A 115,343-nucleotide genomic window follows, 5' to 3' on the forward strand; every position below is an offset into this window, starting at 1 on the left:
CAATCAAAAGACGACTTTAGCGGCTATAATAAAAACGAATAAAGAAACCGTAAGAGTTCCAATGCTTGAGGAAAAAAACGCTATTGACCAACTATTACAAGAAAACGAACATGTTTATCTCTTTAGTATAGAGCTAAAAAAAGAACACTAAAGTGGAAATGCAATTATATTGCATTTCCACTTTAGTGTTTAATGAGGTGTACTTTTGAATAACTTAATTAATCTCATCCTCAACTTCTATTCTTTTCTTCTCTCTTGCAATTTTTAAAAACTCTAAAAGCTCTGGATTGCTATTCATTTTTTTATAAGCTACTGACATTTCTGCAACAAAATTCGAATCACATAACTCTTTATATACGACTTCTGTTTTATACAATTTATTTGCCGATACAGGTATGACCGTAATTCCGATTCCTGCTGCTACAAGTCCCATAACTGTTTGATATTCCGTTGCTTCTTGTACAATGTGTGGACTAAATCCTACGTCGCGGCAAAGTGATAAAATTGTATCGTATAACGCTGGCCATACCGGTCTCGTAATAAATACGAACGGTTCTTCTCTTAAATCTTCAATATGTATTTCATCCTTTTCAGCAAGTGGATGTGCCTTCGGTAAACATAACGTACAAGAAAGCTTTTGAATTGGTTCTAACTCTAGTAATTGCGTTGGAATTGGCGGACGCAAAAAGCCAATATCAATACGGTTATCGTGAAGTGCATGCACCTGATCCGGTGTTGACAGTTCATGTAATGCAACAGACACTCTCGGAAATTTCTTTCTATACTCCCTTACGATAGATGGTAAAATATCATATATCGCCGCACCTACAAAACCAATTGAAAGTGAGCCCACTTCTCCCCTTTGGGCACTTTGTGCAACTTCTACTGCTTTATCAATTTGTTCGAACGCTTTTTTTACTTCTTTTAAAAACATTTCTCCAGCTTCTGTTAATTCAACTTTTCTCTTCGTTCTTGAAAATAACATAACTCCCATTTCTTTTTCTAATTGCTGAATTTGTTGACTAAGCGGTGGTTGTGTCATTTGTAAACGAGCAGCTGCTCGTCCAAAGTGTAACTCCTCTGCCACTACAACAAAATATTGCAAATGCCGTAATTCCATTTTGGACACCCTTTTCACTTTCAATTAATACATCTAATATATTAATAACATATAATTTATATATTAGACAAATTTTTCGAATGAACGTATAGTAGAAATTGTTAATTCTTTTTTACAATTTTTATGTAAAAAAAGAAAGAGGTGGGTACTGTATGAAATGGTGGAAATTAAGCGGACAAATTTTATTATTATTTTGTTTCGCTTGGACAGGTGAATGGATTGCAAAACAGGCACACCTCCCAGTTCCAGGAAGTATAATCGGTATTTTTTTATTGTTAATTTCATTAAAATTTAACCTAGTGAAAAAAGAGTGGATACAGGACGGAGCAGACTTTTTATTAAAAGAACTTATTTTATTTTTCATTCCTTCTGCAGTCGCTGTCATACGCTACAAAGATACACTATCACAATATGGAATCGATCTCATTTTAATTATTATGATTAGTACACTTTGTGTCACTCTCGCTACAGGACTCCTAACAGAATTGCTACTAAAGCGGAAAGGATCAACACAATGATCGGCTTTCTTTGTTTACTATTAACACTATTCACATATTGGATATCGAAGAAAATGTATAAACGCTGGAACTGGAGCTTACTTTCTCCTCTTCTCGTCTGCCCTATTATTTTAATTGCTTTATTACTCGGACTAGACACACCTTATGAAACATATGAAACAGGTGGTCAATGGTTAACAGAATTATTAAAGCCTGCAACAGTCGCTTTTGCATGGCCAATCTATAAATACTTTGATTTACTCAAGAAACACGGAATAGCTATCTTACTTAATGTCATTGTCGGCTCGTTTTTATCAGTTATTACTTCAGCACTACTAGCTAATTATTTTCAAATTGATTCATCGTTAGAACATAGTTTAGCGCCTCATATTGTAACGACACCAATTGCAATGGCCATTTCAGAAATGATCGGTGGTATGTCACAATTAACAGCTGTATTTGTTGTTTTAACTGCGTTAACAGGAGCATTGCTCGGACCTGCTCTCATACGTATATGCCGTATTAAAACAGCGCTCGCAAAAGGCATTATGTTAGGCACTAGCGCAAATGGAACCGGTACATCAAAAGCATTCGAAATCGGACCTGTAGAAGGAACCATTGCAAGTTTATCTATGCTTTTAACAGCAGGAGCTAGTTTAGTTATCGTACCACTTTTCTTATCGTGGATACATTGAAAAAGCAAGTGTTTAAACACTCGCTTTTTTATTTATATATTTATTTAAAATCTCATAATCCTCCGGGAAAGATAGCGTTAATTCCTTCATTTCATCTATCCTCTTCCAAGCAATTTCATGTATTAACTCATCAGGATCTTGGATTTTCATATTACCGCCTATTTTTTTAACGACATAATAATGAACGTATACAGGAACCCCGTATGTAATACTTTCTTTTTCATATATTTTATTTACAACTTCCACATTGTAACCTGTTTCTTCCCAAACTTCTCGAATACAACATTCTTCTAGTGTCTCTCCCTTTTCAAACCCTCCACTTGGAACAGACCACCTTTTTTCTTCACCCTTTTGCCCTTGCAACACCATTAAAACTTCATTTTTTTCATTTATACATACTGCTGCACAACCTATCCATCTTTCCATATACATCCCTCCCCCTACAAAAATTCACCTTCTTTATCATTTTCTCCTTGAAAAAAGAGGAAAAAAGTAAACTAATGACGAAAAATCACATTAACTTCATAGACAATCCCTTCTTAGAAATTAAAAACGGAAGGATGAAAATATGATTTCTAAATATGTTGTGGAATGTGTCTTTTGTGAAGAAAATCGAAAACCACGCCAAGCTATCGTAACAGTTCCCGCCACTACTCAGCTACTAGCCATTGAAAAAGTGCGTGCGGAATGTAAACGTCGTTTTGGAAAAGCTTTATTATTACAAACAGAAATTAAAAAAGAAATAGTTTTTGAACAAAAAGAAAGCCGACCATAATTTGGTCAGCTTTCTTATCCGATCATATTTTCACATGAAGATTAGGGGCATCCTCTTTAAGGATCGGGATTTCCCATTATGTACGTTCCATAATGGTCATCGAACAATATATTTCTATGCAATTAAATATTGAATAGAATAGGGCAAAACTTGTTCGCATTTTTAGAAAAGGGATAGGGATATAATTCAAGTAGTACTTCGAATACTCGAACTTTATACTCATTATATTAAAGCAAATCCTTTTATATGGGAAATATGAATTACTTACATAATTCAGTCGTAAAACATATTAGTTTGCTATATTATTTTTATTCCATCAATAACATACATCCAGCTACAACTGGTGTCATAATCATTGAAAACTTCAAAAGCATACGTGGTGCATAATTTGTAAACTTCGCTCCGATATACGCTCCTAACATCGTCCCAATTAATACTTGTAATAACAATATATAATCTAGATACCCTTCTGAACTATATCCTAGCCCACCTCCAATCGCAATCGGCAATATAACAAGCATTGTTGTTCCTACAGATTGCTGAATCGTTAATCCTAATAGAACCATTAATCCAAGTTGAATAAATGGTGCAGAACCAATCCCGAATGAACCAGCCATCATTCCAGTGACTAATCCAAGACATATACATTTCATTATATTTTCTTTCGAAAAATCTTTAATTTCTGCTAAAAGTAGTTCTTCCCTATTTTGAAACTTAATTAATTTAATAAACATAAAAATTGCAGATAAAAATAACATCCCAGCTGTAAACCAATGAAGAAGATACGGTGGGATAAGTGAACCAAGCTTTGAACCAATATAAGAACCAAGTGCTCCACATCCACCAACAATCCCACCTATAGTAAATACAACATTTCCTTCACGATAATGACTTATAACCCCAGATAATGTCGTAAATGCCATAGCACTTAAAGACGTTGCAAGTGCAACATGAATAGGAATGTGGAATACTAAAGTGAGTATTGCGATAATAAAACCAGCTCCCCCTGCTCCAACAAATCCTAATAAAACTCCCATTACTAACATCGTTATAATAATTGCCACATACTCTCCCTCCAGTAATCCAATTATCCACCATCTTCTTCCTTGCATACAAATAAAAAGCATCCTAGATAGATGCTTTTCATACTTTTCTAAATTGATACTATGTACTTAGTCTTGATTAATCAAAATTACTGCAGGGCCAGCAACTACTACTCCAGCTACCTCTATCTTTTCAAATTCCTTTACTGTAATAGATATAACCCCTTCTCTTTCCATCAATTCTTTACTCAGGACTTCAGTCGGTATAGCTTTCACCGTCTTACCTCCTTTTCATTTATACAATATGATACAGTGAAACTTTAATCAATTGCGATTTGGTCCATTCCTCACTGATTATAATCGGGCTGCTCGTTTATGCAAGATAAAAATAACCCAATGCATCTATATATATGCATCACCTCCGCTTTCATTCCTTATTCCCTTCAAAACCCTTCTCTCCCTTCCATAACGTATTGAAAAATAAAAAAGCACTCGCAATCGCGAATGCTTTTTCATTATTTACTTTCTATTACTTTTAACATTCTATTAATAAATGCTGCCGATTCTCCACGCGTTGCAGAACCTTTTGGCATAAATTCATTATTTTCATTCCCTTTTACAATACCTAATCCATAAACACGTTGTACAGCTTGTTTATCATATGCTAAATCTTGATCTGAGAATGGTAACGGAACTAAGTTACCCTTAATTTTTTTATATTGCAGTGCACGGTCAATCATGATAACGGCTTCATCTCGTTTAATCGTATCATTTGGAGCAAATGTCCCATTTCCTCTACCACTTATTATCCCGGCACTTGCTGCACGATTAATACCATCTATTAGCGATGAATGTGCTGTATTTAAATCATTAAAATTCGATGATCCTTCAGGTAACTGTAATGATCTTGAAATTAAATTCGCAAATTCGCCACGTGTGACAAGACGCTCTGGCCAATAAGAACCTTTCCCATCCCCAATCATAATGCCTCGTTTATCTAATTCACGAATGTCTGATTCGTACCAACCACCTGTTATATCATCTTTATGGTTCGCATCATAATAAACCTTTGTTCCTTGTAAGAATGGTTCCCACGCATTATTTTTAATCATAATAGCCGGACAATTCTTTCCACTCCAGAATTGATGTTTCTTCACATTTTCTAAAGGAAGATGTAATTCTCCCATTAAATAAGCTGTTAATTTACGTGCATTTTCAACAGCTTTATTATAATCACCATCTTCGTTTACAGCAATTTCAATTGCAATGGATTCTCGATTTCCAGTTCCTTCTGCTCCATCTCCTGCATGCCAAGCATTTTCGTTTAATGGAAGATGTTGATAAATCTCTTTATCGTCTACCGTAAAGTGCCATGACGCTGAACGATCTTCCGTACCCGTTGCTTGGTTATATAAATATATTGCATGGTTTTTAGCATTTGCCCCAACACTGTAATTATCTGTCTCATGAATCGTAATATACTTCGGCTTCATCGCATAACCAGGACGGATATTTTCATTTCCTTTCGGTACAATCATTTCTTTTAAAGTTACACCATAAATATCCGTTGTTTTCTCTTCTATTGGTGCAGCATACATAACTGCTGCACGTTTTGTACGTGCTGGTGTTGCCTCTTGAATAAGCGAAGCCTTTGTTCCTTCAAATTTTGCTGAAGGTGAATAAATCCATTTCATCTCATTATTTATTTTTACTTGGAACCATTCTCCCGCCTGTCCCATTACTTGAATGGTTTGTGGTTCTAATACATTTTCTTCTTTGTATGAAGTAAATGGTTCAGAGTAAGTAGAGGTTACTTCATTAATAACCAACTTTTCACTTAATAAAGGGTGGACTTCTTTAACCTCTACATTCCCCTCACTATTTTCTATCCATCCAGTTCCAGATGAAGTCCGAACATAGTAAGCGTTTCCTTTTCTCTTCTCAGCTTTTACGACTTGATTCGAAATGTGAACCCCTGTCTCTTTTCGAAGATTACTGGAATCATATAAAGATACTTCTTTCACTATATGTACAAGAAATTCACCTTGCACTTCATTTTGTACTCCTTTATCTTCTCCTCGACCATCTTCCTCTTTCATATGGTTTTCAATACTTTTTAAAGCTTGTTCATCAGGTGAAATCGCTACAGTTTTTTCCAACTCATTAGCATAGGAATAATTCGGAATCGTTACCACGCTAAATACAATCGATGCAGCTAAAACATTATAAAATCTTTTTTTCATCATAATACTTAACACGTCATAATTAAATTCGTGTTAATTTCCCCCTCCTCAACCAAAATATAGGACATCTAGTAAACTATTAAACTACATAACCATTTACAATATAACAGACTCATTCCGATTCGTATAGATAGGAATGACTACTATTTGCCTGTATTTACTATATTGGAATATAAAAAAGAAGCTATAATATATAGCTTCTCTCTCCGTTTCTTTAATCTCTTTGCACCTTATATTCCACAACTCTACCATCTCTATCAAATTGTAAAACAAGCTGTTCACTATCTATTGGAATATAGCCACGTTCAGTTCCAAGATAGTACGAAGTGATAACACCGTCTTTTCCATTGCTTGTTCCAGTGGGTGCTCCTAATAATTTTGTGATTTCTTCATTTGATTTCCCTATTAATTTATATTTTTGTAATAGATCATCTACCATATGTACCCGTTTCTCTTCAGCATGTAACCACCGATCTTGATTAAAATTTGAAGTGTATGTATTCATACTTAATTGTCCTGTGCACACTAACAATAGAATACAACCTACTATCATTACACCTAGCATTTGCTTCTTTTCTGTATTACGATTTACAGAAGTGCGTAAGACGAATTTTTGAATCACGACTAATAAAACAAATGGCATGACTACTACAAACATACTTTTTACACTTACTGACATATGAACCGCATCAATTACAAAAATAAACGCAAGATACATTAGTATATACAAACAAAAATAAATGTACAAAATACCCCTCAATATAGCACTCAAAAGCCCACCCCTTCTTAATTAATTATATAATTCATCCGGCTAATGATTTCTCGAAGTTTTTCTAACTCTTGATCTGTATATATTACTTTGCCTGTTAAGATCTCATTTTTGAAGAACGTTACAATTTGCTCTCTATCTTTTAATCTCGGCGTTTTTTCTTCAGACAGATCTAGCACTTCTTTCCCACTCTCATTATAAAAATATACAATCGGTTTTACGTTTTCCTTTACAATATCAACTTGTATTTCTTTCAAACAATTGTATAGAATATGAGATAGTTTCTTCGCTCTATATACTGGATTCCCTTCATTTTTCACTTGTATCGTTAATGAATCTTCACCTGTAATGCATTCAAACGTCTCTTCTTTCTCTACTTCTTGTTGATACTTGCCAATTTCATCAATCATAAATGAATATATACTAGCATTTTCTTTCGTTAAGCCATGAATTAATTTCCCTGTCCATTCTTTCGTCTCAAGTAGATACATACCCGTTTTACTTAAGACAAGATGATGAATGCGACAATCATTTCCTCCGTGCTGATTTTTAATAAAAACATTCGGCATAATATAAAATTCAGTGTCTAGTATTATGCCTTGTTCTACAAATCCACGCTTCATATAATGTAATGTTTCGTGTGTATTCACTTCAGCTTCATTTTTCGTATACTCTCGCAAATTTGCAATTAACTTTTGAAACATATGTATTTCGTTACTATGTTTTTCTTGCATTTCACTGCGTTCTTTACTATGTTGCACAGCTAATTGATTTTTCATCATACGCATATTTTCAAGTTCTCTAGCTGCACTTATTTGTAAATCATTATATTTCTTCTGTTCCATACTTTTCAATGTATTTTGTTGTTCTTTATGCTCTGTAACCGTAGCTGCAATTTCATTTTCATACGTTTCAATTGCTTGTTTCTTCTCAAACTCTACTTGCTGACTCTCTGATTCTAGCTGTTTATTTTTATAGAACAGCACGAATGCTACAGCTAATAATAATAAAATCACACCTATTAGCACATAATCCATATTTTTACTCCTTTAGTCCATTTTCATTTATTTTTATAAACATCCATTATATTATACTATGCTTTCAATATACACTTTGTAAAAATTACATATTTTTAATGAAACGAGACTTTAATAAGCCATTTTCCCCATGCCCTACTGATCGTTTCAGGTTGCCCTCAAATAGCAGAGTAAAAGGCATCTCAGGCGAGATACCTTTTACGTGCATTTTATTGTACACCATAATGAATATAACTTGGATCATAGTATATCCAACCATTTCCACCTAAACCAAGCCATCCATCTTGCTTACACCATACTCTATAAGCCTCACCATGATGTAACTGTCTTATAACATTTCCAGTTAATGATGGAGCATCCCGCAGATTCACATTATCACCAGTAATAGTCGCCACATAATGTTTATACTGAATGTAACTTGGATCATAGTATATCCATTCGTTTCCACCTAAAGCAAGCCAACTACCTTGTTCGTTCAAAACTTCATACGATTCTCCTCTATTTAGCTGGCGGATTACACTAGATTGTAAAGATGGCCCACTCCGTAAATTTACATTATCGCCTTTAATTACAGCAACGCCGTAGACTGCAATAGCAGTACTAGGCGGGGAAACATTTCCACCACCATTTGTTCCATTTCCTTGCAAAGCTTCTAATGAAACCGCTGCTGATACGTCACAATTTCCTACTACACCTGAAATTTGACCAGAATCTGTGTATTGCCATGCTGTCCACTCTGTCCATCCACCAGCATCAGCAGGCGGCGTACTAGAGTATTTAGAAATCCAAAGTGGAATATCACTTAACCCGTTAATTCCAAACTCATTAATATACCAAACTCCTGTATATAACATAACATCTTTTCCAGTAGCCTGTTTCACATAATTTATGAAACTTCTTGCCCAATTAGATATAGCAGTACCAGTTAAATTACTATTACTCGAATCTATCGGTGATTCTAAATCTAAAACTGGCATTAAGTCTGTCTGATTGTTTTGTAATATGTTCACAAAATGTTTTGCTTCTGAAATTGCATCATTTAGTTCTGGATGTGCAAAATGATATGCACCGATTAATACATTTGCATTTCGCGCTGCTTGTACATTTTGGACCAAAGTAGGATCAAGATTATTCACACCTTCTGTCGCTTTTGCATACGCCGCTGAAATACCCGATCCCTTCACTGCATTCCAATCAATGTTACCTTCCCAATGAGACACATCGATAAACGTAATATTTGAACTAGATCTATCTTGCATATAAAAGCTCCTATCAATTTTTTTCATTTCGTATACATACAATATGTACAACTTTAATAAAGGGTCACGACGTTTATACTATAGACATTGAGAGCAAACATATTTTATAAACAAAGTAAAAAGGCCTTGTAATTACAAGGCCTTTTGTAAAATCCCTTTATTTTGTAGTAAATACATATTGTAATACAACCCTTGCTCACTCAGTAATTCTTGATGTGTTCCTCTTTCTACTATTTCTCCATCATGCATAACAAAAATTTGATCTGCATCTTGAATTGTAGATAATCTGTGTGCAATTGCTATAGTCGTTCTCCCTTTTCGCATTTGCTGTAATGCTGTTTGGATCGCATCTTCTGTTTCTGTATCAATATTAGCTGTTGCTTCATCTAATACTAATACTTTCGGATTCGTTGCTATCGTTCTAGCAAAAGCAATTAATTGGCGTTGACCACTAGAAAATGCAGCTCCTCTTTCTACTACTTCTGTTTCATACTGCTCTGGTAATTTTTCAATAAACGTATTCGCTTGCACAAATTGTGCCGCTTCTTTTACTTCTTCATCCGTAATTTCTTCATTGTACATACGAATATTTTGTTTTACATTTCCCGCAAATAAAAATGCATCTTGCAATACGAGTCCTATTTTCTTTCTAATTTCTCGTTCTTCAAATTTCTCTAAATCCACACCATCTATTACAATATTTCCGGACTTAATATTATAAAATCGCATTAACAAATTCATAATGGTACTTTTTCCGCTACCAGTGTGCCCAACAAAAGCAACCGTTTGCCCTTGTTTCACGTGAAAAGATACATTTTTTAAAACATCACGTTTTCCATCATACGAAAAAGTAACATTTTTAAATTCAATTTCTCCATTAACAACTTGAGGATTTCCATCCCCTTTTTGAACTGGAGCTAAATCTTTCTCATCCATTAAATGAAATACACGTGATGATGAAACAAGTGCCTGTTGGAAAAATGATAATTTCATCATCATCTCATTTACAGGCTGGAAGAAACGATGTATATAATTAACAAACGCATATAAGACACCTACTTCAACAGGACTCTTCAAAGCATCAATTCCAAATAAACCAAGTACTAACGCAATAGCCACAATATGAACTAAATCAGTTGCTGGACGTAAAAGTAACGCGTCTAATTTTAACGTCCGCCGCCCTGCACTATAATGTTTATTATTTACTTCTTCAAACTCTTTTCTCATACGCTTTTCTTGCCTGAACACTTGAACAATATTCATTCCTTGAATGGACTCATTCAACTTTGCATTTAACACGCTTAATTGATTACGTACTTCTAAATAAAAGGCTGCACTCTTCCGGCGATATAGCACCATAATTGCAAACATTATCGGAATTAATACGAGAGAAAACAGAGCTAGTTTTACATTTAATAAAAACATTGCTACTAAAATACCTATTAAAAAGACTACGTTTTTGACAAATGTGGATAATACACTGACATAAAAATCTTTAATTGCTTCCGTATCATTCGTTATGCGCGATACGAGCGTACCAATCGGCGTACGATCAAAGAAACTTAATGACAGCTTTTGAACATGATCATATACTTCAACACGCATATCTTGAACAATTTTAAAAGCGATATTTTGAAAATACAATAAGTCTAAATAAGTAAATAATACTTTTAATAAGTGAGCAATAAGATACACTACAAATAGAGTAACAAGTGCTGATTGATCAAAGTTACGTGGTACTAAATGTTCATCAAGAAATTGTTTAATTAAAAAAGGACCCATCATTTCAGTTACAGTTGCACCAACTAAAAAGATAAATGCTAAAGATAGCAACCTTTTATATGGCTTCATATAAGAAAGTAATCTACTTAAATCACTTCGCTTCTTCCCGGTCATCATACGCCTCCTTTCTCGACTAATGCTTCTAACTGCTGGCTCTCGTACATTTCTTTATACCAACCGTTTTCTTTCATTAATTGTTCATGTGTACCTCGTTGCACAATTCTGCCTTCATCCACAACAAGTATAAGATTGGCATGTTGAATTGCACTTAAACGATGTGCAGTAATAATCGTTGTTTTTCCTGCTCTTTCCCTCTTTAATGCATTTAAAATCGTTTCTTCTGTTTTTGCATCTACCGCTGATAAACAATCATCTAAAATTAAAATTTCCGCATTCGTTAATAAAGCACGTGCAATAGAGATTCTCTGTTTTTGGCCTCCAGATAACGAAACGCCTCTTTCTCCTACTACCGTTTCATACCCTTCTGAAAATTGGAGGATGTCATTATGAATACAAGCAATCTCTGCAGCGCGGGTTATTTCATTATATGTAGCATCCGCCTTTCCAAAGGCAATATTCTCCCCAATACTCGCTGAAAATAAAAAATGATCTTGCGGCACGTATGAAATGGCAGAGCGGACACCGTAAAGTGTTACATCGCGAATATCCCGCTCCCCAACTTTTAATTCACCATTAAAATGATCATACTCCCGGATTAAACATTTTAATAAAGTCGTTTTCCCTGCTCCTGTACGTCCGACAACTCCTAGTGTTTCACCCTTCTTCAAATCAAAGTGAACATCTATTAGCTGTAACAGTTCATTTTTCTTATATGAAAATGAATCGACCGCAAATGTAACATCACCGCTTGCTACTTTATGTACAGCATCTTCTCTATTTACTACATCTGATGTTTGCGAGAGAATTTTTTCTACACGGTCATACGAAGCACGCCCACGCTCCATAATGTTGAACAACCATCCAAAGGCTAACATTGGCCAAACGAGTGTACCTAAATACGTTGTAAATGTAACGAGATCACCTACAGTTAATTCACCCCTCACAACTAATACTGATCCGTAACACACTGCAATTAAAAAAGAAAATCCAACGATAAGAGAGATTGTCGGATCAAACAACGAATCAATACGTGCGACTAACATATTTTTATGTACAACATCTTCTGATTTTTTTCGAAATGCTTGTAAATCTTCTTTCTCTTGTCCAAGTGATCGAATTACCTTCATCCCACTCATACTCTCTTGCACTTTATCATTGATTTCTGAAAACGATTGCTGCGCTTTATGAAACCTTTTATGTAATAACGTTCCATAATAATTTGTCGAAATCGCTACAACCGGCATTGGAATTAAACTTAACAATGTTAACTTCCAACTAATTGTAAAACCCATCGCTACGAGTACACATCCCCCAACCGCTAATGAGTCAACAAGTGTTAAAACGCCCGATCCAGCAGTTTGTTGAATCGCCTGAATATCATTAGTCGCATGCGCCATCAAATCACCCGTACGACGTGATTGATAGAAAGATGGGCTCATCTTTGTAAAATGTTCATATAAATTCTTTCGTAATTGACGGGCTAGTTTTAACGAAGATCCAAAAATCATAATACGCCATAAATAACGTAATATGTACATAGTAATCCCTACAACTACTAACAGAATAACCCACTTCAACAATTTTTCAGATGTTAATGTTCCATTATTAATTTCATCTACTACAATACCTAGTACTTTCGGAGCTACAAGTTCAAGAAGCGCGACACCAAATAACATTATAATTCCGATTATGTACGCTCGTTTTTCTTGTTTAAAAAACCACGCTAAATTAATAAATACCTTCATTTTTATCCTCCTCTCTTAAAATGAGCGATGTTTTCAGTTTACCAAAAATACTGAATTTTTAAAAGTTTTAAACTACATAACTAACAAAAAGAAAAGACACTCTTAGCGAGTGTCTTTTAGCGCTTATTTCGTTTGTTGCTTATTCATCGCGCTCATCATTTGATTGATTTTCTTTTGGGAAGGTTTTTGTCCCATTTGCATCAAAACCCTTATATATCAAGGTTTGATGACTCTTTTCCGCCACTTTTTCTGTTAAGAAAAATATAGCACATCTTCATTTACCTTGTCTATAAAATTCCAGTATCTTATATAAAAGTGGTTTATCATTCATCTATCCTTTAAATCGTCACTTCATGAGTTAAAACCATTTACTACTTTTGTATAAACTCTTCCATCCAAGATACCGAATAAAAACCATTATCTTCATCGTCTAAAGGAAGCACCTTTTTTATTGCAACGATATCATCTAACATCTCTGAAAATAGTTTTTTGACCTCATCTTCATTTCCTTTCCCTTGATGGAATTTGACCGCTTCTGTTATAAATGTTTTTGAGTTACTCGAAAAACCCTTAAGGTTTGTTTCAACATTTTCAAATTCTTCTGGTAAATATTCCAAGCCAAGTTCAACCTCTTCTATACTTTTCTCCAAGTTCCTCAACTGTTCTTTTAAATCTTTATCTGTTGTTGCTTTCTTACTTAACATTTTCGCAACACCATTCACATCAGAAATTAAAGTATTAACTTGCCAAGGCAATGTTTTAAAAATATTCCTACTGATTTCTTTTTTCGTTTCTTCCGTTTGAGCATCCTTTTGTTCTTTTGCCCTATCCTCTGTTTTCGAATTTTCTTCAAATGCTTTATCTGCCAACGTTTCCTCTTTCTTATTCTCACAACCCATAAGCAATAAGAAAGTTAAAAACATTGTAAAAACAAGCACCAAATTTTTCTTTTTACATTTCATATACTCCACCCCTTGATAAATGTTTATTTTGTTAAATTGATATAATTCATTATTTATTAAGGTTTTGTTTGAAAATTTGTAAATAAAAAGGATGAGCATTCAGCAATTCATCCTTCGTTAAGTAGCATGTCTATTTCCCTGTTCCACTTTAAAAAGTACGTTTATACATCCTTAAATTTGCAAAGTCCTCCCCATACTTTTTACAGAAAACAATTTGAAATTTTTATACACAAAATAAAATAATTAAAACGGCAATTCATCACTAACCGTCTGTGCAAATGGATTTTTCATTTCTCTTTCATGAAGTTGCATTAAATTAGGTGACCACCCATCACTCTCTGGTACGAGCATTCCATTCTTATCAAATAAATTCTTAGCAACTTGTAGTGTGTATTCAGTACCATTTTGTATATTAATCCAATCTTCATAATCATCAAAAGGAAAATCACTCTCACGCTTCCAATAACCAAAAGTAGACATTATCTCAGTAAATTCCTCATAATTCATAAACACTATCCTCATACCAGAATTTAACAGAAATCTCAGATGTGAAAAAGCAGGATGATTTAAAAGTATTAGTTCTTTCATAACCGTACTTTGAGTTTCATTCTTTTCTGACATCACCTTTACAATATTTTGCAAGGTAGACATTGTACTTTTTAAAGCATTTATCATCTCTAACTGTTTTCCATCTTCTTCTTTACTTAATAAGCGTTGAAATAAACCCGACCATTGCTCTTTAAGCACCCTGACAATCTCTTGTGAAGATTCAAAAGAAAATATAGGATTATTTCTCGGTAACTCATATACTTCTTCTAAAAACTCATATACCTTTCGATTGTCAACATGTCGGAATTTTATATGTTCATTATCCTTATTTATTTTATATGTTTCAAATTCTGCTTGTACGTTCTTATCAACAAATATGTATACTTGTTTTCCAACTTCTAATGCTTGTCTCAATTCTTTTTGTGTAACAGAATACCCCGATTCGGATGATTCCGAACCGTATCTTCCGCCAATTATAGATACTAGTACGTCGCATAATTCTATTTCTTTATAACAATACTCTTCTGGTCTTTGATTTTTCCCGTAAGGAATTTCACCTTTTTCAAAAAGGATGGATTCATACCCTAAATCTCTTACACAACGTGCAATATCTTCTCTTACATATTTTAAATCATAGAATGTTGAACTTATAAACACTCTAGGTCTAGCCATCCTTACCCCACTCCTCAATAAAACAATTAGATTTTTATATTCATATATTATCAATTTTTTCCTAAACCATCCATACATTAATACCAATATTTATTTCTTTTGGCTTATTTAGGAGATATTTTTTCCGTTTATCATGTTTGGACGATATACCAAATGATAGTACCTAATTATAACTTGGTACTTATTGAGTGAAAAGGACATCACTGTTATCAAGAGATTTCAAGATTCCTCGATGTGCAGACTTTATATATATTAAAAGGAATTACAAAAACACAAATTCACTTCCACTTCAAAACCGACCTTTCAAATTTACTTGTACTAGATTTTAAGAGTCAACTTAATACAAAATATCAAGAATCAATTAAAACACCTTAAAAACAAAAATAAAGGCATATCATGAGATATGCCACTAATTTCATATTACCAAGGTGAAGATTCATCTGGTAATTCCTCTAATTGTGCTTTAGTATATCGTTTTGGTTTTAGATATACAATTGTTGTACCATCAGTATAAATAGATTCAATTGTAACAAATCCTGTACTATCTAATGTCTTAGTTATCTTTTGCCATTCTGCTGTTGTAGTATAGGTGTTAACTATTTCATCTTCTCCCCAATCCTCATAACCAACTTTTACACGATATCCACTAAAACCATCCCAATTATTTTTCTTCAATTCTGGCAACCATTCTAAATTCCCAGTGTATGTATTGTCATAATACAGTGCTGTAACTTCTGTTGGCTCTGTTCCTGTTGGAAGATTTGCAGGTGGGGAAACGTTTTCTTTATAAACATATACAACATCAATGTTACCTGTAATATATGTTCCCGATGCAGTTGCAGGTGTTGTTTTTAGTGTATATCCATCTATTGTTTTGGCTGACGTTGTATATGTTGAACCTACATTACCAGTTAATGAATCCGATGGTGCAATTTCAGCGGTTGATTCATTAACATGTTTAACTGTTACTGTTCCAGTTGACTCTGGTGGAATGCTTCCACGTTGATAGAAAGTATCATCAATTTGACTCGCCCAATCAGAAGGTTTACTTCCACTAGTTGACCAATAAATATTATTAACGTAGTCAGTTGCAGAACTTCTATTACTTAAACGGCAAGTAATGTTAAGGTATCCTTTTTTTTCGATAGATACACCAATAATGTCATAGTTTCGTTCTCCTAAAACAATTTCACCGTCCCCCTTACCAGCAAGTTCGATAATTCTTCTTGTGCTAGGTGTATCTCTTACAAACACATGAATCTCTGAATCAACTGTAATCATTGATACTGTACTTTGATAATGTTGTGTGTAGTCACTTGTGCGCTGAATGATTGCAGGACATTTTAAAAGATATTTACTTGCTACACCTGCATAATACAAGTTAAAGATAACATCATGTTCTGCTTGTCTCATAATTCCTTTATAAGATTCTGTACGTGGTACAGTTACTTGATTCCAAATCATCCAATACATATTATCGTAATAGATATAATCGCCACGCATCATTACAAAGTCAGTTGAAAGATATTTATCATTAAATTCTGTAGTATCTGTATTTGTAATAATTCCATGTTTCTTCTCACCATTTACATACACTTCTTGACCTGCCAATGACATCATGTCGTTAAAGGCGTTGTATTGTGTCTTAAAAATATTAAACTTATCCATTGTTTACTCTCCTTTCTCATTGGAATAAATTGAAGAAATTGCTAGGTGTAGAATCTTCATTTGGCATTTGACGAATCGTTTTCTCCAGTTGGTCAATTCGTGACTGCAAATACTTAGCAAAATTTTCAATTGTCATGTCGTCTTGCTTGTAATTCTTCATTGCATGTGGTTGGTTAGCAATTGAATTTAAGATTGCCAGTGCAGTTGCATAAATTGCTTTTTTATTGGCTTTTGATGAAGCATTGTAAGTTGCATCACCGTAAATTCCTTCTTCTTCTAAGTACACAAGTAATTCTTCATACGGTAATTCAATACCACCGATTTCCATTTGTAATCTTTCAATATTATCCATATCTATATTCTCCTTTGTAATTGATTTGTTATATATTAAACATTCGTGAGAATTACAAACTAGTTTGTTTATATATTCTTGAATGTGGGTAGGTGTATCCAATGGCTCATTGTTATAGAGCCAGATTCCTTCATATGTAAATATGAATATATGTGTTTTAGCGTTGTGATGTTCCGCAATATAGAATCCATTCAGTTTAATTCCATTAACTTCATATCCCATGTTCTCATCATCTTCAAAATGAACAAGAGTTGTATCATATGAAGTGAAGGACAATTCTTGATACAACATGTCTGAAACATATGGATAAATTGCTTCATATTGTTCTGTTGTCATTAGTGGACGTTGTTTGATTGGGTTTAATGTTGGGTACATTGATTTGATTTTGCGTTCGAGATATAATAGAGATTGATTAGGTAAATTTAGGATAGAATCAAACATCATAGATTCTCCTTTCTAAAAATTTTCAGGGTGTGTGTTGAGAGGTTGGCTAGAGGGACATTTTACGAACATGGGGTAAAGCGTTCGTTCGGATTCACCATCTCTCAATGAAGACAATTCTCCCAAAAGAGTAATTACCGAACAAATAAGTACCCTCATAACGCTCATTATATGGTAGTTTACATAATTAAGGTTATAGGAAGTCCTATCAAACGAACATTTATTGATGATTCAATCAGAATGTTCGTTTTTCATTTCACTCATATTTTCTTCCAAACGCACTCATTCACCAACCCAAAAACGAACAAAAAGGAGTGATACGAACATTAGTTCTCTGAATACTCCTCTCATTTTTTGCTCGTTTATTTTCTGGCTCGGCTCATCCTCGCACACATGCATTACTTAAAAGTGTGTCGCATGAAAGTAATACCTTTACATCATTAAACACTGATATACCAATATCTTCACTAACTCACCACACACAATCACAACACTTACATCTGTCTCTCTTATCCCTCGACTACACCCTCTCGCTTAGTTTCAACGTCTGCTTTTGCATCCTTTGTCTTTGCTTACACTTGCTCATTGACTTGCTTCTGCTCACTCATTCGTTGTTCTCTCTCTAAGATACGCTTCAACTCTAGGTGCTCGTTGCTAACATATGGATTGATTGCGACCAATGACTCGATACTGATTGCACCAACACCATACATCTTAACTAAGTTATCAATGACCTCTGTCTCATTGACTGGTCTTGCATAGTGGAACACCATGTCTAATGTGTCAATAGCATCATCACTGTATGCCTTACCTTGCTTACCTAACAGCCCCACTACCTTGTCGTTACGTTGCTCTAGTCCCTCTCTCAAGTGACGCTCGTTGATGCCACCCTTCATGTCTGCAAGTTGATACAGCATTCTCATACTCATCTCACTAAGATTACTTACATCACTAGCATTTAAAGCAACAGCAGGTACACTTGCAATGTTAATTAGTTGTTGCATTAGTGTATTGAAGATTACCTCAAATGCCTTATGATTGACACCGTTACTTACCATTTTAAAGTCAGCACCATCATCTAAAGTAATTCCACCACCAACGATATGAGGATTCAGCCCCTCTCCTTTTAGTTGTTGCCCAATTACAACAGGGATTGGATTATGATGCTTATAGAAAGAATCGCTAAACTTAGATAGTAAATCCTCCATAGCATCAATGATATTAATGAAGTCGTCTAAATCACTCTTTCCAAATGTTGTGCTTAATTCATTATCTGTTTTATAGTGAATTGGTAAACCGCTAACATTCTTATAAGAACCCACAACACGTAAGTCCTTACCTCCAATAGTTGAATACTTCACTACTTCCTCTTGTGTATAGACAACATAGAAGTCACTCTCTAATGATGTATAGTACTCAACGAATGCAATCATGTCATTCTCATCGTTATAGATAGGGTATCCACATTCAGTAGGGATGACCTTACTACTCACGTTCTTATCATCTTTGATATACACATACTCATATGCGTTACCATACTTAACTAAGTTGTTTAGCAGGTCAAAGTCGATCTTGTCATAATTACCTTTCTTGTACATTCTTTGCATATCTCCAACAATTTTTTCCTCACCAGTAAAAGTTATCGGTTTTTTTAATAGGTAAGTAGTTTCAAGGTTCACAATTAATTTTGCATATTGTAACAAAATTGCTCGTTGTTCATATGGCTTACCATTATAATTTTCTACAACTCTATTTGAGATTGCATGTCTACCATCTAAATATTTTTTCTTCTCAATTGTATCTAAAATTCTTCTCTGGTTTTCAAAATGAGACACCTCATCAGCAAACCAAAATTGATTACCGTTATGTACGGTTTTAATATAATCTTTTAAATCCATTTCTTTCTTCCTTTCCAAAATAAAAAGCACCCTTTAAAAAGGATGCTTTTTTTATTCATTTTACTTTTTATGAAGGTCACCAAACGATAAATTTAAATCTTCTTGAGGAATTTTTGCAAAATCTTTCTTTACTCTTTCTGATGCTTTCATAAAATCCTCTATTTCGAACTGGTTTTTTATTGTTGAAGAAAATTTCTTATTAACAACAAACTCCCAAGTGTCTATTTGATGCCTTGCATTATGAGCGTATGAGGGGCTCTTTAACTCCGCAAGTTTTCTATCATAGATATCTTTTAATGAACCTTGTCCCTCAAGGTTTTCCTTCATTTTTTCTGCTTGAATTATATTCTCACCTAATTCACTAAGCATATTTTTTAAGATTACTGTAACTTGATTTATTAAAGATTCGATTAGAAATCTTTCATCCATTCTTTCTTTAGTAACAAGAAAATTAATTCTATCTTCCAAACCTTCTAACGTACTATTATCTACCAAACCTTGCTGTCCAATCCTATAGCCGATTTGCCCCAAAACATCTTCTAATTTAATATTTTTTACTGCGCATAACTCATTCCAATCTTTTAAAGAATCAATAAATGCATCTGTCCAACTCAACTAAATCATCTCCTTTTAATCAATATAATTCGACAAAAGGATACAAAAACCTTCCTAAACATACCATTTATTTTGTTTAATACCTTGAATTGCTAATGCCATAGCAATGACACAGTCGTCATGTTTGTCATTACCTTTTTTATTTCCTGTCTTTCCATCTGTTTCAACAAAAATTTGCATTTGCTCTAATGTTTCTTGACAATTTATAAGCATCATTTCCAATTCAAATTGCTCTTTTAAATCTGTAATCATAATATTTTTTGTTACTTGTGTAGTTTGGTATCCTAACTGTAATTGTTTTTTACCTAACTGCTGATTGAAAACTTTATGCTTGTACAAATTCATATACTCATATTCTTTTCTTAAACGTTCTAGTATTGGAGTACCAAAAGAGTTTCTTTCTACTGTTAAGAAAGCATAATTATAAAACTTCCCAATGATATCAAGTAACTTAGCAAATTCATAAACAGGAATTTTATTATCATAAAAACTTAGCACCTGTTCACCATCTGCATTTAAAATTGAGATAGTAGAATAGTCACCACCGCTACCACTTGCAGTATCTACACCCCCATAATATCTAACACTTTGTTTTGGTAATTCATAAATCATTAATGATTTTCCAATATACTTCGCAATACTATCTGGAATAACCATCTTTACATTTTTATATAACAATGGTTTTTTTATATATTTCAAGCGTTCGACAATCTTCTGTTGGTCGAAAACGTTTAATCCACTACTGATAAATGACTCCATTGGTGTTGCAGGAAACTCTTGATAGAACTGTTGCAGAGTCATATCAAGTAGTTTCCATCTACGCCACATTAATTGTTTCAGCGTTGCACCTTGATTGTGTAAAAATATTTCTTCTTGCTCTAAATCGTCTTTAGTAAGACGTTTTCCTTTATTATCTAATTTGTACCATGCTTCTGCTTCATCATAATCATCTTTGAATTGTTTTGCGTATGAGGAAGAATAGAAAGGGAAAAAGAATGCTTTATACTTAGAATTTCCCTTATATGCGTTCATGAAGAGTTTTTGATAGGGATTAAAACCGTTTGAAGTTGTTTCAATTACTAATTTTGATGTTTTACTCTTTGCCAATGCTTGTTCTGCTGATAATAAAATTGATTCTTGATTCTCATAGAATGCAAATTCTGATAACAAAATATATTCATATGTAGTACCACGCCCCACATCTTTACCTCCAGCGGTTGCAAGCGTAATAGATGAACCATTATCAAATTTCATTTGTCCTCTGTTGTTTTGTACATCTTTTGGAAACTTAAATTTGTCATGTGGAAGGTCATCATACATCATTTTTAATTTGTCAAATAATGATGTTGATGATTCTTGTTTATAGGAAACTATCATATAATTTGTTCGTGGTCTATTCATTGACATCCATAAACACAAAGCCAATGACATTGTACTAAAACCAATTTGTCTTGCCTTTGCAATTACATTAAAGCGTTCCATTTCCTCAATGAATTGCTTTTGTTGGTCATTAACCACAAATGGTATGTAATCACCTGTGTTTGTGGTGATTTTGACGAAATTTCTAAGCCATAACACAGGGTCATTGTTGATGATTTGTAACTTTTCTTCTTTTGTTAATTTTTTACTCACTATAAACTCAACCCATCATCTTCTTCAATTTCATCGTCAATAAGTTCACGACCTGCTTTGACAATAGTGTTGATTTCCTTATTTAATTTAAGAAAATCTGTGATTGATTTACTTTCACCTTCAAGTGCCTTAACTCTTACAACATCATAGATTTTGTAAATGTCATCAATCATTTTAGATTGTAAGTATAGTGCCACCAAATTTGCATATTCTGGTGTCTTCTCCCAATTCGTAAAACCATTCATAGTTTTTCTACCAACTGAAATAAGAAATTCTTCTTCATTCTTCGGCTGAATAGTTTGATTGAATCGTGTATCTGGAAATTTATAATTAAAATACATTCGATTCTCTTTTGTAACTTTCTGTAATGCTTCTTTAAGTGTCATTTTAAATTACTTCCTTTCAATTATCGTTTATACGATATTTCAAAAGGTTACGTTTAGTGAGTAATATAATATATAATTATGTATCGTTATTTTTTATTTTATATATAATAACTAATCACTAATAATATATATTATATTAGTCACTATCGGTAACCTTTTGAAATGTTGCATCAAAAAAACACGTTCCAATTAAGAACGTGCCTTCAATTACACTTCTTCTTTTTTCTTTCCTGCTACTGTTCTTGTATTAAATTTAACACCATCACTAATATAATTCTCTGCACCTTTACATTTATAAATACTTGCTCCATCTGGTTCTCCATCAATTATATATGTAGCAGGAGTACAATGTATTAAATTATATTTCTTTAAGTTTTCTAATGCGTCATTTCGCTTACCTCTTGTAATTCCTGTTTGTTGTGAGATAGTTGTTAATGCAATTTCAATTGAGCCACCAGATACATCACACTTGTGTTTTAAGAAACTGTATAAGTAAAAAGCATCAGTTCCTAACTTATCATTCGTCATGCACTTAATAAACACTTCAAAATCAACGTTATGTGTATTAGCGATATTGTCATTATCCATGCTTCCAAAAAATGTTCCGTAACCATATTCTCCATCACTATTTTCAAGTGCAAATACTGGCTCTTTAACAATTTGTCTGTTGTTTGTTATAGAAATCTTTTCATCTGATACTGTATAAAACTCAATAACATCCTCATTAAATTGAAAACGTGCAGGTGCATCTTTATATGGTATTGTTCGTGTTAATCCTAAATCATCAAGTACACCATCTTTATTTATAATGTAATTGATTCTCTTCTCTGTTTTAGAGAATCCTATTAATTCTTTTAATGACCCAACCTTTGAGTTTTCTGTACTCATACTTCCATACTTTGCATTTCTGTATAACCAAGTGTATAAATATATGAAAGCATACGCTACATCAATATGTGTTGTAGTTCGCTTTCCTTTCTTTGTTAATCGCTCATCTTTTAATAATACTTCAAATATATTATTCGGAAGAAATATTTTCCCAAATCTATCATCTTGTTTGTAGTACTCAATTCTTGATTTAAATTCCTTTTCAGTTAACATTTTAGATTACCCCTTTGTTTTATCTTCGATTATCATTTGTTATATGTTACTTTTTACTATCTTTATATTCAGCCAATGCTTTTTCTAATTCATCCGTACATTGAAACAGGTAAAACTCAACGCCTACTTTTGTATATGCTTTTGTAATAAATTCAATATTTTTTTCATATCTTAAAAATTTTGCAACTTGCTTGTTATAGCAAAAAAATAAATCCTTTGCAGTAATGTTTTTCATTTAACATCCAACCCTTCTTTTAAATTAACTTTGTAAATAATTCCTTTTTAATTCTAACTTTTCACCATTGACTCTATATTCAGCCAATGCAATATTTAATTCTTCTGTTCTTTCAAACAACCAAAATTGTTTATTCGATGTCATATGTCTTGCAGTACAAATATATCTAATATATTTTTCATATCTTAAAAACTCTTGTAGGTTTGTACTGTAACAGAAGAAATATTTATTCATATCCATATGTATCTTCCTTTTTAATTTAAACAGTCATATTTAATTCATTTGTTTTCGTAAGAGCATATGAAAATGGTTTGTAATAGTCATTAACAAATTGATTGTCGTATTTGCTACCACTTTTCAAATCATATTTATCACGAGTAAATTCTTTTCTAATTTCAAATTGTTTATTTGGAAGGATAATATCCAACTCTAGCAATTTACCAATACCTTCTAAATTCATTTCTGTTTCCAAGAAACCGCTATCATTTAAAAATATTTTTTTAGAAGAATCATATCTTCTTTTGACCTCTACAAAATCTTTTAAAGAATGTCTTTCTTGAAGGCGAATCATTTCTTCCATGCCCATCTTTTCTAGCCATTCACATTGCACTTTTTTAAATCTTTTATCGTAGTATCCTAAGTAACTAGAATCAATTGCCATGAGCATTAACATACCATCTTCTGTTGAAGGCAATGGAATATCATATAATGCGTATAATAGTAATGCTGTACTCATTGCATATTTGTCTGTGTAATTATCTCTTGAAACTCTTTCAATTATGTTTGGATTTGCACTCATTATGTTTGGTTTACTTGTATTGGAGAGTATTGTTACGTGGTTGTCGTATGTCATGCCTTTTACAAGGGCAATATCAACACCGACTGCTTTACGTTTGTCTTTTTTATTTGTAGAGTAAAGATTGTTGAAATCATAGAAGTGTTCCACCTCCCAATCTTTAACTTGTTTGATGATTGTTGCACCAACTAAACTATCAATATCATCACTCATGCATACTGTATAATCTGCTTCCTCAAATACCCATTGAGGAAATTTGTTTTTAAAATCTTGCTTCATAAATTAGCGAAAGTGTAACTTTCACTCTTAAAAACTTTTGCACTAATTTATGTTTTTAATGTTTGATAAAATCCAAGTTTCATCTTTTTATTTATTTATTAACCTTTATAAATGTTATTTGTTATTCCTTTGTTTCCCCTTTTACTCACGTGCTGATTGAGTAAAAGAGTTAAGTTTTTACTACTTCCACATATTTCACTCCTTTAATTTATCTTTTTTATTCGGATGATTCCTCATCCTATACATAGTATAACATTTTTTGTTACACTTTCCAAATTTATGTGTTACATAAAATCGAATTGTCAAGAGTTTTTTCGGAAATTATCTATAAATTCTTTGTACTTATCAATTTTGACTCTATCCATTTCGCAATTACCAGTTTCATATTGACTAATTAGCGATTGCGAACAACCAATATATTCGGCTAATTGACGTAAACGAATCTTCTTTTTCCTACGCTTTAACACATATTCATCTTTAGTGTTCACTTTAATTTACCCTCCCATTGAAAATTTTTAACGGTTGTCAAAATAATATAGGAGAGGGTTGCCCCTCTACCCTTATTAAGAAGTTTTTAAGTTGTATACTGCAACTGCTTTTTTACTTCCAACTTCAAGAGTTGCTTCTGCGACTACTTGACCTTTAATATTGTCACCAGTTTTACCTAATGCTTCGAATTGTGGTTGACGTAGGAAAGCAACTTTAAGAGCGTTTATATCAAATGCAACAATTTTATCTGCTGGCATATAACGGTCTAGGATAAAGTTAACTTTTCCATAAGAGGTTTCTACAGAATTTACAACAATACCGAAATCATTTGTAACATGTTGGTAAGAGTAACGGTCTTTGTATAATTCATCAATTTGGTCTTTGATGTCTGCACCAACTAGAGCGTAAAATTCACCATTTTCATTTCCTGCTGTCCATAATTTCTTAACAAGTTCCTTAACTTCTTTTTCTTGTAATACGTTTGCTGTAGCACCGTTTACAACGTTACCTGCATCAGCGAATTTCAAGATACCATCCATTTGACGTTTACCACTTGCACCATCATTCTTAATACCAGAGATAAGTTTTTTCTCAATACCAATAGCAAGTTCAACTAAACGGTCATTAATTTCTTGTGCGAATAAGTCACTAACTGCCCCTGTTGCTTGTGCAGTACCAGATACAGAAGTTGCTTTGTAGAAAATTTCCATAACGTTGTTTAATTCAGCACGTCCAGATTGTACGAATTGAGTAGCGTCAACACCTTCATCAACTGTAATGTCAGCCGTACCATCAAGAGTTTTTTCTCTCCATGTGTGGAATTTACCTTTACTGTCAACGTATAAACCTTTGCTCATAAGTAATGCGAAAAATGGAGTAGCAATAGGTGCTACTAAAGCGATTTCATCAGTTAGATGAATATTTTCTTGTGTAGTTAATTTTTTAGAATCTAACATTCTTTTTTCCTCTTTCTTTTATTAAAAATTTAATTTTTGACTTATCATACTCTTAGTGTCTTTGTTTTTCTTAGCAATGCTATAACTGTCCACTTGTTTATGATTTGTCGGTTTATATCCATTCGCCAACTCTAGTTGACCAATGATTTCCTTTAATTTTGTAATTTGATTATTTAGTGCTTCTGTATCATCTACAGAAACGTTAATGAAGTCAGCAAAAACTTCAACGCCTTCTTCTTTTAAGATGTGCGTAACTTCTCTTTGCCAAATCGCTTCTAACTTTTGCTGAATTTTAATTTCATCATCTGTTAATTCTTTTGGCTTGTATTGTGATAACTCATCAATCTGTTCTTGTAGTTCATTTACTTCTTCTTGCGAATAAGTTTTCTCTTCAACTATTTCATCAGTTTGTTGAGTGTCTTCAATTTCGGTTTCCTCAACATCTTGTACCTGTTCTTGATTATTGATTTCGTCCATTTTTATTTAACACTTCCTTTTAATTCAATAAAAATAGGAAACAGTACAGTCGTACCGTTTCCACAAGTTGGCTATCACTAAGATAAAATCCTAGCAGGTTACAACGGTTAGCAGTCCGTTGCAACTAATTTTAAGGTAATCCCTTTGAGGGGAATTGATTATGCAAAAGGGTTGCATAATTAAAATTTTCAATTTGAAAGCAAAAAACATTATTAATTTAACGCCTTCATACATAAAATAAATATATGGAAAAGTGTAATATTTTCCCATTCATATTTGCTTGCGTAAGGTTTTAATACTGTTCGAAGTATAAACAGATAAAAACCACTCATACAGTTAAAATGAGTGGTCTAGAATCTATTGGAAATGACTTCTTTCCAGTTATCATAAATTTTCTTCTCACAACGCTTTATTGTTTGTTTGAAGTTTGTTTCATCCATATCTATTTGTTCCGCTAAATGACGTTTCTTCAAAACAGGTGTGCCATCTTCTTTCCATCTGAAAGCATTTGTGTTGTTTTCTTTTAAATCTCTTTCAATGATGTTGTAAACATCTTGCACAAATTTAGTTTGTTTTGGTGTAAGCCATAAATTAAACGCTTCCAAACCTCCAACATGCTTCAATGTTTTTCCAAACATCATCATCCAAATATCTGTTTCTTCTGCATTTGTTTCTGCCTTTACATATGTAGATTTATTTCCTTTACGGATACGCTTAACATTATCTCTCTTCATTTGTAATTCAATGAATTTCGTCAACATTGCTTTGTTTATATATTTAACCATTTCTTTTATTTCTCTCTCACAATCCACTTTCTTAATTGCGTAAAGAAATGCTTCTTCAAACAATGGTAATAAATTATCTTTAGTTTGTTTAAAATCTGTTTTAAACTCATCACTATTTTGACTTAATCCTTCAAATTGGTTTAAAAGGTTAAAGAAGTCATACTGTGAATCTAGTAAATAATCTCTTACTTCGCTTTCATTAGCATAAATTGAAGAAAAATCATAATTACGCAATGCTCTCCAATCTAATTCAATCCAATCTGCTTCATATAAACAATCTAAAAATTCATGCAATCCTTCAAAATCCTCTGATTGATTGCTTCTTTCAATTAAGTTTCTAGCATTTCTCTTTGCAAAACAATTTTTCATCATGAATGCTCTAATACGATACGCCACATATTTTAAACCATCTTCTACTTCCGGTGCATTATCATTGTATTTTAATGTTGTTAAATCTTCATCCACATAATCCAATAATACCTCTAAAATTTCTCTATCTTGTCCAGTTTCTTGATACTTTTTAATTAATTCTCTCATACTTCTTTCCCCTTATATCTATACATAGGTTCTCCCAAACCCTTAACTAAAGTATAACATTTTTTGTTACATTTGTCAAAAAATATGTTATATAACCCTTGACTTTTTAAAATTTTTGTGCTTTTGAGCACCTACTCATTTTTCTATTGACACGAGGTGCCCGTCCTTCACATTGGTTGAGTGGGAAGGACAACGGCTAGGGCAGAGAATGACTACCTTATATCGCAAAAAAACGAAAAAGTTACAGCGATATAAAGCAGACGTTCATTGTCACTCCAACATTGTATATCGGGTTAAGGTTTCCGTATAGTAACACCCTGTTTGAACGTTAGATTTCCATCTACAACGAACTTTTAACATGTTATGCTTGTCCAACATGCTGAAAGATTTAGGGAAGGAATTGTACCGCTGACATATCCTTAATTATTCGTAACCTAATATTATCTTTCTTATTCGTTGCTACCTGTACCGCAGTACACCAAGCAACCTTTACCAAACCGTTTATGGACGTTCTCTCCTAGACTATACTCAGCGCAAACAAGGAAACGCATTTGTGAGTATACGCTTAATTTTATGACATTGGCTTAGCGAACCTGTTCAAGTTTTTAGCGTGGTGTTAGGTCATTCCCACGTTTGAAAATTACCGTACACTTCATAAAAAAGACAATACTTAATAACCCTTGCATCATCAATTTTTTTTCGATAAAATGAAGGTGTAGGATTTTTCCTATTCAGTTTTTTAGCGAAAACTAACGTAAGAAGTAGGGTGTTGGTAGCACTCTACTTCTTTTTTCTTTGACAATTAAATAACTATTGAAGCAATGACGCTTTCTGTTTCAATATCAGTGATGAGAAAGTTATTATGAAGACCTACCAATATTCATTAATGGGCTAGATGGCATTGCCTTTTTAATAAGTTCAAAATCCTCTAATGACTGTAAATAACGCTGTGTGGTCGATACATCAGAATGACCTAGTAATTTTGATAATGTGAAGATATCAATTCCATTTAAAATACACTGAACAGCAAAGAAATGGCGAAATGTATGTGGACTACATCTTACCTCTTCAACTTCTACCCTTTTTCCTGCTTCTTTAATTACATTGTAAATCCCCATATGCGACAATGGGTCGGCTGTATAAGACAAAAAATAATTGTCTGTCTTAACAATTTTATCTTTGAGATATTGTTTTCTTAATCTCTCATATCGAATTAGAATCTTTTTTAACGGTGGCGAGATGAACATAATACGCTCCTTATTCCCCTTACCATTAACTAAAATCGTTGTTTCTTTTACGTTTTGAGTCAATAATCCTCTAACCTCCATCGCTCGAAGTCCACAATCACTTAGCATGGCTACTATTGCCTTATTTCTTGCTTCAATGTAGTTTTTATAACTAAATGCGTCTATCATTGCAGATACCTCTTGAATGGTAAATCCCTTTAGTAATTTTTTAGGAACTTTCGGCAATTCCACCTTTTTTGCAATATTTCCTTTAAGGTATTCCTCTTTCTGACACCAACTAAAGAAAGCACGAACCATTTTAAACATGGATACTATTGATTGTGGCTGTAAACCCTCCTTATGCTTTGTTCTAACGTATTGCTTTAAATGTAGTGGGTTGATGTCTTCTAACTCGCTTATCCCCTTCTCATCCATTAAAAACCTTTTTAATTGCTTCATTTCTTGACGTTTATTCTTCATTGTTTTCGGTGTGAATCCTTTCGCCAGACAGTGATACAAATACTCTTCAATTACATCTTCTAATTCCAAACAAAAAAACCACCTTTCCCATTGGTTGATATTCCAACAGAAAAAGTGGTTTTTAAGAAAAATAAAGCAAATTCCGTAAAAATTTCAGAGAAAGATAAACCAATGAATACATTGAGTTTATTCATTCACACGAAATTAATGCTTATATCAGAGCGATGAAACGCTTGTGGCTCTAAGGATTAGCCATGCGCTTATTTTGTTTGTTGCTTGCTCATTGCGCTCATCATTTGATTGATTTTCTTTTGGGAAGGTTTTTGTCCCATTTGCATCATCATCATTTTTAACATTTGTTCATTAATTGGTGGATTTTTTTCTAAGTAGTTCATCATGTATTTGCGGGCAATGAAAAATCCTAACGCCACGCCTGCTACTAGTGCTACTACGCCCACTAGAATACCTAACCAAATCGGCATATATTTTCCTCCTTCATGTTGTCTACCTTACAGTGTACTAAAACCTTTTCAATAAGACAAGATACAATTCGACATTTTTTACACATATGTTCGTACTTGTTTTAGAGGATTCAGCCATCCGTACTTTGTATTTTCATAATCCATAGCTAAAAATGTTAATTCACACTTTCTCAACACCTCAAAGAAAGTCGTTTCCATAGAAACATTTCCAGAGGTATTCATGCGAATATAGTGCGGTTTCACCATTATTTCGCCGTATTCCGCTCCTGTATAAAGTGTATGTGTATGGTCTGTTCGATCATATTTACCAAGAACCCGCAAAGCTTGTTCTAATTTATGATGAATTTTCATTACTTGTAATGGCCTCGTTATATACATCATTTGTTTATATAACACTTTTTTCTCCGAAAGGGAAACAGATTCTGAAAATCGAGAAAATAAATCAAAAAACAAATATTCACGACCAAAGTAAGCTTTCGCAATATCCTCTTGAATTAAATACAATTCATACGTTTTCATCTTTTGCCTCCCAATCTGGACAACCTTTTCCCTTCATTATATAGAAGAAATTTTGCAATGATTGTCTGACTGCGGAGAGATAAAAAACTTTTTCTGTCGAAAAAACTCATTTACATAGAAAAATCTCTCCATGCCGGAGAGATTTTTCTAAAATCATTAAAGCATTTCTTTTACTTTACGAACAACGTTCTCTACAGTAAATCCATACTCTTCCATAATCTTCTCACCAGGAGCAGAAGCACCGAATGTATCGATACCTAACACATCTCCGTCAAGACCTACGTAACGGTGCCATCCGAATGTAGCACCCATTTCGATTGCGAAACGTTTTGTTACTGCTTTTGGTAATACAGATTCTTTGTACTCAGCAGTTTGAGCTTCAAAGCGATCCATAGATGGCATGCTGACAACAGCTGCGTCAACGCCGTCTACTGCTAGAACTTTTTGTGCTTCAATAGCTAGACTTACTTCAGATCCAGTTGCAAGTAGGATTACATCCGCCGTTTCTTTCTTGCTTGCAGAAACTACATATGCACCTTTTGCTACTTTTTCATACGTATCGTCTTTTGCACCTTCTAATGTTGGAAGGTCTTGACGAGTTAATACTAAAGCAGTTGGTTTGTTTGTAGATTCTAGAGCTAGTCTCCAAGCTGCAACAGATTCGTTACCATCAGCTGGACGAATAACAGATACATTTGGCATTGCACGAAGCGCTGCTAACTGCTCGACTGGTTCATGTGTTGGACCGTCTTCACCAACAGCGATACTATCGTGTGTGAATACATACGTTACTGGCAATTGCATTAATGCTGCAAGACGAATTGCTGGACGTAAGTAATCAGAGAATACGAAGAACGTACCACCGTAAGTTTTTAAACCACCATGTAGTGCAATACCGTTCATTGCTGCACCCATTGCAAACTCACGTACACCGTACCAAATGTTTTTACCGCTGTAATCATCTCTTGTAAAGTCTTTTTCGTTATTCATGTATGTTTTGTTAGAACCAGCAAGGTCAGCAGATCCACCGAAGAATGATGGTACAGACTCTGCAATTGCATTAATTACGGCACCTGAAGAATTACGAGTTGCTGCTTTTGATCCTAATTCATAAGTTGGTAAGTTTTGCTCCCAACCTTCTGGAAGAAGACCATTCATTGCCGCTTGCAATTCATTTGCTAATTCTGGGTATGCTTGTGCATATTCACCTAGCATCGTGTTCCACGCTGCTTGCGCAGTTTCACCAACATCTTGTACCGTTTTACGGAAGTTGTCATATACTTCTTCTGCTACATGGAAGTCTTGATCAGCAGTCCATGCATATGCTTCTTTCGTTAATTTTGTTTCGTCTACACCAAGTGGAGAACCATGTGAAGCTGATTTTCCTGATTTGTTTGGAGAACCGAAACCAATTGTCGTTCTTACTTCAATTAGCGTTGGGCGTTTTTCGTCAGCTTTCGCTTCTTCGATTGCTTTCGCGATAGCTTCAATATCGTTTCCATCCTCAACACGGATTACTTGCCATCCGTATGCTTTGTAACGATCTTCTACACTTTCAGAGAATGAACGATTTAAATCGCCATCTAATGAAATATCGTTTGAATCATAAAGCACAACTAGACGACCTAATTGTAAATGAGCAGCTAATGAAGATGCTTCAGCAGAAACGCCTTCCATTAAATCTCCATCACCACAAATAGCGTATGTATGATGATCTACTACATTATACGCATCACGGTTATATTTAGCCGCTAAATGTCTTTCAGCCATTGCCATACCTACAGCAGTTGCAATACCTTGTCCAAGTGGACCAGTAGTTGCGTCTACACCTGCTGTATGACCGTACTCAGGATGTCCTGGAGTTTTGCTTCCCCATTGACGGAAGTTCTTTAAGTCATCCATTGTTAGATCATAACCAGATAGGTGAAGTAGGCTGTATAGTAACATTGAACCATGACCTGCAGATAATACGAAACGATCACGGTTAAACCACGTTGGGTTATTTGGATTGTGTTTCATAAATTGAGTCCATAATGTATAAGCCATTGGTGCTGCACCCATTGGCATTCCTGGGTGACCAGAGTTTGCTTTTTCAATCGCATCGATGGATAATGTGCGAATCGTGTTGATAGAAAGTTGTTCGATTGAATGTGACATGCTATTCTTCCCTTCGCTTATATTAGTAAACGTTTTATACATTTATATGATAGCTTCCCACGCAAGATTATACAACATGTATCGACAAATATGTTGATATTTTTTTGGTTTTTCATAAAAAAATCAATGATTTCGGGAATGTATGGGTATTCAATATGACATACTTTTTCATTATTTTTATTTTAAAAAGAAAGGGAATTATCTGTATATTTATTCATCATTTTCAAATTCCATAATGCAAAATATATCCTTCCCCACTTTTCACTCTGCAAAGCAAACGAATAAAAGAATTTAAATCTTGGCATAATTCATCTCGATCAAATACGTATCTTTCATATTCTCCATCAGTATTATTATCATTTTCCCATTGAAACTTCCCTGTCAGTTCGATTGTTTCTGGCGCTAGAGAAAACATATTAACTAGCAAACAAAATAACTGTTCTGCTATCACTGCTCCTTGTTGCTCAATTTTTGTAATACCATAATAATGAATTCCAAACCCTTCTGCTCTTTTCGCTGGATAATAGACTGGAATCCAATGGATGAAATCTAATAGATATACGATTAACTCATCACTTAATACAACACACTCATCTATCGTTGCCTCTTCTTTGTATAAAAAACAAAGTTCAATCCAATCTATACCTTTAAAATCCAATCCTTTTTTTTCATTTGAAACAAATACAAATTCATGTTGTAAAGCCAAAATATCCCCCCTGTTATCCCATAATGTCCACATTCATTATTCTTATTATATAAAAAAGCACCCTTTGTAGGTGCTTCTAAAATAACTTATACGATTTTCTTCCTTATCGAACTTGAAATAAAGTCAATGATAATGACCATTAAAATGATGCCTAATAAAATAATCCCCACACGAGACCAATTGCGTGAACTCAGTGCAAAAATTAGAGGCGTGCCAATCCCACCTGCTCCAATAACACCTAAAATGGCAGCGGATCGTACATTAATTTCGAACCTGTATAACGTATACGATAGAAAATCCGGTAATACTTGTGGTAATACTGCATACCAAAGTATTTGGAAGCGATTCGCACCTGTAGCTATTAACGCTTCCGTCGGTCCTTTATCTATATTTTCAATTCCTTCTGAATATAATTTCCCTAACATTCCGATAGAGTGTAATCCTAAAGCTAGAACTCCGGCAAAAGAGCCTGGTCCAACAGCTTTTATAAATAAAAGTGCCATAACTAATTCCGGAAATGTACGAACAAAACTAAGTACAAATTTCCCAGTTCCTGAAGTTAATTTTCCACTGCTCATATTCGTTGCCGCCCAAAAAGCGAATGGAACAGATAAAAAGGCAGAAATAAATGTACCTAATATCGCAATTGCCAACGTATCAATCAAACCATGTAATAAATCTTCACCATCTGGCAAAGATACATACGACCAATCTGGATTCAATACACCTGTCATAATTGCTTTCGTAATTTCTCCTGCTGTATCCTTTATTCCGATACGATAAACTTAACTAAATCTATACAATTCAATCAAATTTACACAAGTTAGTGCTTCATCGTGTTCTCGCAACCCCGAAGGGACGAGGGGTATAACACTCCACACGAGGCAGTATCGTTACCTCCTATTATCAAGCTTTTATTTTACCCATCTTGATAAATTTATCGACGCATTTACATCCCTATCGTGATGGCTATTGCATGGAACACAACGCCACTCACGTATTTTTAAACTCCACTGTCCTTCTGGTTGAACTGAATGGTCGTATTTAACTCCGCAACATGAGCAAATCTGGCTTGAGGCGAACCATTTATCAGCTTTTACATACTCAATGCCATACTTCTCGCACTTGTATGATAAACATTGAAAGAAGAAGTTTAATTTTTGAAATGAAAATGCTTTCGATAGTTTTTTGTTTTTTAACAGGTTTGAGATAGATAAGTCTTCCACAACAATCCTCATTGGTTTGGTTTTCACCAATTTAGCTGTTGCTTGATGGATATGGTTATTTCGGATATTCATAATTTCCCTAGATAACCGCAGGTGCTCAGTTTTAGCTTTTTCATATCCGGCAGATTGAATTTTTACACCTTTTTTAAATCTTCTAGACATATCTCTTTGTGCTGACTTTTTCCTTTTCAAAAGTTTTTTAACCTTGGCATCTTTGTTTATATTTCGTTCTTTCATACCATTAGAAGCCACAAACAGCTCTTTTAAACCAACATCCACACCAATCGACTCATTGGTTAGTTCTTGGGATTCAAAATCTTCTTGGAACCCTACACTCATCCACCAGTGACGACCATCAAATGTAACTCTTGGATTAGATGTTTTTTTATTTCTTGGTAGTTGTTGGCTTGTTTTCACTTCTCCAACGGACTGAATATGAACTACTTTCTTTCTTATAATCAGTCTTTCATAATTGGCATAAAATCCTTGGATTAAATCTTTTTTGGATTTATAAGAAGTGTGATAACCATTTTGGTACTTTTCAAACGAATTTTTCCTCGCCTTGTCAAAATCTTTTGAAGCCTGTTTGGGAACTTGTGCATTAGTGTCATGTAACCACTCATATCTCTTTCGCTTCTTGATCTTTGTAAATCGTTTCTGTAAAGCTAACTGTGAAACAGATTTTCCAAATAACTTATAGTATCTATCACTCATTCTTTTACAATAGTTATAAGCGAATCTTGCAGCACCAGCATGGTTTCTAAGCACTTTTTCTTGTTCAGGCGTTGGAATTAGTCTGACTTTCTTCGCCAATATCATCAGAATGTAACTCCTTTAATGAAAGATTTGTTCTTCTGAATAGTAGCGTGTTCCACCAGCATTCTCCTAAGACTACTAGGATACAAACCTGTTAATTCCGATACTTGACTAACTCGTGAAAATTTCATTATTATTCTCACCTCATTGAATTTACCATAATGCATAGATTCGGTAGATTCAATGAGACTTGATAGATTTAATTAAATTTAGCTCGTTCAACTAGGGGCGCAATTCCTTAGCCAGTTCTCTTATGAACTTCTCATGTTTTCACATGAGCGCAGACTATATGTTTATCTCTTTAGAGATAGAGGATTTTTCCATCACCATAGGCTTGTGATGTACTCTCGTCAGTTATACGAGATAGTCGTTGAACGTTCATCTTATCCATTTTGACTTAGATGATTCGAGGCGGAAGACCCATTGCTCTAGTGTTTAGGATTTAACCTTGCACCATCTGATTGATTTTTTCTGCTTTCGCAACATTCACGCTCACCATTTCTAGACACGTTGTAGTTCAATCAGCTTTAGGGATTGCCCGCAGTTAACCCTCACTACTAGCCAATCACTTGACTAGCAGGGCTTACTGATATATTTAATTAACTTTGGTTATAATTGGTTAAATAAATCGTAACAGTTAGTTACCCTCTAGCGGGACTCCTGAAAAAGCCCATACATAAACAAATGCAAGTGCTATAAAAATAAACCAACGATACACACTCGGTTTCTTCGGTTTTTGTACAATTATTGTCGTTTTACTCATTATAATTTCTCCCGTAACAATGTACTTACATAATCAATTAACAATACAACAACAAGGGTATAAATAATAATAGATGCAGTTTGTTGATATTGTAAAAATCCAAGTGTACGGTCATAATACAACCCAATACCACCCGCTCCTACTAAACCTAAAACAGCTGCTGCACGTACGTTCACCTCAAATGTATAAAGAACATAGGAGACAAAATGTGCTTTCACTTGCGGAATTACCCCATACACAATCCATTGCACTTTATTTGCTCCTACTGCTGTCATCGCCTCTAATGGACCTGGATCAATCGATTCCATTGACTCATACAACAATTTCGCCACAAGCCCAATTGAGAAAAAAGTAAGAGCCAAAATACCTGGAAGTGGTCCTATTCCAAAAATAGCTACGAAAATTGCCGCTAATAATAAATCTGGTATCGTTCGGATAAAATTTAAAATCAATCGAGCTGGGCCGTACAAAAATGCACTAGTAAACACATTACTTGCCGCAAATAGCGCCAGTGGAATAGCTAAAATCGCTCCTAAAGTCGTCCCAATAATCGCCATACGTATTGTATCTAACATCGCTGTTGTAATAACTTGAAAATAACTCCAATCTGGTGGCACCATCTCTTTTAATAAATCCATCATATTAGGAAAACCAACTACTAGTTTTGAAAATGATGCGTCGACCTGTATACTACTTCCCCACAACAGTAAAATAACTAGAATAACCGTTAACATATGTTTCAACTTACTTGGCGGCTTCGGTATCGATTTCGAATATATCGTCACATCATTCATTTAACTGCCACCTCTAATAATTCACTTTTCTGCGCTACGTCTCCATAAATTTCAGCAAATTTTTCATCCGTTGCCTCTTCTACTGAACCATCAAAAACAATTTCGCCTGCATGTAATCCAATAATGCGTGTCGCATATTGCCTAGCTAAATCAATAGAATGTAAGTTTACAATTGTTGTAATCCCAAAATCTTCATTAATTTTTTTCAAATCATCTAATACTTGCTTCGTTGTTAGCGGATCTAACGACGCAACAGGTTCATCTGCCAATATGATTTTTGCTTCTTGCGCCAACGCTCTAGCAATCGATACACGTTGCTGTTGTCCTCCTGATAATTCATCCGCTCGCGCATATGCTTTTTCTAAAATATTCACCCTTTTTAACGATTGAAAGGCAAGCTCCAAATCTTCTTTTGGAAATAGACCTAACGTTGTACGAAAAGTCGAATGGTATCCAACACGCCCAGCTAATACATTCTTCAATACCGTTGATCGCTTTACAAGGTTAAAACTTTGAAAAATCATACCAATATCCCGGCGCATGCGTCGTAATTCTTTTCCTTTCGCAGCAGTAATAGACTCACCTTCAATCAAGATTTCCCCTTCTGTAATCTCATGAAGACGATTTACTGCTCTAAGAAGTGTAGACTTTCCAGCCCCCGACAGCCCTACCATTACAACAAACTCACCTTTTTGAATGTTCAAGTTTATATTATTCAATCCTTTTGTACCATTCGGATACATTTTGGAAACATTTCGAAATTCTATCACACATCTTACCTACCTTCTATGTATTCAAAACGGCAAACTAACTGGAAATATACACCTTCCAGTTAGCTTCCATTTCCATATGTATTATTGCGTTTTTACTTTCTTTCCATATTCACGAACGATATCAAATTTACTATCATCAGATTTAACATATCCTTCATGTGAATATACTTCTTTAATGATTTTGTGACCTTCCTCATTCTTTCCTATTTCAATGAAAGCGTCCTGTAATTTCTTACTCCACTCTGCATCTAAATCAGAACGTACCGAAATCGTATCGTTTGGAATTTTTTCCGTGAATTTCACTATTTTCGTTTGATCGAATATATTCGGATAATCTTTTTTCACAATATTACGAGCATCTTGGAATACAACTGATGCATCTACATCACCATTTAAAAGAGCAATAAGCGACTGATCGTGACCTTTTAATGTAACAGGTTTCACATCCTTTAGCGGATCAATTCCCTCTTTTAACAATACAGCCGCAGGCCATACATACCCCGCTGATGACGTTACATCTTGATAACCAATTTTTTTACCTTTTAAATCTTTTACACTGTTAATATTTGAATCTTTCTTAACTACAAACTCAGATTTATAAAAGTCTACTAAATCCTTTGTAGGAGCTCCAGTTTCATCATCTACTCCAAAACGTTGTGCTTGTAAAATTACGTTTGCAGCCTTTTTCTCATGCGCTAGCACATACGCTGTTGGAGGTAAAAATCCTACATCTACTTGCTTAGACGCCATCGCTTCTACAATTGTATTGTAATTCGTTGAAATACTAACTTTTACCGGAATATTTAATTTATCACTTAATAGCTTTTCCAATGGTTTTGCCTTTGCCTCTAACGTATCTGCATTTTGAGAAGGAACAAATTGAACATTTAAAGTCTTCGGTACATAACCTTTTTTCGTATCTTCAGTTTTACTTGCACTTGATTCTTTCGTTCCACAACCACTTAATAATCCCGCCGCTAGTACAACTGTCGTACTCATTGCAAAAACTTTTTTCAACATATTAATGCCTCCATTTTTGTTGTTATAAAATTGTCTTCCGTAAACATGAAGAAATATATCACACATTTTCACGGATAATTGCTCATTTACAGAATCTTTACACATTCTATACATTCTCATTAAAATTCTCTTCATATATTTGATATGCTTAATTAGTAGATAACAATAGAAAAGGTGAATGATATTGAATCCAAATCAAATTGTAACTTTAAACATTTTATTAACAAGTGATATACATGGCACTGTTTATCCAATTCACTACCAAGATAACTCCCAAGCTGAAATTGGTTTAGCCAAAATTTCTACTCTTATAAAAAAAGAACGTTCCCAAAATAGAAACGTTCTTTTAATTGATAACGGTGACTTCATACAAGGAACACCCTTTACTTATCATTACGCTACATATGAAGAAGATAAGAAAAATCCAATGTCTTTATTAGCGAACTATTTACGTTATGATGCTGTAGTTATTGGGAATCATGAATTTAATTATGGAATGGACATATTAAATAATGCTATTTCCGCTGCAAACTTCCCGTATCTATCAGCAAATATTTTAGATAAAAACAGAAAAGAACCTTATTTCGGAAAACCATATATAATAAAACATATTGAATCAAATATAAAAATTGCTATTTTAGGGATAACAACGCATTACATTCCCAATTGGGAACAACCCCATCACATTCAAGATTTACAATTTGAAGATGCATTAGAAACAACAAAAAGGTGGGTTTCTTACATTCGCGAACACGAGAAACCAGATTTATTGGTCGTAGCCTATCATGGGGGATTTGAACGCGATTTACAAACTGGGGTACCGACTGAAGTTTTAACAGGTGAAAACCAAGGATATGCAATGTGCCATGAAATTGAAGGCATAGACATTTTACTAACAGGCCACCAACACCGGGAAATCGCTCACACCGTAATGAATGGTGTAACAATTTTACAGACTGGATGCAATGGACACTCCGTTGGAAAAGTAACAGTAACATTCGAAAAAACAGAAAAAAAATGGGTGAAAAAAGAGAGTTACTCACAATTATTTCCCGTACAAGGAATTGAGGCTGACCAACATATTCTTTCCTTGGTTGCCGATTATGAAGAAAAAACACAAAATTGGCTCGATCAACCTATTGGAGTAATCTATGGGGACATGCAAATTTCGGATGCTATGCAAACTCGTTTGCAAGACCATCCTTTTATTGAATTCATAAATAAAATACAGATGGATATAGCTAATGTTTCCATTTCTTGTACAAGCTTATTCCATAATACATCTCCAGGTTTCCCTAATCGCGTAACAATGCGTGACATCGTTTCTAATTATATTTATCCAAATACATTAAAAGTAATTAGAATAACTGGAGCGGATATAAAAGATGCCCTTGAACTCTCTGCTTCTTATTTCATATTAAAAGCAGATGGAACTATCATCGTAAACCCTACCTACATAGAACCAAAGCCGCAACACTATAATTACGATATGTGGGAAGGAATTTCGTACGTATTAAACATTTCCAAACCAATTGGCGAGAGAGTAGAATCCTTACAGTATAAAGGCGCTCCACTTCATATGAATGAAGAATACGACGTCGTTATGAATAATTATCGTGCAAGCGGCGGAGGGAACTTCTTTATGTTTCAAAATAAGCCCGTAATAAAAGACATACCAACAGATATGTCTGAACTTATCGCTAACTATATATTGAAGCACAAAAAGATAGAAGCAACAGTCAATAACAACTGGAAAGTTATTAAATAACGGATATAATAAATAAAAAAGATGGGCTTCGCCCATCTTTTAGTTTAATTTTGCATTATCTTGCTTTTTTAAAGCTTTTAATTTCGCCGGTGTAACATCAGTACCTTCTTCGTTAACAACTTTAATTCCTTTAAGTTCGTTTAACATATTTTGACGAAATCCTTTTAAATATTGTTCACGTAGCGATTGGCGCTCACGTTGTTCTTCTTCAGTTAAACCTTCAGCTTTTGCTTTTTTCGCTAAGAAGTTAATGCGTTCAATGAGTTCGTGACTTTGCATCTCGAATCCCCCTTTTACTCAAAACTGATTATTATCATACAATAGTTAGTCCTCTTTATCAAGCAATTGCTTTGTATATTCTACATATCTTCGATGTACAGTTGCTTTTGAAACATCATGACCAAAACCACGAAGTGTTGCTGCAATTTCTTCAAAAGTTAATTCATTCCGGCGTAAACGTACAATTTCCTCAATTGGCACTTCTTTTTTCTCACGTCCTATACTTAAATGACGATTTTTCAAATTATTCTCTGGACGAAATCCTTTCTCTACCGCTCTTTGCATGCCACGTTTAATTTTTAAATTGTGGATCTTTCTTTGATACTCTTCAACAATCCCAATTATATCTAGCACCATCGAATCAGAGTCAGAGAGTTCTAATTCTCCATTATGCGTATGCGTATATACTTTTATTCCCTCTTTATGTAAACAGTGCATTAATGCAATCTTTGCATTCCCTCTACCAAGACGCGTTTCATCTTGTATGAGAAGTACATCAACTTGTTCATCGCGAATTGTATCTAGCACTTCTAATATGCCATCACGTTCAATTGTATAACCACTAGCCTGCTCCTCAATCACCTTTACAACATTCATTTGATAGCGCTCAGCTAAATGCAATAATTCATCTTTTTGACGCAATAATGATGTTTCCTGTTCTTCTTTTGTTGTGCTCACACGTGCATAAATAATTGCATTCATTTTGAACCCTTCTTTCTCACTATATTTTCCTTATAGTGTATCATAAATTCGTATTTCGTTCGAACTTATGTTTGTAGAATGTTTTTTCGCATGTTATACTTATTAATAAGAAAAATGAAAGAAAACGAGGTGTTAGAAAACATGGAAAAGTTAACGAAACGCCAGCAAGACATTCTCGACTTTATTAAGCTAAAAGTACAAGAAAAAGGATATCCACCTTCCGTACGTGAAATCGGTCAAGCAGTCGGCCTCGCTTCTAGTTCTACAGTGCACGGACATTTATCACGACTAGAAGAAAAAGGATATATTCGACGCGATCCAACAAAACCACGAGCAATTGAAATTTTAGGTGACAACCGAATGGATACAGAGACACAATCTGTTATTCAAGTTCCAATTATTGGAAAAGTTACTGCTGGATTACCGATTACAGCAGTTGAAAGTGTAGAAGATCACTTCCCACTTCCAGCTAGCATTGTTGCTGGAGCAGACCAAGTATTTATGTTACGTATTTCCGGAGATAGTATGATTGAAGCTGGTATTTTCGATGGGGATTTAGTTGTTGTTCGCCAACAACAGTCTGCATACAACGGTGAAATTGTAGTCGCTTTAACAGAAGATAACGAAGCAACTGTTAAACGTTTCTATAAAGAAAAAGACCATTTCCGTCTACAACCGGAAAACTCTTCATTAGAACCTATCATTTTAAAACAAGTGTCAGTTATTGGAAAAGTAATTGGCGTATATCGTGATTTACATTAAGAATAATAAAAGAAGATAATTACCTTATTTATATACGGTAATTATCTTCTTTTTTGTATTTTGATAGATTTTCATACATTTTATTTCTTATGAACGAGTTTCAATCGTCACATCGCCAGCAGCTGTTTTACCGCTAATCTTTTTACTACCATTGCCAATTGTTATATTTTTATTTTCTTCATTAAAAATCATCACGTCGCCAACAGCGCTTTGCCCAGTTATAACTGCATCTTGTGGTTTCTCTAATAAAGTAATATCTACATCCCCAGCAGTTGAACTTGCCTCTACATCATACTTCGGATCATGATCCACAACATATACATCCCCGCTAGCCGTTTTCGCTGTTACTTTCCCTATTACCTTTTTTAAATTCACCTCTCCAGCTTTTGTAGACCCCTCGACACTCTGAGCTGTGACATGCTTCAAATCTACCTCTCCAGCGAGTGTGCCAACACTTACGTAATCACTTTTCACATCACTCATTTCGATTTGTCCAGCAGATGAATTTACTTTTATATCTTGGTAAAGACGTTCAGGCACAAGTATAGTCAATGTAGACGTTTGAATTTTGAAATTGTAAAAGGAAAAATCAAATGAAGCACCTTTTTCTCTTTCGCCAATAATTTTTAATGTGTCACCATCTTCGGTAATAAGTACCTCTTGTTTATGTACATCTCCTGATTGCTTTACATAAAAAGAAGAGTCCGGAGATTTTTGGACAACAATATCCCCAGCATCTAACTTAACTTCTATATTTTTTAGTGTTTCGTTTTTAATTACGTCTTCTTTATTTCCTTCTTCTGCAGTTTGCACTGCTTTTTCATATGTTTGTGAAATCCCTATTACTCCAATAATGATACAAGCGATAGCTACTAACAATATTTTCTTCATCATCTACTCCCCTTTTATCATTTTGAAGTTCCATATTACATAACGTACGCATAACTTTTTAAACCACTTCGTACTATAATAAGCGATAATGCATAACAACAAACCTACTCCAACAAACGTTATACTAACGAATACATCCAACCATATAAAAGTACCCATAAATACTTTTGCAATAACAAAAAATGGTGTCACTACACTAGCAATCCCACCGACCCAAAAAGAAAATATAAAAGCGATAATTGCAACTAACGGGCCTAACACAATAATGAAATTAAACAAACTAAGTCCAATCGCAGCCATGACAGCCCTTGTTATATTCGAAGTAGATGGGTCCTTTTTCATTTCATCAAAGCGATACAAAGCAAGTAAGTCTTTCGCAATTACTTTCGGAGAACCAAGGCCTTTTATTATTTCCGATTCAGTTTTCCCCTCTTCTTTCCCAAACTGAAAATGCTCTTCATAATCAAATAAAATATCTTTCCTCTCTTCTTCCGGTAACTTTCTAAGATGACTTGATAATTCTTTCAGAAACTGCTCTTTACTCATCCCATTCCACCCCTTCAATAATTTCTTGTACGCCTTTTGCAAAATCACGCCACTCTGCTACTAACAAATTCAGTTGTGTGTCCCCTTGCTCAGTTAGTTGATAATATTTACGAGGCGGCCCCTCCGTAGATTCTTTCAAATACGTTTGAAAATACCCTTCTTTCGTTAAACGACGTAATAAAGGATACACTGACCCTTCCGATATTAAAAATTTATTTGAGATTTGCTGAACAAGTTCATAGCCGTAACAATCCTTACGTTTCACAAGTGCTAAAACACACAGTTCTAACACACCTTTTTTAAACTGAACGTTCAAGGTCAATCCCCCTTTCTCATTTCAGTACTATTCAATACACGGTACCCATTATATCCATAATATACCACTTAGTATTGTTTATTGCAAGGTACTGTATTTTTCAATACTTAATTTTCGAATTAAATACATCCACACCATATTTCAACTTCCACATTTTCATTCATAACTAGCACGCATTTTAAATAATCCACATGACTTTTTCGGGCATTTTGCGGGCACCCATCCAATTCATTTCACAAGCCTTTATATTTGCCCACAAATAAAAAAAGCCCTGATACCGTAGTATCAAGGCTTTTTTCTCTCTTAGTATAGAGACATATATTGATCGCGTTCCCATTGGTGAACTTGCGTGCGGAAGATGTCCCACTCAATCTCTTTCGCTTCGATGAAATGCTCAAGTAAATGGTCACCTAGTGCACCACATACTACTTCATTCGATTGCAATGTAATTAATGCTTGCGCTAATGTTGCTGGTAAGTCAACGATACCTGCTTCTTCGCGCTCTTCTTTTGTCATTACATAGATGTTACGGTCTACTGCAGCTGGTGGAGTTAATTTGTTTTTAATTCCATCAAGACCTGCTGCTAATAATGTAGCCATTACTAAATATGGGTTTGCAGCTGGGTCAACACTACGTACTTCCACGCGTGTACTAATTCCACGAGATGCAGGGATACGTACTAACGGGCTACGATTTTGTGCAGACCATGCTACGTAACAAGGAGCTTCGTATCCAGGTACTAAACGCTTGTAAGAGTTTACAGTTGGGTTTGCTACCGCTGTAAATGCTGGTGCATGTTTTAAAATACCTGCGATGAAGTGACGAGCATCATCACTTAATTGTAAGTCACCATTTTGATCGAAGAATACGTTCTCACCATTTTTGAATAGTGATAAGTTACAGTGCATACCTGAACCGTTCACACCATATAATGGTTTTGGCATAAATGTTGCGTGTAAACCGTGTTTACGAGCAATTGTTTTTACAACAAGCTTGAATGTTTGAATGTCATCACATGAACGAATTGCATTTGCATATTTAAAGTCAATTTCATGTTGCCCTGGAGCAACCTCATGGTGAGATGCTTCAATTTCAAAGCCCATTTCTTCAAGTTCAAGAACGATATCACGACGACAGTTTTCCCCTAGATCCATCGGCGCAAGGTCGAAGTATCCACCGTTATCGTTTAATTCTAATGTTGGATTTCCTTTTTCATCTACTTTAAATAGGAAGAATTCTGGCTCTGGTCCAAGATTGAAATCTGAGAATCCTAATGCTTCCATTTCTTTTAATACACGCTTTAAGTTGTTACGTGGATCGCCATCAAATGGAGTTCCATCTGCATTGTAAATATCACAAATTAATCGAGCTACTTTTCCTTTTTCAGCTGTCCAAGGGAAAATTACCCAAGTATCTAAATCCGGGAATAAGTACATATCAGATTCTTCAATACGTACGAAACCTTCAATAGAAGATCCATCAAACATCATTTTGTTATCAAGAGCTTTTGTTAATTGGCTCACTGGAATCTCTACGTTTTTAATTACTCCTAAAAGGTCCGTAAATTGTAAGCGGATATACTTTACATTCTCTTCTTTCGCCAAACGGAAAATATCTTCTCTTGTGTACCTAGCCATTATAAATTCCTCCTTAGTCCCTCTAAACACCTTCAGAATCAGTTATCTTTAGTGAAAAAACCTTGAAATGTCACCTTGTCGCAATGAAGTCCGATTAAATCTACCTGTATGTTGTAGTTCATCTCGAAGTATTTTGCGAAGCTCAGTTTTTGAAATTTCTTTCGTTTCTTCTTTTACTTTCACTGTTTCTGTTTGATTTACTTTCATTAGTAACACTTGTTTAATACCAGCCATATTCAAGCCTTGATCTAATAAATCTTTAATCTCTAACAACTTATCTACATCGTTAAATGAAAACAATCTACGATTCCCCTTTGTACGGGTTGGAGAAACAAGATTATGCTCTTCATAGTAGCGAATTTGACGTGCAGATAATTGTGTTAAATCCATAACAATACCAATAGGAAACAGCGGGGCAGAACGTCTATCTTCTTTCATTGTTTCAGTTCCTCCTTCGCCTTAACTGCTTCTCATTTTATACCATGTTATGTTTAGTGTCAATAGATGTTAGCTTTTCTTACATGATTTTTTATAAATTTTTTCATTCTTTTTTCTAATGAAATTAATCATTACTTTCATTAGAAAAAAGCTGTCGAAATCGACAGCTTCCCCTTAAGAAATTGTTAATAATTCTTTTTCAATTAACGCATCAATTGCAGAACAAATCGCAATCTTCACATGTGAATAAGTTAACCCACCTTGCACGTAAGCAACATAAGGCGGACGAATCGGACCATCAGCTGACAATTCAATACTTGCACCTTGAATAAACGTTCCCGCAGCCATAATTACATCATCTTCATAACCCGGCATATAATTGGCATATGGAGTGAAGTGCGAATTAATTGGAGATGCATATTGAATCGCTTGGCAGAATGCAATCATACGATCTTTATCATCAAATTGAACAGACTGAATTAAATCTGTTCTTGGTGCATTCCATGCTGGTGATGTATTCATTCCTAACTTCTCTAAAAATGCAGCTGTAAAAATCGCACCTTTTAGCGCTTGTCCCGCTACATGCGGCGCTAAGAAGAAACCTTGATACATTTCTTGCAGACTGTATAAAGATGCCCCTGCTTCCGCACCGATTCCCGGAGATGTTAAACGATATGCACACGCTTCAACATACTGTTCTTTACCAACAATGTAACCACCAGTTTTAACAATTCCACCACCAGGGTTTTTAATAAGCGAACCTGCCATTAAATCTGCACCAACATGACATGGCTCTTGCTCTTCAATAAACTCACCATAACAGTTATCGACAAACACAACAACATCAGGTTTAATTTCTTTAACGAATGCTATCATCTCTTTAATTTGAGAAATAGTAAAAGATGGACGTGTAGCATAACCTTTTGAGCGCTGAATCCCGATCATCTTCGTATTACTATGAATTGCAGTCGCAACAGCTCCAAAATCAACAAGCCCCTCTTCAGTAAGCGGAACTGCATTATAACCAATATTATATTCTTTAAATGAACCTACACCTTTTCCGCGTACACCAACGATTTCTTCTAACGTATCATATGGTTTGCCAGTGATGTACAATAACTCATCTCCCGGACGTAAAACACCGAATAGCGCTGTAGAAATAGCATGAGTACCTGAAATAATTTGCGGACGTACAAGACCAGCTTCCGCTCCAAATACATCCGCATACACTTTTTCTAACGTATCACGGCCAATATCATCATAACCGTAACCTGTCGTCGGAATAAAATGCGAATCACTAATTTTATGTTTACGAAAACTTTCTAAAACACGAAACTGATTGCTTTCAATTACTTCATCCGCGCGTTTATGTACTTCTGTAATCTGGCTCTCTACTTCTTTTACGATTGGAGCAATTTTTTCTCCATTTTTCAAACGATCAAACATTTTTATTTTCTCCTTCTTCCACTAAAAATCTCTTTAATTGCACATTAAGCGATGAATGAGCAAAAATATACCCTCCGCAATCATATACAAATTTATCTTCTAGAAACTCCATCTTTGTTAATAGCGTATCCGTCTTTAATAACGTTAACAACTTACCTTCACTCGGTGGAATTTCCACTTGATAACGATCCATTTCTTCCTTCATTTTCGTTTCTATCGCTTCTTTTATATGTAATAAATCACTTTGTTCAAAGGCACTAGTCATTAAGAAGTCACTTTTCGGAAACGGAATAAAGTTTTGATGTAATTCATCTTTTTTATTATATAACGTAATAATAGGAATATGATTAATTTCAAGTTCTGACAATAATTGCTTTACTGTTTTCTCATGCCCTACATAATTAGGATCTGCTGAATCAACTACATGTAAAATAACATCCGCTTCACCAGCTTCTTCTAATGTCGAACGAAAAGCAGCAATTAATGACGTAGGTAAATCTTGTATAAAACCAACCGTATCAGTTAGTAATACTGTATAACCTGAAGGTAACGGCATCTTCCTTGTCGTCGGGTCTAGCGTTGCAAACAACAAGTTTTCTTCAAACGTATCTGCTTCCGTCAATCTATTAAACAGTGTAGATTTTCCCGCATTCGTATACCCTATTAATGAAACTTGAAATACTTTATTATCTTTTCTTCTCTCACGATATCTTTTTCGATGCTCCACAACAACCGCAAGTTGTTTCTTTATTTCATCAACGCGTGATCGAATATGACGACGATCCGTCTCAAGTTTCGTCTCACCCGGCCCTCTCGTTCCAATACCACCACCAAGACGTGATAAAGACAATCCTTGTCCCATAAGACGTGGCATTGTATATTGCAACTGAGCTAATTCTACTTGAAGCTTACCTTCCCTCGACTTCGCACGTTGCGCAAAAATATCTAATATTAGTTGCGTTCGATCAATTACCCTCGCATCTAATACTGAGGATAAATTCCGAATTTGACTCGGCGTTAATTCGTTATTAAATACGATAACATCCGGTTCTAATTCTTCCGTTAACATTGTAAGCTCTTCTAATTTACCTTTACCTATATAAGTCGCCGGATGAAACTTCGGTCGTTTTTGCGTTGTAGACACTAATAATTCTGCTCGTGCAGTCTTCGCTAGCGATGCAAGCTCTTTCATGGAATGCATAAACTTTTCATCATCATCTTGTGGCAATTGACAGCCTACTAATATGACTTTTTCTTTTTCTTCCATCAAATATGTTCACTCATCCTTTTCGAAATTTAAACCTTCTAATATAATAGCAGAGGAAGCACATTTCATCTAGTTAGCGGGGGAGAAAATTCATGGCATGGGAGATTTTTAGCATCATAGGCACAATCGCTTTCGCACTAAGCGGAGCCATTGTTGCAATGGAAGAGGATTATGATATTTTCGGGGTGTATATTTTAGGAATGGCAACCGCATTTGGGGGAGGTGCCCTTCGTAATTTATTAATCGGTTATCCGATTGTCGCGTTTTGGCAACAAGACATGTTATTCCAAATCGCACTACTATCAATGACGATTATTTTTCTTTTTCCTAATAAATTAATTAGACACTGGAAAAAGTGGGAAAATATCACTGATGCTATCGGCTTATCAGCATTCGCCGTACAAGGAGCATTATATGCTCAAAAATTAAATTTACCAATTAGCGCTACAATCGTAGCAGCTGTTTTAACTGGTATTGGCGGTGGTATCATCCGCGATCTTTTAGCCCGCAGAAAACCTCTCGTCCTTCGAGCTGAAGTATATGCCTTTTGGACGATTCTAGCAGGTTTCTTAATCGGTGCTCAAATTATTGTTAGCGATTGGGCTCTATATACCTTATTCATTTTAATTGTTTGCTTCCGCATGGTTTCTATTCATTACAAATGGCATTTACCGCATAGACGCATCGATACAAAAGAACGTTCAATGCATAAATAGCAATCTAACCTCTTTACATATCGTAAAGAGGTTTTTCTTTTCTAATGAGTTTTTCTTTACATAATGTTTATACTAATCCTCAAAGCGAGGTGAATACAAATGACAAACCATGTTAATAAAGGTGCTCAAAAAAGCTCAGTAGGTCAAATTGAACACGATCCTAATTCTGCACACGAAAAAAGCGCTAAAATGGAACACTTCCATAAATCTTATCAAGAAAAAGCAAAAAAAGAGTAAAAGCACTTATACAAAAAACAGACGCACAGTTTACGTACTGTGCGTCTCCTCTTCAAGCATCAAATCACAACTTGATATCCCAATTAAATCATATTTATCATACGTATCCTCTTGCAACAACCGCATAGCCTGTGTACGAATCGATTTTTCAACAATATTCCGTACATATCGTCCATTACTAAATGATGTAATTTGCGACGAGTACTTTACAGCATGTAAATGATCTCTAAATTTCCATTCAGCCTCTTTCGATAACTGGTATTCACGTTCTTCATACATCCTCTTCCCTATTTCTAACAGCTGATTTACCGAGTAATCCGCAAATTCAATTATAAATGGAAAACGTGATTGCAGACCTGGATTTAATGAAAGAAAGTGATTCATTTCTCTTGAATATCCGGCTAAAATCAATACAAAACCGTGTTGTTTATCTTCCATATGCTTTACGAGCGTATCAATTGCTTCTTTCCCAAAATCTTTTTCTCCCCCTCGGGCTAATGAATACGCCTCATCAATAAACAAAATACCTCCCATTGCTTTTTTTATTAAATCTCTTGTTTTTTGAGCTGTATGACCGATGTACTCTCCTACAAGATCCGCCCGTTCAGCTTCAACTAAGTGCCCTTTTGATAGAATATTCATCTCAAACAACAATTTCCCTATCATTCTAGCAACAGTTGTCTTCCCTGTACCTGGATTCCCTTTAAACAACATATGGAGTACTTGCTTCTCAGACTTCAACCCTATTTCTTGTCTTTTTTTATTTACATAAATCCAAGCATATATTTCTTTTATTATCTTTTTTATATCATCCATCCCAATAAGCTTTCCCATTTCTTCTTCAATTCTTTGCAACATCTCATGTTTCGTAGTAGTTTCACTTGAAATCACTGTTTTATTTTCTGCGGCTGGTAAAGAAATTTTCTTTCGATGATTTAAAACAATGTTAATTTGATTATTATTTTTCTTTCGCATCGATTGTTCCATACAATCACCTCATTTTATCCACTCACCAAATATTATTATTCCTGTCTCCCTTGCAAATGACTATTTTCAGAAAAGTTTGCTATAATATAAGAAATAATGAAGGTGGTGGGACTATGGAGACATCGGAATTCCATGATACAATACAAGCCTTTTCTATTTTTTTATTAAATAAAGGCCGAAAAGCTTCAACCATTAAACGTTATGTTTATGACATTGAAGATTTCGGACATTGGTTAGAAAAAAACAAAAAGCTCCCTTCCAGTAATATATGGGCTACACTTTGTACAAAAGACTACGAAGATTACTTTTCCGACCTAAAAAAGAATCGACATTACTCAGAGAAAACGATGCACCGTGTATTTATTGTATTAAATAGAATGCATCATTTTCTAAACATCCCTAACCCATTAAAGAATATGGAAATTTCTATTCAACCAGACCGCACACTTCGTAACGAAGATTTCATTTCATCTGATGAAGAAAAAAGATTAAAACATATAATCACTTCATTAGAAGGACTTTCAGAAAAACAACGTCCTGTGCGCCCATTATTAATGGATCGTAATGTTGCTATTTTAAACTTATTAATCGACTATGGATTATCCTTACAGGAACTTACAGCGTTAACTATGCATCACGTTCACTTTGAAACTAACACATTTTCTATCCCAGCAACCGCAGGGGTAGAAAGAACAATTACATTAACTAACGAAGACAAAAAACAACTATATACTTATTACAAAAACATCCCTGAACCCGTTCGTCCAAAATACCATAGTCATGACCCATTATTTATCGCATTTGATTTTAATCGTGGAACATACAGATGGGTATACGAAAATGATGCACCGAAGGGATTAACAGAAATCGCTATCCAAAAAATGATTCGCCTTGAAGTATCTAGAGCTAATTTACGTAAAGGAATCTCAGGACAACACTTTCGTAACACCTATATTTTAAACTTAATAAAAAAAGAAACTCCGGAGTCAGAAATTATAAAACTAGCTGGATTCAAATCAAAAGTTTCACTAAAACGATATTATCAATATGCAGAAAATAGAAAAAACGCCTTATCATAAGGCGTTTTTTCTATTTTTTCTTTAAACAAACGATTTTACTATGACCATTTAACTAATTTTTGCATCTACTATGATGAGTTTCGTTCATATCCTCATGAGAAAGGAGAGATTTAATGTCTCATTATAACGACAGTCAGAACAAATTCTCCAAACCATGCTTTCCAAGTAGCGCCGGACGAATCCAAAATACCCCATCAATCCCAGTTACTAAGGCACAACTTAGAACATTCCGTGCAATCATTATTGATTTAACAAAAATAATCCCAAAACTTTTCGCAAATCCATCTCCTCAAAATATTGAAGATCTAATCGATACATTGAACCTACTAAGTAAATTTATTTGTTCACTAGACGCTACTTCCTCCCTGAAAGCACAAGGGCTAGCTATTATTAAAAACTTAATAACTATATTAAAAAATCCAACCTTCGTAGCAAGCGCTGTATTTATCGAGCTTCAAAATCTAATTAATTATTTACTTTACATTACAAAACTATTCCGAATCGACCATTGCACACTTCAAGAGCTTCTTAAATTAATAGCAGCATTACAAACCGCTCTAGTTAATTCTGCTTCATTCATTAAAGGACCTACTGGACCTACTGGGCCAGCAGGTGCTACCGGTGCCACTGGTCCTCGAGGTAACACGGGCGCTACTGGTGCTACTGGTCCTCAAGGTAACACGGGCGCTACTGGTGCCACTGGTCCTCAAGGTAACACGGGCGCTACTGGTGCCACTGGTCCTCGAGGTAACACGGGCGCTACCGGTGCTCAGGGTAACACGGGTGCTACTGGACCTCAAGGCGTTCAAGGTAACACAGGTGCTACTGGTGCTACCGGTGCCACTGGTCCTCAAGGTAACACGGGCGCTACCGGACCTCAGGGCGTTCAAGGTAACACAGGTGCTACGGGTGCCACTGGACCTCAAGGTAACACAGGTGCTACTGGACCTCAGGGCGTTCAAGGTAACACAGGTGCTACGGGTGCCACTGGTCCTCAGGGCGTTCAAGGTAATACAGGCGCTACTGGACCTCAAGGCGTTCAAGGTAACACAGGTGCTACCGGACCTCAGGGCGTTCAAGGTAACACAGGTGCTACCGGACCTCAGGGCGTTCAAGGTAATACAGGCGCTACTGGACCTCAAGGCGTTCAAGGTAACACAGGTGCTACGGGTGCCACTGGTGCCACTGGTCCTCAAGGTAACACGGGTGCTACCGGACCTCAGGGCGTTCAAGGTAATACAGGCGCTACTGGACCTCAAGGCGTTCAAGGTAACACAGGTGCTACTGGACCTCAGGGCGTTCAAGGTAACACAGGTGCTACGGGTGCCACTGGTCCTCAGGGCGTTCAAGGTAATACAGGCGCTACTGGACCTCAAGGCGTTCAAGGTAACACAGGTGCTACCGGACCTCAGGGCGTTCAAGGTAACACAGGTGCTACCGGACCTCAGGGCGTTCAAGGTAATACAGGCGCTACTGGACCTCAAGGCGTTCAAGGTAACACAGGTGCTACGGGTGCCACTGGTGCCACTGGTCCTCAAGGTAACACGGGTGCTACCGGACCTCAGGGCGTTCAAGGTAATACAGGCGCTACTGGACCTCAAGGCGTTCAAGGTAACACAGGTGCTACTGGACCTCAGGGCGTTCAAGGTAACACAGGTGCTACGGGTGCCACTGGTCCTCAGGGCGTTCAAGGTAATACAGGCGCTACTGGACCTCAAGGCGTTCAAGGTAACACAGGTGCTACCGGACCTCAGGGCGTTCAAGGTAACACAGGTGCTACTGGACCTCAGGGCGTTCAAGGTAACACAGGTGCTACCGGACCTCAAGGTGCTCAAGGTAACACAGGTGCTACCGGTGCCACTGGACCTCAAGGCGTTCAAGGTAACACGGGCGCTACTGGTGCCACTGGACCTCAAGGTGCTCAAGGTAACACAGGTGCTACTGGTGCTACCGGACCTCAGGGTGTTCAAGGTAACACGGGTGCTACTGGACCTCAAGGTGTTCAAGGTAATACAGGTGCTACTGGTGCTACCGGACCTCAGGGCGTTCAAGGTAACACAGGTGCTACCGGACCTCAAGGTGTTCAAGGTAATACAGGCGCTACTGGACCTCAGGGCGTTCAAGGTAACACAGGTGCTACCGGACCTCAAGGTGCTCAAGGTAACACAGGTGCTACTGGTGCTACTGGACCTCAGGGCGTTCAAGGTAACACAGGTGCTACTGGTGCCACTGGACCTCAAGGTGCTCAAGGTAACACAGGTGCTACCGGTGCTACCGGACCTCAGGGTGTTCAAGGTAACACGGGTGCTACTGGACCTCAAGGTGTTCAAGGTAATACAGGTGCTACTGGACCTCAAGGTGTTCAAGGTAATACAGGTGCTACTGGACCTCAAGGTGTTCAAGGTAATACAGGTGCTACTGGACCTCAAGGTGTTCAAGGTAATACAGGTGCTACTGGACCTCAAGGTGTTCAAGGTAATACAGGTGCTACTGGACCTCAAGGTGTTCAAGGTAATACAGGTGCTACTGGTGCTACTGGTGCTACCGGACCTCAGGGTGTTCAAGGTAACACGGGTGCTACTGGACCTCAAGGCGTTCAAGGTAACACGGGCGCTACTGGCATAGGAGTTACCGGACCTACCGGACCTTCTGGTGGGCCTCCTGGACCTACTGGACCTCAGGGACCTCAAGGTAACACGGGTGCTACCGGGCCTCAAGGTGTTCAAGGTAACACAGGTGCTACTGGTGCCACTGGACCTCAAGGCGTTCAAGGTAACACAGGTGCTACTGGTGCCACTGGACCTCAGGGCGTTCAAGGTAACACAGGTGCTACTGGTGCTACTGGTGCCACTGGACCTCAAGGTGTTCAAGGTAATACAGGCGCTACTGGACCTCAAGGTGTTCAAGGTAACACGGGCGCTACTGGTGCCACTGGACCTCAAGGCGTTCAAGGTAACACGGGCGCTACTGGTGCCACTGGACCTCAAGGTGCTCAAGGTAACACGGGCGCTACTGGTGCCACTGGACCTCAAGGTGCTCAAGGTAACACGGGCGCTACTGGTGCCACTGGACCTCAAGGTGCTCAAGGTAACACGGGCGCTACTGGTGCCACTGGACCTCAAGGTGCTCAAGGTAACACGGGCGCTACTGGTGCCACTGGACCTCAAGGCGTTCAAGGTAACACGGGTGCTACTGGTGCCACTGGACCTCAGGGCGTTCAAGGACCAACAGGTGCTACCGGCGCCACTGGTATAGGAGCTACTGGACCTACTGGACCTTCTGGTGGACCTACTGGACCTACCGGGCCTACTGGACCTAGCTTCCCTGTAGCAACAATTGTTGTAACAAACAACATTCAACAAACAGTACTACAATTTAATAACTTTATTTTCAGTACTGCAATTAACGTAAACAATATTATCTTTAATGGCACAGATACAGTTACAGTTATCAACGGTGGTATTTATGTAATTAGCGTATCTATTTCTACAACTGCGCCAGGATGCGCTCCTCTTGGAGTAGGTATTTCGATTAATGGAGCAGTCGCAACTGATAACTTCTCTTCAAATTTAATAGGCGACTCACTTTCATTTACTACAATCGAAACGTTAAGAGCTGGCGCAAACATTTCTGTCCAATCTACTCTTAACGAGATTACGATCCCTGCAACAGGAAACACTAACATTCGTCTAACTGTATTTAGAATCGCTTAAATTTCACTATGTATTGTTTATGGCAAATAAAAAAAGAGCGAGAAACTCGCTCTTTTTTTGTTATGTACAATAATTCATTACTACTCTAATTCAATTGAAACATTTTTTTGTGGTACAAATGTAGAAATTGCATGTTTATAAATAAGCTGTTGCTTACCCTCTGTTTCCAGTAGGACTGTAAAATTATCAAATCCTTTAATTAATCCACGAAGCTGGAAACCATTTAATAAGTACAGCGTAACAAACGTATTTTCTTTACGGAGTTGATTTAAAAACTGATCTTGAATATTGATTGATTGCTTCATGTCGAATCCTCCTCTTTTTCTCTACTTACTATTATTCGACTTTAGTTGTAACTTTCCTTCTATGTATCGTAAAATTTCTGACGTTTTTTCACCGCCTGTAACATCAAACCACGTGACATCCATCTTATTACGGAACCACGTTAATTGACGCTTTGCATAACGACGTGAATTCGTCTTTAATTGTGATACCGCTTCTTCTAAAGAGACACGATCCTCAAAATAATCATATATCTCTTTATACCCAATCGCTTGAATAGATTGACAATCTCGTATCCCTCTATTATACAATCCTTCTACTTCTTCTAATAACCCTTGGTCCATCATTATATCAACTCTTAAGTTAATGCGATCGTATAGCATTTCTCGATCCATTGTCAAGCCAATCAAGGAAACATCGTATAATAACTCGTTTTCTTGTTTTTCAAGTTGATCACTCATTTTTTCACCCGTCGTGTGGAAAATTTCTAACGCTCTAATGACACGACGTACATTATTTGCATGAATACGCTCAGCACTTTCTGGGTCTACTTCTTGTAATTTCTTATGTACATATTCCACACCACGTTCTAATGCTAACTTTTCCATTTGTTCTCGGTATATAGTATCGCCAGCATCATCCGTAAACTGATAATCGAATAAAACAGATTGTATATACAGACCAGTTCCACCAACGATAATTGGCAATTTACCACGCTCTGTAATCTCTCGAATATGCTTACGAACACGTTCTTGAAATTCGGCAACAGAAAATGATTCTTCCGGATTTTTTATATCGACCATATAATGCGGAATTCCATCCATCTCTTCTTTTGTCACCTTTGCAGTTCCAATATCCATCGTACGATAAATCTGCATGGAATCTCCACTTATAATTTCACCATTCAACGCTTTGGCAAGATCAATACTTAACTTCGTCTTTCCAACAGCAGTTGGTCCAATGATGACAGCAACTTTTTCACGTTGCACTTCTCCCATATCATTCAACTCTCTTTATGTAATGTACTCCATCTATTGATTATATCCAATCTTACCAATTTTAACGGCATGATTGCAAGTTCTTTCATTTCGGTACATGAAATTATAAATAAAAAAGAACATAGTTTGTCCAATTCCGCATATACATGATTAAAAATACCTTCGAGAGGATGAGTTGACTATGAAACAATCCACCATTAATTTTTCATCTTTAACAAAAGACCTTATTTTAGCTACTGCTACAAAAGAACAAAATTGTTCACAAGAAGAATTATATTTCGCCTTAAATTGTTTGCTACGTTCTTTTCATTCTACTCTCCAAGAAACAACATTACATCCAGAAAATAAAAATACAGAGTATATACAAAATCAATTTTGCAGTGCCTATAAAATTATTACAGGTAAAACTATTTATCCTTTTCAATAACCCATAAAAGGCGGTTGCTTACATACTTTCAAGCAACCGCCTTTTATATTAATACATATACACTATTTGATCACTTTCACTTTTACAGATTTGCGCCCCCAGCTATTGGCACTACCATCTGAACCGACTAATACATCAATACGATTTCCTTTAATCGCACCACCAGTATCTCCAGCAATCGCTTCTCCATATCCTTCTACCCATACTGTTGATCCAAGCGGAATTACTTTAGGATCAACAGCAATTACTTTCATATTCGGATTTGCTGTTAAATCATGCCCCATTGCAGTTAATACACGACCACCATACGTACCATTCTCACTTGGATGCGCTGTATACGCTGTCGCTTCTACTGTTATTTCACGTCCACCAGCAGGTGCACTTGTTTCAGTAGATTTCGTAACTTGTTTCGTAGTTGACTGCTGTTTTGCCACAGGTTTACTTGATTCTACATTTTTAACAGACTCTTTGCTCTTAACTACTTTATTATTTTTAACCGGCGTATTTACTCTTACTGGCGCCTCTTCTTGCGTTACAACTTCTTTCTTTTCAATTACAGGTGCCGTCCCTGTTAAAAATGGCATGTGAACATATCCCGTTTTTCCATTATAGTCAAATTGTAACCATTCATTTTGAACTTGATTTGTCGTTTCAATTACATCATCTTTATTCAGTTTACCAAGAATTTCAGAGTCAGTATTCGCTCCAGCACGAACATTTAACGCGCCCGCCGTTACATAATATGTACTTTTTGTAAATTCAGCACTTACAAACGCTTCTTTACCATTTAATTTAATTTTTGCCCATCCGTTTTCTGTATTTATAACATCTAATTTATTTCCACTTAACATTTTACCTACAAGCTTTGACTCTACAGTTGGGTTTTCTCTAACATTTAATACATCTGTTGTTACAATCGTTTCTGCTTTCGCAGAACCTGCAAAAATCCCAAGACCAAAAACTGCCGCCGTTGCTATACCTAATAATTTTTTCATGAATAGCCTCCATTTGCTTTGTTTTCGTATTTTCATTATAGCAACAGATTTTTAGGATTTTTAGAAATCACACAATTACAAACCATTCGTAATACACGATTAATGAGTTGTAACATAAATTTCCATATTAATGAATTCCATTTTTAATAGAATCCCCAATAGTTTTCATACATTTTCCACATATCAGCCCAGAATTTTTTTCCAAAAAAAATTACAGTATTACTTTTTTGTTACAAAAAAACCATATTTCATTACATCTTTTACCAAAATTCATCATTCTCCAATTATTAATCTCCTTTTTTGTAATAAAAAAGAGCAGCTAATAAAAGCTACTCCATTTTCATGTGTTATTTAACTTTCTTTTTCCAAATCCCCATCATAAGAGCTGAAATAACTGTCCCTATGAATATCGAGAAAATATATAGCACCGGTTTATTTACTAATGCGATAACAAACAATCCACCATGCGGTGCTGGTAATGTAATTTGGAATAACATAGATAATGCACCCGCAATACTTGAACCAACAACACAACTTACTATTACTCGAATCGGATCTGCAGCTGCAAATGGAATCGCACCTTCTGTAATAAACGATGCTCCCATAATATAATTTGTTAAACCAGATTTACGTTCTGCTTCAGTAAATTTTGATTTAAAGAAAGTAGTTGCGAATGCAATCGCTAACGGTGGTACCATGCCACCGGCCATAACAGCAGAGTGCACGCCAAAGTTCTGCGCTTCTATTGCAGCAATACCAAATGTAAATGCAGCTTTGTTAATTGGACCACCCATATCAATTGCCATCATACCACCTAATATAAGACCTAGTAATATAGCATTCGTACCGTTCAAACCATTTAACCAGCCTGTTAACATTTCATTCAATGCTACCACAGGCGGAATTACTACTTTTTGCATAACAACTCCTGTAATCAACAATCCAAAGACCGGATATAACAATACAGGTTTAATTCCTTCTAACTGTGCTGGTAATCCTGAAAACAATCTTTTCAATCCTAAAACAACATACCCAGCTAAGAAACCAGCAATTAATCCCCCTAAAAATCCCGCATTCGCATGCGCTGCTAAAAACCCACCGACAACACCAGGCATAAATCCTGGACGATCAGCAATAGAACTCGCAATAAATCCAGCTAAAATTGGTACGAGGAATAAAAACGCACCTGTTTTGCCTCCACCAATAGACATTAACAATTCAGCCAATGGTCCTTCTGCTTTTATACCACCAATCCAAAATGCTAGTGCAATTAAAATTCCTCCACCAACAACGAATGGAAGCATATTACTTACACCACTCATTAAGTGCTTATAAATTCCTAATCCTTTTTCTTTCTCTGTACTTTCTGCCTTCCCATCTTCCTTTATTCCTTTAAAAATTGGCGCATCTTGTTTTACAGCTCGATTAAGAAGCGCTTCCGTTTTTCTAATCCCATCAGCGACTGGCACTTGAATGACATGTTTCCCAGCAAAACGGTTCATTTCTACTTGTTTATCTGCCGCAACAATTATAGCCGTTGCGCGTTTAATGTCCTCTTTCGTTAAACCGTTTTTTACACCTGTTGATCCGTTCGTCTCAACTTTAATTGCTATACCTAGCTCTGCTGCTTTTGCTTTCAAGCTATCCGCTGCCATATAGGTGTGAGCGATTCCAGTTGGGCAAGCCGTAACTGCTAGTACGTACGGTTCATTTTCTTCTGGTTTTGCAACTTCAATGTCTTCTTCTTCTTTTTCATTCTCTTTTTCATCAAATAAACGAAGAAGTTCTTCTTCATCCTTTGCTTCTAACAATTGCTTACGAAATCCTTCATCCATTAATAATGTAGATAGGCGCGATAACGTTTCTAAATGAGTATTATTCGCCCCTTCGCTCGCAGCAATCATAAAGAATACATGCGCTGGCTGTCCGTCAAGCGATTCATAGTTGATACCGCTTACACTTCTACCAAAACAAATCGCTGGTTGCTTAACAGCTTTTGTTTTCGCATGAGGTATTGCAATCCCTTCTCCTATTCCTGTCGTACTTTGTGATTCCCGCTTTAAAATAGCTTCTTTAAATTCAGATTTACTATTTAAACGATTTGCTCCGTCTAATTTCTCAACTAATTCATCTATGACAGCTTCTTTATTTGAAGCTGTCAAATTCATAATAACTGTATCCCTTTTTAATAGTTCTGTAATTTTCATATGTTGCTTCCCCCCTATCGCTTAGTTACAATTACTTGCGACAATAATTCTTCTACTTTTTCTTTTTCACATAAATCAGCTGAAAATGCTGTTGCACTCCCTGTTGCAACACCATATTGAAATGCCTTTTCAATATCTTTTGTCTGTTCATATTTACCTATAAATCCTGCAACGAGAGAATCTCCGGCCCCAACCGAATTAATTACAACACCTTTTGGAACAGTTGCTTCATATATACCTTCTGCCGTAAATAATAAAGCCCCATCTCCAGCCATTGATACGATAACATGCTCTACACCTTGTTCAACTAATTTTTTTCCATACGGTAAAATATCTTCTACTGTTGAAATCTCTACTCCGAATAACTCACCAAGCTCATGATGATTAGGCTTTATTAAAAATGGCTTATTTTTAATTACATGCTGTAGTGCACTTCCACTTGCATCTACTACTACGCGAATACCTTTTTCTGCTCCGAGCGCTGCGATTGATTCATAAAAGGTACTTGAAATAGACGCAGGTATACTTCCAGCTAGTACAACGCAATCTCCCTGCTTCATACTTTCAATTTGTTTCATTAATTGTTCAAATTGCTCATTTGTCACACCAGGACCTTGTCCATTTAATTCTGTCTCTTCCTGCCCTTTTATTTTCACATTAATTCGAGAATCTCCGTCTACTTGGACGAAGTTTGTTGTTACACCTTCCGCCTGTAATACATCTTTAATAAATCGACCAGTAAATCCACCAGTAAATCCAAGCGCTACATTTTCAACACCTAAACGATGAAGAATACGAGAAACGTTAATGCCTTTCCCTCCAGGAAATTTCATATCTTTCTCTGCTCGATTTACTGCGCCTAAATCGAAGGAATTAACTTGTACTACATAATCAATAGATGGGTTTAAAGTAACTGTATAGATCATTGTTTATCAGCCTCAATCACATTGGTTTGTCTTTTATATTTTTCTAAATCAATTTCTAAATGGTTTGTAATAATATTCGCCTCTTCAACATTGGCAATTTTCGCAAACGCAACTTCTGAAAACTTACTTTCATCAATTAAGAAATATCCTTCGTTTGCTAATGTTAATGCCATTTGTTTTAAAAGCGCCTCTTCTGGATCCGGTGTTGTAAAACCAAGTTGTTCATGCACACCATTCGCTCCTAAGAAACATCTATCAAAACGGTACTTCTGCATGCTTTCCTGTGCCATAGCACCAATTAAAGCTTTCGTCCTACTTTTCATCATCCCGCCTAGTAAATATGCACGAATATTATTTTCAACTAAAGCTTCAATATGCATAAGTCCATTCGTAACTACAGTAACATCTTTATTTATTAAAAATGGAATCATTTCAAATGTTGTACTTCCTGCATCTAAATAAATGCAATCACCTTGTTCAACAATGCTAGCCGCATAGTTAGCAATTTGTTGTTTTATTTGAATGTTTTTGGATGATTTTTCAACCATCGTTGGCTCTTGCCCTTTTCCTGTTAAAACAGCAGCACCACCATGAACTCTTTTTAATAACCTTTGCTTTTCCAATTGCGCTAAATCACGACGAATTGTTGATTCAGAGCTTTCTGTTCTTTCCACTAATTGCTGTAATTTAACAACCTTCTGCTCTTTTACAAGTTGCAATATCATTTGATGACGTTCAGGAGTTAACATTTTATTCACCTCTTCTTTGATTACAGTATAATGAAAATGACCACAAAAATCAACCATAAACATTCACAAATAACCAAAACCAATCAAAAACAGTTATAGACAACAAAAAAAGAAACCCATTTAATATAACAATTAAATGGGTTTCTTTTCTCGATTTACTTATAAAGAAGCTTTATATATACTTAAAACATCGTCTTTATTTAATTTTTTAAAGTTACCAAATTCACCGTAAGCCATCGCTTTATCTGCCATTAAATCAATTTCATTTTCCCCAATAGCGTAATCACCTAATGTTACCGGCGCTTCAATTGAAGTCCAAAATTGACGTAACGCCTCAATTCCTTCTAACGCAATTTCTCGATCAGTCTTTCCATCTGTTTCTACATCGAATACACGAATAGCGAACTGTTTAAAACGACTTACATTTTCATCTACAACATGCTTCATCCAGTTCGGGAATAAAATCGCAAGGCCACCCCCGTGTGGTATATCATGAATCGCAGAAACTGCGTGCTCAATATTGTGAGTTGCCCAGTCTCCTTTTACTCCCATCGCTAAAATGCCGTTTAACGCCATAGTACCGCAATATAAAATGGTTTCCCTATGCTCATAATTTTCTAAATCACTTAAAAGCTTAGGAGCTGTTACAATTACTGTTTTTAAAACAGATTCACAATAACGATCTTGTAGTTCTGTATTTGTTCCATGATGGAAATATTGCTCTAATACGTGCGACATAATATCTACCATACCGTAAATTGTTTGATCTTTCGGTACAGAGGCAGTATGAACTGGATCTAAAATCGAAAACTGCGGGAAAGTAACTGGGCTACCCCAACCATATTTTTCATTCGTTTCCCAGTTTGTAATAACAGAACCAGCATTCATTTCAGAACCTGTTGCCGCAAGCGTAAGTACCGTACCAAATGGTAATGCCTCACTAGCAAATGCTTTCTTCGTTACAATATCCCACACATCTCCATCATATTTGCTACCAGCAGCAATCGCCTTCGTACAGTCGATTACACTTCCGCCGCCAACCGCCAATATGAATTCGACGCCATTATCTTTACAAATTTGAATCCCTTTCTTTACAGTTGATACACGCGGATTCGGTTCAACACCTGTCAATTCAAATATTTCTGCATTTATATCTTTTAAAATAGAAATTACATTATCATAAATACCATTTCTTTTAATGCTGCCTCCCCCGTATACGAGAAGAACTTTTTTACCGAACTGTGGAATTTCAGTTTTTAACTGTTCTAATTGACCTTTACCGAAAATAAGTTTCGTTGGATTACGAAATACAAAATTTTGCATATCCCTTTACCATCCCTTCTATATGAAAAGCAACTATACTTTTGTATACCATATTTTTTTCATTTCACAAAAATATTTGCCTAACAAAAAAATCTCAGCCTACAGGCTGAGATTTTTTTATTGGTAATAAGGTGAGATCATTAAGTAAACAATAACACCTGATAAACTTACATATAACCAAATCGGCATCGTCCAACGTACAATTTTACGATGACGTGTTAATTGATTTGTAAAACCAAATACAAGTGCAAACAATGCAAGTGGTACAATAATTGCTGCCAAGATAATATGTGTAATTAAAATGATGAAATACACATATTTAATGAATCCTTCTCCACCAAAATGTGTTGCTGGCGCCAAGTAATGATACGACAAATAAGAAACACAAAATAGCAACGTCGTTGTAAATGCTGCTAGGATGAAACCACGGTGCATTTTCACATTCTTCTTAATAATAGAGTATAAAGCTGCTAATAAGAATACGAACGTAAAGCTATTAAAAATTGCATTTAACATTGGTAAAATTGTTACATCAAAATGTACTTCTCCTTCATAGCCAACGGGTCCAAAGAACAAAAATAAAATAATCGCATTTACAATTACAGAAAGCGTTATCACAATAGGAGCATAGCTTTTCTGATTAGTTGATTGATCCACCAAAATGGTCACTCCTCTTCCTTCAAATATGTATACGTAACCTCACTATTTTAACATATTATTCACAGTGTAAATGTGACAATAGTTTGACACAGTAAGACAGCGCAAAGAAAAAAATCCTTCTTAATAAAACTTCTTAAGAAGGATTTTATCGCTTTATTATTTAAATAGCAATGTAATTAGTTTTTGTTAAAAAACATATTGCTATATGCTTGATAAATTTCAGACACTTGATATCCCATTAAAGAAATTGCTGTTAATGAAAAGAAACCAATCATAAGAAATCGAAACCACATATAAATCTCCTCCTTGTATTTAGCTTAAAAAGCAGTCGCTATATTACAAGTTGAGTGGCACTCTTCATCGTCACTTTCCTTCTTCTTTACAATTGCTGTTATAAATCGAATCATAAAGAAAATCACAAAAGGAAATTGTTCGTAATTTACCTTGGCATAGTTTGGCAACGGCTCGCGTTGCACATCGAACGGAGATGAGAAGGAATAGAACATACCTTGCTCTTCCATATATACAATTACAATTTTCATACAAAACATTATTCCTAGAAACGAAACAATATCTTGCCATTCTGTCGTATATAACAAGTTATACAGCTCTAATACGTACTCTTCCATCGTCATCCCCCCTTCCTTTTTTACCATTTTGCTCGCCTTCGTATAAAAAGTCAAGAAAAAAGTTTATATCCACTATGACAATAGTAATTACTTGTTTCTATGATTATATATGATTCTTTTATAGCAATGATTGGGTGTAACTCTCTTCTAAAACAAGAAATTAGAATCGAACAGATTCCTCATTCTTACTTTTAGGATTCAACAATGTACTATTTTTATTTCTATTAAAAATATAATAAGAAATTATTATAAGAACAGTAACAAGCATTGTTAAAAGCGCTTGTGAACGTAAAGATTCAATTGCAAGCATGGCAACTAAAACTGCTATAATCACAGCAATTGTAACATATGTTACATATGGAAAAAGCCACATTTTCACTTTCAAATTTTGTTGTTCCGCTTTCCCCATTTTTTTACGTATCTTGTAATGTGAAACTGCTATAACGAGATAAACGAGTAACGCAATCCCGCCAGATGCATTCACTAAAAATAAAAATACTTTATCTGGAGATATGTAACTAAAAACAACTCCAATGTAAGCAAAGAAAGTTCCAAATAAAACCGCCCGAACTGGAACACCACTACTATTCAATTTCAAAAATACCTTTGGCGCATCTCCTCTTTCTGCCATTGAAAAAAGCATTCTTGAGTTCGTATATAAACCCGAATTTAAACAAGAAAGTACAGCTGTTAAAACGATAAAATTCATAATTTGTGCTGCCGCTGGTATCCCTATATGTTCCAGTACCGCCACAAACGGGCTTTTTAGTATGTTCGCTGAATTCCACGGAAGGAGTGTAACAACTACAGCGATCGATCCAATGAAAAATACGAGAATACGCCAAATTACACTATTAGTTGCTGTTTTTACTGCCTTTACAGGTTCGGCAGACTCTCCAGCGGCCACTGCAACAATCTCAGATCCCATAAATGAAAATATAACGACGGTAATTCCAAGTAACACCGAACTTATACCATTTGGCATAAATCCTCCTTGCTCTACTAAATTCGAAGTGCCAGGTGCTTCCGTTCCTGGTACAAATCCTAAAATAACAGCTAGTCCAAGACAAAGGAACAAAACAATGCTTATTACTTTAATAAATGAAAACCAATATTCAAATTCTCCAAATGATTTCACCGAGAAAACATTCGTCAACGTTAATAAAATCGTTAATATTAAGCTTAATAACCAGAGTGGGATTTCTGGAATCCAGTATTGAATAATACCAGCACCTGCTGTAGCTTCTATTGCAATAACAATTACCCAGAAAAACCAATATAGCCACCCAATTGTATAACCTGCCCATGGACCAATTGCCTCTCTTGCATATGTTGCAAATGAACCACTTGTCGGATTAATAGCTGCCATTTCTCCTAGCATTCTCATAACGAAAATAACTAGAAGTCCTGCTAATGCATATGAAACGATAGAACCTGGACCTGCTGAATGCACAACCGCACCACTTCCAACAAACAAACCAGCTCCTATTACGCCACCGATGGAAATCATTGTAATGTGGCGTATTTTGAGGTCTTTCTTAAGATTTTTATCCAACTCTTGTACATCCCCTTCCAAACTTAATTTTGAAATTTATGTAAGAGTATTATGCGAAAAATCTTGTCCTATACTTTAAAATATATCAAAATATTCTGAATTTAACAATCGGAATTCGACCTCCTCCAAAAATTATTACATTAGGTTTAATATTTTTCCATACACAATTGTTGAGAAATTTATAGTCGCCTTACAAAAGATCGAACTTTCAGATATCATGAAATAAACAAGATTATACATCTAGACAACTTTTTGTATAGGAGTGTTGATATGTTAAACAAGTTCAAATTCATTTGTTGTACCTTAGTAATTTTCTTACTGCTACCGCTAACCCCCTTTCAAGCACACGCAGCAAACAATTTAGGATCAAAATTACTCGTTGGATACTGGCATAACTTTGATAACGGTACTGGCATTATTAAATTAAGAGACGTTTCACCAAAATGGGATGTACTCAATGTATCTTTCGGTGAAACTGGTGGTGATCGTTCCACTGTTGAATTTTCTCCTGTGTATGGTACGGATGCAGAATTCAAATCAGATATTGCTTATTTAAAAAGTAAAGGAAAGAAAGTAGTTCTTTCAATAGGTGGACAAAATGGGGTCGTTTTACTTCCTGATAATGCCGCTAAGCAACGTTTTATTAATTCCATACAATCTCTAATTGATAAATACGGTTTTGATGGAATAGATATTGACCTTGAATCAGGAATTTACTTAAACGGTAATGACACTAATTTCAAAAATCCAACGACTCCTCAAATCGTAAGTCTTATCTCAGCTATTCGAACAATCTCAGATCATTACGGTCCAGATTTTCTATTAAGCATGGCTCCTGAAACAGCTTATGTTCAAGGTGGTTATAGCGCATACGGAAGCATCTGGGGTGCTTATTTACCGATTATTTACGGAGTAAAAGACAAACTAACATACATTCACGTTCAACACTACAACGCTGGCAGTGGCATTGGAATGGACAGTAATAACTACAATCAAGGTACTGCAGACTACGAAGTCGCTATGGCAGATATGCTCTTACATGGTTTTCCTGTAGGTGGTAATACAAATAACATTTTCCCAGCTCTTCGTTCGGATCAAGTCATGATTGGACTTCCTGCAGCACCAGCGGCCGCTCCAAGTGGCGGATATATTTCTCCAACTGAAATGAAAAAAGCTTTAGATTATATCATTAAAGGAATTCCTTTTGGAGGAAAGTATAAACTTTCAAATCAGAGTGGCTACCCTGCATTCCGCGGCCTAATGTCTTGGTCTATTAATTGGGATGCAAAAAACAACTTTGAATTCTCTAATAACTATAGAACATATTTTGATGCTATTCCCTTGCAAAAATAATAAAAACAACAATAGGTTATTTAACCTATTGTTGTTTTTATTTATGTAAATTACTTTTTCACTTCTACATGATGAAAAGATTCTTTTCCATCTCTACATAACTAGTTACAATACTTAACAGTAATTCGCCACGAAACCATTTCGTTATATAAACTTTCCAATTCTTTATGCCATATTTCTACCATAGAAATTCCCCTTTCCCTTTTAACACTTTAAATAAAAATCACATAACATTCTGTATTTACCCAATAAAAAAAGAGAACTTTCTCTGAAAGTCCTGTTACTACTCTAAAATAGTCTAGTTGCTATTTTGCTTTAACACAAATACTGAAAGTTCAGGTACACTCCAAAATCTAACAGGCATCCGGGTTGTCCCAATACCACGATTTACGTATAAATGTAACGGCTTATTCTTCCCTTCTAATTCATACATACCTTCCACATAGCTCTCAGCTAATTTTGTAGTAATTAATGGACCTATAAAAGGAATTTGAACTTGCCCTCCGTGACTATGGCCTGACATTTGAAAATCAACTGGGTAACGAGCTACTTTATCTACAACATCCGGCTCATGTACTAATAGCATATTGAAATCTTGTTGCCTTACATGTTTTAAAGTCGAGTCTATTTGCGGCTTCCCTAATAAAAAATCATCCAAACCTGATATTGTAATATACTTACCGTTTTCCATTTTAATTTTTTGCACTTCATTTACTAACACAGAGAAACCAGCTTCCTCCATATACTTTTTATAAAATAAACTACCTCCCCCACCCCTATCATGATTCCCAAACACTGCATATTTCCCTAAGGGCGCATGTATTTTTTGTAAAATACCTTTCGCTTCTTCTCTTTCCGCCTTATACGATCCAAACTTATCTATTAAATCCCCTGTAAAAACTACTACATCTGGCTGTAACTCATTCATCTTCTCCACCAAATTTTCTAGTTGTTTCAGTGTAAATTCTGGCCCTAAATGTACATCTGAGAATTGTAATATTCTTTTATTATTAAATTCTTTAGGAATTGTAGATGCTTCTATTTCATTCCACGTAACTGTTACTAGTTTTCGTTCTATTTCTGTCGCATAGAAATACAAACTTACTGAAATTATTATTATACTTATGAAACTGATTGCAAATATTTTTATGATTGATTTTTTTTGTTCTTTTTTTACATGATGCGTATTCATGTTCTCACCTCTAGAAATACTTTAAAGCCTTATTGTTACATTAATGTGACAACATGAAAAATGTTAGTTATATCCAATTCTACCCCATTCACTTTGACAATTTTATACAGAAGGCATAACATGTTTTTATAATACATAGATTCTTAAAAATGTTCCTTCTATTTATTCCATCATTTTATTAAGGAGTGATTATTCATGTCTGTATTTACACCAGAAGAAATTACGGAACTTGCTGCTAATTCCGGAAGAAAAAAAGCTCATTTATCATTACTCCCTATGTTAATTCTCGGTTTTTTTGGGGGTGCTTTCATAGCATTAGGGTATTTACTCGATATTCATGTTATTGGAACAATGCCAAAGTCTTGGGGATCATTTACTAGTTTTCTAGGTGCCACTGTATTCCCTATCGGTCTTATACTCGTTATTCTTGCAGGCGGTGAGTTAGTAACTGGCAATATGATGACCGTTTCAATGGCATGGCTTCACAAAAAAATCGACTTATTTCACTTCATACGAAATTTAGTTATTGTTACGTTTAGCAACTTCATAGGTGCTGTATTCGTTGCTTATTTTTTCGGTCATATCGTCGGATTAACAGAAGGCGCTTTTTTAGCGAAAACAGTTTCTATTGCGCAAGCTAAACTACAAGATACACCATTGCAAGCTTTCATTTCTGCAATCGGATGTAATTGGCTCGTTTGTTTAGCCGTTTGGCTCAGTATGGGAAGTAAAGAATTTATCGGGAAGATTATCGGTATTTGGTTCCCAGTTATGACTTTTGTGGCGATTGGATTTCAACACGTTGTAGCCAATATGTTTGTTATCCCAGCTGCAATTTTTTCTGGTCATTTAACTTGGATTGAATATTTTCCAAACTTCATTTTAGTTTTCTTCGGAAACTTAGTAGGAGGTATGTTGTTTGTAGCATTACCTTATTTCATATCATATACTAAGAAGCTACCTTCCAATAAAGAGCAAACCCAATTAAAGAAAAAATCTGTATCCGCTTAAATTAACTGTCTATACAGTAGCTCTAAAAAATATTACAAATTTCATTTTTTTTACGAATATATGTGCGTACACTTGTTCTCGAATGTTTTATACGTTATAATAACAACTTAAATAGCATTATTTACATATGAGGTGAAAAACATGAACAAAACAGAATTAATTAAAAACGTAGCACAAAATGCTGAGATTTCTCAAAAAGAAGCTACTGTAGTTTTACAAACTGTAGTAGAATCAATCACTAACACTTTAGCTGCTGGTGAGAAAGTACAACTTATCGGATTCGGTACATTCGAAGTTCGCGAAAGAGCTGCTCGTACAGGCCGTAACCCACAAACTGGTGAAGAAATGCAAATCGCAGCTTCTAAAGTACCTGCTTTCAAAGCTGGTAAAGAACTAAAAGAAGCTGTAAAATAATGAAAAATAGCCTTCTCGTTTATGAGAAGGCTATTTTTTTCATTACATAATTAATAAAAATCTGACCATTATGCTGTTTCTTTTGTTCCTTTATGCAAATAAAACCGTTACTTTCAAAGAAAGGTTTCGCTGTAATACTCGCCTCTGTATATATCTCCCTATGACCCAAGCTTACTGCTTCTTTTTCTAACTTCTGTAGTATGTAGGAAGCGATCCCTTTTCCTTGATAATCTTTATGCGTAAATAAGCGATCTATGTAATTATCATCATTATAATCCCCAAATCCCACTATCACACCGTTATGATCCGCTACATAACTAATATTCTTTTCTAAAGACTGTAACCAGCTTTCTCTATCTAGTCGATCTGGTGCCCATGCTTGTAACTGTAACTCGTTATAATCTCTTGCGTTAATTGTATGAACTGTTTCATAGAATAACTGTAATACTTGTTCTAAATCCTCTTTATGGAATGTTCTAATGATCGTATCATTTAACATATTTGAGCCTCCTTACTAAACTATCTATCATTTAACTTTTCTACCATCTACAATTCAATATTTCTGCTTTATTATATCTTTTTTCTTTCTATATAAACAAAAAACAATACTTATTTCAAAGTATTGTTTTTTTGTATAAAAGCATATGCAATTACTTCATAGATTTTTATTTTTTTAATTTCACTCTTTGCAGTCGTAATGCATTTAATACAACGGATACAGAACTAAATGCCATCGCGGCTCCAGCAACCCAAGGTGCTAAGAAACCGAACGCCGCAATCGGGATTCCTAATCCGTTATAAGCTAGTGCCCAGAATAAATTTTGCTTAATATTTCTTATCGTCATCTTACTCATAAAGATTGCATCAGCAATACTATTTAAATCCCCACGGATTAACGTAATATCTGCCGCTTCCATCGCTACATCCGTTCCTGTTCCAATTGCCATACCGATATCCGCCGTAGCAAGAGCAGGAGCATCATTTATTCCATCTCCAACCATTGCTACTTTCTTACCTTGTGCTTGGAGTTTTTTCACTTCTTCTGCTTTTCCTTCTGGTAATACTTCTGCAATTACGTGATCAATACCAACTTGCTTAGCGATTGCCTGAGCAGTTTGTGTATTATCTCCTGTAATCATAACAACGTCTAGACCCATTTTCTTAAGTCTTGCGATAGCTGCTTTTGAAGTATCTTTTACAGTATCTGCAACGGCCACTATACCAGCATATTCTTTATTGATTGCAATAAGCATTGCTGTTTTTCCTTCTCGTTCTAGCTCTTCCATCGATTTAGAAACTTCTTCAATATCAATATCGAATTTCTTCATTAATCGACGTGTACCAATTAATAATTGTTTCCCTTCTACAACTGATTCGATACCGAATCCTGGAATCGCTTCAAACGTTTCTGAACTTGGGATATCAATTTTCTTTTCTTTAATTCCTTCTACAATCGCTTCTGCAAGTGGATGTTCAGAATTTTTTTCTGCCGCACCTACTAAACGTAGTATTTCTTCTTCATGGAATCCATCTGCGACAATTACATCTGTTAAAACAGGCTTCCCGTTTGTCACAGTACCTGTTTTATCTAGAATAACTGTATCTAATCGGTGCGTTGCTTCTAAATGCTCTCCACCTTTAAATAAAATACCATACTCAGCTGATCTTCCTGATCCAGCCATAATAGATGTAGGTGTCGCAAGACCTAATGCACATGGACAAGCGATAACAAGTACAGCTATCATTTTTTCAAGTGCTCCGCCAAAATCACCAGGTGTAACAAACAGCATCCACACTGCAAATGTGATAATAGCAATCACAACTACAACGGGTACGAAAATACCTGAAATTTGATCAGCTACCCTTTGAATAGGAGCTTTTGAACCTTGCGCCTCTTCTACTACTTTAATAATTTGAGCTAATGCAGTATCTCTTCCTACCTTAGTTGCTTTCACTTTTAAAAAGCCATTTTTATTCATTGTAGAACCGATTACTACATCCCCAATTGTTTTATCAACTGGAATACTTTCACCTGTTAACATCGATTCATCTATTGCTGACTTTCCTTCTACAATTTCCCCATCTACCGGGATTTTTTCACCGGGTTTTACATAAACGATATCACCAGCTACTACTTCTTCGATTAAAATTTTCATTTCTGTTCCGTCTCGTACAACAGTAGCGGTTTTCGCCTGTAATCCCATTAATTTTTTAATTGCTTCTGACGAGCGTCCCTTTGCTTTCGCCTCAAATAATTTACCTAAAATAATCAATGTAATAAGTACTGCACTCGTTTCAAAATACAAGTCTGTCATATGTTCCGAAGAACCGATCGACCTAATGCTTAAATACACACTGTAAAAATACGCTGCCGACGTTCCAAGTGCCACGAGAACATCCATATTGGCACTTTTATTTCGTAACGCTTTATAAGCTCCAACATAAAACTGCCCACCAATGATAAACTGAACTGGAGTTGCAAGAGCTAGCTGCACCCAAGGGTTCATAAGCATATCAGGTAAATAAATAAACGATGTAAATGAGAAATGACTTACCATTGCCCACAGTAACGGGAATGATAAAATAAATGAAATGATAAACTTCTTCTTTTGTCGCTCAATTTCTTGTAAGCGATGATCAGTTGATCCATTTTGCTCATCTGATTTCACTTCCAATTTATATCCTAATTTCGTAATTGCACTCTTCATTTCATTTACATTAATTTCATCAGGGTTAAAATCTACTGTAGCTGATTCCAAAGCGAAATTTACTGTCGCTCCGTTCACACCTTCTAACTTATTTAAACGCTTTTCTACTCTATTGGCACATGCTGCACATGTCATCCCAGAAACAGTAAACTCGGCTTTATCACTTACAATTCCATACCCTAACGATTCAACTTTTTCCTTAAACTGTTGCGGATTTGTTTTTTGGGGATCATACATTATTTTTGTTTTTTCAAGTGCAAAATTTACATTTGCATCATGAACACCTTCTACTTTTTTCAGGCCTTTTTCAATTCTATTCGCACATGCCGCACATGTCATTCCTGATATTTGAAGATTAGCCTCTTTCTGTTCATTCATGTCTCTCACCTCTATATACCCTTATGAGGTATAATTATTAGCAAAATAAATCGTACTTCCTATAAAGTACGATTTATTTCCATATCTAAAAATAATTATTGAACATCGTATCCTTGATCTTCAATTACAGCAACGATATCTTTTAGTGTTACAACTGATGAGTCGATCGTAACTTCAACAGTTCCTTCTGCTAATTGAACTTTCACTTGTTCAACACCGTTTAGTTCTTTCACACTGCTTTCAATAGAATTTACACAATGTCCACAAGACATACCTTCAACTTGTAATGTTAACTGTTCCATTTAAAATCCTCCTCTTGTTTCTTCATTGTTTGTTAATCACAATTTAATCTTACCATACCCCCCTAAGGTAATCAATGGTTTTGTATCATGATTTTTCAATTATTTTCTAAAAGTTTATTTTACACATCAATACCTCGAAATCCTATATAGAGGTAAACAAAAAACAAGCCAGTTACATACTAGCTTGTTTTTACGCTTTTGAAAAACGTTCAAATACTGTCATTAATTCTTCAATTGCTTCATCACCATTACCATCTTTAATAGCACCTGAAACACAATGACTTGTATGGTTTTTTAATACACCCATTCCTACTTTTTTCATCGCTGCATTAATTGCTGAAATTTGCACTAAAATATCCACGCAATAACGATCATTTTCAATCATATTTTGAATACCGCGGACTTGTCCTTCAATTCTCTTTAATCTATTTATAATTTGTTCTTTTTCTTTTTCTGATCTATGTGTTACTGCTTCATGATCTTTATGATCCATATTATCACCTTCTTAAAGTTTCTCTTCATCCAATAAAACAATTGCTTTTACGAGTATACCAATTATAGCATTAAATATCTACGTATGATACCCCATATGAGTATATTTCCGATCTATGCTTATTCTTAACAACTTATTAGCTTCTCAGACTCAATTATTATGATACCCTTGCTTTTTTTCAAAAAACAATAATAAGCAGGGATTATCCATCCCCGCTTATTATTCATCCACAAATATAAAAGCCTTAATTTTCACACGTGTAAATTGAGACTTTTTTCTTCCTATATATAATTATTGCTGATCACATATTTTTGTATCATTCACTACTGAAGTTCCTTCAACGGTTACCGTATGAAAACAGTCATTTACACGAAATGTCACGACATTATCTTGCCGATCAATGATATGATATTCATTAAAATTTTTATTCAGGGCACTGCGAATTTGTTCTCCTTCATAAATTGGAATGCCATGTGATAAAACCCAAATAAGCCCAGCGATAGCAAGAATAGTTTTCATACGATCTACCTCCTTGAGAATATAGTGAACTTTTAATCCATGCTTTTTCAGCTCTACTAATCATGAATGGAATGAATCAAGCCTTTTTGGAAATAAGTTCATTTCGTCTATTTTATGTTTATGCTAATTGTGACCGAATTGTGACAACTTTTTGTCTCTTTAGACGAAAAGTTGAAACAAAACTTTCAAAAAGGACAATTCTACTTATGAAAAAAGGTTATGGAATGTTTCATCCATAACCTTTTTTCAGCTCTATTCTACAACTCATCTACCGTACTTCATGTGATTTTTGTAGAATTATTTTATTTTTATTCATCAACATCAAAACAAAATCTTGAAAAAACTTCCCACACGAGTTCATTTCTACTACTTACCCCAGTCTTTTCAAAAATGGATTTTAAATGATCTTGTACCGTGTATATAGATATACAAAGTTCATGAGCTAATTCCTTTGTCGACATACCTGTAAGGATTTTACGTATTACTTGCTTCTCACGTGTTGTAAAACTATACGCTTCCATAATAAGCGGAAAGACTTCTTCCGGTCTTGCTCTTTCGAATAAAACAACATAACCACCCTGAAAACTACTTGTACGTTCTAACTTACTGGCCCGAATGATTAAAAAATGTCCATAGGCTAAAGGTATACAAACTTTTTCTTCTCTATTCATACAACCTACATTATATTCGTTAGCCTTTACTTTCGAACAAACTGCACGTATTGGCCTTGGTATTTCTTTTATATTTAACTGTTCATACCTTCTAAGATTTGAGAGCCAATCGCTGCCATCTTGATTCCAATATAATAAATTAAAATCATCACTTAATATAATCGTGCCTGTTCCTATTACCTTCTCTTCTGAAAAAGGTTTAGGAAATGCCTTTTTTAAAGCCTCTCCAGCAATTGGGACTACCGTTGCTAAGTACTTACAATCATCAATATAAAAAGTGGGACTTGTACTCCCTCGAAATAAACTAAGATGCCCAAAACAGTTCCCCTTACTCATACAAACGCCCCTTAATTCATCTCCAAAACTTGCTGGTTTTAAAATATTTCGGTATCTAGAGCTTTTCTTTTGTTCACCATTTGTCGCTATACTAAGAGAAGCAACATGAGGAGAGTGTTCTGATAAATATTTAAATTTATTAAAATCATCTTCTAGAAACTCATTCATAAACAATTGTGGATGAATCTTTTCAACACTTGCATCCGTAAATGCCCCAGTAGATAAAAAAGAAATTGGGTCTATAGCTGTAAAACAAGCGGCGTCAAAATCAATGACTTTACGTATTAAGTGGAGAAATGACTCTTGAAATGTCCTTATAGAACTTAAACGATTCGCTACCAGTGTAATTTCTTTCGTTGTTTTTTCATACATCCTCTTCTCCCCCCAGATTTACGGGATTGTTTCCCTTCATAATTTCATTCCATAATAAACCTATAATACACATACTTAGGAGGTTGAAAATGAATTGGAATGATACTACCGTAAATTCATATGAACAAAGGATTCCATATAAAATCCCAGGCTACTATAACCTATATGAAATGATGAACTATTTTTTATTTACTACACTCTCTAAAGAAAATATGCATCCAAATTTACTAGTTATAGGTGCTGGTGGTGGACAAGAAATTCTCTCTATAGGTAAACAACATAGCAACTTATCTTTTACAGGTGTTGATCCATCTGAAAGCATGCTACAGTTAGCTAAAAAAAGAATTAAAAACGAAGACTTGCAAAATCAAATTCACTTTGTACATGGAACTGTTCATTCATTATTAACCAATCCATTATTTGACGCCGCTACTTGTATGCTTGTTCTTCACTTCATCCCAACTATTAAAGAGAAAAAAGAGTTGCTTAATGGAATTAGTAGTCGCTTAAAGCCTGGTGCTCCATTCTTTCTCTCTTCAATAAATGGTATACCCCATACAAGTATATTTTCTGAACAATTAAATGCTTGGCGCAACCACATGATGCAAAATCAAATTCCATTAAAAGATTGGGACCGATTTAAAAATTCTTTTGAAACAGAAATATTTCCTATTTCCGAAACGAATCTACTAACTATCATGGAGGAATGCGGCTTTACTCAAATCACTCGCTTTTTTACTAGTTTTTTAATTGATGGATACGTTGCCTTTAAACAATAAGGAAAAAAGGTAAGCAATTGCTTACCTTTTTTCCATCTTCTATACGTGACTAATAAATCTTAACCCTTTACTTAAAGAGGTCGGCACAACTGATGCATGATTCTCCCCTTCAGCTTCATAAAACGTAAATCGAAACTGATCGTGTTTTACTCGGAGAAGGCGCTCTGATAATTCATTTGCACCTATAACCATATGCTCTCGTTCTAGTGAACCAACTGTAAGAAATACTCCTGTTTCAACTTTTGCATTGTTTAACTCATTTATAAGGTTTTCTTCTTTTTCAAGCACAGATTGGTTATTCCACCAAATAGATGGACTACTAATAAAATAACTTTGAAAGGCATTTACGTTTGTAAATAGTATGTGTAAAGCAAATAAACCACCTAGCGAATGCCCAAATAATGTTTGCTTCCCTTTATCAATCTCATAATTATTTTCAATTTGAGGTTTTAATTCTTCTTCAATAAAAGTAAAGAAATTATGTGCTCCTCCTGTTTTAGGCCACGGTTTACCGTCTGGTTTTAAAGGGGCATCTTTTGAAATTACACTAGGCGTAAAATCATAGCATCTTTCCTCACCTGAAAATGCCCCTTCAATTGGATAACCAATACCTACTATAATGGCTGGTGAAACACCTGTTTTTTCTGCTCTAACTGATTGTATTTTAACCGCTTCATGGAATGTTTGAAAAAAGGCATTGCCATCTAATACGTATATAACAGGATATCCTGAATCCGGTGCTGGTTGCCTCGGCTTTGAAATATGAATTTGATATTCCTTACCTTCTAATTTCGAATACATTTTCCACTGTTCTGTATTAAATGTAATAATCTGCTGTTTTTCAATAGTAGTATTCATCTTATATTCCCCCCTTTTAACTCGTTACATATATTTCTACTTTTTCTTCTTGAGTTACAACGCTATCGTATCCAAAACAAACAGGAGACCCGTTATACGGGTCAATCATGACACGCGCATCAATATGAAATACTTCTTTTAACACTTCATTTGTAATGATTTCTTCCGGGCTACCAGTTGTAACGATTTCCCCTTCCTTCATTGCAATAATTTCATCTGAAAACCTTGCTGCATGGTTAATATCATGTAGTACCATTACGATCGTACAATTATGTTCTTTATTTAACTTCTCCACAATTTGTAATACATCTAATTGATGAGACATATCAAGATATGTCGTTGGTTCATCTAGTAGTAACACTTCTGTCTCTTGTGCTAAAGCCATCGCTAGCCATACCTTCTGTCGTTGACCACCTGATAAATTTGCAATTTGTCTCGTTCTAAATTCAGAAGTTTTCGTTATTTCTAATGCCCAATCAATCATTTCTTTATCTTTTGAAGTTAACTTATTTACGTTATTTCGATGTGGATAGCGTCCATAAGAAATTAACTCTTCTACTTTAAGCTCTCCTGGCGCAATTGGAGTTTGCGGAAGTAAAGCTAACTGCTTCGCAATTTCTTTCGTTGGAATTGTATTTAAATCCTGTCCTTGCAAATATACTTTACCGCTCTTTTGCTTTAAGATTCTTCCCATTGTTTTTAACAATGTCGATTTACCGCACCCGTTTGGCCCTATAATTGTCGTTACTTTTCCTTCTTGTATTTCCACATTTAAATCGCGAAACACTGTAAGCTTTTCATAACTCGTTTCTAAATTTTTTGCACTTAAAATACTCACTTTTATTCCTCCTCTTACGCTTTCGCCTTATAAAGTAAATATAAGAAATACGGTACACCGACAATAGAAATAACGATCCCAACAGGTAACTCTACAGGTGTGAAAACTGTTTTTGCAATAAAGTCTGAAGCAATTACAAGAAACATTCCGATTACTCCGCACGTAGGAATGATGTACTTATGCTGAATACCAACAAGCCTTTTCGCTATATGCGGTGCCATTAGTCCAATGAAACCAATACTTCCTGAAACAGCAACACATGCGCTCACAAGTCCGATACTACTTAGTAGTAAAATAGATTTCTCTCTTTCTACTGAAACGCCTAAACTTGTAATACTCGTTTCTTCCAATTGAAATAAATCTAATAAATAAGCTTTTTTTTGTATAAGCGGAATTAATATGATAAGCCACGGCAACATAGCAACAATATACTTCCAGTTTGCGCTATATATGCTTCCAGACACCCAAACTGCAGCCATTTCGAAATCAGTTGACTTCATTTTGAGTGATAAGTACATAGAAAATGCTCCAAATCCTGATCCAATTGCAATCCCTGTTAATAAAAGACGTTGCGAGTCTAGCTTACCGTTTTTCCATGAAAACAGATAAATGATGATAGCTGCACCTAATCCGCCGACTAAACCAAACATTGGCATCATCATAATAGACATCCAGTCTGTGCTCTTTAATTGCCCTTGAAAGAAAAACATAAAAATAACGATGGCTGTGCCGGCCCCAGCATTCACTCCTAAAATACCTGGGTCTGCCAATCCATTTCTCGTAATCCCTTGAATAACAGCACCTGCAACGCCGAGGCCTAATCCTACTAACCCAGCAATTACGATGCGTGGAAGACGAAAATCAAAGATAACTAGATCATGTTCTGGTACTGGATCAATTCTAAAAAGTGTTTTAAATACATCCGTAATCGTAATATCAAACGTACCGTTCGTTAAACTAATATAAACAGCACCAAAAATTAAAAATATAATAATCCCCATTGTCATTCCGAAACGTTGACTTGAACTTTTAGGCATGTCTCTCTCCCCCTCTTGTACGGATTAAATAAAGGAAGAAAGGAATTCCAATTAAGGAAGTAACGACGCCAATTGGTGTTTCAAATGGATAGTTTACAAATCTACTCAAAACGTCACATAACGCTAAGAACACTCCACCAATAACGCCTGCACAAGGCACAATCCACTTATAATCTACCCCAATTATAAAGCGAGTAATATGCGGAATAATTAAACCTACAAAACCAACTTTCCCGACTAAAGCAACTGCTGTTCCTGTTAAAAGAATAACGGATAAAATCGCCATCGCTTTAACTAGTTTTGTACGTTGTCCTAGATTAATAGATACCTCTTCTCCTAAAGAAAGAATTGTAATAGATTTTGATATTAATAATGCTAAAGCTATCCCAATTATCCCAAAAGGTATCGTGATTTTAATTACAGTAGGGTCCACTTGATCTAACTTTGCATTAAACCAAAAACTAACATTTTGAGAAATTTGGAAATACGAAGCCATCGCAGCAGATACACTACTTAAAAATGTTCCAATAACCGTTCCGATAATTGCTAACCTAACAGGGGATAAACCATTTTGAAGGAGCGAACCAAAACCAAACACGATACCTGCTCCTAATGCAGAACCAATCATTGAACATAAAACCATACCGATTGATGACATCCCCGGAAGAAAAATCATACAAAGTGTAATAACAAAAGCTGCACCATCCGTCACACCCATAATAGAAGGGGATGCAAGATAGTTTCTTGTCATCCCCTGCATAAGTGCTCCTGATATGGCTAGAAATGCTCCGACTAAAAGAGCTGCAACCACCCTTGGTAAACGTGAAGTAATAATAATATTATGATTTACATTGCTTGAATCAAAATGAAATAATGCATTCCACACTGTTTGAGCATCAATGTTTTTAGCACCATATAAAATAGAAAGTATAACCGTAAATAAAATCAACATGGGTGCTATACATAAAATGGTTACTGGTACCGCATTCGTTTTCTGCATATCATTCAACGCACCTTACTTATTGTATTATTTAGATAAATTTTTCACTGCTTCTTTTAAGAATACTGTTTTACTCCACGCTGTACCACCTTGTGCCATTGGATCTACAACGTTTACAAATACTTTCTTTTCTTTCGCAGCATTCATACTTTGCCAAATTGGATTATTTTCAATATCTTCTAACACTTTCGGTTTATTATTTTCACTTGCCTCGTATTGTAAGAAGATATAATCCGGATTAACTTCAGCTAATTTTTCTAAAGAAATCTTTTCTTGTGCTTTTACCGTTTTAAGTTGTTCTGGAGCAGTTAGTCCAAGATCTTTATAAATTACAGGATTAAAGTATACTCCTTCTGGGTATAGGAATAAGTCGTTTGCTCTAAGTCTAATGACAAGTACTTTTTTGTCTTTTAACTTATCTCCTAATTTTGCTTTTGCTTTTTCAGCATCCGTATTGTAATCTTTAATAATCTTTTCTGCTTTATCTTTTTTACCAGTTAATTCTCCCATTAATTTTAAATTATCTTCCCAATTTGTTGAAACGTGCGATACCGGGAATGTCGGAGCTACTTTCGTGAACTTTTCAGCTGTTTCTGCTGGGAATTTCGTACTTGATGTAATAACATCTGGTTTTAATTGTAGTAATGTTTCAAAATTTGGTTCCATCTTCTCACCAACAGATTTTGCACCTTCTAAATCTTTTTCAAGATACTTCGGTAATTTACCACCAACAGTAATAGCACCTACCGGCTTAATGCCAAGTACCGCCGCATCTTCCATTGACTCTAAACTAGCTGTCGCAATTTTATCTACTTTTGCTGGCACTGTATATTCTTTACCTAAATATGTAATTTTTCTTTTTTCGTCTTTTTTCGTTTCCGTAGCTTTTGTCTGTTGCTTTTGTTCTCCTGAAGTTTTATCCGTACTATTGCATGCTACTAGTCCTACACTTAAAACTGTAACCATCCCTAAAGTAAATAACTTCTTGTTCATCTTTATATAACTCCTCTCGAATTTTCAAACTATATTCTCAATAAAGTTTAACTATATGAAACTTGTCTCATATATATATTTCATTAGATTAATAATTCTATCCAGAACTCATTCTCGTTCACTTCCCCTAAACTATAATTCTTTTACACCTCATCCATTGATAACACTTTTCATTGATAATGATTATCGTTACTAAGTATATATTTAATATGCAATTATTTCAAGAAAGATTTGAAAAATTTTAACAAACTGAATAAAAAAAGAAGTATCTGCCTAATCCTAGGAAGATACTTCTTTTTTTAGAAATTTATATGTAATTCAACTGGGCAATGGTCTGATCCCATCACTTCACTATTAATTTTCGCCTCTGTTATTTTGTCTTTCATTCTTTCGGAAACAACAAAATAATCTAAACGCCATCCAATATTTTTTGCTCTCGCTCCCATACGATACGACCACCACGAATATGCACCTTCCTGATCAGGATACAGATAACGATATGTATCAATAAATCCTTCTTCTAAAATACATGTGAATTTCTCTCGTTCCTCATCAGAGAATCCAGGGTTTTTACGATTACTTTTTGGATTTTTTAAATCGATTTCTTTATGAGCAACGTTTAAATCACCGCAAAAAACAACGGGCTTTTTTTCATCTAATTGCTTAATATAAGCCCTGAAATCATCTTCCCATTTCATTCTGTAATCTAATCGTTCTAATCCTCGTTTTGAGTTTGGTGTATATAACGTTATCATGTAAAAATCTTCGAATTCTAAAGTAATAACTCGTCCTTCTTGATCATGCTCTTCAATTCCTAAACCGTATGTTACAGATAGCGGTTCTTTTTTCGAAAAAATAGCCGTTCCTGAATAACCTTTTTTCACAGCATAATTCCAGTATGTATAGTATCCCTCTGGATTTAAATCAATTTGCCCATCTTGTAATTTAATCTCTTGTAAACAAAATATATCAGCATTTGATTCCTCAAGATATTCTAAAAATCCACCTTTTGCGATAACTGCTCGCAAACCATTTACATTCCACGAAATTAACTTCACCTATAGTCCTCCTCTTGATGTTCACTTTCAAATTTCATGCTATCACAAAATAGAAAAACAATCATATTTTCACCTTTGTAATCTTGCTCTTACATTTGTGAATACATACATACGCACTTTATTCAGGTTATACTAATTTCAGAGGTGATGTTCTTTGCACAATGAAGGGATTACGTTAACAAATGAGCATTGGCAAGCAATTATTCATAATGATTCTTCCTATGATAGTAAATTCTTTTATGCTGTGAAATCAACCGGAATCTTTTGCCGACCGTCATGCAAATCAAGAATACCGAATAGAAACAATGTACGAATTTTTCATCATGCAGAGCAAGCATTAAGTGAAAAATTTCGCCCTTGCAAACGTTGTAAACCAAATGGGCTCACTTTACCTACTGAAGAGTGGGTAGAACAAATTAAAGATTATATCGAAAAGCACTTCGACGAATTATTAACTCTCGACATACTTGCGGAAGTGTGTCATGGTAGCCCATTTCATTTACAACGTACTTTCAAAAAAGTAACAGGAATAAGTCCAATAGAATATATACAGCAGTTTAGGATCGTTAAAGCGGCAGAACACCTTTTACACACAAATCAATCCATTAAAGAAATTAGTACTGCTGTCGGGATAGAAAACCCAGAGTATTTCGCAACTTTATTTAAAAAGAAAACCGGATTTACTCCTACTGAATATCGAAAAAAGAACGAAATGAAAGAAGGATATAAAAATGAATTCCTCCAAAAATAAATTTATATATTGGACGCTACTTACACATGAAAATTGGCAGTTTCATATTGCTACAACTGAAAATGGACTATGCTTCATTGGATCACAAGATGAAAAATTTGAAGAACTAAATATATGGGCTAGAAAGAAATTGCCACAACATATATTGGCATGTAATCCAGATTATCTACAATCATATACGAAAGAAGTTATCGAGTATTTAGAAAGTAAACGAGAAACTTTTACATTCCCTATCGATGCTTACGGAACTGATTTTCAATTATCTGTTTGGAATACGGTACGTGAAATTCCTTATGGGAAGACATATTCTTATTCAGAAATTGCCGAAAGAATGCAAAAACCTACTGCTGTGCGTGCCGTTGCTACTGCTATTGCCGCCAACCCTCTCCTCATTACAATTCCTTGCCATCGTGTTATCGGAAAGAATGGTAAACTAACCGGTTTTAGGGGTGGATTAGAAATGAAGAAAGTGTTGCTTACATTAGAAAAGTCTCAGGTAGAATGCATATGACAGCAAAATATACTAGCGCATTAACTTTAGCAGTTCCAACAGAATTTAGTTTCCAAGAAAATTTACGCTATCTATCACGTTCTAACAATGAATGTATGTTTCACATTGAAGATAACAAAATTTATAAAGTTATCCCTGTTCAGGATGTACATCCTTTAGTTGAAATTAGTATGAACTCGGATGATAATATTCAAATACGTTTTTTAGAAGAATCATATACATCCGAAGAATCGATATGCGAAGCTGTAGCTCACTATGTAAAAGAGTGGTTTGATTTAACTACTGATTTAGCTCCCTTTCATACATTAGCTAAACATGATGTACTTCTTCAAGGACCAATTGAACAATATTATGGGCTTCGTACTTTAGGCATTCCAGACTTATTTGAAGCACTTTCCTGGGGAATTATCGGTCAGCAAATTAATCTCACATATGCTTATACACTAAAAAGAAGATTAGTCGAACACTTTGGAAATTATGTAGAATGGAACGATAGAAAACATTGGATATTCCCTTCTCCTGAAAGGATTGCCAATTTACATGTAGAGGATCTCAAAAACTTAAAAATGACGACTAGAAAATGCGAATATGTAATCGGTATTGCAAAGCTTATTACAGAAGGAAAATTATCAAAAGAATCTTTACTGCAAATACAAGATGTGCAACAAGCTGAAAAACAATTAACTGCTATACATGGTATAGGACCTTGGACTGCCAACTATGTTTTAATGCGCTGTTTACGATTTCCTTCCGCTTTTCCCATTGACGATGTTGGCTTGCACAATGCAATTAAATATATAACAGGTTCTGAAAGTAAACCGACTAAACAGGAAATAAAAGATTTTGCGGCAAATTGGACCAACTGGGAGTCTTACGCAACTTTTTATTTGTGGCGAGTATTATACTAAAGAACCAAGTAGCGCATCCGCACTACTTGGTTCTTTTTTAAGCTTGTTCCTCGAATCGTCTTGCGATTTCCACAATAACTTGAACAGCTTTTTCCATCGTATCCACCGAAACATATTCAAATTTACCGTGATAGTTTTCACCACCTGTGAAAATATTCGGCGTTGGTAATCCCATATACGATAATTGTGATCCATCTGTTCCACCACGAATCGGATGAATATTTGGTTCGATATTTAAACTTTTCATCGCTTCATATGCAATATCAACAATTTCTCTCACTGGTTCGATTTTTTCAAGCATGTTATAGTATTGATCATTCATTTCTAAAACGACTGCATTTTGTCCATACTTCTCTTGCATTTGCTTCACAATATTTTCAACGTTATGTTTACGCGCCTCAAAATTTTCACGATCAAAATCTCGAATAATATAATACGCTTTACTTTGCTCAACATCACCATTTAATGAAAGTAAATGATAGAATCCTTCATAGCCTTCTGTATATTCTGGTGCCTCTTCTACTGGTAAGTGTCCATTAAACTCCATAGCAAGTTTAGTTGCGTTACGCATTTTATTTTTCGCTGTTCCAGGGTGTGTATTCGTTCCGTTAAACGTTAACTTAGCACCTGCAGCATTAAAGCTTTCATACTCTAAACCACCTAATGGACCTCCATCCATCGTATAAGCACATGATGCACCAAACGCTTCTACATCAAAATGCGCTGGCCCACGACCAATTTCTTCATCCGGCGTAAATGCTACTCTTATTTTCCCATGTTTAATTTGCGGATTATGTATTAAATAGTTCATTGCAACCATAATTTCAGTTAGACCAGCTTTATCATCTGCTCCTAGAAGTGTCGTACCATCCGTTGTAATAATCGTATGTCCTTTATATGATGGTAATTCCGGAAACTGTTCTGGCGTTAACACAACATTTAGCTCTTCATTTAACGTAATTGCATTGCCATCAAAATTTTCATGAATTTGTGGTTTTACGTTTTTACCTGTAAAGTCTGTTGCCGTATCTAAATGTGCTAAAAAGCCGATTACTGGCACATCCTTATCCGTATTAGCAGGGAGCGTTGCCATTACATACCCATTATCATCCATTGTTACTTCTGTTAAGCCAATCTCTTTTAACTCTTCCACTAATAACTTACCAAACTCAATTTGTCCAGGTGTTGTTGGTACTGTATGACTTTCTTCATTTGATTGTGTATCAATCTTTACATATCTCGTAAATCTTTCAATAAGTTCTTGTTTCAAACTCATCCACTCCCTTTTATGTTTCTCTCTCTATTATAATCCTTAAAACGAAATATTTTAACTTTTTTGACTGTTAATATATATTTCATTTGTATTTTAGCAATTTTAAATAACAGCTAAAAAGTCGTAATATTTGTACATTAAAACTCTTACATGTAATATACATAATTATAAAATATGGGAGGTTTTAAAGATGAGGCTAACTCTCTTTCGCTATTTTCTTTTTTTCTTAGGATTAATTTTTTTCGGCCTTGGAAATGCTCTTGCAGTCAAAGTTAAATTTCTCGGTTTACATCCTTGGGAAGTTTTAAATATGGCTCTCTACCAAAGGTTTGGATGGACCATTGGTACGTGGAGTGTCATATGTGGATTATGTCTCGTTCTCATTTCTTTACTAGTAGATCGAAAATATATAAATGTGGGTACATTTTTAAATGCACTACTTATCGGTCCCATTATGGACTTTTTCTTACAATCAAATATCCTTCCAAACGCTAATGATTATTTATGGATAAACTTACTCATTTTATTTGCTGGTATTGCAATTACAGGTATTGGGGGAGGGATGTATGTTGCGGCTGGGATTGGTGCTGGCCCTCGAGATGGATTCATGCTTACTATTTCGGACAAAACAGGGCTATCTATTAGCCGTGCTAGAATTATAGTAGAATGTGTTGTACTAGTTATTGGATTTATGCTAGGAGGTCCTGTTTTCATCGTAACTTTTCTTTACACCTTTATTCAAAGTCCAATCTTTCAGCAATCATTTAAGATATTTCAAACCCTCTTACACACTTTACATAACAAAGAGAAAGTTAGTGAACATATTTAAAATACAGCTTAATACAAATAAATTCACCCTATTTACGATGCTCACCGCAAATAGGGTGTTTCTTTTTTTATCTTACAATTTAAGAATACATACTATTTATTCACAATAAATGTATATATATCGTCATAAGTACAACCATTTACTCTAATAACATACTTCCCTGGTTTACTAAAACGAATTGTGTATTTATTTAGCTGAATGGCTTCTTTATCTCCAGAAAGAATATCAATACTTCTACCACTCAATACATAAAATTCACTTTGATTCATCGTGACGTCAATTGCATTGAAGTTTCCTTCTTTCACCTGCTGTGTTTCCGCAGCGCTTACACTTTGTTCTAAAAACAGTAGTCCACTTAATCCAATCGTACCTGCTAAAGCTACTCCCGCAAACTTTTTAATCTTTTTCATCACATTGTCCTCCTTATAAATTTTGTATAAAGGTGATTTTCCCCTTTACACCACAAAGCCTATATGTAACGAAATGAAAAGTAAACGGGGACCGTAAGACAAAATTCTACATCTTTTTCTCTGTTTGAATATAAATCCAACGTTTGGAGTTTCGTCAAATTTAAAATTCTTTCCTTAAACCAACTTCCATTTATATTATTCAGAAATTGAATAATTACTTATTAATTCAACATTCTAAAAATAGTTGATAAAAACGCTTTCTATAAAAAAAGTATATTTTATAAGTACGAATTAAAACACACTCCATATATTCAATTTCATTCTCCTATCCATAATTTTTCTACATTCAATAATTGTTCATCATTAAATTCCAGCTTATATATGTCAGGCTTTGATGTATGTATTAGAAATTCAAACCCGTATTGCTTATCAAAATAATTCATCATGAGTGTCATTACAAGCCCATGTGTGCCAATTACAATTTTTTGTCCTTGAAAATCCATTAATATTTCCTTTAACACTTTCACTACCCGTCTCTGACAATCCTTATATGACTCTCCTTCCATGAGTGCAAAGTCAGGATTAGAGAACATCTTCTTTACAAGCGGATACACCTCTTTATCTGATATAACTTGATCCCCACTGGAAAACATACACTCTTTAAGGTTTTCATATATTAATATTTCTTTTTCATAGAAATTGGCTGTTTTTTCTATCGTTAACACAGCCCTCTTATATGGACTTGAAATGAAAGTATCGATTCCCTCTGTTTTTAATATGTCTGTTACTCTATGAGCGTCTAAACTTCCCTTTTCAGTTAAACCACGTGTTCTTTCACTCCCTTCTAATTTTGATGATTCACCGTGCCTAACCATATAGATATATGTATTCATACTTCCTCCTTGAAAATATTCATTCGTTTTTTATAAATTTTGTTGTTTTGTTCGTGTAATCCATTCTCCTACTAAACTCTCGAATAGTTCTGGCTGTTCAATTTGCAAATTATGTCCCGCCATATCAAGCACTGCTAATGTTGCTCTTGGATAATCTTCAATAATTTCTATAATATCTCGATAACCTACCGATATATCTTGTCTTCCTGCTAATAAAAGAACGGGTTTCTCGTATTTCTTTCGGTGAAACTCCATAGTAAGAGAATAATTTTTTTGCAACCTTTCAATAAATTCATAATTAGCAACATCTAACCCCGGCTTAATTTCTTCTTTAAATCGCTTATATGTATATTCATTTGCTACCACTGCTAACTCGCTAAATTCTTTTCTTTCAGTAGAAGTTAACGTATTTAAAAACTCCTTATCTTGTACAATTATCTGTTTATCCGGTAAACGTCTTTCTTTTTGCAGCGCAACAACCACAGGACATATTAATAATAATCCATTGACTCTCTCAAACATTTTTGAAAGTATCCCTCTAGCTAAATATCCGCCGAAAGACTCTCCTACTAGTAAAAAATCTTCCTTTGGAATGATTTCTTCAATAAATATAGTTAACACTTCTAATATATGATCTGAACTATTTATCCAATCTGGAGCGTTCGACTTTCCCATTCCAGGTAAATCAATATATATTCGTTGATAACCTTCATATTTTTGAAATACTGATTCCAGACATTTCATCATTAACCTATGATCCGGCGCACAACCATGTATAATAATGACTGGTTTACCCTCACCCACAATTTCATAGTATACTTCTGCATCTTTCATTCGAAATAACATAAAAAGTCCTCCCTATTTAGTGAAAATACTATCCACTCTGTAAGAATACACGTTCTTATTTTATGTATTTTTGTAAGATTTTTACAAATGTTAATTTTCAGATTAAAAATGAAAACCTTACTTAAAATAGCCTATAACAATCAAAAGATCAGCTAGAAAGAGGATTCTCATCATTTTATATGCAATTGTGCATCTCCACTTACAAATTACTAAAAAACCTTTACAATTCAAAGGATGACTAAATATACAATTTCCATTTAAAATCCTGATGAAGTACATATTATCAAACTCAATATTTTTTCAATTTTAAGAAGTATTAAACTCTTCAATACTTTCCTTATAAACAAGATTTTTACAAGGAAATCTGATACAATTCTTAAATAATATTATTATGTATAGATATTACGAATATAGTGCATAATTAAAGAAGGTGATTTTATTGAAATTAAATAAAAATTTACAACTATGTATATTAATCGGAACATTAATATGCTATTCAATCTATTTTATATTTTTTTATCTGTTCCCTACTCATTTTTCAAATTCGGATGTACGCTTCGCTTCACTTATCGTTGAAGCCATTACATTTGTATCACTAATTTATTCTATATATTCTAAAAAAGTCAGTTCAAATCCATTTTGGGTATGTATCACAATAGCAATTGGGAGTTTTTTATTAGGAAAAATAGTATATACATATCAAGATAGCTTCTTCGAAATTCCAATACATCGTTTTACTATTTCTGATGTATTTTACATGTTTTTTCTACTCTTTTGCCTTATCGCTTTCAGTTATAAAATTTTAAAAGAATGCGATAAATGGGAAAAAGCGTTCTTTATTTGTGATATATGTATAGTACTTACTTCCATATTCACATTAGAGTGGTATTTATTTAATCAACCAAATTTAAATATATTCTCTCTTTCACTAGGAGATGTTTTCCTTTCATTTCTATATCCAATTGCAGATTTATTATTTCTTCTACTAGGCGTTAGTCTCTTTTTCCGTCCGACAATTTTTAATTCTAAACGGAAGATTTATATCTTTATTTTTGTATTAATAAGTTCTGCAACTTTTAACTATATTTATTTTTACTTAAATAACCATTTATCAACTGAAACGATAACATTATTACGTCTTTTATATAGAATACCTATATTATTTATTGCAATAGCTGGATCTATTTCAGCAGATCGTAATAGCCATAAAAATTATTTCATTGTGAACCCTATAATAGGAAAAAAGGCTTTAGTTGTATTTCCCTATCTTGCTGTTGCAATACTAATCGGGTTTACATTAAAAGAACAAACAGCATCTTCAACTCTCATTACAGGAAATTGTATTACTTTCATTTTCGTACTCATTCGTCATTCTATTGTACGTATGCAAAATAATTCCCTAACAAAACGTTTACAGGCATTTAATGCGCAACTAGAAGAAAAAGTGACTTTACGGACTTCAGATTTAGTTCATAAATCTGAGGCTCTATCTCAAAAACAACAAAAATTCAAATCGTTATATGAATATCACCCTGATCCTATTTTTACAATTGATTTAAATGGAGTATTCTTAAATGTAAATAAAGCCGGAAGTATACTACTTGGAGCACCAACGAACGAGTTACTTGGCGAAACATGTTTTTCAATTATTTTAGATGAAGACAAATATAAACTAGCATCTGCGTTAGAAAAAGTGAAACAACAAGAATCGGCTTACTTGCAACTAAGTTCTAAATATAAAGATGGCTTTACTTATTCTTTATACGTTACCATCGTCCCTATTATAATAGACGGACAAATTTCTGGAAGTTATATTATGGTGAAAGATATTACTGCACTAAAAAAACAGCAAGAAGAAATAAAATATTTAGCATTCCATGATACTGTAACGAAAATTGGGAACCGTGCCTTTTTCCATAAGAAATTAAAAAAAGTTATAAAAAATGCTAAAACGACAGAAAGCGAGTTTGCATTATTATATTTAGATTTAGATCGCTTTAAAGCAATCAATGATACACTTGGACATTCGTCAGGAGATTACATATTAGAAGAAGTAGCAAAGCGACTCCAATCATGTCTTCCATCACATACTCATCTGTCAAGAATTGGTGGCGATGAATTTACAATCTTAATTGAAAACTATACTGACGGAGATTCCTTATTCGAGTTATGCAACCAGTTATTTGAACGCATGGAAAAACCGTTTGTCATACATGAGCATACATTAACTTTATCACTTAGTATCGGCATCGCTATTTATCCACATTCTGGAATCGATACCGCTACACTTCTGAAAAATGCTAATGTTGCCATGTATGATGCAAAAGCAAAAGAACTTAACTCTGTCTCTATTTATGACGATGTAATTGCTAAAAAAATTGAAAGACGATTACGATTAGAAAAAGATTTACCCAGCGCAATACAAAATGAAGAATTGTTCCTTTTATATCAACCTCAAGTTGATAGCGAATCTAACAAGATTATCGGTGCTGAAGCTTTAATCAGGTGGAACCATCCCGAATTAGGCGTTATTTCTCCATATGAATTTATTCCGATTGCTGAAGAAACACTACAAATTATTCCAATAGGAAAGTGGACATTGCAGCAAGCCTGTGAGCAAATGAAACGTTGGCACACACTCGGATATTCTCATTTAAAAATTGGTGTAAACTTATCTGCTAAAGAATTTGAACAAGAAGATTTTGTAAAGTCTATTTCTTCTACATTAGCAACTACAGGCTTACCAGCAAGTTCTCTCGACCTTGAATTAACAGAGCGCATTGCAATGATGGATGAGCGAGAAACATTGATAAAGCTGCGTACACTAAAGGGTTTAGGCGTCCACATTTCAATTGACGATTTTGGTACAGGTTATTCTTCACTAGCGTATTTACCTTTATATCCAATAGATACGTTAAAAATCCCAAGAGAATTTATTACAATGTCTGAAACGTGTGAAGATGGAATGGAAATTATTAAAACGATTATTACATTAGCACATACATTAGAAATGTCTGTCATTGCTGAAGGTGTAGAAACGAAAGAACATGTGAATTTCCTTCAAAAAAATAAATGTCAGTTTATTCAAGGTTACTATTATAGTAAGCCTATCCATACTCATGCATTTACTCAGCTATTAGAAAGTGGGATCCAACCATAATACATAGCTAATATGGATAAGTAATAATGAATTTGAACAACTATAGTAAAAAGGAAAGAAGATACCTTCTTTCCTTTTGTTTTTTATTTAAATTTCTATTACTTCACCACTTCATTTATTATATCTATTAACTGATGAATCCCCTCATCATTTGTTTTCTTATATCCATTCATGTTTTGAATATATCTCTCCTTATTTGTATGCAACTTATTTACTGCATGTATGAATACATTCGTACTTATTCTGTCTTGGAGTAAAACTTCCGCATATCCTTGCCGAGAAAAATATTCAGCATTTAAAACTTGATCTCCCCTACTGGAACTGTTAGTTAACGGGATAAGCAACATCGGTTTCTTCAAAAATAACAATTCAGAAATAGCAGTAGAACCCGCTCTAGAAACTACAACACTCGCCATATTTAGTATATGCGGCAACTCGTCCCCTATATACTCAAATTGCATATAACCTTCCATACCAATAGATGAATCTACCTTCCCTTTACCGCACATATGAACAATATTAAAATTTAGCAGTAATTTTTCCAAACTTTTCCTTACCATATCATTTATCCATTGAGCACCTTGACTCCCACCCATAATTAATAATACTGGTTTATCTTGCTGAAATTTACAATAGCTTCTTCCCCGCAATATGTTGCCCCTCTCAATTTCCTCCCTTACAATTGGTCCTACATAAACCTTCTTCTCATTCCTTACATTTGCTCCTGTCTGAGGAAATGTTGTGCATAGTTTTGTAGTAAAAGGTAATGCTATTTTATTTGCTAATCCTAACGTACTATCTGGTTCACGTATTATTACGGGTACTTTATTCATCCACGCTCCTATTACTACAGGAACGGACACAAATCCCCCTGCCGAAAAAATAACATCTGGTTTTATTCGTTTCATCAATTTATAACTTTGTATGCAACCTTTTATTATTTTAAAAGGATCTTTAAAGTTTTCCCAATCCCAATATCGCCTAAGCTTTCCCGTTGAAATACTATTGTATTTCACATTTTGAACTAATAGTTTTTCAATTCCATTTTGAGATCCAATATACTCAACTCCCCATCCTTTTTCCATAAATTTAGGAATTAATACCATATTAATCATTACGTGTCCGGCTGTACCGCCCCCAGTAAAGAGAATCTTTTTATTCATAATTTATATCCACCTTTATCATTAAAAATCTTGTTTTATACTAATCTATTAAATGTAAGTAAACTTACTATTATTTATATAAACATTTAGCTCAAATCCTATATCTTGCAAAAAATCTTTAATAAGATCATAAAAATCATTTCCATATTCACTACATTCATACTGAGCAAAGACTTGAATTACAGGCCTAGTTCCTGTACCTATTACTGGATTTTTCCTATCATCCTTTTTACCTTCCACATAAGCTCGACATTTATTTATCGCCTCATAGATACACAAAACATGCTCTTCCTCATCTTTCCAGTCCAACGTATCAACAATTAAAAGAAATAGCGTATTTTGATTATCTATTGTTTTATAGCCATTCATATATTTCTTACACCCTTTTTATTTTTCATTGAATGCAGATTTCACCACACTTCGCATACTCGAGTACATCTTTTAATGATTGATGGAATTGAATTTCTGGGACCCAACCTAACCTTTTTATATCCTCTATTACTAAATTCTCATTTGATTCGCTCCCACTATGCTCTGCTTCTTTTATGGAAAAATTCAGCTGTGTTAATTCTTTGTATTGTTCTATTACATCTAATAAAGACCGTTTTACCCCTGATCCAATATTATATTGTTTTCCATTTGTTCCATCGCGTAATAACACATGATACGCTTTAACCGCATCACGTACATCTAAAAAATCCCTACTATCTTTCAAACTGTTTACTTCAATAATTGCTTCACTTTTATTCGACTCTATAGTTATCATTTTTTTTGCAAGAATAGAACAAATACCATTCGATACTCCTGGACCAATTAAATTCGAGGGCTTTGCAATGATAATATTTGAATTCATTAATTCACTCCACGCCTCTGCAATAATGACTTGCATCGTTTTACTTAAACTATATGGATTTGAAATTTTCATTTCATTCATACTATCTGCTTGCAAAGCAGATCCTATAACCAACGTTCTACAGTGAGGTGCTTCCTGCTTAATTGCTTCTAATAAATATAATGTCCCTATTACATTAATCTCTACATATTCAAGAGCAGCTGTCCAAGACTCTATAACCGAATTCCTTCCTGCTAAATGCAATACATAATCTGGCTTTATTTGTTTCATTACCTTCATTACTTCGCTCTTATTAGTTAAATTACAAGTAATACCATTCCCAATTATTTCTCTATGTGCACGATTTTGAAACATAGGAAATACATGAAAGCCCTGCTCTAAAAAATATTGGCAAGCATGGCGTCCTGTGAAACCATTTGCACCAGTTATTAAAAGACTCGCATTTTTTTTCATCGTAAAAACCCTCCTTTTAATAACATTTGTTTCACCTCGTGTTTTGCAAGTAAGTCTTGTTGAGAACTAAAACTTTTCACATCCACAAGCGGATAGCTAGCATAATATTCTTGCAGCCCTTCTATAGGAATAGTCGGTAGTACCACAAAATAATTTTGATCAAAAATTATACTTGTTTTACTCTCTACCTCAGATAAAAGCATTTCACTTAATTTTTCACCCGGTCTTATCCCTACTTCTTTTACCTTCACGTTTTCCTTTTTCGAATCTTCAATTAACACTTCTGCTAAATCTGTTATTTTACATGCCGGCATTTTCATAACAAAGATTTCCCCACCTCTACCTTGATATACGGCTTTAAATAACAATCCAACAGCATCTTCAATCGTTAAGAAAAATCTAGTCATATTTGCATCGGTAATCCCTACTTGTGAAGATTTTTTAATTTGTTTTTTAAAAAGTGGTACCACACTTCCGCTCGTCCCCAAAACATTTCCACCACGAACACAAATGAATTTTGTTTTCTTCGTTTGCATATTCGCATGAACCATTAACTTCTCACCAATTGCTTTTGTCATCCCATACGTATTTGATGGATCGGCTGCTTTATCCGTTGAAACATATATAACTTTCTCAACTTGCATCTGCATAGATGCTTCAATTACATTTTGCGTACCGTGTATATTGGTTTTTATAGCTTCATAAGGATAATACTCACATACTGGAACATGTTTTAAAGCTGCAAGATGGAATACATAATGGACACCTTGGCAAGCATAGGCTAGTTGACCTTTATCACGAATATCTCCAATAATAAATTTTAATCTATCATCATTTATAAACTGTTGCTGCATTTCAAACTGAACCGTTTCATTTCTTGAAAAAACTCTAATTTCTTTCGGTGATTTTTCTAATAGTTGTTTTATAAGTTCATGTCCCCACGAACCTGTACCACCAGTAATTAAAATTATTTTATTTAGCATTTCTTTTCCTCCTACCACACATTTCAATTAAAACTGTATTTATAAAATTTATTGAATTATTTTCAATTGATTTAAATCATAATCGTCGTTTGTTACATTTAATTGACAAAAATAAAAAACAGAAACTATTAAACATAGTTTCTGTTTTTTATTTCACCTCACAACAGTAAGATTTTTTATGCTTTTTGTATGATAACTAAATCCTTGTAAAAAACACCGCTCATTTATTTCTTATACTCGTAATAAAATAAATAGAATGATTCATATCCAATAATCATGTAAAAAGGGAGGGAATGGAATGTACCGAAGCAATTCAAATCATACATATAACGGACCTTCCAAAGCACTGCCTCTCTCCCTATTTGATGTAAAAAATGAATTAAAACAAAAAAGCAAACTCATACATTCTGGCACGATGTATAAATTAACGAAAGAAGAGCAACTCATCATCAACAACATAAAAATACAAACAGAACAGCTAAATAAAAATAATGTGACAAGAACACGCGCATACTACCAATTTTACATTCAATATCCAGAAATACATTGGGCACTACTTGGGCATATGGTATCACGTAACGGCGGTTGGAATATGACTGATTTAAAGGGCGATTTATATACGAGAATTTTATCTGAGAAAGATCAAATTACATTCTTTTCTTTTTTAGAAAGAGGGAATTGGCTTATTTTCCAAGATGTATATCCTCAATTTCTGCTTTATGAACAAAGCGTAAAAAGAGCACAAAAACTATTTCACCTTCTCCCACACCTAAATGTTTCTACATTTATGGAAACGATGTGGAACGATTTTTGGAAAACAGGTAACAAAAAAACATTAGCCATTGCAACTATTATTAATGAACAACACTACTTAGAAAAAAGAGTGATTCAAAATATACAATTTAAAAAGACTGTACTTAATAGTATTGGATTTAAACTCTTTGATTTCTTTCAATTTAATCATATCCTTTTCCCATTCTACGAAAATGATAAGAAACTTAAAGTATTACTATTTGGTGATACAATGAAACATTTCACTTCCTTACACGAACGAATCTTAATTGGAAAAAGGTTGTATTCCTTATTATTTCGAGACACACATGTTTTATCTCAAATAATAAGCTGGGCCCAGCACCATCCGCATACAGGATCAAGGAAAGATTACTGGCCTCATTTATTTTCAAGTGTAAATGAATCTTTTTCCCGTGAGTTTTATAAGCGGCGAATAAAGAAATGCCAGTTGCGTAGTGGCGCTTATCGTATATACAGTCCTGCACTCATCTATGCGTGGCGAGATATGAGGCATGAAGAAGTTGACAGTGAAGATTGGTTTACGGACTGGCAAGTTGTAAATTACTTAGTAGATAAGGAGGAAAATATAAATGGACAAATTACAGAAGACTACTGTAAAACACTCGAAAAAATTGAGTTGGCAATTCTTGCAAAGAAAAACGTCCTCCTTCGAGAAGAAGAGTGATTTTCTAGCATTAACAGTTACAACCTTACTCTCTTCTATTATCGGAACTTGCTTAGATGCTTTCTTTGTTGCGAAACAAATGTATTCCTTTCCAGTTAGACCATTCTCATCCATATTTTCAGTCAACATTGGCTTTACTTTGTTTGTACTACCAATTTTAACAATGATTTTTATACAAATTTCAAAAACATTATCTACAGTTTCTAGAATTCTATTTATTGTTTCAATCGGTATTTGTGCTAGTATTTTTGAACAGATTACTGAAAAGTTAGGGCTATTTATGCATAGTGTAGATTGGAATCATACATATTCTTTATTTGGCTATATGATTTTCTTTTCTTTTATTTGGAAAGTATATCATTTCATACAAAAATGAAGAGACCATAATCGATCTCTTCTTAAGCATAATCTTCGGTTATTGTTAATGATGCAGGATTTTGAAGAATTTTTGAACGTAAACGGTAGGCAACGATTTTCTTCTTATATTGCTTGATTACATCAACATGTTCCTCATGGCTATATAGAGAAAACCTAATCTCTTTATTCCCTTTCTTCGTGTTAATAACGATTGGTGTTCCTTCCCCGTGCGGTGGGAAATAATGTTTATCTAAAAATAAAGCCTCATTAAATTCATGAAGAACTTGTAGTTTCATTTCTCCCTCTATATTCTTTCCATCTATCGATATAGAGGTATTCTCTTCTTCAAGTTTTTGATGCAATTCAAATCTACTAATAATTGATTCTACAACAGAAGTTGGCATACTAGAAACTAGTACTTTAAGAGCGCCAAAAATAAATAATGTCACTATAAACCATGTTGTCATTTTCATCATCTCCATTACATTTTAAAATATAAATTTCGTTCCATAAGGTATAAATATACTAATGAGTATTCCGGTTACAATCATCGTCACTGAACCAATCGTCGCCTCTTTCTCGCCTTCCTTCACGAGACGGCTCACACCAATAATATGTGATGCGCAGCCCATCCCCACCCCTTTTCCAATCGTACTTGTTATACGGAAAAACTTAAGTACTGTTGGTCCGATAATAGCACCTGTTATTCCTGCAACAACTACAAAACTAGAAGTCATAGATGGAATACCACCAATTTGATCCGCTAATGAAATGGCGATAGGCATCGTCGCTAATTGCGGCATTGTTGTTAATATGAGTTCCTTATCTATATTTAACATTCCGCCAATCACTACATTCATACTCGTTAAAGCCACTATCCCTACCGCTACGCCGATAAGTATCGACAAAAAGTTTTTCATAAGTATATTTCGCTCTTTAAATAAAGGTATCGCTAACGCTACAATTGCAGGACTCAATAAGCCGGAAAGAATGTCTCCCCCATTTGCTCTATACTCATGATGAGAAATACCAAAAATCAGAAATAAGCAAATCATACTTGCTGTAACTGTTAACACCGGTAACATAAATGGAAACGGAATTTTTTTATATAACTTTGTCGCCAATACATACATTACTACAGTAATAATAATTAAGACCATTTGCATCGTGCACCTTGTCTATTTTATTTTTTTGATGTTACTAATAATTGACTTATATACCCTGAAACAACCAAAGTTACCACCGTGCTTGCAACTACTAAAAGGAATGTAACACTCCCCTTACTGAAAAGAAAAGACCCGTATTCCATCAGCCCTGTTGTCGAAGGAATTAGAAATAACGGTAAAAATAAGATTAACTTTTCCGCACCTTCCTCAAACCACTTTAATGGTAAAATACGAGTAGAAAGGATCAGAAACAGCATTAACATCCCTATTAAACTTCCTGGCATTGATAAATGGAATACTCCTTGAATCCACGTTCCAACTAAACTAAATACATATAGCACGCCTACTTGAAGTAAAAGCGTCACGTACTTCATTTCTTTCCCTCATTTCAATATTACGCATCTCTATTATGAAATCTCATTTAACGTTTCCGCGAATCTCGTAATTCCCAGCTGAATTTGTTCGGCATTTACTCTCCCAAAAGTAAAACGAATATATTCACTTTTAGTACCTAAAACACTTCCTGGGACAAACGCTACACCATTTCGTATAGATTCGCCTAGTAAATGATATTCATCAAACGTTCCTTGCACTTTGCACCATAAATGTATTCCACCCTCTGGAACAAAAAATTCAACCTGGGCCCCTAATATTTCTTCAAGCTTTCTAATTAACACATCTCTTCTGTCTTTCAATTGTTCACGAAGCATTGTAATATGTGCATGAAAATCTTCTGATTCTAAAAATTGATTTGCCACCCACTGCGTAAATACACTATGGCCAAAATCAACTTGCTGCTTCGCATCCGCTAAACGTTCAATTACACGCGTTGGGCCAATTACCCAACCAATACGTAATCCTGATGCAACAATTTTTGATAATGAACTTATATAAAGAACATTCCCGTTTTGATCCATTGATTTTAATGTTGGATTCACTTCTCCATTAAATGAAGTTAAGCTATACGGATCATCTTCTACAATCGGTATCCCAAATTCAGAAGACAGTTCTAAAATCTTTTTACGTCTTGCTAATGAAAGCACAGTTCCCGTTGGATTTTGATAATCTGGATTCAAAAATACCATGCGAATACGATGCTTTTTATGCAAATCAATTAAGTCATCTGGATTCATTCCATGCTGATCAACAGGTAGATGGAATATTTTTAACCCCGCGGATTTAAACATCGGCAATGAAAAACAATACGAAGGGTCCTCAATTGCAATCGCATCGCCAGGTTTTAATAAGCATTGCACGATAAGATTAAGTGCCTGTTGTGCGCCGGATGTAATAAGGATAGAATTCGAATCCGCTTCAATTTGTTTATATTGCTGAACATGTGCTGCAATTGTTTTTCTCAACATTTCATTTCCAAGTGGATGGTCATAACCGAGGTTCTCCATAAAAGTTTTCTCCGACAAAATCGTTCGGAATCTATCACTCGGAATTAATTCTGGTGACAATTCACCACTCGCTAAATTAATTAAGTCGTCTTTTTGTGTTTCTGTTCTAATTTGTTGAACGAGTGGTACATTAGGTAAGAATGATCCATCCTCAACGTACCTACCCCAGTTCGGTATTCGTTTATGTGAAACACCCCATATGTCTGTATTTACCCGTGTCCCACTTCCTTTTTGCCGTTCTACTACTCCAAGTGATTTTAATTCTTCATATGCAGCTACTATCGTACTTCGGTTCACCTGTAATTCTTTCGCTAACATACGCTCAGAAGGTAACTTGCTGTCAGAAGGAAACTCACCTGAAGAAATGCCCCTTTCAATATAATCCGCTATTTGTTTATATACAGGCGTCTTATCTGCACGATTTGGTTTCCATTCCACCTTGTTGCCCCTCTCAAAACGAAATATACTTGATTTCCTAATAACAGTATTGACTGTAGTAATAGTATTAATTAATTACATGATTTAAAAATCTTTCTACCTTCATATTAAAGCTGCTCGGCTGTTCTAAATAAGGTAAGTGTCCACTATTTTTAAACTCAATAAAAGTTGTATTTTTCAAACGTCTTTCAAACTCTCTTACATATTTCTCGGGGACAAAATCATCATTTCCCCCTCTTATAATTAAAGCGGAACATGAAATATTCGAAAGAAATGGTCTTTGATCATAATCTACTAATTCAGCAAATAATCTTTGAATATGCACCGGATTAATAAACTGTAAAGATTGATAAAACCCCCTGACAATTACTTCATTATTTGCTACTCCCATCGCCTTCAATAATGTATCCGCCCATGTTTTCCCGTTATCATGTAAGCTAAGTAAATCATATACTTCAATTCGTTCTTTTCGATCTTCAGGCTCCAAATAGGGAAATGCATTTACAATAATTAAGCTAGAAACAAAATCTGGATATTGAATAGCAAAATCAATACCTACCCTAGCCCCTTTTGAAAGTCCACAAATGACTACTTTTTGTAACTTTAAATAATTGCATAACTCATACAAAACATTTACATATTCTTTAAAGTTAATTTCTAGCCCTTCAGATTTTCCATGCCCTGGTAAATCAAGAGAGATCACTGTCCATTTTTTCTTGAAATATTGCCTTTGATATAACCAATTATTTGCGTTTCCTCCAAGGCCGTGTAAAAACAATATGACAGGACCCGGTCCTTCTATATTGTAAAAAACCTTTCGATTCTTATATTCAAAATACATATTCATCACCTTCAGCTGTGGCATCACTTATTTTTATCTTTGAATGGATATATCCAAAACGGCTCTCTTTCTAGCCACTCGACTGTTTCCGGTACACCTTCTTCATACTCTCTTTTTAGTTCCGTTACTTTCGTCGCAAATTGTGATGCATGTGCTTGCAATGCATCTAACTTTGTGGGAACATATTCTTTCACTTCATTTTTAAAATGCGGAGGACCTATTTCCGCTTCATGATTCTTCGAAAAAGCTACCGCATAAAATGTTGGCCTTTTATATTCCGGAATATTAGCCAACGCCTCGGCCAACGCTTCTCCTGTTGCATCGTGATCTGGGTGTACTGCATATCCTGGATAAAAAGAAATGACCAATGAAGGATTCAATTCTTCTACACATTTTTGTATTACACGTCTTAGCTTTCCAGGAGTTTCAAATTCAAGAGTTTTATCACGATATCCCATCATACGTACATCTTTAATCCCTAAAATATTTGTCGCCCTCTTTAGTTCTTTCTCTCTTATAGTATATAATGATTCACGTGTTGCAAAAGGAGGATTTCCCATCGTTCTCCCCATTTCACCTAACGTTAAGCAAACATAAGTAAGAGGAACATTCCGCTGCGCATAAGCTAAAATTGTACCTGCCACGCAATATGACTCATCATCTGGATGCGGAAAAACAATTAAAACGTGGCGTTCATTTTTTATCAAAATCATACTCCTCCATCATACACAATATTAACCTTTTTCTTTCAAAACTATTAAATCACTACCGCATACCACGTTACTCCAACAAGTAGTACGAAAAGAAGAAGAATATAAATAGTTGATAAGTTTTTCACATTTTTCTTTGTAGACTTACCGTAATTCTCCTCCACATTTCGTGCAACTAACACGGTTCCAAACAGCGATACAATTACAATAATAACCACTAGTGAAATTGCAAAACTCATTGTATTTTCACCTCTCTAAGGCCAGTCTATTTTTATTAAGAACTTCCTCTTTAAAACGTTGATAACATACTACCTTTCTTCTCTTATCATAATAGATGTTTGCCAAAAACGGACCAACCACTTTTGTGTTTTTTTACTCATCCACTTTAAAAATAAAAAGCAACTGAACACTTATGATCAGTTGCTTTTTCGCAGGATTATTTATGCTAATTTTCATTTGAAATTAATTCGATTTAAAAGTTTAGTCTTTTCATAATGAAACATCGATTGAGATCACTCAAAAATTGTCCCGTTTACAAGACATACTGTATTTTCAATAAGAAGCGCCGGATCACCTTCATTCAATTCTAAAAGCTGGGCATTTTCTTTATTTACTTTTTCACAACTAATAACTTTATCGGCAAAACCAATATTTAATCGTAAATCTTCAATGAAATAACTGTATACAGAGCTTAATGCTATTTCTTTATTTAAATATGGAATAATATTCTTTTTGAAATAACTTACTTCAATAGAGAATGGTTTTCCATCTACAATTCTTAAACGCTTCAAAAAATATATCCTAGTTCCAGCTTCGCATTGCATCCGCTTTGCTATATCTTCGTCCGCATCTATTACTTCAAGCTCTAACACTTTCGTTTCAATATTTTGCGAAACGAGATTTTTCGTTAATCCACGTAAACTTCCTAAATTAATGTAATCTGTTACAGAAGTTTCGCGTAAAAACATACCACTACCTTGCACTTTAAAAATATACCCTCTATTTACAAGCTGACTAATTACTTTACGTATCGTATTACGGCTTACTTCAAATCGATTCATCAACGCTTCTTCTGTAGGTAGTTTTTTCGTTTCATTTGAAGGTCCTTTTTCAAATTTTGCAACGCAGCACTATATTGAGTATCTTAAAGTTTATACTACTGATAAATGTTAACAAACTTATTCTTCAATAATGAATTGTGAAATTAGCATTTCTAAATTTTCGACTTTCTTTTTCATTTCATTAGATTTCGTCGTTATTTCTTGAATCAATGTAGCTTGTGCTTGAATTGATTGTACCGTTTGATTCGTTTCTTGTGCGACTTGTGTTGCAGTTTCAGAAACTATTGATAAAGAGGCATTCACTTCTTCTGTCCCAGCAGACATTTCTTCTGTGGCAGCAGACACTTCTTGAATTTGGGACGTTATTCTATTAATATCTTGCATAATAGATGAAAATGCGAGTTCTGCCTTATATGCTGCTTCTTTACCACCACTAGCCTGTTGTTGACCCTTTTTCATTACATGAACTGTATCCTGTGTATCTTGATGTATAAAACGTAATAAATTATTTATATCATTTACAGACGTTTTAGATTTCTCAGCCAGACCTCTTACTTCAGCTGCAACTACTGCAAATCCTTTTCCATTTTCTCCGGCGCGTGCTGCCTCAATTGCAGCATTTAAGGCCAGTAAATTCGTTTGTTCTGCAATATTAGTAATAATATCTAGCGCTTCTTCAATTTGTTGTGTACGTGTAACAAGTCTATCAATGACCTTAGAAGTTTCTTCGACAACTTCATTCACACTATTCATTTGACGAATAGATTGTTTTATGACTTCACTACCAGAATTTGCTTGGTCTATTGTTGCAACAGCAACTTCAGCAACCATCGCTGAAGATTCAGCTACTGTTTGAACTCCAGTTGCAATTTCTTCCATCGCAGTTGAACTTTCTTGAATACTAGTCACTTGTCCCTCTATTTCTTTATTTATTTCAGAAGTAGTTCGAACAACCTCGTTTGATATATTTGCTGCCGTTTTTGTCTCTTGTAACATATTTTCAGTTGAAATGATCACTTCTTTTGCTGTAACCTTCACCTGACCGACTAATTGTTGCAAATTATTTAACATACTATTAAAAGATTGTACAATATGGCCTAATTCGTTCTCCGATTTATAAGAAGTTCGAATTGTTAAATCTCCAGCAGATACTCGTTCCATATCTTTTTGTAATAATACAATTGGTTTTTTTATAACATTTTTTATTATAAAACCAATAAAAATAATTATTATGATTCCAACAAATGAAATAATTACAAATGTTATTATTGTATTTTTCACACTATTCATATTCTCTTTTTGTAGTTGTTCAGCCGCGGTATTATTATATAAAATAAGTTCACGAATAGACTGAATTGTTTTTCCCATATTAGGCTCAATTTCTTTTAAATAATAGCTATACGCTTCTTCATTATTAGTCAGTCCCAAGTCCTGTGCTTTCTTCATTTGTATTCTTAAATCTTTGAATTGACTTTGAAATGCATTATACAAGCCCTTTTCTTTATGAGAACTAATTCTAGTTTCAAATTGTTTTAATAACTCATCATTTTCTTTCCTAGTCTTATCCATTTCTGTTATTAGTTCTTTCATTCTTTTTTCATCTTTCGATATCATAATCTCCATAAAATTCATATTAACATGGTAAAAATTTGATTCTACAGTTCCTATCCATTCAATTGGTAATAGCCTTTCGTCATACATACTAGAAGATGTATTTTCACCTTTTTGAAGCCCTAAAAACCCTAGAGAAGATAACATGATACAAGCCAAGCTCGATATAATGACTAACACATTTAATTTCGTTCCAATTTTACTATTTTTAATAAAAGACAACAATTCCACCTCATCTGTATATTATGCTTATATGTTTTATATTACAATAATATTCGACATTTATCGACATTTTTTCGTGTCGATTTTATAACTGCATTAAATTATTATATTAACTATATAAACCTATTCAAAGAACTTTGATTCTCATAACATCAAATACTAAAATAAAAAGTCTTATGGGAATTCCACAAGACTTTTTATAGCGTTACATTGTTTCTATGAAATTATGGTGAAACTTAAAGTGACTTATTAGTTCTTATAACTTCTTGATAGAGAATCGGTGACCACTTATCACTAACATAATCTTGGATCACCCAACCAACTCTTTTTGGATCCTCTTGTTTAATATATGCCGCAATTTCGGGATTTATATAAGAGGCATAATAATATGGGCTATTCCATGCTGTACCACCAGAAGACAAGCTTGTAAAATTAACATATAGATGATTTAAATCCTCACTATTGTTCATCGTTTCATTGATCGTATCTTTAATAGACTTTACTTTCTCATCATAACTCACTTTATATTTATCTTGTACGGTTACATTTACATTTTGATTTACAGTTGTCGTAAACGTCTCATTATCTGGCCAATAAAAATTATTATATCCTCCAGATTCATTACTACCACTATATCTTTTTAGTAGTACAATTTTCCCTCGAGCATCTCCTAGTTTTATATTTCCTTCTGTTTTTAAAAAGATAGGATCAACAAAATATTTTTTTTCAAACGTATTACTAAATGAACCTTCTGCCCCTTTCATATCCTCATACTCTTTTTTTAAAGACATAATAATCGTTTCACTGGGATTATCTTTTAAAAATTGTTTCGCTTCGTTTATGAATTCATGCAGTGTTACATAAAGATATAATGGGCCATGATGAAGAACTATCGTATTATCATCTGTTAAACGCCCTCTTATATCAAAAATTCTAGCTCCATGATCCATTTGGTAACGAAAATCATATTCTTGCGTCATTCCCCATACTTGCTTAATTGGATTTTGTAATTTGAACGTACCACTATCATGTGTTCCTGGAATTGAAATTCGTGCTAACGGGATATTATCAGGTATAGGCTGCATCCATTTTGACCAATTTTCAAGTTCAATAACAGAGCTAGCTGCAACGACTTGCTTATCATGTAAAGCAAATACAGATGTGATAAATATCATACTACATATGAATAATTTCAAAATAAACTTCTTATTGCTCATTATTATTCCTCCTTTTTCCGTTTTATATCAAACTTATTGAATATAATATAATCTGTTGAGTAAAAAATAAATAATATTTCATCAATATGAAATATTGCATAAAAGTAAAGTTAAAAAATCATTCACATATGAATTAGAAAAATTTAAAGGAACTTCATCTGAAGTTCCTTTCGTTTATTTTATATTCAATATATATGAACCATCTTTATTCTCATACTTATAAACATATAAATAATATTTACCTGGCTTTGCATTATAAGTTCCTTTAACTACATTCCCTTCATTTTCACCATATGCTACATAGTTGTTTAAATCTGATTCATGATGAAGTACCCATGTCATTCCAATGTTTTGTTCATTTAGTAGAGAAATATTAATATTTTCTGGCGAGTCAATTTGGAAAGTAAATACATCTACCTTATCACGATTATGTAGTGTTCCTTTCATTGGTGTATGAAAGTTAACTTTATTTGCCTGTCTAGGTTCATTATTTGGTTCATTTTCTGTTACTTGTAACTCATTCCCACCGTTCGGTTCTCTTTGTTCATACCCTAAGTTTACTAGTATAGACTTCAAATCTGGTAAAACACCAATTTTATCTGCATATGGATTTTTAGATTTCGTTCCAGTGTTATGGTTACTTAATATCGTTCTTAATTCAATTGGTCTATACGGTTGTCCTAAATTTTTTTTAGCAATGCTTTGTACTAAAGTCGCTGCCCCAGCAATAATTGGCGAAGCACTAGATGTTCCACTAAAGCTTGTAGTATAAAGATTTACAGCACTTCTACTTTGCTCAGCTGTAGTTGTATCTACGTTTTCTCCCCAGCCATACACATCAATACGGCTTCCATAATTCGAAAACCACATACGCTCATGAGGGAAAGATGAGGAGCCCGCTCCTACCATAATTGCACCTGAATCTTTAAAATCTTTACTATTACGATTTAAAATTTGTTTACCATTTCTATCTTTAAATTGATCTAAATCATTCCAACCATTTGCTCCAGCTTCTATAATGACAACACCTTTATCTGTACCAGCACGAATTGCATCAAAGATATCTGGTTGTACCTCAACAGGTAAATATTTATCACCGTATCCATCAAAGGAAGCCTGTGCCTCTAATAATAAAACATCCCCAGCTTCTAACTGATTCACAGCACTTAATATTGCATCAGCTGTATTATACTGTCCGTTATCTCTTATTTGAGAAATCACCTTTGCTTTCGCTTTTGGCGCAATCCCAATATTCCCAACTTTATTGTCCTCAGAGGATACAATTCCTAATACAGACGTCCCATGACCGACATGTTGATCTATATTTATTCCAGACATTAATTCAATATTTTGGTGTACTAAATCCTCATGATTTAATAACCATCCATATTCCATATCAACAAAGGTGACATCGCTTCCCTTACCGCCTTGAACTCCCCAGGCGAAAGGCGCATTAATACCGTATGGTGCTGCTTCAAGATAACCTTGTTTTTCATATCTAGGATTGTTATTCGGATTAAAAGATACACTTAATGGTTGTACCTCCGGTGGTGTTATTTTTTCTTGTTTCTTCATATACACATCTTCTATTAAAGAAGATGTCTTTAACTTATCTACTAGTTCTTCTTCATGCCCACTATTTTGAGTTTGAAGAATATAGTAGTTTAATAAACTTGTAGATACATTATTGGGTGCTTTCACTTCAAGGTTTTGTATTTGTTCCGGGCTTACAGATGTGAATAAACGAGTAAATGTTACATCTGGATATTCTGTCAAAAGATCTTTTATTACTTTATCGTTCGTTTGAGATTGTATTTGTTTTTCAATACCATCTTCATATGGGAATTTCAAATCTGCTTTAAATTTCACAATGATTTGCTTATCTGTTTCTTGTTCTATTCCTAATTTACTCTGCTGTTCTATAGAATCAGCATGTACACTATTGACAGTGCCTCCTATTCCTAAAAGTGTTGTAATGATTACAGTTGACGCACACATTTTTTGAAATATTTTCATTACATCAATCCTCCTATTAATAATTATTAATCATTATATTAATCTATAATAATTTTATTTCTATTACGTATTCCCTTTCTACTAAATAGATTATAGTAATCAGAAATATGAACTTCAATGTATTTTCATATGCAATATTTCATATTCGGACTCTACACTACATGAATAAGAAACTTTTGATGATTATTTATTTTATATGTGCTAATATACTTACATTAATATATAACGTATATAAACATTTCAAACTACATTACTTAACAGTTTCACCTTAATTTTTTCTTAGGAGGATTTACAATGAAATTATTAAAAATAAAACATATAACCCCTATATTTGCAGCCGCAATTACATTCGTATGTCATCAAAGTACAGCTGAAGCATCTACCATTCATACAGTAAAAAAGAATGATACACTTTGGGGCATTAGTAAGCAATACGGGGTTTCAATACAATCCATTAAACAGGCTAATAATAAAGGAAACGATCAAACCTTTATTGGTGAACAGTTAAATATTCCAAGGGCCACGAACTCAAGTGAAATCACCGTTCGTCAAAATGCCAAACCAAAACCTGCGAACATATCTAGACAAATTATTTATCAAGTACAACCGGGAGATTCATTAGAAACGATAGCAAAGCGTTACAATGTTACCGTTCAATCTATAAAGCAAATTAACAATACAGCCGGAAACAAGCTTTATACAGGACAACATTTAAAAATTAACTCAAGCATTTTAGAAAAAGAAAAAGACTTAATGGCACGCTTAGTTACCGCTGAAGCAGGTGGCGAATCCTATAAAGGTAAAGTAGCTGTAGCAAAAGTTATACTAAATCGTGTAAACGCAAAAGGTTTTCCAAATACAATAACAGGCGTTATTTATGAACCTATTAAATACGGATATGCCTTTACTCCTGTTACAGATGGAAGAATTAATCAGCCTGCAAGTCCAGAAGCAAAAATGGCAGTAGAAGAAGCTATCTCCACAAATGGCATACATTCTGATTGGCTTTATTTCTATAATCCAAAAACAGCAACAGACAAATGGATTACGACACGTCAAACAGTAGCAGTAATTGGTAACCACGTGTTTGCTAAATAAGAGTTGAAATCATTCACAGACCTCTTCACTTGAAAGGTCTGTTTTTTTATATGTTAGATTTTATTAATCATATGACATAGTGATCATTTATAACTATTTCTTCTTTCAAATAAAAACATTTGTATTTACCCCACCACTCGGAGAAATTAAAATAGCATCAAGTTCAAAAACTCCCTCTTTATTAATAAAAGCTATTTCTTAACTTCATAAAATTGTTATACACTAGAAAAATAAAAACAAACTATTCGTTAGCAGGTGAAAGAATATGTATGATGTTACAATTATCGGCGCTGGAGTAAGTAGCATTTTTATGGCTTATTCACTAGCTAAAAGTAACAAAAAGGTTTTAATTCTTGATAAAGGTAAAGCGCTAGAAGATCGCCATTGTCCTTTAGACGAAGGAAAAGTGTGTACTTGTACTACATGTGATAAATATTTCGGGTTTGGTGGTTTAGGAAAATCTGAAGGGAAATTTAATTATACAAACGGATTTGGCGGAGAACTTGAGCAAAAAGTCGGTAAAGAAAGCTTTATTCAACTCATGGCTGAAGTAGATGAAATTCTATGTCAGTTCGGAGGAAGTTCTGTTTCAAAATACTCTACAGAAAATCCAACTCTCAATACGAGAGCTGAAGCGTGTGGTTTACAAATGCTAACAACAGAAGTAAGGCATCTTGGCACTACCCTTTCAAGTAAAATTTTTCAGCAGCTCTATGAATTTTTACTTACGAAAATAAATATCCAATTTCATATAGATGTACAACATATTATGAAACAGAAAGATTATTTTACAATAGAGACAAATGAAGGAATAGTTCAATCTAAGCAACTAGTATTTGCAACTGGGCGTTCCGGAGCGGATTGGTTAAAAGAAATGTGCACTTCCCTTAAAATTTCTCAGGAGCAAACCCGTGTAGATTTAGGGATTAGAGTAGAGATGAAAGAACACCAATTACGTTCTATATTAAAAGACACATTTGAGACAAAACTTTCTTATGAGCATGAACACTTCACCGCAACTACATACTGTATGAATCCAAAAGGACACATCATTAGAAAGTACGAAGAAGGTTTAGTTATGCCTGATGGTCAAAATTTTCGAGAGAAAGGAACTGGCACACCTAACTTAAATTTCACTTTATTTATCCCGCGCTATTTTTCAACTCTCAAAGAAGCAAATATATACGCAAGTTCAATTATAAAAAACATTAACCAAGGACGAGATCGGATTGTTATACAGCGCTTAGAGGACTTACTAAATAAACAGCCTACAACAAAGAACGGCATGAAACATAACCGTATACAGCCTACACTACAAGGAGATTATGGAGATTTGCATACAGAAATCCCTCCATTATATATTGAAGGGCTTAATGAGTTTTTATTACGCTTAGAACAATTCATCCAAGAACCGATCGATAAAGATACTTTATTATATGGAATTGACGGAAAGTTCTATGCTCCTACGATAAAAATCAATAACCATTTTGAAACAAGTGTGCATGGACTATTTTTAATTGGAGATTGTTCAGGCGTCACTCATTCATTATCTCAAGCTGCTGCAAGTGGGTTATATGTTGGAAAATATTTATCTCATATTTAATTTCTTTCATTAAGATAGCAATCAAATATTTTAACTTCCATAACGCTTTATTTATGTACTTTGTCCTTCCCCCGCTAATGATTATCCCGCCAAGAATCGGGATTTTACGAGATACATATGTAACATAACTATGTATGGTAAAACTATCGACATTCAATTCTAACAAATTGAATGTCAACAGTTTTAAAGCCTCTATTTATTTCCACTTTCATTTGTTCGATATTTTGTAACATCATCATAGTGTTTAATATGTTAGGATGTCTATAAGTATTTTTTACTACAACTATGACTTTTTCTGCTCTGTTTCTAAAAAATAGATTTATACTTTAAAATTCCTCATTGTGCGTATATAAATACTTCATATTATTACCTTTAGAAACCATTAAATGGTTCATTACACTCTAATAGTTATGAAAATATAATATATAACACGAGTTAAATAAATTGTATAAAGAAGGTGTAAAAATGAAAAATAAAATCAATTTACAAATGCAAAATATAAGCTTTGTTTTAATAATTGCGTTAGCAGTATGGTTAAAAACATATCTCATTACAAGATTCAGTTTTGATTTAAAAATTGAGTCTTCTACACAAGAGCTTATTTTGTTTATTAGCCCTCTTGCTGCATCATTAGCTTTTGTCGGATTAGCATTATTTGCAACCGGTGAAAAGCGAAATTATATAGCGCTATGTATTAATCTCTTATTAACAATCGTACTTGTTGGGAATGTAATGTTCTATGATTTTTATAGTGATTTCGTTACGTTACCAGTACTTGGACAAACATCAAACTTTGGCCAATTAGGCGGCAGTATTATAGAAATATTGAACTACAAAATTATTCTCGCATTCGTAGACATTATTTTCTTCTTTATTTTGTTAAAGAAGAAGGCACTAGTCTTCCAAACAGGACGTGTAACTCATCCGGCACGCCTCGTATATTTTCTCTTAACGTTTGGTGTATTTTTTGCGAATCTACACCTTGCAGAAAAAGAACGACCTGAACTATTAACGAGATCATTCGACCGAGTCATGCTTGTTAAAAATTTAGGACTATATACTCATCAAGTATATGATTTAACACTGCAAGTAAAAGCAGGATCACAAAAGGCACTTGCTGATAGTAGTAAATTACAAGAAACTGAAAATTACGTAAAGGCCAACCAAAGTGAGCCAAACCCTAACATGTTTGGTGCAGCGAAAGGAAAAAACGTAATTGTCGTTACTCTTGAATCCCTGCAAACCTTCTTAATAGGCGCATCAGTCAATGGCCAAGAAGTTACACCATTCTTGAATGAATTCATAAATGAAAGCTATTACTTTGATAACTTTTTCCATCAAACTGGGCAAGGAAAAACATCCGATTCTGAATTTCTAATCGATACGTCGTTGTATCCATTAAATCGAGGAGCTGTATTTTTCACGCACGGTAACAATGATTATACTGCGACTCCAGAAATTTTACGTCAGCAAGGTTATTTCACTTCTGTATTCCATGCGAATAACGCAACATTTTGGAATCGTAACATTATGTACTCTGCTCTCGGTTATGATCGTTACTATAATGAACTTGATTACAAAATTACACCCGAAACAAATTTAAATTGGGGATTAAAAGATATCGAATACTTTGATCAATCAGTAGATATATTAAAAACTGTTGATCAACCATTTTACGCTCGTTTTCTTACTTTAACGAACCATTATCCATTTACGTATGATGAAGATACAAAATTCATTGAACCATACAACTCTGGTAATGGCGTATTTGATCGGTATATCGTAACAGCACGTTACTTAGACGAATCAATTAAAAAATTTATTGAGCGCTTAAAAGCCGAAGGAATGTATGATGATTCTATTATTGTGTTGTATGGTGATCATTATGGCATTTCTGAAAAACACAATCGCGCAATGGCACAGTTTTTAGAAAAAGATCAAATAACAGAATTTGATACTTTAAATTTACAACGCACACCTTTATATATTCATATGCCTGGCCAAACAGAAGGTCAAACAATTTCAAAGCCTACGGGACAAATCGATATGAAACCTACGATTCTAAATTTATTAGGAATTGATACTACGAACGATATTCGTTTTGGTCATGATATGTTTTCAGATGAATATACCGGTTTTGTTGTTTTACGTGATGGTAGCTTTATTACAGACAAGTATGCATACACAAACAACACTTTCTATGACCGCATAACAGGTGAAATTGTAGATTTACCAAAAAAAGAAGCGCAAGCACTCATTAATCGTGCACAAAATGAATTACGAATGTCTGACAAAATTATTGAAGGCGATTTATTACGTTTCTCAGAAAGTAATAAAATTAAAACTGGCGAAGTACAAACTAAAATTAAAGAGACTGAAAAATAATCTAAATATGAAAAGGGAGCAACTTATTACAGTTGCTCCCTTTTACTTTTATTCTACGCTTGTTTCTAAAGTTACATCTGTATAGGTATAATCGTCACCTATATTTAAAATTACTTCACATTGACGTAATCTCAATTCAAAGAGCATGATAGAATCATGATAAACTTCAGGTTGTGATTTCATCTTATGTAACATCTCTTGTTTTTCTTGTATTTCTAAATGAGTGTTTTCTACAGCTTGTTTCAAGGAGTTAAATGGATTCCTAAAGAATATGTTAATATCCCGCTCTTGCGTGTTTTCAAATAGCTCAAATTGCAAGAAAAATTTCTTCATAATAGAAGCCGTTACTTCGGTATAATCTTCATTTTCTACATACTGTTTGTATTTGTTATATAGCATACCTTTGTTTTTAGGAAGAACTCCAAATAATTTACCGGCACTTTTCAGTAAAAATTGTGCTGGCGTAAAGCGACGTAAAATATTTACTTCATCCATTTGTATTCTAGTCGTCATTCTGTCAGTATCTCTGCGCCAGTCATCAAGCACTTTAAAATCACATTCTAACTGTATTCGATTTTCTCCAAATAAAGAATTAAGTCCTTCACTAAGTTCTTCTAGGTACGATTGACTTTGAAGTAGCTCATTATTAGAAATCGCAATCCAATTTTGCATAGAAAGAGCAAAATTAGGTAATACAGTTTGTTCTAAATATTTATGTACTCTTTCATTCATCGCTTTATTTAGTTCCGTATCAATGTGCCCGAAATCGCTTTCTTCACTAATTAAATCCGAACAACTCTGTAATATCTTCGGAATATTTTCAGTAAGATCATTCGTAATTTCCGTTTTCATTGTGCGATATGATTTTGTAATGAAATGAATTTTTTCCTTCTCAAAAGTAGTAAGATTATTAATGCTACCATTTAGTTTCACTAGCATATCTTCATTCCAATGAATAGAATCCACTAAATTGTTTTCTTTCTCAACGCGTTTATCCAATAGATATGTAATTGTTTTTCGAATGAAAAACAATAGCTTCTCCGTACGTGCTGCATCGATATTTTTATGATTAAAGTTAAAATGAATAAACTCCGTTAAATCATTTAATTGTTGACTACTTGTATATAACGAAGAGTAAGGGAAAATTCTCGCATGCGGGAAATATGTGTTTATTCTCGCTTGCGTATCATGTAATACTCTTTTCACTTCTGCATCACTGTAAATGTTATCGATTTTATTTAATAAGAAATGCAGTTGTAAATTTGGTGTATGTTCTTGAATGCTTAATAGAATATCACGTTCTTTGTCAGTAAAAGGTGAATCCGCATTCAATACGAATAGCAATTCGTCTACAGAATTTAAATATTCGAATACCTCATCTCTAGTATCGTTATTCCTATTAAATCCAGGTGTAACTACAAATGTAAGTTTATTTTCACTTAAAAATCTGCATGGTAATTTAAATTCAACACATGCTCTGTCTCTATATGTTTGATGGTGCTGCGACATCATATGATGGTAATCGAAGACATCTTCAGTTGTTGTAATTGTAGAGTCTGTTATGGCGTTAATTTCTGTGTGCGCATCATTTTTTAAAACTACTACATTTGAAATTGATTTTTCTAATATATTTTCTCCTAATATAGAGTTAATAAATGTAGTTTTTCCGTTTCCGGAAGTTCCCGTTACTAAAATGCGATTTGTGCTTAAATCTGCGAGCTCGCCAACTAACCATCTAAATCGGTGACCCATTTCTATATTATGTTTTTGTGCCCACTCTGTAATAGATTCAAAAAGATGCAAACTATACTCTAAGCCATCCACATGATTAATAGAATATAACAACAGGTTTTCCGCATGTTTTATATTTGCTGAATCTATTTTAGAAGGGAAAATCTCATCCCATGCCAATACAGCTGCTGCTGGAAATACAGCATAAGATGGATTGACTACCTTTAACCAATTTGTTAACAAGTTTGG

General features: G+C 34.6%; 111 protein-coding genes and 5 pseudogenes (2 of these 116 cut by a window edge). 25 read left to right on the top strand and 91 right to left on the bottom strand.

What is annotated here, in order from left to right; translation table 11 throughout:
• Nucleotides 1-151: the 3' portion of a histidine kinase gene (locus J0835_RS17830; RefSeq protein ID WP_087981537.1), read on the top strand. Its footprint begins 449 nt before the window's first position; 151 of the gene's 600 nt are visible here — the last part of the coding sequence; the start codon falls outside the window, past its left edge; its stop codon occupies nt 149-151.
• A 63-nt stretch (nt 152-214) separates the two neighbouring features.
• Here the strand turns inward: J0835_RS17830 and alsR are convergent, their stop codons facing one another.
• Nucleotides 215-1,120, bottom strand: coding sequence for an acetoin biosynthesis transcriptional regulator AlsR (gene alsR / locus J0835_RS17835; protein ID WP_087981538.1), 906 nt, complete (start codon nt 1,118-1,120; stop codon nt 215-217).
• Nucleotides 1,121-1,272: 152 nt separating this feature from the next.
• Between alsR and J0835_RS17840 the strand changes: the two genes are divergently transcribed.
• Both J0835_RS17840 and J0835_RS17845 read left to right on the top strand, forming a co-directional pair.
• A complete protein-coding gene (locus J0835_RS17840) occupies nt 1,273-1,638 on the top strand; it encodes a CidA/LrgA family holin-like protein (RefSeq protein ID WP_000872362.1) in 366 nt (121 codons plus the stop codon).
• Nucleotides 1,635-2,312 carry an LrgB family protein gene (locus J0835_RS17845; protein ID WP_087981539.1) on the top strand — a complete coding sequence of 226 codons (678 nt, stop codon included), beginning with the start codon at nt 1,635-1,637 and terminating at the stop codon, nt 2,310-2,312. Before J0835_RS17840 ends, J0835_RS17845 begins: the two co-directional genes overlap by 4 nt.
• A gap of 12 nt (nt 2,313-2,324) precedes the next feature.
• Here the strand turns inward: J0835_RS17845 and J0835_RS17850 are convergent, their stop codons facing one another.
• Nucleotides 2,325-2,738: an NUDIX hydrolase gene (locus tag J0835_RS17850; protein ID WP_087981540.1), complete on the bottom strand. Its 414-nt coding sequence runs from the start codon at nt 2,736-2,738 to the stop codon at nt 2,325-2,327.
• Between the two features lie 142 nt (nt 2,739-2,880).
• On the opposite strand from J0835_RS17850, the gene J0835_RS17855 reads away from it, so the two are divergent.
• The gene (locus J0835_RS17855; protein ID WP_087981541.1) at nt 2,881-3,087 is read left to right on the top strand and encodes a DUF3903 domain-containing protein; all 207 of its coding nucleotides are present in this window, start codon (nt 2,881-2,883) and stop codon (nt 3,085-3,087) included.
• Nucleotides 3,088-3,395: 308 nt separating this feature from the next.
• On the opposite strand, the gene J0835_RS17860 is transcribed toward J0835_RS17855, so the two are convergent.
• The 36 genes and pseudogenes from J0835_RS17860 to J0835_RS18030 form a co-directional block, all read right to left on the bottom strand.
• Nucleotides 3,396-4,199 (bottom strand): sulfite exporter TauE/SafE family protein, encoded by an 804-nt coding sequence (locus J0835_RS17860; RefSeq protein WP_140386860.1) that lies wholly within the window; start codon nt 4,197-4,199, stop codon nt 3,396-3,398.
• A 60-nt stretch (nt 4,200-4,259) separates the two neighbouring features.
• Nucleotides 4,260-4,406, bottom strand: a complete 147-nt coding sequence (locus tag J0835_RS17865; RefSeq protein WP_087981543.1) for a BC1881 family protein — start codon at nt 4,404-4,406, stop codon at nt 4,260-4,262.
• A gap of 239 nt (nt 4,407-4,645) precedes the next feature.
• Entirely contained in the window at nt 4,646-6,373 is a 1,728-nt protein-coding gene (locus tag J0835_RS17870; protein WP_087981576.1) for an S-layer homology domain-containing protein, read from the bottom strand.
• Between the two features lie 214 nt (nt 6,374-6,587).
• Nucleotides 6,588-7,091, bottom strand: coding sequence for a hypothetical protein (locus J0835_RS17875; RefSeq protein ID WP_242250094.1), 504 nt, complete (start codon nt 7,089-7,091; stop codon nt 6,588-6,590).
• A gap of 68 nt (nt 7,092-7,159) precedes the next feature.
• Nucleotides 7,160-8,179 carry a nuclease-related domain-containing protein gene (locus J0835_RS17880; RefSeq protein ID WP_087981545.1) on the bottom strand — a complete coding sequence of 340 codons (1,020 nt, stop codon included), beginning with the start codon at nt 8,177-8,179 and terminating at the stop codon, nt 7,160-7,162.
• Between the two features lie 209 nt (nt 8,180-8,388).
• Nucleotides 8,389-9,438: a GH25 family lysozyme gene (locus J0835_RS17885; protein WP_333728154.1), complete on the bottom strand. Its 1,050-nt coding sequence runs from the start codon at nt 9,436-9,438 to the stop codon at nt 8,389-8,391.
• 132 nt (nt 9,439-9,570) lie between these two features.
• On the bottom strand, nt 9,571-11,334 hold the full coding sequence (locus J0835_RS17890; RefSeq protein ID WP_048562542.1) for an ABC transporter ATP-binding protein: 1,764 nt from the start codon (nt 11,332-11,334) through the stop codon (nt 9,571-9,573).
• On the bottom strand, nt 11,334-13,085 hold the full coding sequence (locus tag J0835_RS17895) for an ABC transporter ATP-binding protein (RefSeq protein WP_087981547.1): 1,752 nt from the start codon (nt 13,083-13,085) through the stop codon (nt 11,334-11,336). The genes J0835_RS17890 and J0835_RS17895 overlap by 1 nt, the downstream gene beginning before the upstream one ends.
• A gap of 123 nt (nt 13,086-13,208) precedes the next feature.
• Nucleotides 13,209-13,292, bottom strand: a pseudogene (locus J0835_RS29235) (YneF family protein); the annotation flags it as partial.
• 164 nt (nt 13,293-13,456) lie between these two features.
• Entirely contained in the window at nt 13,457-14,047 is a 591-nt protein-coding gene (locus tag J0835_RS17905; RefSeq protein ID WP_000649832.1) for a hypothetical protein, read from the bottom strand.
• Nucleotides 14,048-14,290: 243 nt separating this feature from the next.
• Nucleotides 14,291-15,268 (bottom strand): DUF4062 domain-containing protein, encoded by a 978-nt coding sequence (locus tag J0835_RS17910; protein ID WP_000113729.1) that lies wholly within the window; start codon nt 15,266-15,268, stop codon nt 14,291-14,293.
• 420 nt (nt 15,269-15,688) lie between these two features.
• Nucleotides 15,689-16,936 (bottom strand): MucBP domain-containing protein, encoded by a 1,248-nt coding sequence (locus tag J0835_RS17915; RefSeq protein WP_000357178.1) that lies wholly within the window; start codon nt 16,934-16,936, stop codon nt 15,689-15,691.
• 16 nt (nt 16,937-16,952) lie between these two features.
• Nucleotides 16,953-17,729, bottom strand: coding sequence for a hypothetical protein (locus tag J0835_RS17920; RefSeq protein WP_000460407.1), 777 nt, complete (start codon nt 17,727-17,729; stop codon nt 16,953-16,955).
• 509 nt (nt 17,730-18,238) lie between these two features.
• Nucleotides 18,239-19,627, bottom strand: a pseudogene (locus tag J0835_RS17925) (phage portal protein).
• A 60-nt stretch (nt 19,628-19,687) separates the two neighbouring features.
• On the bottom strand, nt 19,688-20,242 hold the full coding sequence (locus J0835_RS17930; protein ID WP_000119145.1) for a hypothetical protein: 555 nt from the start codon (nt 20,240-20,242) through the stop codon (nt 19,688-19,690).
• Between the two features lie 54 nt (nt 20,243-20,296).
• A complete protein-coding gene (locus J0835_RS17935) occupies nt 20,297-21,874 on the bottom strand; it encodes a terminase large subunit domain-containing protein (protein WP_000038765.1) in 1,578 nt (525 codons plus the stop codon).
• Nucleotides 21,874-22,260 carry a hypothetical protein gene (locus J0835_RS17940; RefSeq protein ID WP_000172733.1) on the bottom strand — a complete coding sequence of 129 codons (387 nt, stop codon included), beginning with the start codon at nt 22,258-22,260 and terminating at the stop codon, nt 21,874-21,876. Before J0835_RS17940 ends, J0835_RS17935 begins: the two co-directional genes overlap by 1 nt.
• A gap of 207 nt (nt 22,261-22,467) precedes the next feature.
• The gene (locus tag J0835_RS17945) at nt 22,468-23,361 is read right to left on the bottom strand and encodes a hypothetical protein (RefSeq protein WP_000954670.1); all 894 of its coding nucleotides are present in this window, start codon (nt 23,359-23,361) and stop codon (nt 22,468-22,470) included.
• Nucleotides 23,362-23,407: 46 nt separating this feature from the next.
• Nucleotides 23,408-23,596: a hypothetical protein gene (locus J0835_RS17950; RefSeq protein WP_000790396.1), complete on the bottom strand. Its 189-nt coding sequence runs from the start codon at nt 23,594-23,596 to the stop codon at nt 23,408-23,410.
• Between the two features lie 24 nt (nt 23,597-23,620).
• Nucleotides 23,621-23,836: a hypothetical protein gene (locus tag J0835_RS17955; RefSeq protein WP_000367452.1), complete on the bottom strand. Its 216-nt coding sequence runs from the start codon at nt 23,834-23,836 to the stop codon at nt 23,621-23,623.
• Nucleotides 23,837-23,855: 19 nt separating this feature from the next.
• A complete protein-coding gene (locus tag J0835_RS17960; RefSeq protein WP_140379015.1) occupies nt 23,856-24,605 on the bottom strand; it encodes a hypothetical protein in 750 nt (249 codons plus the stop codon).
• A 368-nt stretch (nt 24,606-24,973) separates the two neighbouring features.
• Nucleotides 24,974-25,159, bottom strand: coding sequence for a helix-turn-helix domain-containing protein (locus J0835_RS29240; protein ID WP_001092647.1), 186 nt, complete (start codon nt 25,157-25,159; stop codon nt 24,974-24,976).
• A 75-nt stretch (nt 25,160-25,234) separates the two neighbouring features.
• Nucleotides 25,235-26,116 carry an SU10 major capsid protein gene (locus J0835_RS17965; protein WP_000887340.1) on the bottom strand — a complete coding sequence of 294 codons (882 nt, stop codon included), beginning with the start codon at nt 26,114-26,116 and terminating at the stop codon, nt 25,235-25,237.
• A 21-nt stretch (nt 26,117-26,137) separates the two neighbouring features.
• Complete coding sequence (locus J0835_RS17970) at nt 26,138-26,593, bottom strand: hypothetical protein (RefSeq protein ID WP_000343503.1); 456 nt, start codon at nt 26,591-26,593, stop codon at nt 26,138-26,140.
• Between the two features lie 350 nt (nt 26,594-26,943).
• Complete coding sequence (locus J0835_RS17975; protein ID WP_001208667.1) at nt 26,944-27,915, bottom strand: hypothetical protein; 972 nt, start codon at nt 27,913-27,915, stop codon at nt 26,944-26,946.
• Between the two features lie 860 nt (nt 27,916-28,775).
• On the bottom strand, nt 28,776-29,690 hold the full coding sequence (locus J0835_RS17980) for a tyrosine-type recombinase/integrase (protein ID WP_000418117.1): 915 nt from the start codon (nt 29,688-29,690) through the stop codon (nt 28,776-28,778).
• 191 nt (nt 29,691-29,881) lie between these two features.
• The gene (locus tag J0835_RS17985) at nt 29,882-30,103 is read right to left on the bottom strand and encodes a YneF family protein (RefSeq protein ID WP_001123316.1); all 222 of its coding nucleotides are present in this window, start codon (nt 30,101-30,103) and stop codon (nt 29,882-29,884) included.
• A 78-nt stretch (nt 30,104-30,181) separates the two neighbouring features.
• Nucleotides 30,182-30,622 carry a sporulation inhibitor of replication protein SirA gene (gene sirA, locus J0835_RS17990; protein ID WP_087981548.1) on the bottom strand — a complete coding sequence of 147 codons (441 nt, stop codon included), beginning with the start codon at nt 30,620-30,622 and terminating at the stop codon, nt 30,182-30,184.
• 156 nt (nt 30,623-30,778) lie between these two features.
• Nucleotides 30,779-32,779: a transketolase gene (gene tkt / locus J0835_RS17995; RefSeq protein ID WP_087981549.1), complete on the bottom strand. Its 2,001-nt coding sequence runs from the start codon at nt 32,777-32,779 to the stop codon at nt 30,779-30,781.
• A gap of 223 nt (nt 32,780-33,002) precedes the next feature.
• Nucleotides 33,003-33,485, bottom strand: a complete 483-nt coding sequence (locus J0835_RS18000) for a coproporphyrinogen III oxidase (RefSeq protein WP_087981550.1) — start codon at nt 33,483-33,485, stop codon at nt 33,003-33,005.
• An 86-nt stretch (nt 33,486-33,571) separates the two neighbouring features.
• Nucleotides 33,572-34,258, bottom strand: a pseudogene (gene phnE, locus J0835_RS18005) (phosphonate ABC transporter, permease protein PhnE); the annotation flags it as partial.
• Nucleotides 34,259-34,399: 141 nt separating this feature from the next.
• A complete protein-coding gene (locus tag J0835_RS18010; RefSeq protein ID WP_144537680.1) occupies nt 34,400-35,530 on the bottom strand; it encodes an RNA-guided endonuclease InsQ/TnpB family protein in 1,131 nt (376 codons plus the stop codon).
• Between the two features lie 640 nt (nt 35,531-36,170).
• Nucleotides 36,171-36,290, bottom strand: a pseudogene (locus J0835_RS18015) (phosphonate ABC transporter, permease protein PhnE); the annotation flags it as partial.
• A complete protein-coding gene (phnE, locus tag J0835_RS18020) occupies nt 36,290-37,084 on the bottom strand; it encodes a phosphonate ABC transporter, permease protein PhnE (RefSeq protein WP_087981577.1) in 795 nt (264 codons plus the stop codon). The gene phnE (J0835_RS18020) and the pseudogene J0835_RS18015, both read right to left, overlap by 1 nt.
• Complete coding sequence (phnC, locus tag J0835_RS18025) at nt 37,081-37,854, bottom strand: phosphonate ABC transporter ATP-binding protein (protein ID WP_087981578.1); 774 nt, start codon at nt 37,852-37,854, stop codon at nt 37,081-37,083. The genes phnE (J0835_RS18020) and phnC overlap by 4 nt, the downstream gene beginning before the upstream one ends.
• Before the next feature lie 84 nt (nt 37,855-37,938).
• Nucleotides 37,939-38,877 (bottom strand): phosphate/phosphite/phosphonate ABC transporter substrate-binding protein, encoded by a 939-nt coding sequence (locus J0835_RS18030; RefSeq protein ID WP_000915072.1) that lies wholly within the window; start codon nt 38,875-38,877, stop codon nt 37,939-37,941.
• Between the two features lie 184 nt (nt 38,878-39,061).
• Here J0835_RS18030 and J0835_RS18035 point away from each other — a divergent pair, with 184 nt between their 5' ends.
• Nucleotides 39,062-40,645, top strand: a complete 1,584-nt coding sequence (locus J0835_RS18035) for a bifunctional metallophosphatase/5'-nucleotidase (protein ID WP_087981579.1) — start codon at nt 39,062-39,064, stop codon at nt 40,643-40,645.
• Nucleotides 40,646-40,684: 39 nt separating this feature from the next.
• Here J0835_RS18035 and J0835_RS18040 read toward each other — a convergent pair whose 3' ends face one another.
• Both J0835_RS18040 and J0835_RS18045 read right to left on the bottom strand, forming a co-directional pair.
• A complete protein-coding gene (locus tag J0835_RS18040) occupies nt 40,685-40,924 on the bottom strand; it encodes a DUF896 domain-containing protein (RefSeq protein ID WP_001190582.1) in 240 nt (79 codons plus the stop codon).
• Nucleotides 40,925-40,969: 45 nt separating this feature from the next.
• On the bottom strand, nt 40,970-41,626 hold the full coding sequence (locus tag J0835_RS18045; protein WP_046956545.1) for a YneB family resolvase-like protein: 657 nt from the start codon (nt 41,624-41,626) through the stop codon (nt 40,970-40,972).
• Nucleotides 41,627-41,767: 141 nt separating this feature from the next.
• On the opposite strand from J0835_RS18045, the gene lexA reads away from it, so the two are divergent.
• Entirely contained in the window at nt 41,768-42,388 is a 621-nt protein-coding gene (gene lexA / locus J0835_RS18050; RefSeq protein ID WP_048544187.1) for a transcriptional repressor LexA, read from the top strand.
• Nucleotides 42,389-42,475: 87 nt separating this feature from the next.
• Here the strand turns inward: lexA and J0835_RS18055 are convergent, their stop codons facing one another.
• The 7 genes from J0835_RS18055 to hflX all read right to left on the bottom strand — a co-directional run bounded on the left by J0835_RS18055 (nt 42,476) and on the right by hflX (nt 48,930).
• Complete coding sequence (locus J0835_RS18055) at nt 42,476-43,282, bottom strand: DUF4097 family beta strand repeat-containing protein (RefSeq protein ID WP_087981580.1); 807 nt, start codon at nt 43,280-43,282, stop codon at nt 42,476-42,478.
• Nucleotides 43,283-43,825 carry a DUF1700 domain-containing protein gene (locus J0835_RS18060; RefSeq protein WP_087981581.1) on the bottom strand — a complete coding sequence of 181 codons (543 nt, stop codon included), beginning with the start codon at nt 43,823-43,825 and terminating at the stop codon, nt 43,283-43,285. It lies immediately after the preceding gene.
• A complete protein-coding gene (locus J0835_RS18065; protein WP_140386873.1) occupies nt 43,818-44,141 on the bottom strand; it encodes a PadR family transcriptional regulator in 324 nt (107 codons plus the stop codon). Before J0835_RS18065 ends, J0835_RS18060 begins: the two co-directional genes overlap by 8 nt.
• Before the next feature lie 303 nt (nt 44,142-44,444).
• A complete protein-coding gene (gene glnA, locus J0835_RS18070) occupies nt 44,445-45,779 on the bottom strand; it encodes a type I glutamate--ammonia ligase (RefSeq protein WP_000135336.1) in 1,335 nt (444 codons plus the stop codon).
• A gap of 48 nt (nt 45,780-45,827) precedes the next feature.
• Nucleotides 45,828-46,217, bottom strand: a complete 390-nt coding sequence (gene glnR, locus J0835_RS18075; RefSeq protein ID WP_000656785.1) for a transcriptional repressor GlnR — start codon at nt 46,215-46,217, stop codon at nt 45,828-45,830.
• Nucleotides 46,218-46,391: 174 nt separating this feature from the next.
• Nucleotides 46,392-47,663 carry a methionine gamma-lyase family protein gene (locus J0835_RS18080; RefSeq protein WP_000460307.1) on the bottom strand — a complete coding sequence of 424 codons (1,272 nt, stop codon included), beginning with the start codon at nt 47,661-47,663 and terminating at the stop codon, nt 46,392-46,394.
• The gene (hflX, locus tag J0835_RS18085; protein ID WP_140386874.1) at nt 47,656-48,930 is read right to left on the bottom strand and encodes a GTPase HflX; all 1,275 of its coding nucleotides are present in this window, start codon (nt 48,928-48,930) and stop codon (nt 47,656-47,658) included. The genes J0835_RS18080 and hflX overlap by 8 nt, the downstream gene beginning before the upstream one ends.
• 92 nt (nt 48,931-49,022) lie before the next feature.
• On the opposite strand from hflX, the gene J0835_RS18090 reads away from it, so the two are divergent.
• Entirely contained in the window at nt 49,023-49,646 is a 624-nt protein-coding gene (locus J0835_RS18090; protein ID WP_000312270.1) for a trimeric intracellular cation channel family protein, read from the top strand.
• Nucleotides 49,647-49,745: 99 nt separating this feature from the next.
• The gene (locus tag J0835_RS18095) at nt 49,746-49,883 is read left to right on the top strand and encodes a hypothetical protein (protein WP_176373376.1); all 138 of its coding nucleotides are present in this window, start codon (nt 49,746-49,748) and stop codon (nt 49,881-49,883) included.
• Nucleotides 49,884-49,913: 30 nt separating this feature from the next.
• Here the strand turns inward: J0835_RS18095 and spoVK are convergent, their stop codons facing one another.
• A complete protein-coding gene (gene spoVK / locus J0835_RS18100) occupies nt 49,914-50,870 on the bottom strand; it encodes a stage V sporulation protein K (RefSeq protein WP_048562529.1) in 957 nt (318 codons plus the stop codon).
• A gap of 113 nt (nt 50,871-50,983) precedes the next feature.
• Here spoVK and J0835_RS18105 point away from each other — a divergent pair, with 113 nt between their 5' ends.
• On the top strand, nt 50,984-51,949 hold the full coding sequence (locus tag J0835_RS18105; RefSeq protein ID WP_087981584.1) for a tyrosine-type recombinase/integrase: 966 nt from the start codon (nt 50,984-50,986) through the stop codon (nt 51,947-51,949).
• Nucleotides 51,950-52,062: 113 nt separating this feature from the next.
• Nucleotides 52,063-55,662, top strand: a complete 3,600-nt coding sequence (locus J0835_RS18110) for a Gly-Xaa-Xaa repeat protein (RefSeq protein ID WP_333728155.1) — start codon at nt 52,063-52,065, stop codon at nt 55,660-55,662.
• Nucleotides 55,663-55,742: 80 nt separating this feature from the next.
• Here the strand turns inward: J0835_RS18110 and hfq are convergent, their stop codons facing one another.
• Together hfq and miaA are read right to left on the bottom strand one after the other, a co-directional pair.
• A complete protein-coding gene (hfq, locus tag J0835_RS18115; RefSeq protein WP_000813896.1) occupies nt 55,743-55,967 on the bottom strand; it encodes an RNA chaperone Hfq in 225 nt (74 codons plus the stop codon).
• A gap of 21 nt (nt 55,968-55,988) precedes the next feature.
• Complete coding sequence (gene miaA, locus J0835_RS18120; protein ID WP_000504945.1) at nt 55,989-56,942, bottom strand: tRNA (adenosine(37)-N6)-dimethylallyltransferase MiaA; 954 nt, start codon at nt 56,940-56,942, stop codon at nt 55,989-55,991.
• A 181-nt stretch (nt 56,943-57,123) separates the two neighbouring features.
• Between miaA and J0835_RS18125 the strand changes: the two genes are divergently transcribed.
• Entirely contained in the window at nt 57,124-57,369 is a 246-nt protein-coding gene (locus J0835_RS18125; protein WP_000814419.1) for a hypothetical protein, read from the top strand.
• A 62-nt stretch (nt 57,370-57,431) separates the two neighbouring features.
• Here the strand turns inward: J0835_RS18125 and entD are convergent, their stop codons facing one another.
• The 8 genes from entD to gabP all read right to left on the bottom strand — a co-directional run bounded on the left by entD (nt 57,432) and on the right by gabP (nt 66,413).
• The gene (gene entD, locus J0835_RS18130; protein WP_087981585.1) at nt 57,432-58,364 is read right to left on the bottom strand and encodes a cell wall-binding protein EntD; all 933 of its coding nucleotides are present in this window, start codon (nt 58,362-58,364) and stop codon (nt 57,432-57,434) included.
• Nucleotides 58,365-58,711: 347 nt separating this feature from the next.
• Entirely contained in the window at nt 58,712-60,571 is a 1,860-nt protein-coding gene (locus J0835_RS18135; RefSeq protein WP_087981586.1) for a PTS fructose transporter subunit IIABC, read from the bottom strand.
• A 14-nt stretch (nt 60,572-60,585) separates the two neighbouring features.
• On the bottom strand, nt 60,586-61,497 hold the full coding sequence (gene pfkB / locus J0835_RS18140) for a 1-phosphofructokinase (RefSeq protein ID WP_087981587.1): 912 nt from the start codon (nt 61,495-61,497) through the stop codon (nt 60,586-60,588).
• Complete coding sequence (locus tag J0835_RS18145; protein WP_087981588.1) at nt 61,494-62,246, bottom strand: DeoR/GlpR family DNA-binding transcription regulator; 753 nt, start codon at nt 62,244-62,246, stop codon at nt 61,494-61,496. Before J0835_RS18145 ends, pfkB begins: the two co-directional genes overlap by 4 nt.
• A gap of 159 nt (nt 62,247-62,405) precedes the next feature.
• The gene (locus tag J0835_RS18150) at nt 62,406-63,569 is read right to left on the bottom strand and encodes an iron-containing alcohol dehydrogenase (protein WP_087981589.1); all 1,164 of its coding nucleotides are present in this window, start codon (nt 63,567-63,569) and stop codon (nt 62,406-62,408) included.
• Between the two features lie 117 nt (nt 63,570-63,686).
• Nucleotides 63,687-64,229, bottom strand: a complete 543-nt coding sequence (locus J0835_RS18155) for a DUF420 domain-containing protein (protein WP_000228316.1) — start codon at nt 64,227-64,229, stop codon at nt 63,687-63,689.
• A gap of 317 nt (nt 64,230-64,546) precedes the next feature.
• Nucleotides 64,547-64,885, bottom strand: coding sequence for a hypothetical protein (locus J0835_RS18160; protein ID WP_113732328.1), 339 nt, complete (start codon nt 64,883-64,885; stop codon nt 64,547-64,549).
• A gap of 133 nt (nt 64,886-65,018) precedes the next feature.
• A complete protein-coding gene (gene gabP, locus J0835_RS18165; protein ID WP_087981592.1) occupies nt 65,019-66,413 on the bottom strand; it encodes a GABA permease in 1,395 nt (464 codons plus the stop codon).
• Nucleotides 66,414-66,683: 270 nt separating this feature from the next.
• Between gabP and J0835_RS18170 the strand changes: the two genes are divergently transcribed.
• Nucleotides 66,684-67,766, top strand: coding sequence for a chitinase (locus J0835_RS18170; protein ID WP_087981593.1), 1,083 nt, complete (start codon nt 66,684-66,686; stop codon nt 67,764-67,766).
• Between the two features lie 298 nt (nt 67,767-68,064).
• Here the strand turns inward: J0835_RS18170 and J0835_RS18175 are convergent, their stop codons facing one another.
• Nucleotides 68,065-68,958 (bottom strand): metallophosphoesterase, encoded by an 894-nt coding sequence (locus J0835_RS18175; protein ID WP_087981594.1) that lies wholly within the window; start codon nt 68,956-68,958, stop codon nt 68,065-68,067.
• Nucleotides 68,959-69,153: 195 nt separating this feature from the next.
• Here J0835_RS18175 and J0835_RS18180 point away from each other — a divergent pair, with 195 nt between their 5' ends.
• A complete protein-coding gene (locus tag J0835_RS18180; RefSeq protein ID WP_087981595.1) occupies nt 69,154-69,969 on the top strand; it encodes a formate/nitrite transporter family protein in 816 nt (271 codons plus the stop codon).
• 141 nt (nt 69,970-70,110) lie between these two features.
• The gene (locus tag J0835_RS18185; RefSeq protein WP_001043902.1) at nt 70,111-70,383 is read left to right on the top strand and encodes an HU family DNA-binding protein; all 273 of its coding nucleotides are present in this window, start codon (nt 70,111-70,113) and stop codon (nt 70,381-70,383) included.
• Nucleotides 70,384-70,402: 19 nt separating this feature from the next.
• Here J0835_RS18185 and J0835_RS18190 read toward each other — a convergent pair whose 3' ends face one another.
• The 6 genes from J0835_RS18190 to J0835_RS18215 all read right to left on the bottom strand — a co-directional run bounded on the left by J0835_RS18190 (nt 70,403) and on the right by J0835_RS18215 (nt 76,162).
• Nucleotides 70,403-70,882, bottom strand: coding sequence for a GNAT family N-acetyltransferase (locus tag J0835_RS18190; protein WP_087981596.1), 480 nt, complete (start codon nt 70,880-70,882; stop codon nt 70,403-70,405).
• Between the two features lie 166 nt (nt 70,883-71,048).
• Nucleotides 71,049-73,469, bottom strand: coding sequence for a heavy metal translocating P-type ATPase (locus J0835_RS18195; protein WP_087981597.1), 2,421 nt, complete (start codon nt 73,467-73,469; stop codon nt 71,049-71,051).
• Nucleotides 73,470-73,564: 95 nt separating this feature from the next.
• On the bottom strand, nt 73,565-73,771 hold the full coding sequence (copZ, locus tag J0835_RS18200; RefSeq protein WP_000436980.1) for a copper chaperone CopZ: 207 nt from the start codon (nt 73,769-73,771) through the stop codon (nt 73,565-73,567).
• Nucleotides 73,772-73,961: 190 nt separating this feature from the next.
• On the bottom strand, nt 73,962-74,264 hold the full coding sequence (locus tag J0835_RS18205; RefSeq protein WP_000349635.1) for a metal-sensing transcriptional repressor: 303 nt from the start codon (nt 74,262-74,264) through the stop codon (nt 73,962-73,964).
• Nucleotides 74,265-74,555: 291 nt separating this feature from the next.
• The gene (locus J0835_RS18210) at nt 74,556-74,783 is read right to left on the bottom strand and encodes a hypothetical protein (RefSeq protein ID WP_333728156.1); all 228 of its coding nucleotides are present in this window, start codon (nt 74,781-74,783) and stop codon (nt 74,556-74,558) included.
• A 308-nt stretch (nt 74,784-75,091) separates the two neighbouring features.
• Nucleotides 75,092-76,162, bottom strand: coding sequence for a helix-turn-helix transcriptional regulator (locus tag J0835_RS18215; protein WP_087981598.1), 1,071 nt, complete (start codon nt 76,160-76,162; stop codon nt 75,092-75,094).
• Nucleotides 76,163-76,251: 89 nt separating this feature from the next.
• Here J0835_RS18215 and J0835_RS18220 point away from each other — a divergent pair, with 89 nt between their 5' ends.
• Complete coding sequence (locus J0835_RS18220; RefSeq protein WP_087981599.1) at nt 76,252-76,941, top strand: class I SAM-dependent methyltransferase; 690 nt, start codon at nt 76,252-76,254, stop codon at nt 76,939-76,941.
• 39 nt (nt 76,942-76,980) lie between these two features.
• On the opposite strand, the gene J0835_RS18225 is transcribed toward J0835_RS18220, so the two are convergent.
• The 6 genes from J0835_RS18225 to J0835_RS18250 all read right to left on the bottom strand — a co-directional run bounded on the left by J0835_RS18225 (nt 76,981) and on the right by J0835_RS18250 (nt 82,725).
• Nucleotides 76,981-77,799 carry an alpha/beta hydrolase gene (locus J0835_RS18225; RefSeq protein WP_087981600.1) on the bottom strand — a complete coding sequence of 273 codons (819 nt, stop codon included), beginning with the start codon at nt 77,797-77,799 and terminating at the stop codon, nt 76,981-76,983.
• Nucleotides 77,800-77,815: 16 nt separating this feature from the next.
• Nucleotides 77,816-78,637 (bottom strand): ABC transporter ATP-binding protein, encoded by an 822-nt coding sequence (locus J0835_RS18230; protein WP_087981601.1) that lies wholly within the window; start codon nt 78,635-78,637, stop codon nt 77,816-77,818.
• 14 nt (nt 78,638-78,651) lie between these two features.
• Nucleotides 78,652-79,674 carry a FecCD family ABC transporter permease gene (locus J0835_RS18235; protein WP_087981602.1) on the bottom strand — a complete coding sequence of 341 codons (1,023 nt, stop codon included), beginning with the start codon at nt 79,672-79,674 and terminating at the stop codon, nt 78,652-78,654.
• Nucleotides 79,667-80,674, bottom strand: coding sequence for a FecCD family ABC transporter permease (locus J0835_RS18240; RefSeq protein ID WP_087981603.1), 1,008 nt, complete (start codon nt 80,672-80,674; stop codon nt 79,667-79,669). Before J0835_RS18240 ends, J0835_RS18235 begins: the two co-directional genes overlap by 8 nt.
• Nucleotides 80,675-80,701: 27 nt before the next feature.
• Nucleotides 80,702-81,667: an iron-hydroxamate ABC transporter substrate-binding protein gene (locus tag J0835_RS18245; RefSeq protein WP_087981604.1), complete on the bottom strand. Its 966-nt coding sequence runs from the start codon at nt 81,665-81,667 to the stop codon at nt 80,702-80,704.
• A 299-nt stretch (nt 81,668-81,966) separates the two neighbouring features.
• Nucleotides 81,967-82,725, bottom strand: a complete 759-nt coding sequence (locus J0835_RS18250; RefSeq protein WP_048545879.1) for an exodeoxyribonuclease III — start codon at nt 82,723-82,725, stop codon at nt 81,967-81,969.
• Nucleotides 82,726-82,879: 154 nt separating this feature from the next.
• On the opposite strand from J0835_RS18250, the gene J0835_RS18255 reads away from it, so the two are divergent.
• The 3 genes from J0835_RS18255 to J0835_RS18265 are packed head-to-tail and all read left to right on the top strand — an operon-like array spanning nt 82,880 to nt 84,895.
• The gene (locus J0835_RS18255) at nt 82,880-83,476 is read left to right on the top strand and encodes a bifunctional transcriptional activator/DNA repair enzyme AdaA (RefSeq protein WP_087981605.1); all 597 of its coding nucleotides are present in this window, start codon (nt 82,880-82,882) and stop codon (nt 83,474-83,476) included.
• Nucleotides 83,457-83,987: a methylated-DNA--[protein]-cysteine S-methyltransferase gene (locus J0835_RS18260; RefSeq protein WP_087981606.1), complete on the top strand. Its 531-nt coding sequence runs from the start codon at nt 83,457-83,459 to the stop codon at nt 83,985-83,987. Before J0835_RS18255 ends, J0835_RS18260 begins: the two co-directional genes overlap by 20 nt.
• Nucleotides 83,984-84,895, top strand: a complete 912-nt coding sequence (locus J0835_RS18265; protein ID WP_087981607.1) for a DNA-3-methyladenine glycosylase family protein — start codon at nt 83,984-83,986, stop codon at nt 84,893-84,895. The genes J0835_RS18260 and J0835_RS18265 overlap by 4 nt, the downstream gene beginning before the upstream one ends.
• A 37-nt stretch (nt 84,896-84,932) precedes the next feature.
• Here the strand turns inward: J0835_RS18265 and pepT are convergent, their stop codons facing one another.
• Nucleotides 84,933-86,165, bottom strand: coding sequence for a peptidase T (gene pepT, locus J0835_RS18270; RefSeq protein WP_061672290.1), 1,233 nt, complete (start codon nt 86,163-86,165; stop codon nt 84,933-84,935).
• 193 nt (nt 86,166-86,358) lie between these two features.
• On the opposite strand from pepT, the gene J0835_RS18275 reads away from it, so the two are divergent.
• Complete coding sequence (locus tag J0835_RS18275; protein WP_087981608.1) at nt 86,359-86,997, top strand: YczE/YyaS/YitT family protein; 639 nt, start codon at nt 86,359-86,361, stop codon at nt 86,995-86,997.
• Nucleotides 86,998-87,089: 92 nt separating this feature from the next.
• On the opposite strand, the gene J0835_RS18280 is transcribed toward J0835_RS18275, so the two are convergent.
• The 3 genes from J0835_RS18280 to J0835_RS18290 all read right to left on the bottom strand — a co-directional run bounded on the left by J0835_RS18280 (nt 87,090) and on the right by J0835_RS18290 (nt 89,146).
• Nucleotides 87,090-87,407: a hypothetical protein gene (locus J0835_RS18280; protein ID WP_087981609.1), complete on the bottom strand. Its 318-nt coding sequence runs from the start codon at nt 87,405-87,407 to the stop codon at nt 87,090-87,092.
• Nucleotides 87,408-87,724: 317 nt separating this feature from the next.
• The gene (locus J0835_RS18285; RefSeq protein WP_087981610.1) at nt 87,725-88,300 is read right to left on the bottom strand and encodes a histidine phosphatase family protein; all 576 of its coding nucleotides are present in this window, start codon (nt 88,298-88,300) and stop codon (nt 87,725-87,727) included.
• A gap of 30 nt (nt 88,301-88,330) precedes the next feature.
• Nucleotides 88,331-89,146 (bottom strand): alpha/beta fold hydrolase, encoded by an 816-nt coding sequence (locus J0835_RS18290; RefSeq protein WP_087981611.1) that lies wholly within the window; start codon nt 89,144-89,146, stop codon nt 88,331-88,333.
• 439 nt (nt 89,147-89,585) lie between these two features.
• On the opposite strand from J0835_RS18290, the gene J0835_RS18295 reads away from it, so the two are divergent.
• Nucleotides 89,586-92,306: a putative bifunctional diguanylate cyclase/phosphodiesterase gene (locus J0835_RS18295; protein WP_140386875.1), complete on the top strand. Its 2,721-nt coding sequence runs from the start codon at nt 89,586-89,588 to the stop codon at nt 92,304-92,306.
• 98 nt (nt 92,307-92,404) lie between these two features.
• Here the strand turns inward: J0835_RS18295 and J0835_RS18300 are convergent, their stop codons facing one another.
• The 4 genes from J0835_RS18300 to J0835_RS18315 are packed head-to-tail and all read right to left on the bottom strand — an operon-like array spanning nt 92,405 to nt 95,758.
• Nucleotides 92,405-93,469: an undecaprenyldiphospho-muramoylpentapeptide beta-N-acetylglucosaminyltransferase gene (locus J0835_RS18300; protein ID WP_087981613.1), complete on the bottom strand. Its 1,065-nt coding sequence runs from the start codon at nt 93,467-93,469 to the stop codon at nt 92,405-92,407.
• A gap of 48 nt (nt 93,470-93,517) precedes the next feature.
• Entirely contained in the window at nt 93,518-93,838 is a 321-nt protein-coding gene (locus J0835_RS18305; protein WP_087981614.1) for a DUF6572 domain-containing protein, read from the bottom strand.
• A 25-nt stretch (nt 93,839-93,863) separates the two neighbouring features.
• A complete protein-coding gene (locus tag J0835_RS18310; RefSeq protein ID WP_087981615.1) occupies nt 93,864-94,775 on the bottom strand; it encodes an NAD-dependent epimerase/dehydratase family protein in 912 nt (303 codons plus the stop codon).
• Complete coding sequence (locus tag J0835_RS18315; RefSeq protein ID WP_087981616.1) at nt 94,772-95,758, bottom strand: UDP-N-acetylglucosamine 4,6-dehydratase family protein; 987 nt, start codon at nt 95,756-95,758, stop codon at nt 94,772-94,774. Before J0835_RS18315 ends, J0835_RS18310 begins: the two co-directional genes overlap by 4 nt.
• A 298-nt stretch (nt 95,759-96,056) precedes the next feature.
• Between J0835_RS18315 and J0835_RS18320 the strand changes: the two genes are divergently transcribed.
• Together J0835_RS18320 and J0835_RS18325 are read left to right on the top strand one after the other, a co-directional pair.
• Nucleotides 96,057-97,235: a DUF2515 domain-containing protein gene (locus J0835_RS18320; protein ID WP_087981617.1), complete on the top strand. Its 1,179-nt coding sequence runs from the start codon at nt 96,057-96,059 to the stop codon at nt 97,233-97,235.
• Nucleotides 97,198-97,611 (top strand): CBO0543 family protein, encoded by a 414-nt coding sequence (locus tag J0835_RS18325; RefSeq protein WP_140386876.1) that lies wholly within the window; start codon nt 97,198-97,200, stop codon nt 97,609-97,611. Before J0835_RS18320 ends, J0835_RS18325 begins: the two co-directional genes overlap by 38 nt.
• A gap of 22 nt (nt 97,612-97,633) precedes the next feature.
• Here the strand turns inward: J0835_RS18325 and J0835_RS18330 are convergent, their stop codons facing one another.
• The 11 genes and pseudogenes from J0835_RS18330 to J0835_RS18380 form a co-directional block, all read right to left on the bottom strand.
• Nucleotides 97,634-98,059, bottom strand: a complete 426-nt coding sequence (locus J0835_RS18330) for a YfmQ family protein (RefSeq protein WP_087981618.1) — start codon at nt 98,057-98,059, stop codon at nt 97,634-97,636.
• Between the two features lie 21 nt (nt 98,060-98,080).
• Nucleotides 98,081-98,752 (bottom strand): LrgB family protein, encoded by a 672-nt coding sequence (locus J0835_RS18335; RefSeq protein ID WP_087981619.1) that lies wholly within the window; start codon nt 98,750-98,752, stop codon nt 98,081-98,083.
• A gap of 23 nt (nt 98,753-98,775) precedes the next feature.
• Complete coding sequence (locus J0835_RS18340) at nt 98,776-99,132, bottom strand: CidA/LrgA family holin-like protein (RefSeq protein ID WP_087981620.1); 357 nt, start codon at nt 99,130-99,132, stop codon at nt 98,776-98,778.
• Between the two features lie 33 nt (nt 99,133-99,165).
• Nucleotides 99,166-100,599, bottom strand: a complete 1,434-nt coding sequence (gene pdxR / locus J0835_RS18345) for a MocR-like pyridoxine biosynthesis transcription factor PdxR (RefSeq protein ID WP_087981621.1) — start codon at nt 100,597-100,599, stop codon at nt 99,166-99,168.
• A gap of 67 nt (nt 100,600-100,666) precedes the next feature.
• Nucleotides 100,667-101,440, bottom strand: coding sequence for an alpha/beta fold hydrolase (locus J0835_RS18350; RefSeq protein WP_087981622.1), 774 nt, complete (start codon nt 101,438-101,440; stop codon nt 100,667-100,669).
• Nucleotides 101,441-101,463: 23 nt separating this feature from the next.
• Complete coding sequence (gene bshB2 / locus J0835_RS18355; protein ID WP_087982711.1) at nt 101,464-102,144, bottom strand: bacillithiol biosynthesis deacetylase BshB2; 681 nt, start codon at nt 102,142-102,144, stop codon at nt 101,464-101,466.
• A gap of 53 nt (nt 102,145-102,197) precedes the next feature.
• On the bottom strand, nt 102,198-102,389 hold the full coding sequence (locus J0835_RS18360; RefSeq protein ID WP_087981623.1) for a hypothetical protein: 192 nt from the start codon (nt 102,387-102,389) through the stop codon (nt 102,198-102,200).
• Nucleotides 102,390-102,662: 273 nt separating this feature from the next.
• A pseudogene (locus tag J0835_RS18365) lies at nt 102,663-103,256 on the bottom strand (GntR family transcriptional regulator); the annotation flags it as partial.
• 72 nt (nt 103,257-103,328) lie between these two features.
• Entirely contained in the window at nt 103,329-105,044 is a 1,716-nt protein-coding gene (locus J0835_RS18370; protein ID WP_087981625.1) for a methyl-accepting chemotaxis protein, read from the bottom strand.
• 236 nt (nt 105,045-105,280) lie between these two features.
• Nucleotides 105,281-106,261, bottom strand: coding sequence for a phosphatidylinositol-specific phospholipase C (locus J0835_RS18375; RefSeq protein WP_087981626.1), 981 nt, complete (start codon nt 106,259-106,261; stop codon nt 105,281-105,283).
• Nucleotides 106,262-106,435: 174 nt separating this feature from the next.
• Nucleotides 106,436-108,277 (bottom strand): S8 family peptidase, encoded by a 1,842-nt coding sequence (locus J0835_RS18380; protein WP_087981627.1) that lies wholly within the window; start codon nt 108,275-108,277, stop codon nt 106,436-106,438.
• A 294-nt stretch (nt 108,278-108,571) separates the two neighbouring features.
• On the opposite strand from J0835_RS18380, the gene J0835_RS18385 reads away from it, so the two are divergent.
• From J0835_RS18385 to J0835_RS18395, 3 genes are all read left to right on the top strand, one after another.
• Entirely contained in the window at nt 108,572-109,375 is an 804-nt protein-coding gene (locus J0835_RS18385; protein ID WP_087981628.1) for a cell wall hydrolase, read from the top strand.
• Nucleotides 109,376-109,640: 265 nt separating this feature from the next.
• Entirely contained in the window at nt 109,641-110,978 is a 1,338-nt protein-coding gene (locus J0835_RS18390; RefSeq protein ID WP_087981629.1) for an NAD(P)/FAD-dependent oxidoreductase, read from the top strand.
• Nucleotides 110,979-111,443: 465 nt separating this feature from the next.
• Nucleotides 111,444-113,363 (top strand): LTA synthase family protein, encoded by a 1,920-nt coding sequence (locus J0835_RS18395; protein ID WP_087981631.1) that lies wholly within the window; start codon nt 111,444-111,446, stop codon nt 113,361-113,363.
• Nucleotides 113,364-113,411: 48 nt separating this feature from the next.
• Here J0835_RS18395 and J0835_RS18400 read toward each other — a convergent pair whose 3' ends face one another.
• A protein-coding gene (locus tag J0835_RS18400; protein WP_087981632.1) for a dynamin family protein crosses the window boundary here: on the bottom strand, nt 113,412-115,343 show its 3' portion. The gene runs 852 nt beyond the window's last position; only the last 1,932 of its 2,784 coding nucleotides appear in the window; the start codon falls outside the window, past its right edge; its stop codon occupies nt 113,412-113,414.

The sequence above is a fragment of the Bacillus cereus group sp. Sample62 genome, assembly GCF_036851315.1.
GTDB lineage: Bacteria > Bacillota > Bacilli > Bacillales > Bacillaceae_G > Bacillus_A > Bacillus_A wiedmannii.

Bases quoted from the DNA above. Each gene is read 5' to 3' on its own strand.
- J0835_RS18315 (WP_087981616.1), bottom strand. From the start codon at position 95,758: ATGCTAAATAAAATAATTTTAATTACTGGTGGTACAGGTTCGTGGGGA.
- J0835_RS17920 (WP_000460407.1), bottom strand. From the start codon at position 17,729: ATGTTTGATTCTATCCTAAATTTACCTAATCAATCTCTATTATATCTC.
- J0835_RS18215 (WP_087981598.1), bottom strand. From the start codon at position 76,162: ATGTATGAAAAAACAACGAAAGAAATTACACTGGTAGCGAATCGTTTA.
- J0835_RS18110 (WP_333728155.1), top strand. From the start codon at position 52,063: ATGTCTCATTATAACGACAGTCAGAACAAATTCTCCAAACCATGCTTT.
- J0835_RS18105 (WP_087981584.1), top strand. From the start codon at position 50,984: ATGGAGACATCGGAATTCCATGATACAATACAAGCCTTTTCTATTTTT.
- pfkB (WP_087981587.1), bottom strand. From the start codon at position 61,497: ATGATCTATACAGTTACTTTAAACCCATCTATTGATTATGTAGTACAA.
- sirA (WP_087981548.1), bottom strand. From the start codon at position 30,622: ATGAAAACGTATGAATTGTATTTAATTCAAGAGGATATTGCGAAAGCT.
- copZ (WP_000436980.1), bottom strand. From the start codon at position 73,771: ATGGAACAGTTAACATTACAAGTTGAAGGTATGTCTTGTGGACATTGT.
- J0835_RS17895 (WP_087981547.1), bottom strand. From the start codon at position 13,085: ATGAAGGTATTTATTAATTTAGCGTGGTTTTTTAAACAAGAAAAACGA.
- J0835_RS18190 (WP_087981596.1), bottom strand. From the start codon at position 70,882: ATGTTAAATGATACGATCATTAGAACATTCCATAAAGAGGATTTAGAA.
- J0835_RS18185 (WP_001043902.1), top strand. From the start codon at position 70,111: ATGAACAAAACAGAATTAATTAAAAACGTAGCACAAAATGCTGAGATT.
- J0835_RS18320 (WP_087981617.1), top strand. From the start codon at position 96,057: ATGTACCGAAGCAATTCAAATCATACATATAACGGACCTTCCAAAGCA.
- J0835_RS18090 (WP_000312270.1), top strand. From the start codon at position 49,023: ATGGCATGGGAGATTTTTAGCATCATAGGCACAATCGCTTTCGCACTA.
- glnA (WP_000135336.1), bottom strand. From the start codon at position 45,779: ATGGCTAGGTACACAAGAGAAGATATTTTCCGTTTGGCGAAAGAAGAG.
- J0835_RS17905 (WP_000649832.1), bottom strand. From the start codon at position 14,047: ATGAAATGTAAAAAGAAAAATTTGGTGCTTGTTTTTACAATGTTTTTA.
- J0835_RS18125 (WP_000814419.1), top strand. From the start codon at position 57,124: ATGAAACAATCCACCATTAATTTTTCATCTTTAACAAAAGACCTTATT.
- J0835_RS18180 (WP_087981595.1), top strand. From the start codon at position 69,154: ATGTCTGTATTTACACCAGAAGAAATTACGGAACTTGCTGCTAATTCC.
- J0835_RS17885 (WP_333728154.1), bottom strand. From the start codon at position 9,438: ATGCAAGATAGATCTAGTTCAAATATTACGTTTATCGATGTGTCTCAT.
- J0835_RS18350 (WP_087981622.1), bottom strand. From the start codon at position 101,440: ATGTATTTTGAATATAAGAATCGAAAGGTTTTTTACAATATAGAAGGA.
- J0835_RS17975 (WP_001208667.1), bottom strand. From the start codon at position 27,915: ATGAGAGAATTAATTAAAAAGTATCAAGAAACTGGACAAGATAGAGAA.
- J0835_RS18390 (WP_087981629.1), top strand. From the start codon at position 109,641: ATGTATGATGTTACAATTATCGGCGCTGGAGTAAGTAGCATTTTTATG.
- J0835_RS18175 (WP_087981594.1), bottom strand. From the start codon at position 68,958: ATGAATACGCATCATGTAAAAAAAGAACAAAAAAAATCAATCATAAAA.
- J0835_RS18045 (WP_046956545.1), bottom strand. From the start codon at position 41,626: ATGAATGCAATTATTTATGCACGTGTGAGCACAACAAAAGAAGAACAG.
- J0835_RS18040 (WP_001190582.1), bottom strand. From the start codon at position 40,924: ATGCAAAGTCACGAACTCATTGAACGCATTAACTTCTTAGCGAAAAAA.
- J0835_RS18135 (WP_087981586.1), bottom strand. From the start codon at position 60,571: ATGAAAATTACAGAACTATTAAAAAGGGATACAGTTATTATGAATTTG.
- J0835_RS18150 (WP_087981589.1), bottom strand. From the start codon at position 63,569: ATGCAAAATTTTGTATTTCGTAATCCAACGAAACTTATTTTCGGTAAA.
- hfq (WP_000813896.1), bottom strand. From the start codon at position 55,967: ATGAAGCAATCAATCAATATTCAAGATCAGTTTTTAAATCAACTCCGT.
- J0835_RS17840 (WP_000872362.1), top strand. From the start codon at position 1,273: ATGAAATGGTGGAAATTAAGCGGACAAATTTTATTATTATTTTGTTTC.
- J0835_RS18380 (WP_087981627.1), bottom strand. From the start codon at position 108,277: ATGAAAATATTTCAAAAAATGTGTGCGTCAACTGTAATCATTACAACA.
- J0835_RS18205 (WP_000349635.1), bottom strand. From the start codon at position 74,264: ATGGATCATAAAGATCATGAAGCAGTAACACATAGATCAGAAAAAGAA.
- phnE (WP_087981577.1), bottom strand. From the start codon at position 37,084: ATGAATGATGTGACGATATATTCGAAATCGATACCGAAGCCGCCAAGT.
- J0835_RS18265 (WP_087981607.1), top strand. From the start codon at position 83,984: ATGACAGCAAAATATACTAGCGCATTAACTTTAGCAGTTCCAACAGAA.
- J0835_RS18275 (WP_087981608.1), top strand. From the start codon at position 86,359: ATGAGGCTAACTCTCTTTCGCTATTTTCTTTTTTTCTTAGGATTAATT.
- hflX (WP_140386874.1), bottom strand. From the start codon at position 48,930: ATGGAAGAAAAAGAAAAAGTCATATTAGTAGGCTGTCAATTGCCACAA.
- J0835_RS18285 (WP_087981610.1), bottom strand. From the start codon at position 88,300: ATGAATACATATATCTATATGGTTAGGCACGGTGAATCATCAAAATTA.
- tkt (WP_087981549.1), bottom strand. From the start codon at position 32,779: ATGTCACATTCAATCGAACAACTTTCTATCAACACGATTCGCACATTA.
- J0835_RS18310 (WP_087981615.1), bottom strand. From the start codon at position 94,775: ATGAAAAAAAATGCGAGTCTTTTAATAACTGGTGCAAATGGTTTCACA.
- J0835_RS18160 (WP_113732328.1), bottom strand. From the start codon at position 64,885: ATGGTAAAAAAGGAAGGGGGGATGACGATGGAAGAGTACGTATTAGAG.
- J0835_RS18290 (WP_087981611.1), bottom strand. From the start codon at position 89,146: ATGTTATTTCGAATGAAAGATGCAGAAGTATACTATGAAATTGTGGGT.
- lexA (WP_048544187.1), top strand. From the start codon at position 41,768: ATGGAAAAGTTAACGAAACGCCAGCAAGACATTCTCGACTTTATTAAG.
- J0835_RS17855 (WP_087981541.1), top strand. From the start codon at position 2,881: ATGATTTCTAAATATGTTGTGGAATGTGTCTTTTGTGAAGAAAATCGA.
- J0835_RS18095 (WP_176373376.1), top strand. From the start codon at position 49,746: ATGACAAACCATGTTAATAAAGGTGCTCAAAAAAGCTCAGTAGGTCAA.
- alsR (WP_087981538.1), bottom strand. From the start codon at position 1,120: ATGGAATTACGGCATTTGCAATATTTTGTTGTAGTGGCAGAGGAGTTA.
- J0835_RS17890 (WP_048562542.1), bottom strand. From the start codon at position 11,334: ATGACCGGGAAGAAGCGAAGTGATTTAAGTAGATTACTTTCTTATATG.
- J0835_RS18240 (WP_087981603.1), bottom strand. From the start codon at position 80,674: ATGCAGAAAACGAATGCGGTACCAGTAACCATTTTATGTATAGCACCC.
- J0835_RS17970 (WP_000343503.1), bottom strand. From the start codon at position 26,593: ATGGACGAAATCAATAATCAAGAACAGGTACAAGATGTTGAGGAAACC.
- J0835_RS18010 (WP_144537680.1), bottom strand. From the start codon at position 35,530: ATGATATTGGCGAAGAAAGTCAGACTAATTCCAACGCCTGAACAAGAA.
- J0835_RS18080 (WP_000460307.1), bottom strand. From the start codon at position 47,663: ATGTTTGATCGTTTGAAAAATGGAGAAAAAATTGCTCCAATCGTAAAA.
- J0835_RS18235 (WP_087981602.1), bottom strand. From the start codon at position 79,674: ATGCCTAAAAGTTCAAGTCAACGTTTCGGAATGACAATGGGGATTATT.
- J0835_RS17870 (WP_087981576.1), bottom strand. From the start codon at position 6,373: ATGAAAAAAAGATTTTATAATGTTTTAGCTGCATCGATTGTATTTAGC.
- J0835_RS18225 (WP_087981600.1), bottom strand. From the start codon at position 77,799: ATGAATACTACTATTGAAAAACAGCAGATTATTACATTTAATACAGAA.
- J0835_RS17860 (WP_140386860.1), bottom strand. From the start codon at position 4,199: ATGCAAGGAAGAAGATGGTGGATAATTGGATTACTGGAGGGAGAGTAT.
- J0835_RS18280 (WP_087981609.1), bottom strand. From the start codon at position 87,407: ATGAAAAAGATTAAAAAGTTTGCGGGAGTAGCTTTAGCAGGTACGATT.
- J0835_RS18030 (WP_000915072.1), bottom strand. From the start codon at position 38,877: ATGTTGAAAAAAGTTTTTGCAATGAGTACGACAGTTGTACTAGCGGCG.
- J0835_RS17965 (WP_000887340.1), bottom strand. From the start codon at position 26,116: ATGTTAGATTCTAAAAAATTAACTACACAAGAAAATATTCATCTAACT.
- J0835_RS17960 (WP_140379015.1), bottom strand. From the start codon at position 24,605: ATGAGTGATGATATTGATAGTTTAGTTGGTGCAACAATCATCAAACAA.
- J0835_RS18245 (WP_087981604.1), bottom strand. From the start codon at position 81,667: ATGAACAAGAAGTTATTTACTTTAGGGATGGTTACAGTTTTAAGTGTA.
- J0835_RS18300 (WP_087981613.1), bottom strand. From the start codon at position 93,469: ATGAATAAAAAGATTCTCTTTACTGGGGGCGGTACAGCCGGACACGTA.
- J0835_RS18375 (WP_087981626.1), bottom strand. From the start codon at position 106,261: ATGAGCAATAAGAAGTTTATTTTGAAATTATTCATATGTAGTATGATA.
- J0835_RS18060 (WP_087981581.1), bottom strand. From the start codon at position 43,825: ATGAGTAAAGAGCAGTTTCTGAAAGAATTATCAAGTCATCTTAGAAAG.
- J0835_RS18260 (WP_087981606.1), top strand. From the start codon at position 83,457: ATGAATTCCTCCAAAAATAAATTTATATATTGGACGCTACTTACACAT.
- J0835_RS17875 (WP_242250094.1), bottom strand. From the start codon at position 7,091: ATGTATCTTGCGTTTATTTTTGTAATTGATGCGGTTCATATGTCAGTA.
- J0835_RS18305 (WP_087981614.1), bottom strand. From the start codon at position 93,838: ATGAATGGCTATAAAACAATAGATAATCAAAATACGCTATTTCTTTTA.
- J0835_RS18195 (WP_087981597.1), bottom strand. From the start codon at position 73,469: ATGAATGAACAGAAAGAGGCTAATCTTCAAATATCAGGAATGACATGT.
- J0835_RS18330 (WP_087981618.1), bottom strand. From the start codon at position 98,059: ATGACAACATGGTTTATAGTGACATTATTTATTTTTGGCGCTCTTAAA.
- J0835_RS17845 (WP_087981539.1), top strand. From the start codon at position 1,635: ATGATCGGCTTTCTTTGTTTACTATTAACACTATTCACATATTGGATA.
- J0835_RS18385 (WP_087981628.1), top strand. From the start codon at position 108,572: ATGAAATTATTAAAAATAAAACATATAACCCCTATATTTGCAGCCGCA.
- glnR (WP_000656785.1), bottom strand. From the start codon at position 46,217: ATGAAAGAAGATAGACGTTCTGCCCCGCTGTTTCCTATTGGTATTGTT.
- J0835_RS17950 (WP_000790396.1), bottom strand. From the start codon at position 23,596: ATGAAAAACATTACTGCAAAGGATTTATTTTTTTGCTATAACAAGCAA.
- J0835_RS18360 (WP_087981623.1), bottom strand. From the start codon at position 102,389: ATGAGTTTTGCAATTTCACTAGTGGTTATTATTGTAATTGTATCGCTG.
- J0835_RS17985 (WP_001123316.1), bottom strand. From the start codon at position 30,103: ATGCCGATTTGGTTAGGTATTCTAGTGGGCGTAGTAGCACTAGTAGCA.
- J0835_RS18145 (WP_087981588.1), bottom strand. From the start codon at position 62,246: ATGTTAACTCCTGAACGTCATCAAATGATATTGCAACTTGTAAAAGAG.
- J0835_RS17850 (WP_087981540.1), bottom strand. From the start codon at position 2,738: ATGGAAAGATGGATAGGTTGTGCAGCAGTATGTATAAATGAAAAAAAT.
- J0835_RS18335 (WP_087981619.1), bottom strand. From the start codon at position 98,752: ATGGTCTTAATTATTATTACTGTAGTAATGTATGTATTGGCGACAAAG.
- miaA (WP_000504945.1), bottom strand. From the start codon at position 56,942: ATGGGAGAAGTGCAACGTGAAAAAGTTGCTGTCATCATTGGACCAACT.
- J0835_RS17915 (WP_000357178.1), bottom strand. From the start codon at position 16,936: ATGGATAAGTTTAATATTTTTAAGACACAATACAACGCCTTTAACGAC.
- J0835_RS17955 (WP_000367452.1), bottom strand. From the start codon at position 23,836: ATGGATATGAATAAATATTTCTTCTGTTACAGTACAAACCTACAAGAG.
- entD (WP_087981585.1), bottom strand. From the start codon at position 58,364: ATGAAAAAATTATTAGGTATAGCAACGGCGGCAGTTTTTGGTCTTGGG.
- J0835_RS18055 (WP_087981580.1), bottom strand. From the start codon at position 43,282: ATGATGAAGAAAATATTGTTAGTAGCTATCGCTTGTATCATTATTGGA.
- J0835_RS18340 (WP_087981620.1), bottom strand. From the start codon at position 99,132: ATGAAGTACGTGACGCTTTTACTTCAAGTAGGCGTGCTATATGTATTT.
- J0835_RS18220 (WP_087981599.1), top strand. From the start codon at position 76,252: ATGAATTGGAATGATACTACCGTAAATTCATATGAACAAAGGATTCCA.
- J0835_RS18210 (WP_333728156.1), bottom strand. From the start codon at position 74,783: ATGAAAACTATTCTTGCTATCGCTGGGCTTATTTGGGTTTTATCACAT.
- J0835_RS18170 (WP_087981593.1), top strand. From the start codon at position 66,684: ATGTTAAACAAGTTCAAATTCATTTGTTGTACCTTAGTAATTTTCTTA.
- J0835_RS17910 (WP_000113729.1), bottom strand. From the start codon at position 15,268: ATGGCTAGACCTAGAGTGTTTATAAGTTCAACATTCTATGATTTAAAA.
- J0835_RS17940 (WP_000172733.1), bottom strand. From the start codon at position 22,260: ATGACACTTAAAGAAGCATTACAGAAAGTTACAAAAGAGAATCGAATG.
- J0835_RS17945 (WP_000954670.1), bottom strand. From the start codon at position 23,361: ATGTTAACTGAAAAGGAATTTAAATCAAGAATTGAGTACTACAAACAA.
- spoVK (WP_048562529.1), bottom strand. From the start codon at position 50,870: ATGGAACAATCGATGCGAAAGAAAAATAATAATCAAATTAACATTGTT.
- J0835_RS17880 (WP_087981545.1), bottom strand. From the start codon at position 8,179: ATGGATTATGTGCTAATAGGTGTGATTTTATTATTATTAGCTGTAGCA.
- J0835_RS18395 (WP_087981631.1), top strand. From the start codon at position 111,444: ATGAAAAATAAAATCAATTTACAAATGCAAAATATAAGCTTTGTTTTA.